At 67.9% G+C, this 115343-nt stretch carries 97 protein-coding genes, 5 pseudogenes and 2 CRISPR repeat arrays (1 of these 104 running past the window's edge); of the genes and pseudogenes, 51 read left to right on the top strand and 51 right to left on the bottom strand.

Translation table 11 applies throughout. The annotated features are described in order from the left end of the window. Positions 1-850, bottom strand: partial view of a helix-turn-helix domain-containing protein gene (locus IEZ03_RS13800; RefSeq protein WP_308427969.1) — the 5' portion only. The gene continues 89 nt to the left of window position 1, outside the view; only the first 850 of its 939 coding nucleotides appear in the window; the start codon lies at positions 848-850; its stop codon lies beyond the left edge, outside the window. On the opposite strand from IEZ03_RS13800, the gene IEZ03_RS13805 reads away from it, so the two are divergent. Then, positions 849-1247 carry an ATP-binding protein gene (locus IEZ03_RS13805; RefSeq protein ID WP_184878548.1) on the top strand — a complete coding sequence of 133 codons (399 nt, stop codon included), beginning with the start codon at positions 849-851 and terminating at the stop codon, positions 1245-1247. The two genes, IEZ03_RS13800 and IEZ03_RS13805, sit on opposite strands and share 2 nt — an antisense overlap. Positions 1248-1553: 306 nt before the next feature. On the opposite strand, the gene IEZ03_RS13810 is transcribed toward IEZ03_RS13805, so the two are convergent. Both IEZ03_RS13810 and IEZ03_RS13815 read right to left on the bottom strand, forming a co-directional pair. Then, complete coding sequence (locus IEZ03_RS13810; RefSeq protein ID WP_184878550.1) at positions 1554-2375, bottom strand: CPBP family intramembrane glutamic endopeptidase; 822 nt, start codon at positions 2373-2375, stop codon at positions 1554-1556. Positions 2376-2634: 259 nt separating this feature from the next. Next, on the bottom strand, positions 2635-3381 hold the full coding sequence (locus IEZ03_RS13815; RefSeq protein WP_184878552.1) for a hypothetical protein: 747 nt from the start codon (positions 3379-3381) through the stop codon (positions 2635-2637). Between the two features lie 90 nt (positions 3382-3471). Between IEZ03_RS13815 and IEZ03_RS13820 the strand changes: the two genes are divergently transcribed. Next, the gene (locus tag IEZ03_RS13820) at positions 3472-4383 is read left to right on the top strand and encodes a helix-turn-helix transcriptional regulator (protein WP_184878555.1); all 912 of its coding nucleotides are present in this window, start codon (positions 3472-3474) and stop codon (positions 4381-4383) included. On the opposite strand, the gene IEZ03_RS13825 is transcribed toward IEZ03_RS13820, so the two are convergent. Then, positions 4270-5466, bottom strand: coding sequence for an MFS transporter (locus IEZ03_RS13825; RefSeq protein WP_184878558.1), 1197 nt, complete (start codon positions 5464-5466; stop codon positions 4270-4272). The two genes, IEZ03_RS13820 and IEZ03_RS13825, sit on opposite strands and share 114 nt — an antisense overlap. A 277-nt stretch (positions 5467-5743) precedes the next feature. Between IEZ03_RS13825 and IEZ03_RS13830 the strand changes: the two genes are divergently transcribed. Beyond that, positions 5744-6322 (top strand): dihydrofolate reductase family protein, encoded by a 579-nt coding sequence (locus tag IEZ03_RS13830; protein ID WP_184878561.1) that lies wholly within the window; start codon positions 5744-5746, stop codon positions 6320-6322. Here the strand turns inward: IEZ03_RS13830 and IEZ03_RS13835 are convergent. From IEZ03_RS13835 to IEZ03_RS13850, 4 genes are read right to left on the bottom strand one after another with little or no spacing between them, the layout of a single operon-like run. Beyond that, the gene (locus IEZ03_RS13835) at positions 6304-7014 is read right to left on the bottom strand and encodes a helix-turn-helix domain-containing protein (protein ID WP_184878564.1); all 711 of its coding nucleotides are present in this window, start codon (positions 7012-7014) and stop codon (positions 6304-6306) included. The genes IEZ03_RS13830 and IEZ03_RS13835 overlap by 19 nt on opposite strands. A 50-nt stretch (positions 7015-7064) precedes the next feature. Then, the gene (locus IEZ03_RS13840; RefSeq protein ID WP_184878566.1) at positions 7065-8036 is read right to left on the bottom strand and encodes an ArsA family ATPase; all 972 of its coding nucleotides are present in this window, start codon (positions 8034-8036) and stop codon (positions 7065-7067) included. Continuing rightward, positions 8027-8284 carry a cory-CC-star protein gene (locus IEZ03_RS13845; protein WP_132046568.1) on the bottom strand — a complete coding sequence of 86 codons (258 nt, stop codon included), beginning with the start codon at positions 8282-8284 and terminating at the stop codon, positions 8027-8029. Before IEZ03_RS13845 ends, IEZ03_RS13840 begins: the two co-directional genes overlap by 10 nt. After that, positions 8281-9978: a carbon starvation CstA family protein gene (locus IEZ03_RS13850; protein WP_184878569.1), complete on the bottom strand. Its 1698-nt coding sequence runs from the start codon at positions 9976-9978 to the stop codon at positions 8281-8283. Before IEZ03_RS13850 ends, IEZ03_RS13845 begins: the two co-directional genes overlap by 4 nt. Positions 9979-10213: 235 nt before the next feature. Between IEZ03_RS13850 and IEZ03_RS13855 the strand changes: the two genes are divergently transcribed. Continuing rightward, entirely contained in the window at positions 10214-11290 is a 1077-nt protein-coding gene (locus tag IEZ03_RS13855) for a winged helix DNA-binding domain-containing protein (protein ID WP_184878572.1), read from the top strand. A 58-nt stretch (positions 11291-11348) separates the two neighbouring features. Here the strand turns inward: IEZ03_RS13855 and IEZ03_RS13860 are convergent, their stop codons facing one another. Beyond that, entirely contained in the window at positions 11349-13349 is a 2001-nt protein-coding gene (locus IEZ03_RS13860; protein WP_184878575.1) for an SNIPE associated domain-containing protein, read from the bottom strand. A gap of 350 nt (positions 13350-13699) precedes the next feature. On the opposite strand from IEZ03_RS13860, the gene IEZ03_RS13865 reads away from it, so the two are divergent. After that, positions 13700-14383, top strand: coding sequence for a hypothetical protein (locus tag IEZ03_RS13865; protein ID WP_184878577.1), 684 nt, complete (start codon positions 13700-13702; stop codon positions 14381-14383). Positions 14384-14454: 71 nt separating this feature from the next. On the opposite strand, the gene IEZ03_RS13870 is transcribed toward IEZ03_RS13865, so the two are convergent. Further along, positions 14455-14862 carry a winged helix-turn-helix transcriptional regulator gene (locus tag IEZ03_RS13870; RefSeq protein WP_184878579.1) on the bottom strand — a complete coding sequence of 136 codons (408 nt, stop codon included), beginning with the start codon at positions 14860-14862 and terminating at the stop codon, positions 14455-14457. A 77-nt stretch (positions 14863-14939) separates the two neighbouring features. Between IEZ03_RS13870 and IEZ03_RS13875 the strand changes: the two genes are divergently transcribed. Continuing rightward, positions 14940-15776: an SDR family NAD(P)-dependent oxidoreductase gene (locus IEZ03_RS13875; RefSeq protein ID WP_184878581.1), complete on the top strand. Its 837-nt coding sequence runs from the start codon at positions 14940-14942 to the stop codon at positions 15774-15776. Between the two features lie 214 nt (positions 15777-15990). Here the strand turns inward: IEZ03_RS13875 and IEZ03_RS13880 are convergent. Beyond that, positions 15991-17760, bottom strand: a pseudogene (locus tag IEZ03_RS13880) (class III lanthionine synthetase LanKC N-terminal domain-containing protein); the annotation flags it as partial. A 78-nt stretch (positions 17761-17838) separates the two neighbouring features. Then, positions 17839-17994: a hypothetical protein gene (locus IEZ03_RS13885; RefSeq protein WP_184878583.1), complete on the bottom strand. Its 156-nt coding sequence runs from the start codon at positions 17992-17994 to the stop codon at positions 17839-17841. A gap of 120 nt (positions 17995-18114) precedes the next feature. Between IEZ03_RS13885 and IEZ03_RS13890 the strand changes: the two genes are divergently transcribed. The 3 genes from IEZ03_RS13890 (at position 18115) to IEZ03_RS13900 (ending at position 20988) form a co-directional block, all read left to right on the top strand. After that, positions 18115-19101 (top strand): ABC transporter ATP-binding protein, encoded by a 987-nt coding sequence (locus IEZ03_RS13890; protein ID WP_229808274.1) that lies wholly within the window; start codon positions 18115-18117, stop codon positions 19099-19101. After that, positions 19098-19943, top strand: coding sequence for an ABC transporter permease (locus IEZ03_RS13895; protein WP_184878585.1), 846 nt, complete (start codon positions 19098-19100; stop codon positions 19941-19943). The genes IEZ03_RS13890 and IEZ03_RS13895 overlap by 4 nt, the downstream gene beginning before the upstream one ends. Before the next feature lie 676 nt (positions 19944-20619). Continuing rightward, the gene (locus IEZ03_RS13900; protein ID WP_184878587.1) at positions 20620-20988 is read left to right on the top strand and encodes an ATP-binding protein; all 369 of its coding nucleotides are present in this window, start codon (positions 20620-20622) and stop codon (positions 20986-20988) included. A 744-nt stretch (positions 20989-21732) separates the two neighbouring features. On the opposite strand, the pseudogene IEZ03_RS13905 reads toward IEZ03_RS13900, so the two are convergent. Continuing rightward, a pseudogene (locus tag IEZ03_RS13905) lies at positions 21733-21942 on the bottom strand (transposase); the annotation flags it as partial. Between the two features lie 406 nt (positions 21943-22348). Between IEZ03_RS13905 and IEZ03_RS38705 the strand changes: the two are divergent. Next, positions 22349-23594 (top strand): annotated as a pseudogene (locus tag IEZ03_RS38705) (IS110 family RNA-guided transposase). A 21-nt stretch (positions 23595-23615) separates the two neighbouring features. Here IEZ03_RS38705 and IEZ03_RS13915 read toward each other — a convergent pair. Continuing rightward, positions 23616-24646 (bottom strand): annotated as a pseudogene (locus IEZ03_RS13915) (IS256 family transposase); the annotation flags it as partial. A 1338-nt stretch (positions 24647-25984) separates the two neighbouring features. After that, positions 25985-28372, bottom strand: coding sequence for a PASTA domain-containing protein (locus tag IEZ03_RS13920; RefSeq protein WP_184878589.1), 2388 nt, complete (start codon positions 28370-28372; stop codon positions 25985-25987). Positions 28373-28563: 191 nt separating this feature from the next. Between IEZ03_RS13920 and IEZ03_RS13925 the strand changes: the two genes are divergently transcribed. From IEZ03_RS13925 to IEZ03_RS13945, 5 genes are read left to right on the top strand one after another with little or no spacing between them, the layout of a single operon-like run. Continuing rightward, positions 28564-29244: an FHA domain-containing protein gene (locus tag IEZ03_RS13925; RefSeq protein WP_184878591.1), complete on the top strand. Its 681-nt coding sequence runs from the start codon at positions 28564-28566 to the stop codon at positions 29242-29244. A gap of 56 nt (positions 29245-29300) precedes the next feature. Then, entirely contained in the window at positions 29301-29630 is a 330-nt protein-coding gene (locus IEZ03_RS13930; protein WP_184878594.1) for a hypothetical protein, read from the top strand. After that, positions 29627-30529: a hypothetical protein gene (locus tag IEZ03_RS13935; protein WP_184878597.1), complete on the top strand. Its 903-nt coding sequence runs from the start codon at positions 29627-29629 to the stop codon at positions 30527-30529. The genes IEZ03_RS13930 and IEZ03_RS13935 overlap by 4 nt, the downstream gene beginning before the upstream one ends. Continuing rightward, complete coding sequence (locus IEZ03_RS13940) at positions 30526-30906, top strand: hypothetical protein (RefSeq protein WP_184878599.1); 381 nt, start codon at positions 30526-30528, stop codon at positions 30904-30906. Before IEZ03_RS13935 ends, IEZ03_RS13940 begins: the two co-directional genes overlap by 4 nt. Beyond that, the gene (locus tag IEZ03_RS13945; RefSeq protein WP_184878601.1) at positions 30903-31340 is read left to right on the top strand and encodes a hypothetical protein; all 438 of its coding nucleotides are present in this window, start codon (positions 30903-30905) and stop codon (positions 31338-31340) included. Before IEZ03_RS13940 ends, IEZ03_RS13945 begins: the two co-directional genes overlap by 4 nt. Here the strand turns inward: IEZ03_RS13945 and IEZ03_RS13950 are convergent. Both IEZ03_RS13950 and IEZ03_RS13955 read right to left on the bottom strand, forming a co-directional pair. Beyond that, positions 31319-31759 carry a hypothetical protein gene (locus tag IEZ03_RS13950; RefSeq protein WP_184878603.1) on the bottom strand — a complete coding sequence of 147 codons (441 nt, stop codon included), beginning with the start codon at positions 31757-31759 and terminating at the stop codon, positions 31319-31321. The genes IEZ03_RS13945 and IEZ03_RS13950 overlap by 22 nt on opposite strands. Further along, positions 31756-32049: a hypothetical protein gene (locus IEZ03_RS13955; RefSeq protein ID WP_184878605.1), complete on the bottom strand. Its 294-nt coding sequence runs from the start codon at positions 32047-32049 to the stop codon at positions 31756-31758. The genes IEZ03_RS13950 and IEZ03_RS13955 overlap by 4 nt, the downstream gene beginning before the upstream one ends. A gap of 24 nt (positions 32050-32073) precedes the next feature. On the opposite strand from IEZ03_RS13955, the gene IEZ03_RS13960 reads away from it, so the two are divergent. From IEZ03_RS13960 to IEZ03_RS13985, 6 genes are all read left to right on the top strand, one after another. Beyond that, positions 32074-32346 carry a WXG100 family type VII secretion target gene (locus IEZ03_RS13960; RefSeq protein WP_184878607.1) on the top strand — a complete coding sequence of 91 codons (273 nt, stop codon included), beginning with the start codon at positions 32074-32076 and terminating at the stop codon, positions 32344-32346. 18 nt (positions 32347-32364) lie between these two features. Further along, complete coding sequence (locus tag IEZ03_RS13965; RefSeq protein WP_184878609.1) at positions 32365-36810, top strand: type VII secretion EssC family protein; 4446 nt, start codon at positions 32365-32367, stop codon at positions 36808-36810. Positions 36811-36872: 62 nt separating this feature from the next. Next, positions 36873-38384, top strand: coding sequence for a serine/threonine-protein kinase (locus IEZ03_RS13970; protein ID WP_184878611.1), 1512 nt, complete (start codon positions 36873-36875; stop codon positions 38382-38384). Beyond that, a complete protein-coding gene (locus tag IEZ03_RS13975; RefSeq protein ID WP_184878615.1) occupies positions 38381-39388 on the top strand; it encodes an AAA family ATPase in 1008 nt (335 codons plus the stop codon). The genes IEZ03_RS13970 and IEZ03_RS13975 overlap by 4 nt, the downstream gene beginning before the upstream one ends. Further along, entirely contained in the window at positions 39385-40563 is a 1179-nt protein-coding gene (locus IEZ03_RS13980; RefSeq protein WP_184878617.1) for a DUF58 domain-containing protein, read from the top strand. The genes IEZ03_RS13975 and IEZ03_RS13980 overlap by 4 nt, the downstream gene beginning before the upstream one ends. Beyond that, the gene (locus IEZ03_RS13985; RefSeq protein ID WP_184878619.1) at positions 40560-42740 is read left to right on the top strand and encodes a transglutaminase TgpA family protein; all 2181 of its coding nucleotides are present in this window, start codon (positions 40560-40562) and stop codon (positions 42738-42740) included. The genes IEZ03_RS13980 and IEZ03_RS13985 overlap by 4 nt, the downstream gene beginning before the upstream one ends. 471 nt (positions 42741-43211) lie before the next feature. Here IEZ03_RS13985 and IEZ03_RS13990 read toward each other — a convergent pair whose 3' ends face one another. After that, positions 43212-43361, bottom strand: coding sequence for a hypothetical protein (locus IEZ03_RS13990; protein WP_184878621.1), 150 nt, complete (start codon positions 43359-43361; stop codon positions 43212-43214). A gap of 705 nt (positions 43362-44066) precedes the next feature. Continuing rightward, positions 44067-46178 carry an NACHT domain-containing protein gene (locus IEZ03_RS13995; protein ID WP_184878623.1) on the bottom strand — a complete coding sequence of 704 codons (2112 nt, stop codon included), beginning with the start codon at positions 46176-46178 and terminating at the stop codon, positions 44067-44069. A 401-nt stretch (positions 46179-46579) separates the two neighbouring features. On the opposite strand from IEZ03_RS13995, the gene IEZ03_RS14000 reads away from it, so the two are divergent. Further along, a complete protein-coding gene (locus IEZ03_RS14000; protein ID WP_184878625.1) occupies positions 46580-48925 on the top strand; it encodes a protein kinase domain-containing protein in 2346 nt (781 codons plus the stop codon). Positions 48926-49102: 177 nt separating this feature from the next. On the opposite strand, the gene IEZ03_RS37880 is transcribed toward IEZ03_RS14000, so the two are convergent. Next, positions 49103-49555, bottom strand: a complete 453-nt coding sequence (locus IEZ03_RS37880; protein WP_221480491.1) for a tyrosine-type recombinase/integrase — start codon at positions 49553-49555, stop codon at positions 49103-49105. A gap of 702 nt (positions 49556-50257) precedes the next feature. Between IEZ03_RS37880 and IEZ03_RS14010 the strand changes: the two genes are divergently transcribed. Next, the gene (locus IEZ03_RS14010) at positions 50258-52495 is read left to right on the top strand and encodes a serine/threonine-protein kinase (RefSeq protein WP_184878627.1); all 2238 of its coding nucleotides are present in this window, start codon (positions 50258-50260) and stop codon (positions 52493-52495) included. Positions 52496-52908: 413 nt separating this feature from the next. Then, positions 52909-54090: an SMI1/KNR4 family protein gene (locus tag IEZ03_RS14015; protein WP_221480492.1), complete on the top strand. Its 1182-nt coding sequence runs from the start codon at positions 52909-52911 to the stop codon at positions 54088-54090. Between the two features lie 205 nt (positions 54091-54295). Here the strand turns inward: IEZ03_RS14015 and IEZ03_RS14020 are convergent, their stop codons facing one another. Together IEZ03_RS14020 and IEZ03_RS38710 are read right to left on the bottom strand one after the other, a co-directional pair. After that, the gene (locus IEZ03_RS14020) at positions 54296-54697 is read right to left on the bottom strand and encodes a hypothetical protein (RefSeq protein WP_184878630.1); all 402 of its coding nucleotides are present in this window, start codon (positions 54695-54697) and stop codon (positions 54296-54298) included. A gap of 171 nt (positions 54698-54868) precedes the next feature. Further along, complete coding sequence (locus IEZ03_RS38710; protein ID WP_184878633.1) at positions 54869-55060, bottom strand: hypothetical protein; 192 nt, start codon at positions 55058-55060, stop codon at positions 54869-54871. Positions 55061-55821: 761 nt separating this feature from the next. Here IEZ03_RS38710 and IEZ03_RS14030 point away from each other — a divergent pair. Together IEZ03_RS14030 and IEZ03_RS14035 are read left to right on the top strand one after the other, a co-directional pair. Further along, positions 55822-57972: a hypothetical protein gene (locus tag IEZ03_RS14030; protein ID WP_184878636.1), complete on the top strand. Its 2151-nt coding sequence runs from the start codon at positions 55822-55824 to the stop codon at positions 57970-57972. Then, positions 57969-58394: a hypothetical protein gene (locus tag IEZ03_RS14035; protein WP_184878639.1), complete on the top strand. Its 426-nt coding sequence runs from the start codon at positions 57969-57971 to the stop codon at positions 58392-58394. Before IEZ03_RS14030 ends, IEZ03_RS14035 begins: the two co-directional genes overlap by 4 nt. Before the next feature lie 205 nt (positions 58395-58599). Here IEZ03_RS14035 and IEZ03_RS14040 read toward each other — a convergent pair whose 3' ends face one another. The 4 genes from IEZ03_RS14040 to IEZ03_RS38555 are packed head-to-tail and all read right to left on the bottom strand — an operon-like array spanning position 58600 to position 61673. Beyond that, positions 58600-59466: a hypothetical protein gene (locus tag IEZ03_RS14040; RefSeq protein WP_184878642.1), complete on the bottom strand. Its 867-nt coding sequence runs from the start codon at positions 59464-59466 to the stop codon at positions 58600-58602. Further along, entirely contained in the window at positions 59450-60358 is a 909-nt protein-coding gene (locus IEZ03_RS14045; RefSeq protein WP_229808275.1) for an aldo/keto reductase, read from the bottom strand. Before IEZ03_RS14045 ends, IEZ03_RS14040 begins: the two co-directional genes overlap by 17 nt. Further along, positions 60355-61542 (bottom strand): cupin domain-containing protein, encoded by a 1188-nt coding sequence (locus IEZ03_RS14050; protein WP_221480493.1) that lies wholly within the window; start codon positions 61540-61542, stop codon positions 60355-60357. Before IEZ03_RS14050 ends, IEZ03_RS14045 begins: the two co-directional genes overlap by 4 nt. An 8-nt stretch (positions 61543-61550) precedes the next feature. Further along, complete coding sequence (locus IEZ03_RS38555) at positions 61551-61673, bottom strand: hypothetical protein (protein ID WP_268248540.1); 123 nt, start codon at positions 61671-61673, stop codon at positions 61551-61553. 248 nt (positions 61674-61921) lie between these two features. On the opposite strand from IEZ03_RS38555, the gene IEZ03_RS37890 reads away from it, so the two are divergent. Together IEZ03_RS37890 and IEZ03_RS14060 are read left to right on the top strand one after the other, a co-directional pair. Beyond that, positions 61922-62761 (top strand): SLOG cluster 4 domain-containing protein, encoded by an 840-nt coding sequence (locus tag IEZ03_RS37890; protein ID WP_221480494.1) that lies wholly within the window; start codon positions 61922-61924, stop codon positions 62759-62761. After that, the gene (locus IEZ03_RS14060) at positions 62762-63442 is read left to right on the top strand and encodes a RibD family protein (RefSeq protein ID WP_184878645.1); all 681 of its coding nucleotides are present in this window, start codon (positions 62762-62764) and stop codon (positions 63440-63442) included. A 178-nt stretch (positions 63443-63620) separates the two neighbouring features. On the opposite strand, the gene IEZ03_RS14065 is transcribed toward IEZ03_RS14060, so the two are convergent. Together IEZ03_RS14065 and IEZ03_RS14070 are read right to left on the bottom strand one after the other, a co-directional pair. Beyond that, entirely contained in the window at positions 63621-63803 is a 183-nt protein-coding gene (locus IEZ03_RS14065; protein WP_184878648.1) for a DUF397 domain-containing protein, read from the bottom strand. Further along, the gene (locus IEZ03_RS14070) at positions 63794-64594 is read right to left on the bottom strand and encodes a helix-turn-helix domain-containing protein (RefSeq protein WP_184878651.1); all 801 of its coding nucleotides are present in this window, start codon (positions 64592-64594) and stop codon (positions 63794-63796) included. Before IEZ03_RS14070 ends, IEZ03_RS14065 begins: the two co-directional genes overlap by 10 nt. Positions 64595-64730: 136 nt before the next feature. Between IEZ03_RS14070 and IEZ03_RS14075 the strand changes: the two genes are divergently transcribed. Beyond that, a complete protein-coding gene (locus IEZ03_RS14075) occupies positions 64731-65129 on the top strand; it encodes an ATP-binding protein (RefSeq protein WP_184878654.1) in 399 nt (132 codons plus the stop codon). Positions 65130-65173: 44 nt separating this feature from the next. Here the strand turns inward: IEZ03_RS14075 and IEZ03_RS14080 are convergent, their stop codons facing one another. Then, positions 65174-65632: a type I restriction enzyme endonuclease domain-containing protein gene (locus IEZ03_RS14080; protein ID WP_229808302.1), complete on the bottom strand. Its 459-nt coding sequence runs from the start codon at positions 65630-65632 to the stop codon at positions 65174-65176. 203 nt (positions 65633-65835) lie between these two features. Here IEZ03_RS14080 and IEZ03_RS14085 point away from each other — a divergent pair, with 203 nt between their 5' ends. The 4 genes from IEZ03_RS14085 to IEZ03_RS14100 all read left to right on the top strand — a co-directional run bounded on the left by IEZ03_RS14085 (position 65836) and on the right by IEZ03_RS14100 (position 70395). Next, a complete protein-coding gene (locus IEZ03_RS14085; RefSeq protein ID WP_184878657.1) occupies positions 65836-66168 on the top strand; it encodes a hypothetical protein in 333 nt (110 codons plus the stop codon). Then, on the top strand, positions 66095-68038 hold the full coding sequence (locus IEZ03_RS14090; RefSeq protein WP_184878661.1) for a relaxase/mobilization nuclease domain-containing protein: 1944 nt from the start codon (positions 66095-66097) through the stop codon (positions 68036-68038). The genes IEZ03_RS14085 and IEZ03_RS14090 overlap by 74 nt, the downstream gene beginning before the upstream one ends. 60 nt (positions 68039-68098) lie before the next feature. Next, the gene (locus tag IEZ03_RS14095) at positions 68099-68299 is read left to right on the top strand and encodes a helix-turn-helix domain-containing protein (RefSeq protein ID WP_229808276.1); all 201 of its coding nucleotides are present in this window, start codon (positions 68099-68101) and stop codon (positions 68297-68299) included. A 776-nt stretch (positions 68300-69075) separates the two neighbouring features. After that, entirely contained in the window at positions 69076-70395 is a 1320-nt protein-coding gene (locus IEZ03_RS14100; protein ID WP_184878664.1) for a tyrosine-type recombinase/integrase, read from the top strand. Positions 70396-71641: 1246 nt separating this feature from the next. Here IEZ03_RS14100 and IEZ03_RS14105 read toward each other — a convergent pair. The 10 genes from IEZ03_RS14105 to IEZ03_RS14150 form a co-directional block, all read right to left on the bottom strand. Next, the gene (locus IEZ03_RS14105) at positions 71642-72853 is read right to left on the bottom strand and encodes an ISAs1 family transposase (protein WP_229808277.1); all 1212 of its coding nucleotides are present in this window, start codon (positions 72851-72853) and stop codon (positions 71642-71644) included. 1355 nt (positions 72854-74208) lie between these two features. Then, positions 74209-74496 carry a CRISPR-associated endonuclease Cas2 gene (locus IEZ03_RS14110; protein ID WP_184878667.1) on the bottom strand — a complete coding sequence of 96 codons (288 nt, stop codon included), beginning with the start codon at positions 74494-74496 and terminating at the stop codon, positions 74209-74211. Further along, positions 74493-74774 (bottom strand): CRISPR-associated endonuclease Cas2, encoded by a 282-nt coding sequence (locus tag IEZ03_RS14115; protein WP_184878670.1) that lies wholly within the window; start codon positions 74772-74774, stop codon positions 74493-74495. The genes IEZ03_RS14110 and IEZ03_RS14115 overlap by 4 nt, the downstream gene beginning before the upstream one ends. A 4-nt stretch (positions 74775-74778) precedes the next feature. Continuing rightward, positions 74779-75813, bottom strand: a complete 1035-nt coding sequence (cas1, locus tag IEZ03_RS14120; RefSeq protein ID WP_184878673.1) for a CRISPR-associated endonuclease Cas1 — start codon at positions 75811-75813, stop codon at positions 74779-74781. Beyond that, entirely contained in the window at positions 75794-76687 is an 894-nt protein-coding gene (locus tag IEZ03_RS14125) for a reverse transcriptase domain-containing protein (RefSeq protein WP_184878676.1), read from the bottom strand. Before IEZ03_RS14125 ends, cas1 (IEZ03_RS14120) begins: the two co-directional genes overlap by 20 nt. 198 nt (positions 76688-76885) lie before the next feature. Continuing rightward, positions 76886-77283: a CRISPR direct-repeat array (repeat unit 36 nt; unit sequence GTCGCAGCGCTCAACAAAACCGCATCGGATTGAAAC). 333 nt (positions 77284-77616) lie between these two features. Beyond that, a complete protein-coding gene (locus IEZ03_RS14130) occupies positions 77617-78507 on the bottom strand; it encodes a HesA/MoeB/ThiF family protein (RefSeq protein ID WP_184878679.1) in 891 nt (296 codons plus the stop codon). Beyond that, positions 78504-79028 (bottom strand): hypothetical protein, encoded by a 525-nt coding sequence (locus IEZ03_RS14135; RefSeq protein ID WP_184878682.1) that lies wholly within the window; start codon positions 79026-79028, stop codon positions 78504-78506. Before IEZ03_RS14135 ends, IEZ03_RS14130 begins: the two co-directional genes overlap by 4 nt. After that, entirely contained in the window at positions 79028-79636 is a 609-nt protein-coding gene (locus IEZ03_RS14140) for an E2/UBC family protein (protein WP_184878684.1), read from the bottom strand. Before IEZ03_RS14140 ends, IEZ03_RS14135 begins: the two co-directional genes overlap by 1 nt. Positions 79637-79747: 111 nt before the next feature. Further along, complete coding sequence (locus IEZ03_RS14145) at positions 79748-79972, bottom strand: hypothetical protein (RefSeq protein ID WP_184878687.1); 225 nt, start codon at positions 79970-79972, stop codon at positions 79748-79750. 120 nt (positions 79973-80092) lie between these two features. Continuing rightward, positions 80093-80362, bottom strand: coding sequence for a hypothetical protein (locus IEZ03_RS14150; RefSeq protein ID WP_184878690.1), 270 nt, complete (start codon positions 80360-80362; stop codon positions 80093-80095). 219 nt (positions 80363-80581) lie between these two features. Between IEZ03_RS14150 and IEZ03_RS14155 the strand changes: the two genes are divergently transcribed. Further along, entirely contained in the window at positions 80582-80866 is a 285-nt protein-coding gene (locus IEZ03_RS14155; protein ID WP_184878692.1) for a hypothetical protein, read from the top strand. Positions 80867-81030: 164 nt separating this feature from the next. Beyond that, positions 81031-82482, top strand: coding sequence for a mCpol domain-containing protein (locus IEZ03_RS14160; protein ID WP_184878695.1), 1452 nt, complete (start codon positions 81031-81033; stop codon positions 82480-82482). Positions 82483-82485: 3 nt separating this feature from the next. On the opposite strand, the gene IEZ03_RS14165 is transcribed toward IEZ03_RS14160, so the two are convergent. The 8 genes from IEZ03_RS14165 to cas6 form a co-directional block, all read right to left on the bottom strand. Beyond that, positions 82486-82869 carry a hypothetical protein gene (locus tag IEZ03_RS14165; RefSeq protein WP_184878700.1) on the bottom strand — a complete coding sequence of 128 codons (384 nt, stop codon included), beginning with the start codon at positions 82867-82869 and terminating at the stop codon, positions 82486-82488. Beyond that, complete coding sequence (locus tag IEZ03_RS14170; protein ID WP_184878702.1) at positions 82866-84131, bottom strand: RAMP superfamily CRISPR-associated protein; 1266 nt, start codon at positions 84129-84131, stop codon at positions 82866-82868. Before IEZ03_RS14170 ends, IEZ03_RS14165 begins: the two co-directional genes overlap by 4 nt. Next, positions 84128-85459, bottom strand: a complete 1332-nt coding sequence (locus tag IEZ03_RS14175) for a type III-B CRISPR module-associated Cmr3 family protein (RefSeq protein WP_184878705.1) — start codon at positions 85457-85459, stop codon at positions 84128-84130. Before IEZ03_RS14175 ends, IEZ03_RS14170 begins: the two co-directional genes overlap by 4 nt. Beyond that, positions 85452-86015, bottom strand: a complete 564-nt coding sequence (locus tag IEZ03_RS14180) for an RAMP superfamily CRISPR-associated protein (protein WP_189241195.1) — start codon at positions 86013-86015, stop codon at positions 85452-85454. The genes IEZ03_RS14175 and IEZ03_RS14180 overlap by 8 nt, the downstream gene beginning before the upstream one ends. After that, a complete protein-coding gene (locus IEZ03_RS14185) occupies positions 86012-87337 on the bottom strand; it encodes a Cas10/Cmr2 second palm domain-containing protein (RefSeq protein ID WP_184878710.1) in 1326 nt (441 codons plus the stop codon). Before IEZ03_RS14185 ends, IEZ03_RS14180 begins: the two co-directional genes overlap by 4 nt. Then, complete coding sequence (locus IEZ03_RS14190; protein ID WP_184878713.1) at positions 87334-89334, bottom strand: TIGR03986 family type III CRISPR-associated RAMP protein; 2001 nt, start codon at positions 89332-89334, stop codon at positions 87334-87336. Before IEZ03_RS14190 ends, IEZ03_RS14185 begins: the two co-directional genes overlap by 4 nt. A 3-nt stretch (positions 89335-89337) precedes the next feature. Further along, positions 89338-90510 (bottom strand): hypothetical protein, encoded by a 1173-nt coding sequence (locus IEZ03_RS14195; protein ID WP_184878716.1) that lies wholly within the window; start codon positions 90508-90510, stop codon positions 89338-89340. Positions 90511-90632: 122 nt separating this feature from the next. Then, positions 90633-91436, bottom strand: a complete 804-nt coding sequence (gene cas6 / locus IEZ03_RS14200; protein WP_184878718.1) for a CRISPR-associated endoribonuclease Cas6 — start codon at positions 91434-91436, stop codon at positions 90633-90635. A gap of 185 nt (positions 91437-91621) precedes the next feature. On the opposite strand from cas6, the gene IEZ03_RS14205 reads away from it, so the two are divergent. The 9 genes from IEZ03_RS14205 (at position 91622) to cas2 (ending at position 102298) form a co-directional block, all read left to right on the top strand. Next, positions 91622-92692 (top strand): SAVED domain-containing protein, encoded by a 1071-nt coding sequence (locus IEZ03_RS14205; RefSeq protein WP_184878720.1) that lies wholly within the window; start codon positions 91622-91624, stop codon positions 92690-92692. A 1430-nt stretch (positions 92693-94122) separates the two neighbouring features. Further along, positions 94123-94860 carry a CRISPR-associated endoribonuclease Cas6 gene (locus IEZ03_RS14210; protein ID WP_184878722.1) on the top strand — a complete coding sequence of 246 codons (738 nt, stop codon included), beginning with the start codon at positions 94123-94125 and terminating at the stop codon, positions 94858-94860. A 52-nt stretch (positions 94861-94912) separates the two neighbouring features. Beyond that, positions 94913-96340, top strand: a complete 1428-nt coding sequence (locus IEZ03_RS14215) for a hypothetical protein (protein ID WP_184878724.1) — start codon at positions 94913-94915, stop codon at positions 96338-96340. After that, positions 96337-97392: a type I-B CRISPR-associated protein Cas7/Cst2/DevR gene (cas7i, locus tag IEZ03_RS14220; RefSeq protein WP_184878726.1), complete on the top strand. Its 1056-nt coding sequence runs from the start codon at positions 96337-96339 to the stop codon at positions 97390-97392. The genes IEZ03_RS14215 and cas7i overlap by 4 nt, the downstream gene beginning before the upstream one ends. A gap of 79 nt (positions 97393-97471) precedes the next feature. Beyond that, entirely contained in the window at positions 97472-98125 is a 654-nt protein-coding gene (cas5, locus tag IEZ03_RS14225; RefSeq protein WP_184878728.1) for a CRISPR-associated protein Cas5, read from the top strand. Positions 98126-98194: 69 nt separating this feature from the next. Continuing rightward, positions 98195-100549 (top strand): CRISPR-associated helicase Cas3', encoded by a 2355-nt coding sequence (cas3, locus tag IEZ03_RS14230; RefSeq protein ID WP_246487642.1) that lies wholly within the window; start codon positions 98195-98197, stop codon positions 100547-100549. Beyond that, the gene (locus IEZ03_RS14235) at positions 100546-101043 is read left to right on the top strand and encodes a CRISPR-associated protein Cas4 (RefSeq protein WP_221480496.1); all 498 of its coding nucleotides are present in this window, start codon (positions 100546-100548) and stop codon (positions 101041-101043) included. Before cas3 ends, IEZ03_RS14235 begins: the two co-directional genes overlap by 4 nt. Before the next feature lies 1 nt (position 101044). Continuing rightward, on the top strand, positions 101045-102025 hold the full coding sequence (gene cas1, locus IEZ03_RS14240; protein WP_184878733.1) for a CRISPR-associated endonuclease Cas1: 981 nt from the start codon (positions 101045-101047) through the stop codon (positions 102023-102025). 9 nt (positions 102026-102034) lie between these two features. Then, a complete protein-coding gene (gene cas2 / locus IEZ03_RS14245; protein ID WP_184878736.1) occupies positions 102035-102298 on the top strand; it encodes a CRISPR-associated endonuclease Cas2 in 264 nt (87 codons plus the stop codon). 144 nt (positions 102299-102442) lie between these two features. Then, positions 102443-104527: direct repeats of the CRISPR family, unit length 30 nt; unit sequence GTCCTCATCGCCCCTGCGAGGGTTCGCAAC. A gap of 186 nt (positions 104528-104713) precedes the next feature. Here the strand turns inward: cas2 and IEZ03_RS14250 are convergent. Next, positions 104714-105478 carry a hypothetical protein gene (locus IEZ03_RS14250; protein ID WP_184878738.1) on the bottom strand — a complete coding sequence of 255 codons (765 nt, stop codon included), beginning with the start codon at positions 105476-105478 and terminating at the stop codon, positions 104714-104716. A gap of 273 nt (positions 105479-105751) precedes the next feature. Here IEZ03_RS14250 and IEZ03_RS14255 point away from each other — a divergent pair, with 273 nt between their 5' ends. From IEZ03_RS14255 to IEZ03_RS37895, 3 genes are all read left to right on the top strand, one after another. Beyond that, positions 105752-106753, top strand: a complete 1002-nt coding sequence (locus IEZ03_RS14255; RefSeq protein WP_184878740.1) for a helix-turn-helix transcriptional regulator — start codon at positions 105752-105754, stop codon at positions 106751-106753. Positions 106754-106778: 25 nt separating this feature from the next. Then, entirely contained in the window at positions 106779-108584 is a 1806-nt protein-coding gene (locus IEZ03_RS14260; RefSeq protein WP_189241196.1) for a S9 family peptidase, read from the top strand. A gap of 80 nt (positions 108585-108664) precedes the next feature. Then, positions 108665-110071 carry an MFS transporter gene (locus IEZ03_RS37895; protein ID WP_221480497.1) on the top strand — a complete coding sequence of 469 codons (1407 nt, stop codon included), beginning with the start codon at positions 108665-108667 and terminating at the stop codon, positions 110069-110071. Here the strand turns inward: IEZ03_RS37895 and IEZ03_RS38830 are convergent. Next, positions 110026-110259 (bottom strand): annotated as a pseudogene (locus IEZ03_RS38830) (MmcQ/YjbR family DNA-binding protein); the annotation flags it as partial. The gene IEZ03_RS37895 and the pseudogene IEZ03_RS38830 sit on opposite strands and share 46 nt — an antisense overlap. Before the next feature lie 31 nt (positions 110260-110290). Continuing rightward, on the bottom strand, positions 110291-110794 hold the full coding sequence (locus tag IEZ03_RS14270; RefSeq protein ID WP_184878745.1) for a DUF6933 domain-containing protein: 504 nt from the start codon (positions 110792-110794) through the stop codon (positions 110291-110293). Between the two features lie 233 nt (positions 110795-111027). Here IEZ03_RS14270 and IEZ03_RS14275 point away from each other — a divergent pair, with 233 nt between their 5' ends. After that, positions 111028-111591: a hypothetical protein gene (locus tag IEZ03_RS14275; RefSeq protein ID WP_184878747.1), complete on the top strand. Its 564-nt coding sequence runs from the start codon at positions 111028-111030 to the stop codon at positions 111589-111591. 35 nt (positions 111592-111626) lie between these two features. Here IEZ03_RS14275 and IEZ03_RS37900 read toward each other — a convergent pair whose 3' ends face one another. Beyond that, positions 111627-112643, bottom strand: a complete 1017-nt coding sequence (locus IEZ03_RS37900) for a hypothetical protein (protein WP_221480498.1) — start codon at positions 112641-112643, stop codon at positions 111627-111629. Between the two features lie 179 nt (positions 112644-112822). On the opposite strand from IEZ03_RS37900, the gene IEZ03_RS38560 reads away from it, so the two are divergent. The 3 genes from IEZ03_RS38560 (at position 112823) to IEZ03_RS14295 (ending at position 115202) form a co-directional block, all read left to right on the top strand. Continuing rightward, entirely contained in the window at positions 112823-112954 is a 132-nt protein-coding gene (locus IEZ03_RS38560) for a hypothetical protein (protein WP_268248541.1), read from the top strand. Further along, positions 112951-113301: a hypothetical protein gene (locus IEZ03_RS14290; RefSeq protein WP_184878749.1), complete on the top strand. Its 351-nt coding sequence runs from the start codon at positions 112951-112953 to the stop codon at positions 113299-113301. Before IEZ03_RS38560 ends, IEZ03_RS14290 begins: the two co-directional genes overlap by 4 nt. Before the next feature lie 101 nt (positions 113302-113402). Beyond that, positions 113403-115202 carry a relaxase/mobilization nuclease domain-containing protein gene (locus tag IEZ03_RS14295; protein WP_184878752.1) on the top strand — a complete coding sequence of 600 codons (1800 nt, stop codon included), beginning with the start codon at positions 113403-113405 and terminating at the stop codon, positions 115200-115202. Positions 115203-115343 lie beyond the last annotated feature (141 nt).

Here is a 115343-nt window from a genome sequence, read left to right on the forward strand (position 1 = left end):
GTGAGACTTCCGCAAGGTCTGCGGGGTCGTCTGTCGTGAGTCCTCGTATAGCCGTTTCTATGTAGGCTATCCGGCTCATGTCGGCCATCGTAGCCAAGACGAAGCTGCTGCCGTTTCCTTGATGCTCGCCGCTTCCTATCACCACCTGGACGGTGACGTTGGAGCGCTCACTGAGGGCGATCAGGTGCTCGAGCTGCTCCCGCATCGTCTCGGCGGTACCCACCGGCCTGTACAACGCCTGCTCATCGACCAGGAGCGTCACGATCGGACCGTTCTCCTGATCGAGGATCTTCTGTCGTTCCAAGCGTGCCGCTACGGCCTCCTCGTTGCCCTTGAGAAGCGCCTTGGCGTACGCCGGTGTTTGAGCGAGACCCGCTATCACGCACAGTTGGTAGCAAGTGAGTTCGACTGCGTCGCCTTCGATCTGCGGCCAGTCGAACCAGATTGGCACCGGGTGACCGTCTTTGTTCAGGTCCTCCCATAGGCTGATGAGTGCGCCACCAGCCTCCAGGTAGTTGTCCACGGTCTCCGCGAACGATCGACTTGCGCGTCTTTTCCCCGCCTCGATTCGGCTTACCTGTGCACCGCTCAAGTTCGTTAGGTGCGCGATGGTCTCCTGCTTGGCCCCTTTGGCCTCTCGCATCCGCCGCAACTGACGGCCGAATGCGACCAGGGCTGGCGACTCCTGGGGTCGCTGACGACGCGGAGGCATAGCCCTTACCTCTCTATGGCATCTCACCAGCCAGGCTGCTGACTTACCAAACCTCGCCAAGCTGATCGGGCAAGCCAATCCTAGTCCGGATAGTGGCTCAATGTGTGCTGTAAGCCACACACAGTGAGGAGAGGCCATGGGACAGGCGGCGACCGAAAACGAGATGGTGGTGAAGCGGGACCTGAAGGTGGTCGCGGAGGTCCGGCGGTTCGTGCGGCTGGTCACCGGTCAGTGGGGCATGGACGACTTCGTCCCGTGCCTGGTGGCGAGCGAGCTGGTCACCAACGCCCTCCAGCACGCGACGTCCACGACGGACGACGACGTGATCTTGCGGTTGAGCCGCACCGAGGACGGCGCCCTGTGGATGGAGGTCCAAGACACCGCCTGCGGCCTCCCGCAAATGCTGGCGGCCGACGCGACGAGCGAAACGGGCCGCGGCCTGTTCATCGTCGACCAGTACGCCCGCCGCTGGGGCATCCGAGCCCTGGCCGACAACGCCGGCAAGGTCGTCTTCGCGGTCCTCGACGCGACATGAAGACCGGGGGCGTCCGCCGGGGCTGCGCCTACGGGGGAGGCGCACCGCGCGCGCCGTCCCCGGACGCCGATCCCGACGCCGACCCGGACAACGCCACCAACTTGCCTCGGGGCGACCAAGATCGTCGCGAAGACCAACCCCCTGTTCGACGAGGTCGCCCGCGCCCGGGTCGCCTCCTGAACAGGAAAGGGGGCGGCCGAAGGGCCCGATCGTGAGGAGAACGTTTCAGTGCGCAACCTGGTCTACACCGGTTTAATGAGCCGTTTCCATCCTGATCTCGCTGGTCACAGTCCGGTCAGGATGGAATCAGCTCAACGCTCGCTCTGGATTGGATGAGCGGCGCCAGATGAGGGAGGCGCTGACCGCGATCAAGGTCATCAATGCAAGCTCCATCCACAGGCCGGTCGAGCTGAGCGGTGGGATCAGCGCCTCGGACAGGTTCCACGCGGCGTGCACGAGAATCGCGGCCCACACGCCGCCTCGGAGTCGCTCGGAGACGAACAAGATGGTGTAGGTCAGCGGAAGAAGGCCAACGAAGAACAGGATTCCCAGCAGGCTGATCAGACCCTTATCGTGCTGGCCGGTGCCATCGAGGAAGAACAGTGGAACGTGCCACAGTCCCCACGCGGCGCCAAGGACAACGCTCGCGGTGAGTCGCCCGTAGTATCGGCGAAGCCTGGGTTGCACATAGCCTCGCCAGCCGAATTCCTCAGAGAACGGCCCGGCGAGCAGTGTGTATGCCAGGGCCCCGAGCGGGCCACCGGCATCGGCGATCACCAAAGACGCGTGCTGCGGGATGCCGTCGACATCCAGCAGCGCCGCCAGCAGCGGCGGAGCACAGCCGCAGACCACTGCCGCGAGGGGCCAGCCCCAGGGCCAGGTCACCTGCCTCGGCGTCCGCTCGCTTCGCCGATACCGCAGCCACATCACCAGAGCGGCAAGCGATGGGCCACAGGCCGCCAGGGCGAAGACCCCCGCTCCGGCCCCCTCGGCGACATTCACCCCACGCATACCGAGCGCGATCCACGGCACCCATGTGACCAGCAAACACACCGCGGAGAACTGCACCAGGCGACGACGCGCCAACGCCCCGCCGCCAACCCTCAATGGCTCACTCGTGGCCACCATGGGTCCTCCTCATAAAAAGTCCGCCAGACCGCCCACATAAGGCATCTCCCGAAAACGAATTCCGTCGGAAATCCTTTGTGATCAGAGACCGGACCAGGATCACCGGACGGAGTGAGCTTCAGGCTCCCTCTGAGGTAGCGGCATTCATCTGCCCGCCGAAGTTGCGGATCCAGTGAGCCTTGTCCAGCTCGCCCAGTGAGGTCTTTCCAATCTCAGGTGGCGTGATGGTGCAGGGCGAGAATCGCCTGGACGATGGCGGTCAGGCGGCTGGTGAGCAGCGAGCCTTTCGCAGGATGCGCCAGCTTTGAGGGAGGCGGCGCCCTGCTCGCCGGGCGCGCGGACCCGGGCGAGGTGCCGATTGAACGCTCCGTTGATTCCGTGGTTCGCCCCTGATCTGAGGGGCTGCCGCACGGTCGGCGGCGAGCTCGGCGAACCACGTCATCGCCTGAGCCTCGGCACCCTCCGGCAGGCGCAGGGCCAGGGCCGCCATCGCTTCAACGACCGGCAACTGCTCGACGATGCTCGGCTCGGCCGACAGCCGATCGCGCAGCACTGCCGAAGCCCGGTCGACGTCGTCGATGAACAACCCGAGCCCGGGGATCACAGCTCGGCGTACGCGGACATCGGAATCGTCGGCGAACCTGATGAGCGTCTCAGCGCGTCCGCGCATGGCCGCAACCGCTTCGACGTGAGCTTCGGAGCCGCCGTACGGCCCGTCGCAGCGACCGTGGGCTTCTGATCCGATGCTTACCAGCAATTCGACGATGTCGGCCCGGTTAGGCGTCGTGACATCATCGGCCAGTTCGAACAGGAACGGAATGCTCGCCGTCGTGCACGGGTACACATCGCCCTGGTGATGGACCGCGCCGTAGAACCTGCCAAGGGCCTTCCGCCGCTCCTCCGCGTCCGAGGAACGCAGCGCCGGAAGGAGGGCCGGGACCTCGTCGGCCGAACCGTACGCATGCTCCATTGACGACCAGTCGATGTCGTGGAGTCCGCTGAACATACGCGGCACTATGCCGCGCGGCACCGCCACAGCGACATCTCGGGAATAGGCCGCCGTCTTTTACCTGCTTCAGCTCACGTGGCGAACATCGTGGATATCTCACGGGCAGACGACATCGGCACCTCCTCCCTGGAACCGGCGTGGGAGATGTCGGGCGTGGACCAGGTCCGGCTGTCGGCGGGCGCGGTGCTCACCGAACCGCCGGTCCCGCTGTGGGTGCTGGTGCTGGCGGGCGGGATCACGCTTGAGGCGGCGTTCGAGGCGCAGTCGCTTGCCGAGGGGGACGCCGTCCTCATCGACGCCCGCGCCGCTTACCGGCTCACCGCATCGGAGCGGCACGAGGAGTCCGCCCTGGTCGTAGCGGACCTGCGCATGGCCGTCCCGGTCCGTCGGCTGCCCAGCCCGCTGGTGGTCCGCGGCTTCGGCACCCGGCACCGCGGCATCACGGCGCTCGTCACGCAGTGCCCGCTCAAACGTGTGCGCCGGCCGGGCCTGTTCGCCGCCAGCTACGGCAACCTGATCGGCGCGGCGATGACCACCTCTTGGCAGGAGGACCAGGGCGGCGACGCCGGACCTCCGGACGAGGCCGTCACCGCGGTGGTGGCCGCCGTGACCGCCCGCCCGGCCGAGCCGTGGACCGTCGAGGGGATGGCCCGCCTGGTCCACCTGTCGCGTTCCGCCCTGGGCGAGCGGTTCCGCCGCGCACTCGGCCGCGGACCCGCGGAAGTGCTCCGGGAGATCCGGATGCGGGAGGCGCGCCGGCTGCTCGCGGACCCCTCGCGTCCGGTGGAGCACATCGCGTCCGCCGTCGGGTACGGCTCCTCCGCCGCCTTCAGCCGGGCGTTCTCATCCCACCACGGCGTCGCGCCGCAGGCCTGGCGGGAGCCGTCACCCGCGCGGGACGCGCAGCGCGGCGAAAAGCAGCCCGGCCGCCGCGGCGAACCCCGTGCCGAGCAGGAAGGCCGCCTGCACGCCGCGGGCGTCCAGGAGCGCGCCTCCTGACGCCGACCCCAGCGTGATCGCCACCTGGAACGCGGTGACCTGCAACGCCAGAGCCGACTCGGCGCGTTCGGGCTCGACGCGGGTCACCCATAGCTGAGTGGCGACCGGGACCATGTTGAAGGCCAGACCCCACACGACGACCCCCGCGGCCAGGACCGGCAGGGACGGCGCGGTCGCGGTGACCAGCAGGCCGCCGGCGAGCAGCAGCGGGGCCGCGGCGGCCACGACGCGCAGCCGTCCCGCGAACCGCCCGGCGGCGAGGTTGCCCGCCAGCCCGCCCACGCCCCAGGCCAGCAGCAGCCATACCGCGGCTCCCGCGTCGACGTCCTCGATCGCGACCCGGATGAAGGGGTAGGCGGCGAAGTTGCCGAACGCGACCAGGACCACGCCCAGCACCCCGGCCATCAGCCACCGGTTGGCGAGCGCCGCCCGCAGCATGGCCATTCCGGCGGCCGGGTGCGGGGGTACCGGCGGCAACGTCAGGGCCACGGCCAGGGCGGCGGCGAGGCTGAGGGCCGCCGCGACGCCGAACACCAGCCGCCAGCCGACCGCGTCGCCGAGCAGGGACGCCAACGGGACGCCGCCGATCGTCGCGATGGTGACGCCCAGCGCGATGGACGTCGAGACCACGCTGTCGCGTCCCGGCACGGCGCGGGTTCCGGCGCCGAACGCGAACGACCAGTACCCGGCGATGGCGACGCCGAGGACGAGCCGGCCGAGGAGCAGGACGGCGAAACCGGGGGCGACCGCCACCGCCAGGTTCGAGACGGCCGCCGCGACCAGCAGCCCGGTCAGGACCGTGCGCCGGTCGGTCCGCGGCAGCAGCACCGCGATGCTCGGGGCGGTGACCGCGCCCGCGACCGCGGTCGCCGCGACCGCCAGGCCGGCGGTGCCTTCGCTGACCCCGAGGTCGGCGGCCATCGCGGGCAGCACGCTCGCCGGCAGGAACTCGTTGCCGACGAGCACCGCGATCCCGGCGGCGAGCGCGACGATCGGTGACCAGTTCGTCGAGCCGCCGGGCCGTGCCGGGGACTCGGGCGGCGGAGCGCCGGTGGACGGCGGCGAGGACTGAGGCGTTGACATGGCGTCCAGCATCGCGTCGTCCGCGCCGCCGCGGTTGATCGCGTGACGCGCACGGTTGATCGTCTGACCGGTCTGCGCCTGAGGCATGCGCCGGGCCGCGCCCAACTCCGACCCGGACGCCTGGCAATGAGGCGGGCTATCGCGTCCCGACCGCGATGAACACAGCGCCTCGCCGTGAACGACGGCTGGACCCGGTGTCGTTTTCGTCCAAGACGGCGCCGCGTCCGCCATCTAATGTGAACCGGGCAGCTCGCCCGATCGTGAGGAGAACGTTCCAGTGCGCAACCTGGTCTACACCGGTTTCATGTCGCTAGACGGAGTCGTGGACTCGCCCGGCGGCGGGCCGGGGGAGGAGCACCGCAGCGGCGGCTGGGTGTTCAAGGACCTTGAGTTCGTCCCGGAAGCCTGGTCGCTGAAGGGCGAGGAGCTCGCCGACACGACGGCGCTGATGTTCGGCCGCCGCAGCTACGAGGCGTTCGCGCCGGTCTGGCCCGGCTCGGAGGACCACGCCGACTACAAGGAACTGCCCAAGTACGTGGTGTCCGCCACGCTGCCCGACGACGCCCTGGTCGACGGGTGGGGACCGACGACGATCCTGCGTTCGACCGAGGACGTCGCCGCGCTGAAGGAGGGCGAGGGCGGTGCGATCTTCATCCATGGGAGCGCGGAACTGGCCCGGCGGCTGTCGGACGCGGGCCTGATCGACCAGTACAACCTGCTCGTCTTCCCCGTGCTGCTCGGTGCCGGGAAGAGCCTGTTCGGGCGGGCCGACCGCGACAAGTACATGTTGGCGCTGCGGGAGTCGGAGAGCTACCCCAACGGGATCTTGAAGCTGGTCTACGACGTCAAGCGCTGATTCAGGGCGAGGCCGATCGCGCCGCCGGTGCCCTGGCGCAGCTGCCCGGCGGTGCGTCCGACGTAGGAGCGCAGCGCCCGGGCCAGGTGCGGCTCGTCGAAGTAGCCGAGCTCGGCGGCGACGTCGGCGGCCGGTTCGCCGGCGGCCAGCCACTCCGCCGCCGTGCGGGCCCGCTCGATCTGCCGGATGGCGCCCCGCGTCAGCCCGGTCACGGCGCGGAACCGGCGTTCGAGCGTGCGCTCCGAGACGTCCGGCCGGTGCCCCCGCAGCACCCCGGCGACGAGCGGGTCACCGGCCACGATCCCGGCCCGGACGAGCCGTCCGACCAGGGCCTCGGCGTCGTCGGGGCCGGGAGTCTCCCAGCGCGCGCCGTCCAGCCGGAACGTCCGGCGGGTGGTGTCGGGGAGCTCGACACCGGTGTCGACCAGCGCAGGCGTCGGCATGGCCCGCAGCGAGGTGCCCACCGCGAAGTCGATGCCGGTGAAGGTCGCGTCCTCCGGCACCGGCGCCGTGCCGGCCCGGGTCCCGGGGCCGGTGATGCTCGCGTACGACCGGCCGTCCTGCTTCCAGAACACCAGACCCCAGCACACCCCGGCCACGGACGTCATCTCCGTGACCTGCTCGCTCGTGCAGGTCCAGACGGTGTCGACCCACGGCGAGTCGGACTGGCGCGTCCTGAAGCGCAGTTCCACGCACGAAGGATACGCCGAGCCAGCACAGCCACACTTTCGGCAGGGGAGCGTCAGGAACAGGACGGCCCGAGCCGGTCGGCCAGGGCGGCGAGGGCCTCCGTCCCCACCAGGTCCCCAGGCAGCAGCGGCACGTCGAGCAGCGGTACGTCCGGGATCTGCCTCCGCAGGCGGACGAGGTGCTCGTCCTCCTGGTTCCGGCTCCGGGCGAGCAGCTCCCCGGCGTCCCCCGGGGAACGGCGGTTGGCGACGAGTGCGGTCACGTCGACGCCGAGGCCGGTGAGCTTCTCGTACACCTCCATGGTCTCGGCGATCGGAAGCACTTCGGCGGTCAGCACGACCACGAAGCCGGTCCGCGCTGGGTCCGTCACCACGTCGCGCAGCCGGGAGAAGCGGTCGCGACGGCGGACGAGGATCCGGCGCAGCTCGGCGTCGCGGTCGGTTTCCGCGTCGCCGCCGAGACCGCGCACGGCGGCGCCGAACCGGTCGGACCGGTCGCGGTTGGCGAGCAGGGTCTCCGACCAGGCGGTCAGCTGCTCGGGCAGCGAGAGCAGCCGCAGCGTGTGGCCGGACGGGGCGGTGTCGAAGACGACCAGGTCGTACGCCTCCTCCCCGAGCTCCACCGCCTCGGCGACCCGCTCCAGCACCGCCGACTCGTGGGTGCCGGGCGCTTGCCGGGCCAGCTCCAGGTGCCGGGCGGCCGGCGCGTGCATCCGCTCGGGGAGCAGGCGCCGCATCGTCCCGGCGACCGCGGACAGGTGCCGCTCGACCGTGCGCTCCGGGTCGATCTCCAACCCGTCGACGTGACCCGCCGTCCCGGGCCTGGCGAGGCGCACGGGTTCGTCGCCCACCGGGCGGCCCCAGAGGTGGCCGAGGCTGTGGGCGGGATCGGTGGATACGAGCAGCACGCGGGCGCCCGCCCTGGCACGGCCGAGGGCGAGCGCCGCGGCGATGGACGTCTTGCCGACCCCGCCCTTGCCGCCGACGAAGACGACCTTGCGCGAGGCGACGAGGTCTAGCAGCACCCGACATGCTCCAGTGGCGAGCGGTCCATGCCCATCCGCCGGTGCCAGGCGTGGAAGTCCTCGTAGAGGGCGGGCATCAGCTCGGCCGTGTAGTACGCAGCCGGGTCGGGCACGCCCAGTGCCTCCGCGAGGACGACCATCCGGAAGAGATCGTCCTCCTCGCGCCGGGCGCGGGCGAAGGTACGCCGGTAGGGACCGGCGTAGAACTCCTCCAGCCCGGCCCGAAACGAGGCCCAGCGGGACGTCACGCCCTGGCCTCGACTTCCTTCGCGTCGGCGTCGGGGGCCTCCGGCGGCTCCCGGGACGCCCGGCGCGTCGCGACGAGCGCCTCGAAGGCGACCCACACGGCGGTGACGATGATGACGACGTCGATGGCCAGCAGCAGCCAGTCCCCTTCGTCGTAGAAGTCGCCGAGCTGCACGATCGCGGCCCAGAACGACATCACGAAGACGAACGCGAGAGGCACCAGCACGGGCACCGGGTTGCGCCGCTTGCGGATCAGCATGACCACGATGATGGACAGGGTCAGCGCGGCCAGCAGCTGGTTGCTGGTGCCGAACAGCGGCCAGATGCGCAGGCCGCCGGCGCCGTCCGAGCCCTGGCTGAAGGTGAGTCCCAATCCGATGGCGAGCACGACGACGGTGGCGACACCATTGTTGATCTTCACCTTCGCGGCCTCGCCGGCCTCCTGGACGACGAAGCGCAGCAGGCGCACGGCGGTGTCCATCGTGGTGGCCGCGAACAGGACCGCCATCGTGGCGAGGACCGTCGCGCTCACCGAGGCCGGCAGGCCCAAGCCGTCCCTGACGATCGCGCCCCCGCCGTCGACGAACGCTCCGACGCCCGCCTCGCCGAAGGCGCCGTAGACGGCCTCCCAGTCGGCCACGGTGCGGTAGCCCGCGACGGTGGCGATGATCGCGCCGAGTGCGAGCATGCCCTCGCCCACCGCGCCGAAGTAGCCGACGAAGCGGGCGTCCGTCTCCTTGTCCAGCTGCTTCGAGCTGGTCCCCGAGGAGACCATGCCGTGGAAACCGGAGATCGCGCCGCACGCGATGGTGACGAACAGCAGCGGCATCAGGTCCGGGGTGCCCGCGGGCACCGCGTCGTTGACGGCCGGGGCGACGATCGCCGGGGCGCTCAGCAGCACCCCGGCGAACAGGATGCCGAGCCCGATGAAGAGCTGGACGCCGTTGATGTAGTCACGCGGCTGAAGCAGCACCCACACGGGCAACAGGGAGGCGATGCCGGCGTAGAGGAAGAGGGCGAGGATCCAGAAGGTCGCCGGGGACATGCCCAGGAACGGGTCGGGCAACTCCACCGGGACCGCGTCCCCGAGGAAGATCAGGCCGTAGAGCAACGCGACGCCGACCACGGTGACCAGGGCGAGGTTCATCTTGAAGCGGTAGACGGCCTGACCGACCAGCAGCGCCACCACGATCGCGCCCCAGGCGGGGATCACCACCGAGGGGGTGGAGATCAGCAGATTCTTGATGACCACCGCGAACGCCGCGATCACCATCAGGAGCAGCAGGAAGATCACGACGAGGAACAGGTTCGCGCCCCGCCGGCCGATGTAGCGGCCGGAGAGCGTGCCGATCGAGCGGCCCTTGTTGCGCGCCGAGGCCCACAGCGCGCCCAGGTCGTGCATGCCCGCGAAGAAGACCGTGCCGACCGTGACCCACAGGAACGCGGGCAGCCAGCCCCAGATCACGGCGACCGCGGGCCCGACGATCGGCGCCGCGCCCGCGACCGAGGTGAAGTGGTGACCCCACAGCACGAACTTGTTGGTCGGGACGTAGTCCACGCCGTCCTGCAGATCGTGCGCCGGCGTCTTGAAGGACGCGTCAAGCTTGTAGACCCGGTCGCCCAGGAACTTCGAGTAGAGGATGTATCCGCCCGCGAACATCGCGAGCCCGATCAGCATCAGGGGGAGTGCGTTCATACGAGATGACCTCTGGGGGTGGGAGGCGGCCTGCTCGGAACCGGTCACGTCCAGATTCCCAAGATCTACTCGGACCAAACGCCTAAACGCCGCACCCTGATCAGCGCAAACCTTTGCGACTGGGCAAGCCGCCCGCCGCCATCCCTCCTGTCCCACGTCTCGGGACTCGGGGGAAGTCGGCTGTCAGAGGGCCTGGTTAGCCTGGGCGCGGCTCAGGTCGGAGAGTGGGGGCTCGGTGCGGGACGTCGACATTGCTCGCTGGAGGTTGCGCAGCCAGCACCTGGTCCGGCCGCACGCCGGATCGGCGGACGAGGCGGTGGGCGCACTGCTCGCCGTCCAGGCGGAGAACCCGGGTCAGTCGGCTTGGGCGGTGGCCTCGCGCACGCCCGGTCCCGACCAGGCCGACCTGGCGGCTCTCCTGGACGACGGTGCCGTCGTGCGCACCCACGTCCTGCGCCCGACCTGGCACTACGTGCGGGCGGAGGACATCGGCTGGCTGCTCGAACTGACCGCCCCCCGCGTGCAGCGGATCACCGGCAAGCAGCTCCGCGACACCCACGGCCTCGACGCCCCCGCCATCGACCGCGCCACCGCCGCCGTCATGGAGGCACTGGAGAGCCGGGGGCACCTCACCCGCGCGCAACTGGCCGAGGAACTGCGCGAACGCGGAATCCAGGGCACCGGGCACATGGTGATGGTCCTGCTGGCCCACGCCGAACTGGACCGCCTGATCTGCAGCGGCCGAACCGTCGACGGCGAACACACCTACGCGCTGATGGCCGAACGCGTGCCAGCACACCTGCGCCTCTCCCGGGACGAGGCCCTGGCCGAACTCGCGCTGCGCTACTTCACCGGGCACGGCCCCGCAACGGAACGGGACCTCGCCTACTGGGCGACGCTCACCCTCACCGACGTGCGCGCCGGCCTGCGGCAGGTGCGCGACCGGCTCGGCTCTTTCGAGCACGACGGGCGCGCCTTCTGGCACGCCCCCGCAGAAGCCCCCGACCGGAGGCAGGACCCCGCGGGCCACCTTCTGCAGGTCCTGGACGAGACCTACCGCGGCTACCAGGACTCCCGCTGGGTACTGGACGCCGCCGAGATCGTGCCGCGCGCCCGGGAGGCGGCGATCGGCATGGCTCTGGTCGACGGACAACTCCTCGCCTCCATGCGCCGCACCCTCGGCCGCGACCGTGTGCGCTTCGACCTGCGGCCATACCGTCCGCTGACGCTCTCCGAGTACGAAGCCCTGGACCAGGCCGCCGGACGGTACGCCGAATACCTGGGCCTCAAACCCGAGATCACCTACCAGTGACCGCGGGGGCACGAGCGCCGGACGCGCGTCCGGCGACCAGGGACGCAGGTCGCCGCTGTCAGGCGGGTTTGCCGGCGCGGTATTCGAGGGCCTCGGGTATCTCGTTGTATTCCAGGAGATGGTTCCCCGCGATCCGCTCAAGGGCGGTGCGGACCTCACCTGGCGTCGCGTAGAAGAACTCCCTGCGAAGGTTGACCTGGTTGACGCGGCGCTCCGCGAACTCCTGATGCAGGCTGTTCTCCAGCCCGACGGCGTCGTCGCTGAAGATGAGCGCGTGGACGTCGAAACGGAAGGGCACTGAGGCGTCGCCCAGTTCGCGGACCCGGTCCATCGGCTCCAGGCGCCGCGTCATCCCTATCTTCACCATCCGCTCGCCGAAAGCACCGATGTTGGAGATCACGTACACGTACCCGGCGCGGACGTTGGCGGCGCGGCCCTCCACATCGGAGATGGCCGATTCCACGTCGGCGAGCTTCGCCCGCAGATCGGCGGCGCCGCCCGCGTCCCCGTTCGCCTCCAAACGCGCGAGCGCCGACTCGACGTGCGAACGCTCCTTGAGCAGCCGGGCCTTCTCGCGCTCGAACTCCTTGCGGGCCTTCTCCTCCTCGCGCTGCCGCTCGCGCTCGGCCCGGACCCGTTCCTTCTCCTCCTCGACCTTGGCCAGATGATCCGCGGTCAGGCGCAGCTCCTTGACACGGATCGACCGGTACTCCCGGCTGACCCGGATGTCCATGGTCTTGCCGAGCCGCTCGATCGTCTGCGCGCTCTTGTCCAGCCGCTCGATCGCCGACTGCAGCTTGTAGGGGCGCATCGTCCGGACCAGGTTGTCGGCCTCGGCGTTGTAGGCGCGCAGCATCAGCTTGGAGAAGTCCCGCACCATCTTCCCGCCCTGCGCAGCCGAACCGTTCACCGTCCAGTTCGTGGCACCGACGACCGCCTTGCCCGTCCGCGCCATGGCCTTGATGCGATCCTTCACCTTCGCGAGCTCGGCCTTGTAGGCGACGACGTCCGCCAGCGGATGCTGGTACTCGTAGACGCCCGCCTCCTGCAAGAGCGCCAGATCCTCCGTCTCGGTGATCGACTTCCGGACGCGCTGCAACTCGGCGTGCAACTCGGTGCGCTTGCGTTCGGCGTCGGCGACCTCACCGCGCAACCGCTCCAGTTCCGCCGCCACCCGGGGCGCGTCCAGGCCCCCGAGCCGCTGCAGCCATCCGCGCAGCTCGGCGTTCTCGGCCTCCAGCTCCTCGATTCGCTGCTTGCGGGTACCGAACGCCGCCCTGCCCCTTTGCCCGTTGGGCGCCCCGTGCGGAAGCGGCGCCGGCTCGACGGCCGGCGGAACCGGCGGCGGCCCGCTCTGCTGCTGCGCGGGAGGCGGCGGGAGCACGCCGGGCGGCGGTGCCTGGACGGGGTCCGGCGTCCAGAACTGCCAGCCCGGCGGTGCGGGAGGCCAGCTCGCGTCGGGCATCCAACCGGGCGGCGGCGTCCAGCCCGGCGGCGGCGCCGGCCAGCTCGGCGGCGGGTTGTACCGCCACCCGGCCGCATGAGGCGCAGGGGGGACGGCCGGGGACGGAGCCGGAGGCGGCTGCATCACGGGCGCGGCAGGCGGCGGAACGGGCGGCGCCGCCTGCGGTGCCGGAAGAACGGGTTCCGGACGAGCCGGGCCCACCCGTCCGGCGAGGTTCTGGACGATCTCGGTGAGTCGCGGGGCGTCCTGGTCGTGCACGTCACCGAAATCGGTATCGGCTCCCGCCCCGTCCACGACCACGAAGAACCAGCGCTGCTTGTACGACTTCCGCGTCTGGACGGAGGCGACCACCGCGATGTCGATCTCCTGGCGCGGCCCCTCCTTGGCGAGTTCGGCGACGGTGAAGCCGAGGACCCGGCGGTCGGTGACGGCGATGTGGGTGAGCGTCGGGAGAGCCTTGACGGTGGTCGCGAGTGCCCTCACGCTCTCGCCCTCCCGTAGGAAGAACCGCAACAGGCTCAAGGCACGCTCGGCGTCACCGGGATCGACCTCCGCGCCGATGTAGTCCGGACGCGGGATCTCCTGCAGTGCCATGAATTCCTCGCAACGTCATCTCTGAGCGAGACGAGGACCCGGTCCGGTGCCGCGACCCCCGTGTCGCCACGGTCAGAACACATCGAGGGGAGCACCCGACCCTCCTGGGACGACCCGACGGCGATCCCGGTTTACGCACCGCCACTGACCGCATCCGGCAACCGTGCATCCCGGAGCCCTGCACGGCCGACCGAATAAGCCACTAATCCGCAGAACCTCTCAGAGGATGATTTGCGCCCCCGGAAGGCCACGTCCGTCCGCATGCGGACGCCGTAGGAGAACCGCCGGGAACTGTCGGCCGCCTGCCCTAGCCTTACTGGAATCCGACCAATGGTGTTCGGAGGGCGGTCATGGCGGGGCGCTGGATCACGAAGAACGGTCGACCGGTTCGGATCGACGACGGTGGCGGGGGAAAGATCGTCGTGGCCGGACTGGCCGCGATCATGATGGCGGGAAGCGGCGGAGTCGTCGGCGGTGCCGCGGGCGCGGGCGACGCCCCCTCGCTGAGCGCGAAGACCATCAATGCCCGCAAGGGGGATGCGAAACGTTCCGCGCGCAAGGGGAACGCCGACAAGGCATGGCGGCGCCTGGGCATGCGGCAGATCAGACGGTCGCGTGACCACCCAAGGGCGGGGTGTGTGCGCGTCACCTGGGGTGAAGTGCAGCAGGCGGCCATCCGCAATCCATGCACCTCGCTGGATCGGAGACTTATCGCGATCGCCGACCGGAGCGGGAACACCGCCCTGATCTCGGTCGCTTGGGCAAGGTTCCGCAACAACGGTGACCGGCGACGCTTCCAGCGGGTGATCGACGTTTACGGCACGGGCGACATCAAACCACTGGCCGCGAGCAAGCTCGGCTTCGCCGATATCCGGTTCACCGGTCGCTTTTACCATTCGATCCCGAAAATGGCGCGGCTCACCGTCGCCGAAGCCGAGGCGGTCAAGGGCACTTTCAACCCCGAAGTGCTGGACGGCTTCGCCCAGGTCGCAGCCGAACTGCCGAGCCCACCGAACAACCGAAGGCGCCGCTGATCCGCCACGGCGCAGCGACCAGTGCGCAGCCCCCTCCGCGCCATCCTTCTCAGCCCACACCGCCAGGGGCGCTACGTGCTCGTGTGCCGGGAGCGGGCTTCGTGCATCTCCGCCTCGTGGTGGACGGCCCAGTCGGCCAGTGCCGACAACGGTTCGAGCAGTGTGCGGCCGAGCGGGGTCAGGCTGTATTCCACACTGGGCGGCACGGTCGGGTGGACATCGCGTCGTACCAGCCCGTCGTTTTCCAGGCCGCGCAGGGTCCGGGTCAGCATGCGTTGGCTGATGCCCTCGATGGCTCGGTGCAGCTCGTTGTAACGGTGCGGGCGGCCCCCGAGCAGGACCACGAGCAGCATGCTCCACTTGTCGCCCAGGCGCCGGAACACCTCCCCTACCGGACACGCGGCCAACTCGTCCGCAGGCACCGGGCGGGGCAGGTCGTGCGCGAGCACCGAAGGAACACCGGTGTGCGTAGCGGACATGAAACTGCCTTCTTTCGTCCTCCGACAGGGCGGCCCATGATCAGAGCCTGCCGCTTTCGACCCTAAGGAGTGACACCGTGCCGGACCATCCCGCCAAGACCGTCATCATCAGCGGTGGCACCACCGGCATGGGCCGGGCGGTCGCCCTGGAACGGTTGGCGAGGGGCGACCACGTCACCGTGATCGGCAGCAGCCAGACCAGGGGACGCGCCCTGCTCGACCAGGCCGCCGACCCGAACCTGCGGTTCCTGCGGGCGGACCTGTCCTCGATCGCCGAGGTCGAACGGGTCGTCGCCCACATTCGCGAGCGGCACCGGGCCATCGACGCGCTGGCGCTGTTCGCCAACCGGGTGAGCCCCAAACGCAGGCAGACCCCGGACGAACTGGAGTACACCTTCGCCCTGTACTACCTGAGCCGCCATCTGCTCGGCCACCGGCTGAGCCCGCTCCTGGACGCCGCTCCCCACCCTGTGATCATCAACGTGGCCGGCGTCGGCAACACCGCGGGACGGATCTTCTGGGACGACCCGCAGCTGACGCGCCGCTACGGCCAGGTGCGCGCCCAACTCCAGGCCGGCAGGGCCAACGACCTGCTCGGTGTCGCATTCGCGGGCCAGGCCGAGAGCAAGGCCCGTTATGTCCTCTACCATCCCGGATTCACCCGCAGCGGAGCCGACTCCCACCCGAACCCGCTTGCCCGAAACGCCATCAAGCTGCTCGCGAGGCTCTTCGCCCGCCCCGTCACCGACGCGGTTCGGCCGATCGTCGAATGGATCGACCGGCCACCCGCCGACCCGCTCTCGGCGATCGACCGCGGCAAGCCCGTCGACCTGTCCCTGAAAACCTTGAATCCCGACGCCGCCGCCCGCCTCGCCGCCTACACCGAAGAGCTACTGCGCAACCGCGACCACTGACACTCCAGCCGCGTTCAGCGACCGGCAAGCCGGCGTTGCCTCGGTGCCCGTCCGACCGACCTGCTGGAGCCACTCGACCTGCGCGGCGCCGCTGACCACTACGCCGAACGGTTGTGGGAGGGGGCCGGTGGATCCAGCCACAGGCGCGGCGCGTCAGGGTGCGGAGCCGTCGTAGGAAGGACAGGATCCCGGCGGTACCGGTCGACCAGCCGCCGCTGCTCTCGCGGCCGGTGGTGTCGGGGAACACCGGGGCGTCGGCCGTGCCCCCGGCTCTCACGAGGACGAGGTCGGCGACCCGCTCCGCTTGCCGCAGGTGTGCCCGGTCCCCGGTGCTCTGGGTGAGATCGAGGAAGAACTCCCCGATACCTGCGAGTCCGCAGCACTGGGTGAGGGCGTACATGCGCGGCGCCAGATCCTCGCAGGCCAGGGCGGCGTCGCGGACCAGGGTGAGGTGACCGTCCTCGCCCAGGTCGCGTGCGGCCCGTGCGAGGGACGCGCCGATGCCCGACAGCCCCTGGCAGAACGACGCGTGCATCGGCTTGGCCGAGGCCGACCGGGCGGCCTCGATCAGCGGGACGAGGTGCTGGGCGAGGGTGTCGCACTTCTTGCGCAGGACAGGGACGTCATGGTTGTGCGGATCGTCGACGAGCCAGGTGGGGCCCAATCCGGTCGCGGCGTAGAACAGCGTGGCGCCCAGGGAGAAGTAGTCGGCCTCCGCCGTGGGGAGGTCGTTGCGCTCCTGCTCAGGCGGGCTGTAGCCGGGCGTCCAGCCGTACAGGTGCGGGTCCTCGGCGTGGCTGATCTCGAAGTCCACCAGGCAGGGACGGCCGGTGGCGTCGTCCAGGACGATGTTGTTGGGATTCAGGTCGCGTACCAGCACGCCTCGCTGGTGCACCTCGTCGAGGAGTTCCAGCAGGGCGGTGGCCAGAGCGCGCAGGCTGCGACCGCGCGGCGCGGGGTCGGCGGTGTAGAGGCCGTTGTCGCCGACGTCCCGGCCGAGCGGGGGCGCGCCCATGTCCGTGATGGCCAGGTACTCCTGGTCGTCGTGGCAGAAGTGGTCGATCACCCGCGGGACGCCGTCCACCTCTCGCAGCAGTTCCAGGACGTAGCGTTCGTTGCGCAGGCGCATCCGCGAATCGCGGCCGTGGGAGTCCTCGTCGACGTAGGCCCGCGCCTCCTTGACGATCACCGGCCGGTCTTCGGTGGTGTCGATCGCCCGGTACACCCAGCCCTTCCCGTTCCGGGTCAGGCCGCGCTCCACCTGGTAGCGCCCGCCCAGGACGACGACCGGCGCCGCGTTTCCCTCGGTCCCCTCGTTCGAGGCGATCTCTCCGGTGAGCGGGTCGGCGGCCCAGTCGGGCTGCCAGTACGAGTCGTCCGCCGCGCCCTGCCGGGTCGTCCCGTCGGGAGCGGTGACCACCAGTTCGAGGTCCCCGTTCTCGTCGACCGCGTAGGAGGAACCGAAGGGCCCGTACCGGTAGTACACGGGGGAGTCGGGCCGGACGCGCCGGTCACTGCGGATACGGGGCCCCTCCAGGCCCGCAAGGTCGTCGGCGAGCCTGTGGGCCAGGCCCGCCACGTGCTCGGGGGCCGCGTAGACCGTCACCGCCTTGCCGATCGAGCCGGGATGGGTGGTGGAGGAGTTGAGGCTCCGCAGCCGCCGCCCGGATCGGATGATCTTGAAGTGGCACGGGGTGGCCAGCACGGCGGGCAGCATCCGCCGGACCGTCTCCAGCAGCGTCGTGGGCCGCGCCGACAGATGGATCTTCCAGCCCTGGCGTGGGAGGTGGAAGGCCGGGTCGCCCACGGTCAGCCACGTGTCCTGGCTGGAGATCGCCCGGCCACTGCCGGCGATCCGCCCGGTCACCTCGGCGCGGAGATCCTTCTCTTCCGGGAGGGGGTCGAGTCCAGCGGGCATGTTCGTGCCTTTCTGAGTGGTGTCCAGGTGCCGGGCAATCCCGCCCCGTGCAGGCCGAGGGGCCATCGCGATCGATGGCCCCTCGTGTTCTGGACGGTGCCCTTGGAAGTCCCGTGGGGACGCCGCGGGCACCGGCCGGTGAACTTAGCGCTGGGTGCTGAAGTCGTCGCACAAGCGGGTGAGGCCCCAGTGGCAGACCGTGCACGAGGCGGCCTGGTACTCGGGCGTCTCGGACGGCACCTCGACCAGGGCGTCGAACTGGATCGAGCCGGCGTCGCGCGGCTGCAGGATTGCGGACACGATGACCTCCTTGAATGTTGCTCTGCGTAACGTTGTAATTACGGACAGTGGCGTCCGTCTCACTCGTCCCTGACGGGTCAAGGGGTGTCAAACAGACCGGAAGTGGCAGGTAGTTCAAGATTGTTCACGAAATCTCGCCGGTGCGACGACGGCCTGCAGGCCACCGACGGCGCCGTCGCGGCCGTGCGCGCCCGAGGGCTGGCCAAGTCCTATAAGGGCAGGCCGGCCGTGCGCGGCGTCGACCTGACCGTCGCCGCGGGAGAGACCTTCGGTTTCCTCGGGCCCAACGGCGCGGGAAAGTCGACCACCATGGCCATGCTGTGCACCATGACGGCCCCCTCGGCCGGGCAGGCATGGATCGCCGGCCACGACGTGGGCGCCCACCCCCATCAGGTGCGGCGCCGCATCGGGTTGATCTTTCAGGACACGACCCTCGACCAGTCGCTCACCGCCTGGGAGAACCTGCGGTTCCACGCCCGCCTTCACGGCATCAGCACCGCCGTCGCCCGGGAGCGCGCCCGAGAACTGCTGGAGCTGGTGGACCTCGACGGGCGCAGCGACAGCCCGGTGCGCACCTTCTCCGGCGGGATGAAACGCCGGCTGGAGATCATCCGCGGCCTCATGCACCGTCCGCGCGTGCTGTTCCTGGACGAGCCGACCGTCGGCCTCGACCCGCAGGCACGAGCCCAGATCTGGGAGCACCTGCGCCGGCTGCGCCAGAGCGAGCGCATCACCCTGTTCCTGACGACCCACTACCTGGACGAGGCCGAGCACTGCGACCGCATCGCCATCATCGACGACGGTCGCGTCATCGCCGAGGACACGCCCGGCGGGCTGAAGTCCGTGCTCGGAACCGACCGCGTCGAACTCCGGTCGAGCGACGACCGGGCCGCCGCCGCGCAGTTGCGCGAGACGTTCGGGCTGCGGGCCGAGGAGCGGTCCGGCGGGCTTTCGGTCCGGGTGGACGACGGAGCGGCCTTCGTCCCCCGGATGTGCGCGAACCTGGACGTCGCCATCGAGTCGGTCACGGTCGTGCGGCCGAGCCTGGACGAGGTGTTCTTCCACTACACCGGACGCGGCATCCGCGAGAGCGAGGCCGGATCGTGACGGCGGCCGCGTCCCCCCTTCCAGGCACCGGAGGACTCGCCGGCGAGCTGGCCGCCCTTCAGGCGATCTGGCACCGCGACATGCTTCATTACTCCCGCGACCGCGTGAAGATCGTGGTCACCCTGATCCAGCCGGTGCTGATGGTGGCGTTCCTGGGCGGCGCGCTCGCCACACTGCTCCCCGCCTCCCCGGGAGGCGCCGACTACCGCACGTTCCTGTTCCCGGGCATGCTGGTGATGACGGTCCAGGCACCGGCGATCTCGGCCGGCGCCTCGCTGGTCGCCGACCGCCAGATGGGATTCCTGCGCGAACTGATCGTCGCCCCGGTGCGCCGGGAGACGCTGCTGGTCGGCAGATGCCTCGGCGGCGCGACCATCGCCACCTGCCAGGGGGCACTGCTGCTGCCACTGGCCGCGATCGCGGGCCTCCCCTACAAGCCCGCCATGCTGGCGCTGCTGCTCGCGGAGCTGGCCGTCGTCGCCCTGGCGATGACCGCCTTCGGCGTCCTGCTCGCCGTGACGATCAGTAACGCGGAGACCTTCTACGCCGTGATGGGCATCCTGACGACACCGATCGTCTTCCTGTCCGGGGCGATGTTCCCGGTGGGCGGCCTGCCTGGCTGGCTGGCCTCGGCGGTGATCGTCAACCCGGTCAGCTACGCGGTCGACGCGTTGCGCCGGACCATCACCGCACACCTGGCCGTCCCCGCGTCCGACCCCCTGTTCGACGGCCCGCGCTGGGGCGGTTGGCAACCACCGGTGATCCTCGAACTCGCGGGCCTCGCGCTCGGCGGGATCATCATGCTCGTCTGGGCCGCCCGGCGCTTCAGCCGACCCGATTGACCGACCGGAAGCCGGAAACATCGCCCGCTGACCGACCTGTTCCCCGAGCAGCGTGCTGAACGCCGCTGCCCCGTAAACCGGAACACTCGCTCGTAGACCCGTCCGGCCGATGCCTAGGGGCAGCGTCGAACGCCCGCACCGCGGCATGAGCCGCGGGCGCCACTGCCGATTGGACGGTGTTCCCCGGGGAGGCGAGCGTCGCCAACCGAAGGACGTAACGCGGATGGCCGTGTGGAGCGTCGCGGGCGGCGTCAGGAGGACGGCCTATCCGGGTCCTAGCTGTCACGCGTGGGGACGGTCCGGAGACCACGGCGTGCCACGCGGTCGCCGTCGCGGGAGGCGCGAGCGTCGCGCCACGTTTGCAACGCATAGCGCGGCGGGTGGCGGAGGCAGAGGTGTCGGCTGGCCTGGGGGCTGTGGGACAGCGGACGGGTGTGGGCCGTGCTCAGGGGAGGTGTGCGGCGGGTCGTCCGGGTCGGGGGGCGCGACGACTCGCCGCTACTCGGCGGGGCGGGGTTGCCGGGATGGTCGGTGCCGGACGGTCAGTGGGGTGCCGGCGGCGGACTGGACGGCCGTGCGCAGGACCGCGCGAGTCAGCAGGAGGACGGGACCATCCGGGTCCTTACTGTCACCACACACAGTGAGGAGAGGTCATGAGTCAGGCGGCGGAAACGAGATGGTGGTGAAGCAGGACCTCGCGGTCGTCGCGGAGGTCCGGGAGTTCGTGCGGCTGGTCACCGGCCAGTGGGGCATGGACGACTTCGTCCCGTGCCTGGTGGCGAGCGAGCTGGTCACCAACGCGCTCCGCTACGCGTCCGAGGAGGACGGCGACGTGACCTTGCGCCTGGATCGCACCGAGGACGGCGCGCTGTGGATGGAGGTCCAGGACGCCACCAACGACCTACCGCGCATGCTGGAGACGGACACGGTCAGCGAGACGGGCCGCGGCCTGTTCATCGTCGACCAGTTCGCCCGCCGCTGGGGCATCCGAGCCCTGTCCGACAACGCCGGCAAGATCGTCTTCGCGGTCCTCGACCGTTCATGAAGGCCGCGCGAGGGCACCCTTCAGGCCACCCCTCTGCTACCTGTAGCTGGGCGTATGTCGCTGGCAAGGCCCAGAGCCGCCTCAAGTCGAGCGAGCTCGTCCAGCGCCGCGAAGGGGGACGAGGGCACTCCGCCGCCGTCCCGTGAACACCATGTGCTCACCAGACACGGGAAGAAGGACATCTGGAGCGCGACAGGGACCTCGTCCGAGATTGAGATCTTGGATGAAGTCCCTGGTCGAAGTGGCGGAGGATCGGGGATTTGAACCCCGGATGGGCTTGCACCCAAACCGCATTAGCAGTCCCATCTACGCGGTCATCGAAGGTTCATTTCCATGATCTACAGTCCGGTACGTCCAGGTAGAAGTACATATGGATACCGCGGCATTCGGCCCGGTCCTCGCCCCTCCGGCCCCCCATCGGCCCCCCAGTCACCTCACGCAGACCTCCTCGAAGGGGCAATGAGGGGGCTGCGGAACTGCTCGCGGAAGGCCGCACCGTCACCGGGGTGAACCTTGATGGGGTGATGAGAACCAGAAGGGTGAGGACCGGCTGTCAATGATCTTGGAGTGCGAACCCTCGCAGGGGCGATGAGGACCGCGCCGGACCACATGGTCGCGGTCCGCCGCTACATGTTGCGAACCCTCGTAGGGACGATGGGGATCGTCTACATGCTTTCCGGCGGGTCCGGTCACGTCCAGCGGAGTGGTGTAAGAGTCGCCTCCGCGTGATCCTGTTTCTGCAGGTTAAGCGGTGAGTTCTCGCTTGCCGATCTTGGGGTCGGGCGTGTTGCCCTCGATTACTCGAAGGCGGGCTTTGGCAAGGAATTCCAGGCCCATGTAGGGGCGGGCCTCGGTCCATTCGTCGGTTTGCTCCATTAGCAAGGCGCCGACGAGGCGGACGATCGCGGCGCGGTCGGGGAAGATACCGACCACGTCGGTGCGCCGGCGGATCTCCTAATAAAGGCTGAGCGGCCGGTGCTCGGAGCCAGCGGGCCTGTCCGTTCGCCGTGGGGGTGCCGCTCTGATGCCTGCGGATCTCTGGACTGTGAGCTCTTGAACAAGGCCGGCGCAGAGCGGCACTCCTGGACGGTTGATCGAGTGAATCGACGTATCACGGCGTGTTTTTGCCATGTCTTGTCGCCGGTCGCGGCAGGTTGCTGATCGTGGTTCGAGCCCGCCCGCGCGGCGCGGACCCCCAGGACTCCCGAGCCATCGAGCTCTGTGCGAAGACCGGGGCCGTGCGGGTTGCTGGGATCGCGAACGGCTCAATCGGAGGGAAGGCCTCGAGCCTTGTTATTAGGATGCTGCGCGGTCTCGCCAGGTCTCTGGCCTGCAGGGATATCAGTTGTTCGGGGGGAGGATGAAGGGACAGTCACACGTGAGCATGTTCTGCGGGATCGACTGGGCTGAAGGCCACCATGACATCGCCTTGGTGGACAATGACGGCCGGCTGGTGGCCAAGCGGAGGATCCCGGAGACGGTCGAGGGATTCGCCGAGCTGGCGGAGATGCTGGGGGCCGCCGGTAACAGCGCCGAGGCACCGATCCCGGTGGCGATCGAAACACCTCGCGGGCTGCTGGTGGCGGCGCTGCGAGCCACCGGCAGGCGGGTCTACTCCATCAATCCGATGGCCGTCGCCCGCTATCGGGAACGCTACTCGGTCGCCCGCAAAAGTCCGACCACATCGATGCGATGGTGCTCGCCAACATCCTGCGCACCGACGCCCACGCGCACCGGGCCCTGCCCGAAGACTCCGAGCTGGCCCGCGCGATCGCCGTGCTTGCCCGCGTCCACCAGGACGCAACGTGGCGACGCACCCGCATCTCCAACGAACTACGGTCGCTGCTGCGGGAGTACTACCCGACCTTCCTGGCAGCCTTCAAGGGGCAGACCTCAGGCCTGACCAGCCGCGAAGCCCGAGCGGTGCTGAGGATCGCTCCCAACCCGATGGTCGCGGCCAAGCTGTCGCGACCTAAGATAGCCGCCGCGTTGCGCCGGTCGGGCCGACGCCGCTGTGTCGATGACCTGACCGCCCAGATCCAGCAGGCGCTTCGCCGACCGCATCTGCAACAGCCGAGCCTGGTCGAACAGGCCATGGGCGAGCAGGCCCTGGCGCTGCTGGCCGTCCTGGACGCCGAATGCTCCAACGTCGACTGCCTTGGCAACGCGGTCGTCCAGGCGTTCCAGCAGCACCCCGACCATGCCGTGATCAGCAGCTTTCCCGGCCTGGGCGACACGCTGGGTGCCCGTGTCCTGGCCGAGATCGGCGACGACCGCGACCGGTTCGGCGACGCACGGGCGATCAAGGCCTATGCGGGGTCGGCGCCTGTCACCCGAGCATCCGGGAAGAGCATCTCGATCACGCACCCGCGTGTTAAGATAACCGGCTCGCCGCCACCGGCTTCAGCTGGGCGTTCATGGCCCTCATCAACCATCCTCCGGCACGCCAACACTACGAGCGGCGGCGCACCACCGGCGACAAACACCCCGCGGCCCTGCGACACCTGTTCAACCGGATGATCGGCCAGTTCTATCACTGCCTCCAGACCGGCCAGGCATATGACCCAGCCAAAGCATTCTCCGCCCAACTCCCCACAGCCGCTTGACGAACAACCACTATCGGAGGTCTTGTTCAGCCGCTCCTGGGGAGTGTTCGACCAGATCTGCCGCCACAGCTGCCGCGGGAAGGCGGTGAAGGCCAGCAGGTCGTCGCGGGCGGCGTCCAGGTGCTCGGCTGCCTCCGGGCGCTTGGCCTCCAGCGAGGCGACCACGCGGGCGTGCTGGACGTGGACCTCTTCGGCGGCGGGCGGGTCGAAGAGACTGCGCACCAGCGTCGCCACCCACGGCTGCGCCGACTTGGGCACGCGGGTGAGCAGGTTGCGCAGGTAGTGCGTGCGGCACCGCTGCCAGCCCGCGCCAGGCAGTGTGGCGGCGATCGCCTCGATCAGGCCGCGGTGGGCGTCGGAGATGACCAGCTGGACGCCGGTAAGGCCGCGGGCCACCAGGCCGCGCAGGAACGCCAGCCAGCCGGCGCCGTCCTCGGCCGAGGTGACCTTGACGCCGAGGATCTCGCGGTGCCCGTCGGCGTTGACGCCGGTGGCCACCAGCACGTGGACATTGACGATGCGGCCGCCCTCGCGGACCTTCTGGGTCAGGGCGTCCACCCACACGAACGCATACGGGCCGCCCTCCAGCGGCCGGTTGCGGAACGCGGCGACCTGCGCGTCCAGCACCTTGGACATCTCGCTGACCTGGCTTTTGGAGATGCCTTGATGCCCATCTGCTCCACCAGCTTGTCCACCCGCCGCGTGGACACGCCCAGCAGATAGCTGGTGGCGACCACGCTCATCAGGGCTTGCTCGGCCCGGCGACGCCGCTCGAGCAGCCACTCGGGAAAGTACGAGCCGCTGCGCAGTTTGAGGATTGCCAGCTCCACGGTGCCGGCGCGAGTATCCCAGTCCCACTGCCGATACCCGTTGCGGCGATTGACCCGCCCGTCCTAGCGCTGCCCGTAGCCGGCGCCGCAGACCGCGTCGGCCTCCGCACTCATGAGCGCCTCGGCCATCGTCTTGACCATCGACCGCAGCAGATCCGGCTCACACGCCCCGATCTGCTCGGCAATCCACTCGGCAGGGTCCACACTGTTGTCCACGGCCACCGCGTTCCTCTCCTTCGTTCTTAATCATCCATCTCGAAGGATCTACGCGGTGGCCGTCTCACGTCACGACGCCACGCTCTTCAGCAGCGGAAACTCGTACACCACCTCCGTGGACGCAACCGCATTCTCATTCGGCCCGTGCTGCCGCAAGGAAGGCCCGGGCCATCATCGCGGGCCCGCGCTCCAGAAAGTGGAGCCGGAACGCGAAGCCTGTGCGGTTGCATCCGTGGTAGCCGGACAACGGATGTGGCCGCGAGCGTGAAAGAACCGTCGCCTTTGGACACGACGGCCATCTCGGTGCTGCGGTCCTGGCACGAGCGCCAACGAAAGGAGTCCCTCGCCGTCGGAGCCGGCAGTCGACTCGGGTCGTGTGGTCACCCGACCGGACGGCGAGCCTCTCCGTCCCCCAGTGGATCTCCACGCGGTTCGACGACCTCATCGACAAGCATGGACGTGTCCGCCGGAGGCATGTCGAGGAGAGCTGGGCACCAGATCGCTCGGCAGCACCCCGTAAGCGAAAGGGCCGTTCGAGCGGCGACCCATGGCGTCCCGCTGCCGCCGATTCGCCTCCACGGCCTTGCGGCATGGAGCGGCCACACTGGCGCTGCTCGGCAGGGTCAAAATAGAGGTGATCAGTGAGGACGCTGGGGTACTCGCGTCACTCGTTCGTCTTCCGACACCTATACCTCCGTCCTTCCAGAGGTGGCGGAGCCGCTGCCGAGCCTGTCGCAGCCGTAGTCCGACGACGACCTGGCGGACGAGCAGTCGACGCCTCCGTCCCGCCAATCGCAATCCCACGGGCGGGCCGGCACAGGAGCCGACCCGAACACACAGGGTAGTCGTCCGTGTGATCCACTTCGATGCTCTGGCCTGGACGCCACCGGTGTCGTCATTCGACCATTCTGTATTTGCGAAGAGGTTTGCGCACACCCTCAAAAGTCGGTCTCACCTGCACAAGCTGCACCCTGAAGATCATCTGCAGTACCTTTCCAAAGGTTGCCTACAAAGAGGTTGGCGCATGATCTTGCAAATCCGCAGGTCAGGCTCCCATAATCTGAGGTGCTGTCGCAGCGCCTCAACAAAACCGCATCGGATTGAAAACAGGAACATCCGCGGCGCGCAGGTTCGAGTCCTTCGCCGCAGCGCTCAACGGAACCGCATGGGGTTGGAATCGAGACGTCACTGAGCTGTGGCGTCGCCCGCTTTCTTTGTAGCTCTTTTGCCCGTACTGCATTCCAGGCCGGTGTCCGCGCCTAAGTCGCGACCTCGTCTGGTGTCGAGGCCGTACCGGTTCCTCGTCGGAGGGCAGCAGGGCGCGGACTTTCTCTCGGGTAACGTTCAGTTGCTGAGCCATATGTAGCAGAGCAAACTCACGTTGCTGTATCCGTTGTTGAGGTAGTAGTCGTGTTCGTTACTTCCTGCAGCTGCAAAACCCCAACTCTGGCGCTCGTTTCGCATGGCGTAGAGCGGTGCAGTTCCAGGAACCGGGTTGCCGAAGCAAGAGAATGCTGTTGCTTGGACAGACCATCGCCCGGGTCCGGGTTTGGTCAGGTCGCGAGAGTAGTAGTAGGCCTTGTCCAGATTCGGCTGCCCGCAATTATTGTTGCAGTACCACTGGTTGATGTTGATCAGGCCGGGCACGTCGGGCTCACCGGGGTTGTAGACCATGCCGAGTGTGGTCTGGTCAGACCAGTCGCCGCCGTCGCTGGGCGCGCGGGGAGTCACGCTTAGATACCGGGCGTCCCTGCCTCTGAGTTTCCACCGGTTCAGCACAGTGGGTGCGACCGTCTCGTAGACGTATTCGACGGGAGTGTTCCCGGCGACTACCGCGCCTGGCTGTGGTTGCTGGCTATGGACGACGCCGACCTCACGAGTGGCCGCGTCCGCAACGCCGTTGCAGACAAGCTTGTACTGGGTGAGGGTCGCACAGGCCTGCTCGGGCGTCATGCGGCTGAGGTTCGGGACCTGTACCTGGCTTCCGCGCACGGGGTCGATATATGTCACTGTGACCGGTTCGCGCGTGCTTGCCTGCTGCTCCCCGAGTGGGGTCTGTGTGATCACCTTGCCGATGTCTGCGAGGGTTGCCGCCGTGCCACCGACGAGCTCTCGGGTGGTGAAGCCCGCCTTCTGAAGGGTTTGCCGCGCCTGCTCGATCGGCATGCCGACGACGTTCGGGACCAGAGACGGGCCGCAGACCGTGATCACCACTATGGAGTCCCGCTCGACATTGGTGGTTGCGGCGGGATCGGTGTGGGTGACCGTCCCGGGCGTGCAGGCGCCGGGTTTGGAGATCGCGCGGGGGCGCAGCTCCGCCTGTTTGATCAGGGCTTCGGCCTCGGATTGCGTTCTGCCCACGACGGCCGGGACGCCGACGGGCCGTTGCGGACGGGAGGCCGGGCGGCCCCTGCCATCGTCCTGCCCTCCGGGCCGCGGCCCGCCCCTGCCGCCGATGCCCGGACGCCCGATCACCGGACGCCCGGTCCCGGCCGACGGGCTCGTGACCGGGGTGCGTGGCCTGGACGGCGGCCCGCCCGGCGAGCGCACGTGGCCGTTCCCGTTCCCGTTCACGGGCGCCGGCTTGCCGGCCGGGAACTTCTTCGGGGTGCCGTTCCGGTCGAAGACCAGCACGTCGTCGCTGTACGGATCGTTGACCCAAACGCGTCCGTCACGGGCGAAGATTTCGAAACCGGGGGTTGGGCCGGAGACACGTACCCGTTCGGGAGGCTGCGACCGGCGCAGGGAGCGTAGGTCGTGGACCAGCACGACCTGCTCCTTCCTTTCGGGAAGATAGACGCGGCCGCGCGACACCACCGGCCGGCCGAACATGGCCCCGGGCCCGCTCACGCGGCCCGTTCGGATGGCGCCGGTGCCGAAATCGACCTTGATCAGTAGGCCCCCGGTCGCGGTGCGCGCCGCGACGACGAGGACGGGGCTGTCGGCGCCGGGAGCCGCCGCCGACACGGCGTCGGGGTCTTGGCGGGGAAGTCTGATCGTGCGCTGCGGGCCGTTCCGCCCGATCATCGTCGCCTCGCCGCGTTGCGGGCGGTAGATGATCGGACGGTCGTCGGCAAGGGTCAAGGTGATCTGCTCGCCGGGGTCGGTGACCTGGTACTGGCCGGTGACGCGGCCGCCGACGACGACGAACAACCGGCCGGTGGCGCGGGAGAACGCCCACGCCGTTCCGTGGCCGTCCACGACAAGCTGGCTCGCCGGGCCGCGCGGCGGCAGCGCGACGGGCATCTGCCTGGTACCGGACGGTCCTTCGAGGAGGGTGACATTGCCGTGAGGGTCGAGCACGTATGCGCTGCCGCCGCCGGCCGCGACGACGGTGTTGCGGCCTCCCGGGGCGGCTGAGCCTTCCTTGCTCACGGGCTGGGGCTGGAGGTCGGTGGTGGACAGGCGGTCCACGGCGCCGGTGCTCTTGTTGACTACATATAGGACACCTGGCGACAACTGGACGACTTCCAGCTGCTGCTTGCCCGTCGCCAGCCGGCGCGCGGTCTGGGCCTGTGCGTCCACCCGCTGGGCCGGAGCATTGATGCGCACGATGGAGTGGTCCTTCTGCATGTAGGCGCTGGCATCGTCGAAGGCGGCCTGCGAGGCGCGGTAGCCGCCGCCGAAGGTGACCGCGACGACCCCCGCCAGCAGAACGAACACCAGGGTGGCTCGGAGCAGCTTCTCCCGGGTGGACCCGCTCATCAGCTTTTCCCGGACTTTTCCGGACAATGTCCATCCTCCAGCTACAAACTGACATGAAGCGGTGGGATGCGGACGGCGCCGCATGGGGGTTCTGGTGGCGGCCGACGTCGGCACAGCTGAGAATAGGGTGCACCGTACGAAATTCGCAGCAGACCGCGATGGGGACGGGTTCCCACTTTCCGACCGAGATCATTTACGTGGACCATGCGAGGAGCGCTATGACCCCGGCGACCGTCTTTTCCGATGACCGGGCCTATCCGGTGGCCCCGGGAGAAACCCTGACCTTCGGCCGGTCGAAGGAATGCACGATCTGCCTCGACCCTGGCGACACGACCATCTCCCGGCGCGCTGGCAAGATCAGTTACGAGAGTGGTGGCTGGTGGCTGGCCAACCTCTCGTCCGGGAACCTTGCGGTCGTGGACGAAGTTGGCTTGCGCAGTGTCCTTGCCCCCAAGCGGCGCGTGGCGCTGGAGACGGTGACCAGGGTCATCGTGTCCGGGGCGGGGAACCGCAGCCACGCATTACGGGTCGAGGTGCCGACGACCACGGGCGCGGCGACCGAGTCCCTCGTCCCGGACGGCGACCCCACAGCGATCGGGGACGAGGTGCTCATCAGGCCGGCTGACCGCGACGCGCTGCTCGCGTTGTTCTCCGGCTACCTGGAGGACCCGCCGCGCTACAAGCCGTACCCGAGGACGTACGAGGCGGCGGCCGCCCTTCTCGGGTGGCCCCGTACCAAGCTGACCAAGCGGATCGAATACCTTCGCACCCGGCTGGACAAGGCGGGCGTGCCCAACATGATGGGCCACATCGCCCTCACCAACCTTGCCGAATACGTGCTCGCCAGGCGCCTGATCACCAAGGACGACCTTCACGCCTGGCGCCACTACCGGCGCTGACGGTTGGGGACGGTTTCCCATACCGTCCGCCGGAGCGTTTCCGTACGGTCGGCGACATGACGACGGTGAGCCATGCGGAGGCCGTCGCGAGCATCGGCCCGCGCCCCCCAGGAGACCTACCGGGGATGGTGCGGCTCGCCGAGGAGCTCCGGCAGGTCGCCCGCCTTCTCGCACACGCCGCCCCGGTGCGGATCGACAACTGGGAGTCGCGGGCGGCCCGCGACGCCAAGGCAATGATCTCCAATGCGGCTTCCACGGCTCGGGACGTGTCCGCCGACCTCGAACGGGCCGCGCGGCTCCTCGACAACGAGGTGGCCGAGCTGACCGCGAGCAGGCGTCGCTGGGCCCGTCGCTACTCCGAGCTCACCGGGGAGTGCCTGCCATGACCGAGACCATCCTGATCGATTTCATGGAGCTGAAGGAGGCCGCCCCCAAGGTCAACGACCTGCACCGCGCGCTGTCGGACGCCTCGCGGCAGCTCGGGCACCTCGACGTCGGCGTGGAAATGGAGCCCGCCCTCGCGTCGCGGATCAGGGCCGCGGTCGATGCCGCCGCGAGTGACACGTCCCGCGCCGCGACGTCCATCAGGGGGCTGGACAACGCAATGGTCGCGTGCGCCCGGCTGGCTGAGCAGGCGCACGATATCGGGGTGGTGAAGACGGCCGCCCAGCCGGGCCTGTACAAGCTGAAGATGATTGATGGATTTCTCTCGGGCGCGGCCGATCGGACCTGGAAAGAGGCCGAGGCCATGCGCAACAGTGAGCTCACCCGCCTGGGGAAGGCGACCGAACGCCTCAATATGCTGAACCGTGCCGCGTCACTCGTACCGTCCACTTTCGCGGACTTCCGCAACCCTCATCTCAGTGACCGACAGCGGGCTGGAAGGTTCGGCGCCCGTGCCGGGTCGATGTCCGCGGGAGCCCGCGTCGCCGACATGGCGGGTGGCGCCGTGCGCGGCAAGCTGGACGATCTAGTGGAGAAGAAGATGGCCGGGAAGGGGATGGCAACCGCCATCGCCAGGATGGCCGGTTCCCGCGCCCCCTTCCTGCTCGGCGGTGGTGTGGGGCTCGCGGTCGGTATCGGCTGGACCGCTCTGGACCTGAAGTTCGGCATCTCCGCCAAGGCGGGCGAGCTGGCGGCCGACGGCATGCAGGAGTTCCACGACCACGTCCTCGACCCGGCCGGCGACGCCATCGCCGACGGTGTCGGCAAGATCGCCGACGGTGCCGGGAAGGTAGCCGACGGGGTCGGGAAACTCACGGACGGTCTTGGTTCGATCCTGTGAGGACCGGCTTTCCGCTGAGCCTGCCGGACGGGTGGCGCGCGATGGGCCCGACGGACGGCGTGCACATGGCGGCGCTCCCGGGAGAGGACGGCGAGACGCCCAAGGCCGTGGTCACCGTGGGTCCTTCGGATGAACCGGCTCCGGACGGACTGGACGCCATGACCCTGATCCTGGACGAGGGCGAGGTGCGGTGCCGTGGCGGGGTGCCGGCGCGCCGGCTCCTTACCGCACACCCGCAGGGCGAGCGCTGTGTCACGACCGAGTTGTGGCTGGTGGCAGGGGATGCTCCGGCGAACCTGTGCGCGGTCGTCGACACCATCTACTACGCGCGGCTCAGGCCCGAGCTGCAACGGATCCTGCGGAGCTACCGACCGTGATCGAGATCTCCGTGGAAGTGGACGGAGAGCAGTACCGGCTGACCGTCGGCGGTGCCGGGGGCCTGCCGGCGCCGCTGGAGTCGCTGCCGGACGCGATGGTCCCGCTGCTGCTGGCCGCGCTGGTCGAACTCGGCCCGCGTCCGACCCGCAACCCGCAGGCCGTCCGGATGGCGAAGGCCGGCGTGCCGACGGTGTGGGTGCGGGCCGGGGAGCGGCGCTGGCGCATCGCGGTCGGTGAACCTGGCGGATCACCGACGTGCGTGCTTGACATCGTCGACGCGGCGGACGAAGGGCTGTGGACGCTGCACGCGAGCCCGGTAGTGCCGGACGACGAGACCGGGGACCTCGTCCCGGGAGAGGGGACGGTGTTGCGCCCGATCACCTCCACCGACGTCTGGACGTGGATCTCGCATCACATCGCCACGTGCACGTGATCGGTGTGGCCTGACACGAAGCCCCTGCCGACCCGCCGGCCATTGTCGATGTTGCGGGCGCCCGAACCGTTCCAGAACAACTCTTCGAGTTGCTTGCCGTAATGGTCGGAGACCCAGTCGGCGAAGCGGGACATGTCCTTCGTGGAGCCGCTCGCATCGAACGCCCTGTTGCGATAGGGGAACGACCCGTTGGCATGGACGGGGTCGACCTTGTCGTAGGGGGCGTATTCGCGAATGGTTAGGTGGAAGCGGTCGTGTCCCATGTCGGCGAGTTCGCGGAGGGCAGTGCGTCGCGGAGCATGCCGCTCGTTGTGCGGATGCGGGTGGGGCGTGATGGGCAGGTGGATGCGAACGCCAGTGCCCCGATCGGGTCCGTAGAGCGCCCGCAGCAGGGCGGCGCGTCGTCGAACCGGCGTCACGATTTGACGATGAAGCCGATGTCCTTGCTCATCAGATAAGGCAGCCGCCGGAGCCCGTTCCAGCCGTCCAGCAGTTCGTCGAGCCGGTGCTTCAGCTTCTTTTCCGCGAACTCGTCGGGCAGGACGTAGCTGTTCCGCGGACTGGACGAGCACCTGCTGCGATTCCCGCAGCCGTTCCCCTGAAGTCGCCACGCGCCTGACGCTAGGGCTGCGTCGGCCGGCCGCGGAATGGGAAGGGTTTCCGATTTCCCGCGCGCCCGTCCCGGCCTAGCGTCGTCGACACACAACATCCTTCTACCGAACTGGGAGACGACATGAGCAGGGTCAAAGCGGATCCGGCGCAGGTGGAGGCGCTGGCGCGCAAGGTGGACGAGCAGGGCTCGGTGATCACCGGCCTGGTGAGCGTGCTGGCTTCGGCGGTGTCCAGCATGGACTGGGAGGGCCGCAGCGCCAGCAGGTTCGACGAGGCGTGGCACGCCGAGTACCGACCGATGCTGGAGCGGATGCGCGACTCGCTGGAACGTGACCTGTCCCCGGCGATGCGCTCGTTCGCCCACCGGGTGGCCGCAGCCGACGGCCAGATCTGAGCCGGCGGGACCGGGCCGATGGAATGGGAGATCGCGGTGGTGGACCGGCGGGGCCGGTCCACGCCGGTCGTCGTCGAGGCGGGCGCGGACGCGGCCGTCCGGGACTTGCGGCGCGCCCTCACCGAGCAGCAAGGCGCCGTCGACGGCGCGCTGTTCCTCGGCCCCCGGCGGCTGCACGACCACGAACGGCTGGACGCCCTGGTGGGCGCCGACTGGGGAGACGGCGCCGCACTGGCCGTCGGCCGTCCGCAGGCCGGGCCGCCCCGTGCGGCGGCCCGGCCGGACGGCCGCGAACTGGCCGTGATCGGCGGCCCGGCCGCTGGCGCGGCCCTGACGCTGCCCGCCTCCGGGGCCGTGGTGCTGGGCCGTTCCATGTCCTGCGACCTCAGCGTCGACGACCCGGAGGTGAGCCGCCGCCACGCCGAACTTCGCGTCGAGACGGATGACGCGTTCGTGCTCACCGACGCCGGGTCCCGCAACGGCACCGTGCGGCGCGGTTTTCGGATCGACCGTCCCACCGGGCTGGCCCTTCGGGAGTCGTTCCAGATCGGGGAGACGGTACTCTCCGCGCGTCCCGTCCCGTCGGCGGACGCACAGCTGTTGGATGACCGGGAGCAGGGGGTGCGGCGCTTCAACCGGCCGCCACGGATCCCGGCGCCCGCCGTCCGCACCGAGGTGATCGTTCCGGCGGAGCCGCAGAGACCGCGTGGGCTGCGGTTCCCGCTGGCGATGGTGCTGCTGCCCCTGGCGGCCGCCGGCGCGCTCTATCTGTTCATGCCGAATTCCCGTTTCTATCTGTTCTTTCTGGCCCTTTCTCCGCTCATGGCGATCGCACATTTCGTCACTGAGCGGCGCGGCGGCCGAAAGGAGTACAACGACAGGCTGCGCGTCTTCCGCTGCGAACTCGACGAGGTGAACGCGCGCATGGGCGAACTGGCCGTCGCCGAGGAACGCGCCGCACGCGACGCTATGCCCGACCCGGCCGCGCTCATCCGCATCGCGACGGGCCCGAGCGGACGGCTCTTCGAGCGCCGCCCGGCCAACCCCGATTTCCTGCGGCTGCGCGCCGGTTTGACCGACCGTCCGGCCGCGATCACCCCGACAGGACCCGGCGCGGACGAGGCCGCAGTGCCGGTCGTGCACGCTGTTCCTGTTCCGGTCGACCTGGTGGTCGCGGGGGTGCTGGGTATCGCGGGGCCGCGCCCCGCCGTGCTCGCCACCGCACGGGCCTTGCTCACCCAGGCCGGCGTGCTGCACGCTCCGCACGACCTCGGCATCGTCGTGATCACCGGCACAGACCGGGCCGCGGATTGGGACTGGGCCGGCTGGCTTCCGCACACCCTTCCCGATCGTCCGGACCAGTCGTGCCGACGCCTGCTGGCCACCGATCTTTCCCAGGCCCAGGCGCGGATCGCCGAACTCGGCAGGCTGGTGGCCGAGCGCCGCGGCGAGCAGCGGGAGGCGCTGCGCGACGGGGCGCCGATCGGACGGCGGATGCTGCTCGTCCTGGACGGCGCGCGGCGCCTGCGCGACCTCCCGGGTCTGGCTGACCTGCTCGAGGACGGCCCGGACGCCGGTGTGTACGCGTTCTGCCTGGACGCCGAGGAACAGGGGCTCCCCGCCGAATGCAGGGCGACGATCGTGGTCAGCAGCCCGTCCGGATCACGGGTCACGGTCAGCAGGCCCGGCCTCGCCCCGAGCGAGCAGGTCCTCGCCGACACTCTCAGCGCCGGTGCTGCCGAGGACGTGGCGCGTGCACTGGCTCCGCTCCGCGTACTGGGTGCCAGGTTCGGGGATGATGACGGTCTCCCCGGCGAGGTCCGCTACCTCGACCTCGCCGGGCTCGGCGACGACCCTGGCCCGGACGACGTCAAGGAGCGCTGGGCCGCCGTCCCGAACGGCCGCAGTACCCGGATGCTGCTGGGGAAGGGCCCGTCTGGGCCGGTCGAGGTGGACCTGCGCCGCGACGGTCCCCACGCCCTGATCGCCGGGACGAGCGGCGCCGGCAAGTCAGAACTCCTGCAGACATTGGTGGCGACGCTGGCCCTGGGCAACACACCTGACTCCCTGAACTTCGTCCTCGTCGACTACAAGGGCGGCAGCGCGTTCGCGGACTGCCGCGAGCTGCCGCACTGCGTCGGCATGGTCACCGACCTGGACGATCGTCTGGCCGAGCGAGCCCTGACCTCGTTGCGGGCTGAGCTGCGCCGCCGCGAGTCGATCCTCGCCGCCGCGGGTGCCAAGGACATCGAGGACTACTGGGCCAAACCGGGTGGCGGGCGGCTGCCGCGCCTCGTCATCGTGATCGATGAGTTCGCGTCGCTCGCTGAAGAGGTGCCGGACTTCGTCAACGGCGTCGTCGGGATCGGGATGCGCGGGCGCGCCCTGGGCGTGCACGTCGTGCTGGCGACGCAGCGTCCCGGCGGAGTGGTGACCGCCGAGCTGCGCGCCAACGTGAACCTGCGGATTTGTTTGCGGGTCACCAGCCCTGCTGACAGCACCGATGTGATCGAGGTGGCGGACGCCGCGCGCTTGTCCCGCCACCATCCCGGCCGCGCTTACATGAGGACGGGGCACACCGACCTGGAAATCCTGCAGTGTGCCCGCGTCGGGCGGCCACGTGTCGAGGACCCTTCCGACCCGGCCCCGTCCGACGACGTCGAGGTCACCGTGCGGAATCGGTCTATCAGGGACCTCGGGGCACCGCAGCTCGCCGTGGCGGCCGGACCGGACGAGGGCCACGACGGCGTGACCGACCTGACGATGCTGGTCGCCGCCGTCCGCGATGCCGCGGCTGAGCTGGGCATCGCGGCGCCGCCCGGCCCATGGCAGCCGCCCCTTCCCGAGACGGTGACGCTCGCCGAGCTGAAACCGGCATCCGGCGGTTCGCCGGTCGCCGTCCCCCTGGGGCTGGCCGACGAACCCGAACGACAGCGTCGCCGGACCTTCATCCTGGATTTGGAGAGGTCGTGCCCGGTTGGCGTCGCCGGCATGTCCCGCAGCGGCCGCTCCACCGCCCTCCGCACTATCGCCGCCGCGCTCGCCCAGGGGACGAGCCCAGCCGACGTGCACCTCTACATTCTGGACTTCGGCGGACGGACGCTCGCCCCGCTGGCCGCGTTCCCCCACTGCGGTGCCAGGGTGGACGCGGACGAACCTGACCGTGTCGAGCGCCTCCTCACCCTGCTCACCGCCGAGGACGCGCGCCGCCGCCGGCTGCTCGCCGCCGGCGGGTACGGATCGCTGGGCGAGATGCGTGCCGCCGTGCCGCCGGAGGAACGCCCCGCCTACCTCGTCCTTCTCGTGGACCAATACGAGACGTTCGCCGCCCGCTATGCCGAACTGGACGGCGGTCGGACGATGGAGGCCCTGGAGGGATTGCTCCGGCGCGGCCCGGCGGTCGGCATCCTGCCCGTCGTGTCGACCGATCGCGCCGGGTTCGGGTACCGGCTGAGCGGCGCCGTCGCCACCCGTCTGGTCCTGCGGCAGGCCGATGCCGAGCAGGCCACCGCGTTCGGGCTGCACCCGCGCGAGCTCCCGGCCGTCATGAGCGAGGGGCGAGCGGTTGTCGTGCCCGGCTCGACCGAACTCCAGATCGCCCTGCTCGATCCGGACCCGAGCGGGGCCGCGCAGACTGCGGCCGTCGAACGCCTCGCCGCTATCCTGAACCGCCGATGGGACGGCCTGGAACCGTCCGCGAGACCGCACCGGGTGGATGTCCTGCCCGAATCGATCACCCTGGCGGAGTTGGCCGCGCTTCGCGTCTCGCCGCGGCCCCCGGGACGCGCGGTCTGCACTGTCGGTGCCGGCGGCGACCACCTCGCGCCGGTCGATATCGACCTGGACGAGGCGGGCGGCACGCTGCTGATCTCCGGTCCGCCGCAGTCCGGCCGCAGCGCCGCCCTGGCAGCGGTCGCGCACTCGCTGGCGGGCCGCCGCGCCGGGACGCTTCAGCTGATCGCCGTGTGTCCGCGCCGGTCACCGCTGCGGTCCATCGAGAACCTGCCCGGAGTCCTGCAGGTCGTCACCGCGTCCGAACCCGCCCAAGACCTTGAGGACGCGCTGGAAGACGCGTCCGGCCCGGTGGCCGTACTCGTCGACGACGCGGAGCTGCTCGCCGACGACCGTTTGGCCGGGCCTTTGGAACGGTTGACCGCGCGGGCCCGGGACGGCGAGGCCCTCGTGATCGCCGCCGGGACCACAGACGACCTGGTGCCGCACCGGCACCGTGGCTGGCTTTCCCGGGTGCGGCGGGGGCGCTGCGGCGTCCTGCTCAACCCGCTCTCCCACTTGGACGGTGAGGTTCTGGAGGCCAGGCTGCCCAGGTCGACCGGCGGTGGCTGGCCACCCGGCCGCGGACTGCTGGTGTGGCGGGGCGAGCTCACCGCCATGCAGATTCCGATGCCGGACACCGGGGGGATCGGGGCCCGTTCCCCAATTCCTCGAACCTCAACGGGATCATGAATACGCGCCGCTATCGTACGTCGATTGGTTGGCCATCCTCAGAAATCGGGAAGAGCACTACATTGTCGGAAAGCGATGCCGTCGATCCCGAAGAGATCGAGACGCTGCCGCCTACCCTCGGACCGTCGACCGTCACACCCCTGGGCAGCAGTTACCTGCTGGAACAGGTGATCGGCAGCGGGGCGAGCGGCCGCGTCTGGCAGGGTAAGCGACGCAGTGACGGCAGGCCGGTCGCGGTGAAGGTACTGCGCGCCGAATTCAGCGAAGACCCGATAGCGGTCACGCGCTTTCTGCGACAGCGCACTGTCCTGAAAGGGCTGGATCATCCACATCTGGTCCCCGTCATGGACGTGGTCGCCGAAGGCGACGTCCTGGCGATCGTGATGGACCTCGTGGACGGAGAGGACCTGCGCCAGGTACTGAACGCCCGGACGCTCCGTCCCGACCAGCACCTCGCCGTCCTCGGCCAAGCGGCCGGGGCGCTCGCCGCGGTGCACGCGGCGGACGTGACGCACCGCGACATCAAGCCCGAGAACATCCTGATCACCCGGCGCGGTGTCGAGCCGCACGCGCTGCTGACCGACTTCGGCCTGGCCGGCATCGCCGACGCGGCGACTCTGACCAGGATGTCGCAGGTGCTCGGCACCCCCGCCTACGTCGCCCCCGAGATGGTCTCGGGTCGCCCGGTCGGCCCGCCCGCTGACGTGTATGCGATCGGCGTGACGCTTTACGAGGCGCTGGCCGGACGGCGTCCCTTCGTCGCATCCAACCACCATGCGCTGATGCGGGCCCACATCGAGGACGAGCCGGAACGACCGGCCTCATTCTCCGACGACATCTGGGAGCTGGTGCGCTCCTGCCTGGACAAGGACCCCGATGCCCGTCCAACCGCCGGTACCGTCGCCGAACGCGCCCTCGAACTGGCACGCCAGTCCAGCGCACGCCCTGCTCCGGTTCCGCCACCTCCTCCGCCGGAGCCGGTCAGCGAGCCGGAGCCCGTGGCAGTGCGTCGGCCGACGTTCGAGCCGTCCTCTGCGAGAGCGCCCGCGGAAATGACCTCTGAGGGAGTGGCCCAGGGAGCGCAGGAGACGACGGGTGCCACTCGGCCCGCACCGCAGGAGCCCCCGCCGCCCACGCCCCAGAAGAAGAGACGCTGGCTGCTGGTCGGTGCGATCGCCGCCTGTGCCCTGCTCGGGACCGGCGGCGGCATCTGGATGCAGCAGTCGCAGGACGAGGCCGCGCCAACCGTCGGTCCGTCGACCAGGCCTAACGCGTCGCCCCACAACTATTTCCTGCCGGTGACCGCGACCAGCGTCGCGCCCGGCACTGTCCAACTGAAGTTCTCGGACGGGTCCGCGCTCCCCGGCTTCTCCGGCTACCTGATCTACCGCGGCCCGACGTTCCTCCGCAAGACGGAGCCGGGCGCCGAGCCCGTCGCGGTCGTGAAGCTCGTCGAACCGTCCACCCGGTACTGCTGGACGGTCGCCGCCTTGCTGATGACCGAGCATCCGCCGCCTCTCCCCAAAGCCAAGCCGTCCTGCCTCGTCGCCAATGGAAGGGCACAGACCTCATGACCCAGACGCCCGTCGGCTCCGCCGCCCCGGCCGAGCCCGGCGGCCCGGACCCGGCCGCGTACTTCGCCACCGCCCACCGCGCGGTCGCGGGCAACGTTGAGAAGGCGCTGCGCGGTAAGCCGATGGCGGTACGGCTCGCGCTGACCTGCCTGTTCGCGGGCGGTCACCTGCTGGTCGAGGACGTGCCCGGCGTCGGCAAGACCACCCTGGCCAAGGCCATCGCCGACTCGGTGGACGCGAGCTGGAACCGCATCCAGTTCACGCCCGACCTGTTGCCCGGCGACATCACCGGGATCCAGATCTACGACCAGTCCACGGGAGAGTTCTCCTTTCGCGAGGGCCCGGTGTTCGCCCATCTGGTGGTGGCCGACGAGATCAACCGGGCCTCGCCCAAGACACAGTCCGCGCTGCTGGAGGTGATGGCCGAGCGGCAGGTGACCGTGGACGGGCGCGCGCACTCGGTGCCGCCGGCGTTCATGGTCATCGCCACGCAGAACCCGGTCGACCTGGAGGGCACCTACCGGCTTCCGGAGGCACAACTCGACCGATTCATGCTGCGCATCAGCGTGGGCTATCCCGATGTCGATGCCGAGGCCGAAATCCTGGCCGGGCGGGCCACCGCCGGTGTGCCCCCCGAACTGCGTCCTGTCGCGTCCGTCGACCAGATCGCCTGGATGGCCGCGTACACGAGCCGCGTGCACGTCACGCCCGCGATCGCGCAGTACATCGCACGCATCGCCAAGGCCACCCGGGACGCCGAGGAGCTGCGGCTCGGAGTGAGCCCGCGCGGCAGCATCGCCCTCGCGTCCGCGTCCCAGGCGTGGGCGGCGTGCGAGGGGCGCGGCTACGTCGTCCCGGACGACGTCAAGGCGGTCGCGGGACCCGTGCTGACGCACCGGCTGCTGCTCGACCAGGAGGCGGAGATCCGCGGCGTCCGGCCCGGTGAGGTGCTCGACCGGGTGCTGCGCTCGGTTCCCGTCCCGGTCGCGAGCGGGGTGTCGTGACCGGTCGTCTCGCGCGCAATGGCCCGACCGGGAGGGGCTGGGCGGTCCTCGGCGCCACGGCCGTACTACTGGCCTTCGGTGTCGGCCTGGGGTATGCGACGCTCACCGGGATCGGGCTGGCCGGCGCCGCCGCACTGACGCTGGCGGCCGTGACGACGCTGCGCCGCCCCCGCGTCCGGGCGGAGCGCACGGTGGAGGCCGACCGGGTGAGCGCTGGCGAGAGCACAGCGGTCACCCTGGATGTGGTCAATATGGGACGTCTGCCCGCCCCCGGCTTCGACGCGGTGGAACTAGTCGACGGCCGGCCGCTGCGGGTCTGGGTCGGGTGGCTGGCGGCCGGTGCCCGCCGGACGCTGCGGGTGCCGATCGCGGCGCCGCGCCGCGGACTGCTGCGCCTCGGCCCGGTCGTGGTGGAGCGGCTCGACCCGCTCGGGCTCGTCCGCCGCACCCGGCCGCTGTCGGAGCGCGCCTGGCTCTGGGTCCACCCGCGACGGCATCCGATGCGGCCCCTCCCGCTCGGGCACGTCCCGGACTTCGAGGGCCGGCTGGCTGAGAACCTGCCCGCCGGGTCGACCTCGTTCGTGTCGCTGCGGGAGTACCACCAGGGCGACGATCCGCGCCACATCCACTGGGCGTCCACCGCGCGCACCGGCACGCTCATGGTGCGCGAGCACGTCGACAGTGGCGACCCGACCACGACCGTCCTGCTGGACACGCGCGCCGGAGTGCTGGACGAGCAGACGTTCGAGGAAGCGGCCGAGTTCGCGGCGTCCGTCGTGGTCGTCTCGCGGCGCGCAGGGCACCGGGTCGACCTGGCCGTCCTCGGTGAGGAACAGGGGCGCTTCGACGAGGCGGGCGGCCACGGCCTGCTGGACCGGCTGGCGGCGGCCACCCGGGGGCGAGACGGCGGCGATGCGGAAGGCGAACTGGCCGCCCTGATCCAACTGGTCGAACGAGCCCGGGAGGGAGGCGCGCTGGTGCTGGTGTCGGGGCCCGAACCCGGCCTGGCCCAATACATCGCACGGGTTCGCCGCAGATTCGCCCGTGTCGTGATCGTCCAGTTGGGCGCCGCGTCGGCCACCAGCGGACGCCCTGGCCTGATGGTGCTGCGCGCTCCGTCCGCCACGGACGCGGCGAACCTGTGGTCACGCCTGGTGGCGAGGAGGCCGTCATGAGTCGTGCGCTGCGGGCCGCGCTCGGCGCCCTGCTTGCGCTGCTGTCCTCGCTGGCCTTCGCCCCGGCGTTCGGACGCGACACGTCCGCCCTGCTGATCGACCGGACCTATCTACCGCACATGGTCGCCGTCGTCGTTCTGGTCTGCGTGACATGCGTGCTACTGGATGCCGCGACGGGGATTGCGCCGATCACCCGGGTGCTGACAGCGCTCGCCATGCTGTTCGCCTACGTCCTCCTGGTGATCGCGCCAGGGGCCGGGCTGGCAGGCGGGCCGAAGCGGCTGCTCACCTCGGCCCTGCCGGTCGACACGGGCGGTAGCGAGTTCGCGTCCGTCGTCGTGCTCGTGGGGCTTGCGGCACTGTGCGCGGTGGAGCCCGCGCTGCGCCGCCGTTCGCCGGTCTGGCAGCCGATCGCACCGCTGGCGATGGTGGCGCTGGGCTGTGCCACCTCGGCAGCGGTCGGCCCTCCCACGAGTTGGCTGGCCGTCGCGATGGCGGGCGTCATCGCACTGCTGTTGGCCGTCGGGCGGCAGGCCACTGCGGCTGTGGCCGACGGTACCGTCCGCCCCGCCGAGGGCACGCCGGACGTAGGGCATAGCCGGCGCCTGTCGGCCGTGCCGGTGGCCGCGCTCCTGCTCACTGGGGCCGCGGCCGCCGGGTGGGGCGGCGGAACGGTTCTCGCCCACACGGGCGACCCCGCCCCGGCCGACGTGCGCGCCCTAATACCGCCGCCTGCCGTGCCACGCGCGGATACCAGCCCCCTGGTGCTGTTCCCCGCCCTGCGGAGCGGGCGGCTCAAAGTGAGTTTCACCGTTCAAAGCGCGGTCCGTCCCGAGAGGCTCCGCTACGCCAGCCTCAACAGGTTCGACGGCCAGCATTGGAACAGCGACGCACGCTACCGGCGGGCTGGACGCACTCTCCCACCCGCCCCGAACGCCCCGCTTCGCACTGTGCTCCGCGACGAGCTCATCCAGATAAGGCAGCAGCCGCCGCTCGGTTGGATCGTCTCCTCCGGACGCCCTGTGGAGGTGTCGAAGCCGGGCCTGCTGGTGGACGAGGTGGGCGGCGACGTCGCGCTGCCCCTCAACGAACCGTCGATCACCCAGTACCGCGTAAATAGCGCCGTGCCGGTGCTCGACAAGGCGAGCCGGGACGCGGCGGTGCTGGCCCGTGTCCGCGACGGAACGGGGCTGCCGCCCCTGCCCGCCGCCATCACCGGGCCGATGAAGCAGGCTGTGGGGGAGGAGTACGGCTATCCCGCGCTCGAACGGCTCGAGAAGTTCTTCACCGAAGCCGGCGGCGCGCATCCGTTCCGCGCCGACGGCCGACCCGACGCCCCCAGTGGCCACGGGATCCTGCAGATACAAGAAATGCTGAAGAGTAGGCAGGGTACCGCCGAACAGTACGCGAGCGCGTTCGCCGTCATGGCCCGCGCGCTCGGCTTCGAATCGCGTGTCGTCGTCGGATTCACACCGAAGACGATCGGGCCGGACACCTACGTGGTGAGCGGAGAGCAGGTGCACGCCTGGGCGGAGGTGAGGTCACGGAACGCCGGGTGGATTCCATTCAATCCGACGCCGAAGCTCCTGGCTGCCGGGGCGCAGGCCGGTGTACCGCCCACGGAGTCCCCGAGCGGGGCGGCGCAGCGTCCGAAGGCGACCCCGTCCAGTAAGCCCTCGCACGCTACTCCGAAGGGGACCCAGCGGACGGTCACACGGGATGAAGGTGCCCCATGGTTGACGGTCACCGTGGCAGCAGTTCTGGCCATACTCCTCCTCTACCTGGGGCTAGTGCCGACTGCGAAGACATGGCTGCGATCGCGCAGGAGGACGAGGGGCTCTCCCCAGCAGCGCACGATTGCCGCCTGGCAGGAGGTCGTCGACAGGCTGGTCGACGTGGGCGTGCCCATAGCGTCCACCGACACCACGGGCGAGGTGGTGGCCGCGACTACCGAGAAGGTCGGTGGAGAGGCCCCACACCACGTGCGGTGCCTAGCGGCCCTGCACGGGGCCGCTGTATTCGCCCCCACACCGCCGAGCGGGTCCGACACGGACCGGGCATGGCGGGAAGCGGACCTGGCCCGACACGCCATAAGCGGGACGCAGCCACGCGTCCACCGATGGCGCGCCAGACTCAGCACACGGTCCTTCAGGCACAGCCGCCGGCTGCGGCCCTGACGACGAACCGGGGCTGCATGAGCGAGGTCTGTTGCCATGAAATCGGTTGGTGGCTCGGTGAGGCTGTCAAAGGAGATGAACGCCTTCCACCAGTAGCCACCCCAAACTGGTGCTCGGCAATGAACCATCCACCTGCGTGTCCGCTACTGAGCACAACGGTGCAAGGACTACACATTCATCACGCCTTCGGGCACCAACCATGAACCGCCAGCGGATGGCGACCGCCTCCTGCTTCACGTTTGCCGCCTCGGCGTGGCCGTGGGCCTGTAGCCGGGGGCGGCGTCCGCGCTCGCCAGCACTGTCGTCGGTCGATCAGTGTGCCTCGCGGAAGGCAAGCCAGCGATAGTTCGTTCGGTACCCCAGATCAGCACGCATGGTTGCGACGCATTTGGTCAACTCGCCGTTGATCTCGTCCCTGGGATAAACGACTCGGAGGTTCATCCGGTGATCCTTCTTCCGCACCTGCTGGATCTACGCTTCCCTCATCTGCTCGCCGACCTGTCTCTTCGCAGAACGAACCAGCTCCTCATAGGCGACAGCAACAACAGGCTCCTCAATGCGCAGCAATGCCTGGTAGAAGGCGATCCGGGGTTGAACTCTGCTGATGTCCTCGGTCAGCACGAGACGCGCCTCGGCGTCTCCCGAACGCCGGCGGACCCGGTAGGGCAGTGATCGCCAAGCGCCACCGGGTCGGCGAGGCGAAGGTGCGAGCCGCGCCCACCGGAGGACCGCTCCCCCCGTCCGGTTCCACGATTTGCGCCACGGCGCGGCCACTCTGTCTCTGGCCACGGGGTCGAGATGAAGGTGGTCAGCGAGACGCTGGGGCATGCGCGGTCGTCCTTCACCGCCGACGTCTACGCGTCCGTGGTCCCCCAGGTCTTCAAGGCGGCTGCCGAGGCGGCTGCGGTAGTGGTCCCCCGCCGCGTCGGCCCCATCGGCCCCCCAACGCGAAACCAGCGGCTCCCTCGACCCAAAACTAGATCAAGGAAACCGCTGGTCAGAGGCGGAGGATCGGGGATTTGAACCCCGGATGGGCTTGCACCCAAACCGCATTAGCAGTTCTTTTTCGGGCGTGCTATGTGATGATTCGCCATCCCGACGAATTCGCATTTCCGCAGGTCAGCGTCTCCACGATGCACCCTCATCCACCATGATCCATTACAGTCCGTGCGCACCTTGTGCTCACCAGCCACCAGGAGGTCACCAAGGCGACTGCCCGCCGAATGAATACTCACCGTAATCGCTGGCGCGGTTTCTGTTGCCAATCGAAATCTGGCCTAGCGCAGCCAGACCCGGGTTGGTCCATCGGTGCGGTGGTGGGGGCCTTCAGGCGCCGCTCGCACGATCCGCGTCGTGCCGCCTTGAGGACGGGTGCCGGGCCAGGTAGATCTGGAACTCCTGATGCCGGAATTGGTAGGCGATACCGGCGACCCGCAGCAATCCGACTGAATAGCACCAGTCCAAGAATCGTCCCAGTTGCCATGGTGTCCGTCCCCGCAGGCACAGGACCAGCACCAGGTAGCGCATGGCTGCGGCTCCGGGGCCGACTCCGAGGAGCCCAAGGGTCAATTGGACCACGGTCGCGAGCACTCCCGTCACCAAGCCGGCGGTCAGGCCGCCGGGCGGGCCGGTGGTCGAGGCGACGACGAGTCCGAACGGCAGACCAGTCATCACTCCCACGGCCAGGGCCAGGGCTAGCCAGGTCCAGAGGTCGTCGCGGACGAGCCGACGGGGATCAACCGGCCTTTCGGTGTCCGGCCTGGTGAGCCTGTGCAAGAACAGAATCGTAAGCATTGATACGCAAGCCAGCGCGGTGCCGATGTCTCCCGCGTCACCGGACCGGGCCCTGACTGCGAGGTTGATCCCGGCGATCAGCATGAAGACGAGCAAGGGCAGGGCACTGGTTTTTCGCAGGTGGTGCCAACGCAGATGGATTCGGGCTGGCTTGGGCCACGGCCTGAGCCAGGCGATAAAAGCGAGGACCAGCATCAGCGCCGGCACCACCGCGATTGCCGATGGACGCTTGGTGAGGATCGCCCACACGCCAACGGTCATGCCCGCGACAGTGGCGGGGAGTGCGCATGCGAGGATGCGGGCGCGTTGTCCTGCCATGGGCCAGAGTTCGTGGAGGACGAGATCGGTGCCAGACATCGTCCGTCCGGCAAATTGCGTTCGGCCGATATTCGTGTTCAGGTACCGGGCCAGAAGTGCCAGCGCGCTGTGGACCTGTTCGGGCGGGTAGCGATGGTGCCGGGCCATCGGGGCGGTCCCCTCGGCGGGGTTCCTGGCGGAGGCTTTGACGGCGGCGTGGATGAACCGGCTGCGCAGGTGGTCGCGGATCTCGTCAGGGTGGGGATGGGCGGCGGGGTCGGCGAGGTCGGCCGGATCGCGCAGATAGTCGCCGGTGGCGTCATCCAACTCCTGGTAGACCGTGATGGCGACGGTCAGCCACAGGGGTGTGGCGAGGACGCTGGCCAGTGGGTGGTCGGGCTGGGTGAGGGCGTCGAGCACCGGCTGCCAGCGGACGTGCTGATGTGTACCGGCCACCGCCTCGATGAACCTCCACGCCTGGTCGGGGGTGACTGGGGCGAGCGTGATCCGGGCCGCGTCGCGCGCCCAAATGTTTCCCCTGATCAGCGAGTCGTAATGTGCGGTGCGGCAGGTCAGCACCAGGCGTGCCTTCTCCCGGCCTTGCTGGTAGGCGTTCAGCGCCTGCAGCGCCCGCCCTGCCCGGGATGCGTACTTGGGTTCGGGCTCCTTGTCCATCTCGTCAAGGCCGTCGATCACGGGTATCACCCGGCCCGCGTCCACCAGGGCATGCGCGGTCGCTTTGCGCATGCCGTAGGTGCGGACGAGGTGCGCGGTCAGCCACTCCGCGACTGATGCGTCGGTGTCCCACCCCGCAGCAGGGATGCGGACCGGGACCGGATCACCGCTTCGGCGACGTGTCTCGTCCAACCACCCAAGGATCAGCTCGTTCGCCAGGACGGTCTTGCCTGCGCCGCCCTCTCCTGTGATCACGAGCCGCTGCGGGCTCAACCGCTCGAAATACTCCACCACATCGGCCAGGGTCCCCGTGGGACAGGCGTCGGCGGCATCGTGAGCGGGCGAGGGCGTGAACGAGAAGCCCACATCGATGACGCGGTCCTGGCCGCCGAGCAGATGCCAGCGCTGTTTCGTTTCCGTTGTGCGAACCATGCCAGCCAGCCGCGGTGTCCACACGTCCACATCGGTGTCAGTGATGCGTTGCGCCTTGAAGCCCTGCCAAAATGCCGCGACGCCAAAGAGCAAGGCGAGCAACGCGATGACCAGGGCACCGGGATCCACCCCACCCCACTCCGCCTTCCGAACACCGAAGACGGCCACCGCCGCAGCCGCCACGAGAAGCACGGTGCCCAGCAATTTCAGCGCCTGCTCAGCCCAACGCTCGCCGCCCATGACGGACCATCTTCACCATTCAACCGGCTCTCCGCCACCTACGTCCCGATTCCCGCACGCCCCAGACGGGCGCCTCCCTTGTCCGGGAGAATCGATAACCGGGGTCATCGAGACTCAGCCGCGCGGCGAACGCGTACCCCCCAGCTCTCGCAAGGCCCGCCAACGAGACCGTCCTCGGCGGTGGGGCTCCGCCGGCAAGGCACGACGGCGGGTCGCCGCGGAACTGATCAGCGACCTGGAACGAGTCTGCTGGCGCTCCTCTTCCCAATAGCGACATCTTGGTACTTGCTTCGATTCGTGAGACCACCTGATGATCGGGGATCACTTACGTTTCCGGTGGCTCACGGTGCATATGTGGCATACGGGTTGCGGTAGCGTCTGGGGTCCAGGAGGCTCCTGGCGTGGAGTCGCTCAAGGCCTTGGATCCGCCACGTATCGCGTCCTACGAGTTGCTCGGGCGGCTCGGTGCGGGCGGGATGGGGCTGGTCTACCTGGCCCGCTCACGTGGGCGGCGCCTGGTCGCGGTAAAGGTCATCCAGACAGACCTGACCGATAACCCCCAAAATTTGGAGCGGTTCCGACTCGAAGTCGAGGCGGCCAAAGAGGTCAGCGGCCATTACACCGCCCCGGTCATTGACGCCGACCTTGAGGGACGACCCGCCTGGCTAGCCACCTCCTACATCGATGGCCCCAACCTGGACAGGGTCATCACCAGACAAGGCCCCCTGGACAGACGCGCGGTCACCGCGCTCGCGGCGGCGCTGGCGGAGGCACTCAAGGCCATCCACGCAGCCAAGCTCGTCCACCGGGACCTCAAACCAGCCAACATCCTGCTCGCCGCCGACGGCCCACGAGTGATCGACTTCGGAATCGTCCGTGCGGTCGACAGGGCCGAGTTGACGCGCCACCGAATCGGGACACCCGAGTATATGTCACCCGAACAGGCCGAATGCGTGTCAGTCGGCCCCGAGAGCGACGTCTTCTCCCTGGGCGGCGTGCTGTACTTCGCCGCGACCGGACACCACCCATTCGGCACCGGTGACACCGCTGCGGTGCTGCGCCGCGTGGTGGAAGCCGAACCCGACCTGGCACGGGTTCCTCAGGAGCACCGGGAACTGATCGGCCGGTGTTTGGCCAGGCAGCCGTCCGAGCGGCCCACCCCGGACGAGATCCTGGACGATTTCTTCAACGACGCGGACGCCGCTTTAGACAACCAGGCCGGGACGGACTGGACGTCTGGCTCGATTGCTCCATTGATCAAGGAGCACATCGCCCAGACCGCCCTCTACACCCGCCAAACCGACCCTCAAGGTCGGTACCGTCCCACGCCCGAGCCCCCATTCGAACTAGAACCAGACCCTCTGGCCGAGGACCTGTCCGCCCCTCAGTCTGATGCTCACCATCCGCGCAGGTCACCACAATGGCCAACGCGCGGATCATTGTGGTCAGTGCTCAACCGCCGACGCGGGGGGCATCTTTGGGTGGTTGGACTGGGGGTCGCGCTAGTGGGCACGGTCGTGGCCGTCCTCGGCACGGCTGCATTGCGAGAAGGTGGCGATACATTCCGCCCCTGGTCCGTCGACGACGTAAGCGGGGGTGCCGTGGTGGTCAGCAATGGCCTCGTCTACGTGGGCAGGGAAAAGGGCCTCGCCGCGTACGATTCTCGGACCGGCGAGGAGCGCTGGAAATCGGAGTCGCGTGAGAGCGAAACCCTCGTGGGACGGTACGGGGCGCTACTGCTCGCACGGAGCGATAAAGGTCTAGCTGCACTCGATCCACGCTCAGGCAAGCGACGTTGGCGGATCCCACTGGAGAGTGGCGAGTGCATCACGGCCCAGTCCGACAGCGTCGCCGTGGTGGACCCACTGGCGAACGGCGAGCATCTGCTCTCGATCTTCGACACGGCGACGGGCACCCGGCGGTGGGTCCACAAGCTGGACACGGCGTCCCTTGGCTGCACAGACGACGGGGTACGGCTCGCCGGGGGGCGCGTCGGCTACGTCCGCTATGGCGATCAGAACACCGACATCCTGAACTCGTGGGCGACCGATTCGGGAGCAGGCTGGAGTGTCAGGCCAGGCGCCATCGACCAGTACGCAGCCGATGACAAGAACGTCTACGTTGCCGTCGAGGACCGCAAGGACGGGTACCGCATCCACGCCTACGCTGCCGACACGGGCCGGTTGCGCTGGGACATCCGGTTCCGAGCCGTGTCCGTGGACCGCCACGTTCCCGATGACGTTCTGTTGGCGGCCAACGGCTCAGATCTCTACGCCCTGGGAGCGGACGGCCTCTACGCGTTCAACACCACGAACGGACACCGCCGCTGGAAGTCCCCCCTCTCAGTACTCCGCTCCCCGACACTACGCATTCACCGAGACAGCGCCCAGGGAGACATGGCCTACGTGCAGTGGGACGACACCAAGATCGGCGGTCTCCGCGAAACCACGGCAACGAAGTTCGCCGCGATCAGTCTCTCGACCGGCGCACAATCCTGGCGGAAGCGCATCGAGTCGACCGCCGACATCGCGTCGTTGGGCGGCGACGTGGTCTACATCGACTCCTCCAATCTCCGTATGTTCCGCCGTGACGGCCACGAACTCCTCGCCCTGGAAGCCCGCACCGGCGAGCAGCTCTGGCGCCAAGAAATGAAGACTAGTGGCGCCACCGCCTCACCCGGAATCCTCTACGCCCGGACAGGCGACACCTTGGAAGCCATTAACGCCACCACCGGCGAACGCCCCTGAACAGACCAGCGGAAGGGCCCGGGGCGCTCCCAGCCGAGGAGCAGACCGAACCAAAGTCCGTACGGGCGCGATTCCAATGATCCGGAGCCGGACCGACCGGGCCAGCCCCAGTCACAGGCTTGTACTGAAAACGTCCGCTTGTCGGCAGACCAGCGCGTTCTGGTCTGGGCTCTTGGTTCAGGTGCCGGAGGCCATGTAGGCGGCGAGGATGTAGTTGGGGTGTCGGTCGAGGTTGTTGCGGGCTCGGTCGTAGCGCATGGTGGTGCGCGGGTCTGCGTGGCGGGCAGCGATCTGTACGTCGCGCAGGTCGACGCCGGCGTCGAGCATGGTGGTCACGAAGGTGTGGCGGAGCATGTGCGGGTGCATCCGCGGCAACCGAACGACGGATGCGGTGGCGAGCTGGCGCAGGCGGCGGGTGGCGGCGTGCCGATCCATCCGGGCCCCGCGGGTGTTGAGCAGGATCGGCCCGGCCGTCCGGTCGTCGATGGCGCGATCGATGGCTCTGCCGACTGCTGGCGGGAGGGGGATCAGTACGATCCGGGTGCCCTTGCCCACCACGCGTAGGACCCGGTGGCCGTGTTCCTCGCCCAGGTCGTCGATGTCGGCGCCGGTGGCCTCGAAGATCCGCAAACCCGAGCAGCCCGAGCATCGCCACCAGCGCGAAGTCGTTGGGGTTGGACGATGCACGTGCGGCCGACAGCAGGGCCTCGAACTGCAGATGGGGGAGTCCGAGGGTGGGGAATTCGGGTGGGACGTTGGGGCGGCGGACGTGGTCGGCGGGCGAGTGCTCGAGGATCCCGTCGATCACGCAGGTGCGGTAGAAGCCGGCTACCACTGACAGCCGCCGGGACACGGTCGAGGGCCGGAACCGGCGGACCTCCTGCAGCCACCGCACGTACATCTCCACGTGCGCACGCCGTACCGCCAAGGGCTCCAGGCGCCGTTCGGCGCACCAGGCCAGGTAGATCCGCAGATCCGACTCGGTGTGCATGCGCGAGTCACCCTTGTACCGGGCCAGGTAGGCGAGTGTCGCCAACCGAAGCACGTTCTTACCGGCAGTCCCGGAGCCGGGCGCCGCTCCCAGAAGTTCATCGAACGAAGTCATACCTGCGACGCTGCGCCCGCATCGGGCGCAAGACCAGCACCGCACGCGGCATGAGAGTGCGACACGAAAGCCTTTGAGTCAGGACAGGTGACGATCGGTGCGGTCCGGGTTTGCAAGATCGGCGTTGCGTCCTTGGAGCGCCCCCGCCAAGGCGTGGCCGGTGGCGGTCCGGCCCTCAAGAACCCACACAGTCTTTGGCATGAGCTGGTGGAATGGAGGCTATCCAAGTGGCCGCGCGGCTGGGGTATCGGGAGGACGCGATGGTGCAGGCTGGTGACACGCTGGCTGACCGGTACCTGCTGGAGGGGCGGCTCGGCCGGGGTGGGATGGGCGAAGTATGGCGGGCTGTCGACCAGCGGCTTTCCCGGTCCGTGGCGATTAAGCTATTGCTCAATGTATCTGTGAGCGCTGATCTGGTGGAACGCTTCCGGCGCGAGGCTACGATCACTGCTAACTTGCAGCACCCTGGGATCACTGTGGTGCATGATATTGCCCAACATGACGGCCAGTTGTTCATTGTCATGGAACTGCTGGACGGCACAGACCTAGGTGCTGTCCTTGACAAAGCTCCCACTGGAATACCGATAGGCCAGGCCGTCTCTCTCACGCTTCAGGCCGCGCAGGCCCTGGCAGCGGCTCACGCCCAGGGCGTCGTGCACCGGGATGTCAAGCCGGCGAACTTGTTCCAAGTCACTGGTGGCCGGGTGAAGATCTGTGACTTCGGAATCGCGCGGGCCGCTGATTCCACGGGTCTGACAGCCGCTGGCCAGTTTATCGGTACCCCGGCTTACGCCTCACCGGAGCAGTGCTGTGGGCGCAAACTCGACGGCCGCTCAGACCTGTACTCACTAGGCTGTGTGCTGTATGCCCTGCTCACAGGGCAGGCGCCCTTTCCGTCGGATCAGGCTCCAGCCATGCTGATCCATCAACACCTGAACCTCCCGCCGAGCAGCCCGCGGATCCATCGTGCGGACATCCCGGTCGAACTCGACAGGTTGATCTTGAGCCTGCTTGCTAAAGACCCAAACAACCGCCCCGGCGGCGCGGAAACTGTTGCCTCCATCCTTGACACTCTCTTTGAACGGTCGCCAGGCGCGTCCCTGCCGAACCTGCCAACGACGCTTCCCGACTCTTCACACGCAAGCACGCCAAGCTCTCAGCCGCCGCAAGTGGTCATGTCGGGCAGCGGACAGAACATCACGGCAACCTTTTACACGGGGGGCGAGCAGCAGAAGATCGAGATCGGTGCCGGCCTACCGGGATGGAAAGGGCTATTCAACCAGGCGTGGAATGAGTTGATGACTAATGGGCTGTGGATCGGCTATCCCTCAACCGAGGTTTATGCGGCAGGACCGGGCGTCGTACAACACTTCGAGTCGCACGAATCTTTGTTCGGCTGGGTGCTATGTGCTCTGCCTCCCTACCAGCGCCCTGTCGCCGTGGCGGGCGAGATCTGGCAGGCCCTAGAGGCCGCTGGCTCAGGGATCCCCAACGGAGATGGGTTCCGCGCCGTGGGACTGCCCGCACCGGACCGCGAGGCGACCCGGAAGGTTGAGTCCAACGTGGCGCGTGTCGAACTGACCGGCGGTCGATGGCGCGAAGGGGTTCTGCTTCGTGACGTGGACGGTAAGAACTGGCGTTGGGAACCGGTTCCCCATTTCACCACTAATAGAACCCCCGCATCGAAGCTATGGACCTCCAACCAAGCCGATCGGCTACGCATCCGCGCCTTGGCCACCCTCCCCTGGGCCAGTTACAATGAACTGCGGATCACACCGCAACGCCGCCGCGATCTTCACCTTGCATTGCCTACCAGTGTGCTGACCAGCACAATTACGGCATTTACGGTCCGCAGGGGAGCCGAACTTGCAGTGCAAGTGTGGGAGCGCGGCCCTAACCGGAACGCCCTGGACGCTCTGAGCTACTCAGCGACGATCACGACATCGCAGGGTGCGCCAGCACTAACTGCCGAAGTGATGATGACCCTCGGCAGCGCCACGGATTCTTCCGTCGTTGCATGCACCGAACTACGCATCGAAGACCTGGCCGCTTGGGGCGAGGCTCTGGGAGCCCCGGGCGGGCACGTACCGCAAGACCTGCGACTGTCATTGAAGGAAGTGGTGGAGTTCCTCACCATCGCCTGGCACACCGCCACCGAGGTGCTGCCCGCTGCTGTCACCGACATGTCCACGGACCATCGCTGGACCGATCCGCCGACTGTTCAGCTTCAACTCATTACCGAGCGCGACTTCAACCAGAAGTTGGCGCTACAGGCGCCCCTCGACGAGTACATCGACCTGAGCCCTTTCGGCGAAAGCGATCAAGGGCCATTTCACGAATTGCTTGTTACGATCATTTCAACGCCCATCCTCACCTCGCAAGAGCGAACGACGCTGACCCAAAAAGCCGTGATTGACATGGCACAGCGATACGGCTTCCTCGACGCTACCGAAGAGATCCTCTAGCGGAACGAACGCGTGGGTTGTCGTCAACAATCGGAGCGTACGGACGGAGCGGGTGGGACACGCCATGGTCACGATGGGCGTGGCCGGTCTTGACGAGATTCAAGCCCGGTTCCCTTCGCACGGCATCGGCCACGAACCCGTGGAGAGGTACGGAAACGGTGTGCGCCACGCGGTTGTGCTGGGCTCTGACGGGAACAGCCTGTCGCTCTCCGAGGCGCCCGCTTAGTTTAAGCCGGCCCCGGTTCCTCCGCGCCCGGCCAGCGGCATGAGAGGACGTGGCCGCAGGCGTCCGGTTTGTTTGGTTTCTGGCCATGCCCGAAGCTGTCGGGGATACAACTGATGCCCGAATGGTGGTGGAGGGCCTCGGATCGAGGGACCTCGCCCCTCGGCCTTCGACCGGGAGCGGACACGGCATGGCATCTACTGATGGCGCACGTACTGTCGAGCAGTGGCGCCGATACCTCGCCGAGTACAGCGCCGAGGTGTTGCGGGGCGACCCCGAGGAGGAACTGCACGGCGTCGGCGATCTGCAACGGTCCGCTGGCTGGCTGGGCTTCGACGGCGCAGGCGAGGGCCGACTCGCTGCGCTCGAGCAGCGTCTGGGCATTCGCCTGCCGCAGAGCTATCGGTCGTTCCTCGCAGCGTCTGACGGGTGGCTCAACATCGGCCCGTTCATGTGGACGATGCGCACCGGCGGCGAGGTCGGCTGGCTCCGTGATGCCGATGCCGACCTGTGGGAGATCCTCCGGGAGAACGCCACGCCTGAGGAGACCGCGCTCGCCGACCGTGCGTTGCTGGTCTCCGGTGACGGCGACGCCCAGTACTGGTTGCTCGACCCCGGTGATGTGTCGGCGGCCGGCGAATGGGCGGCCTACGTCTGGGCCAGCTGGTATCCCGGGTTTGGGGACCGATACGACTCGTTCGCCGCGCTGGTGGATGCCGAACGCGCGTCTTTCGAAGGCCTCAGTGGGCGCGATGGCCGTCCGGTTCACCCCGGCGGTGCCGACGAGTTGGTGGCCCAGGGCCGTGAACGGGCCCTGCAGGGCGAGGTCCGCGCCGCCGCGGAGGCTTTCGCGCACGCCGCCGTCAAGGGCTCGGGTGCCGGCGCCTACCTCGCCGTCATCTTGAATGCCTTCCTTGATCCGGCCCATGCGCACCACGAGATCCGCAACGGCATCCTCGGCCACCCTCACGTGGTCGAGGAGATCGGTCTGGAACAGGTGCGCGCCGAGGCCGTGCCGCTGTTCCTGTACCGTTCGGCCCGGGCCGGCTCGTCGGTTGCCCCACACCGTCAGCTCTTCGCCGGGATCCTGGCCGAGGAAGAGGTCGAGCGGATCGACACATTCGTGCCACCACCGCTACCAGAACCGTCCGAGTTCCATGAGGCGCTCCACCGGGCCCGGACGCTCGCCCAAGCCGGAGCCCCCGACCATGCCTGGAGCGTCCTTGAGGCCGCGCTACCCCGCTGGCACTCCGACTCCCTGTGCCGCATCGCGCCGGTCGTGCTGCTCACCGACCCGATGCTGCGCGACCTGGTCTCCCCCGAACGCGCCCGAACCATCGTGACCACGCCACGCGGGAACAACCGCTATTAACGCCGACTCTGGCGTCGGCCCCAACAGCATCCGGCGATCGGTTCGCTCACCCAGGGAAGGGGCGTCTTGGAAGCCGCCGTCCAGCAGTCCGAAGATGACACTCTCAACTCGGCAGGGTCCGGAGGCGACCGCAGACCGCCCTGAGCGTCCGAACTGCGGCATGAGAGGATGTTTCCTGACACGGACGGCCGTGCCACCCATGGCTTCACACGTGGTCGACCGGCGCAAGAGTCGACCTGTACTGTGGGGCCAGACGCCATCGCTGGGGCTTGATCCCGGGAACCATCTCGGCCACCCCACGCTTCTGCATTGCGGCCAGGGCCGTGCGGATGTTCGGCTCATCGCCGCGGTCCAAATACTCGGCGATGTGACGGGGTGAAACGCCTTCCTCGGTGTCCATTCCGGGCGCCCCCGCGACTTGACGTTGCAAGGAACCCAGCCCAGCTTCGTCGAGGGCATGCCGCCCTCGATCTTGTGGTGCGTTCTCCAGGTCCCGTGCCAGTTCAATCGCAGCCGTGCCCACGGTACGTAGGAAACGAGTGAGCGCAGCCGTGCCCACGGTACGTAGAAAGTGGGCAAAGGCCGCTTCAGTAGGTGATAGCTCCATGAGGCTAGTATCCACGAAACTATGACCCCTGTCCATAATTTATGGACAGGGGTCATACATGGCTTGATCCGGCGGCGAGCAGTGACTACTACCGGCTCTTGGGCTTTCACGAGGAGATGAACCTGGGCTGGGTGATCAACCTGGTCTCGCCGTCCAACCCGACCGCTCACGTCATGTCATGACCAGGGACGCCTCGGCTCCGGTGAACCCGGACCTAAGCGTCGAGGTCGGGACGTCGACGCCGTCTACGAGACGGTACGCGCGACCGGCGCCGAGATCGTCCATCCGCTCTGCGACGAGGAGTGGGGTGTGCGCTGCTTCTTCGTCCGCCACCTGGGCGGCACGGTGGCGGTCGTCGGCCATCGCTAATTCCGGGGCGACGGGGCATCGGCGTGAGCGCGGTCGAGTCGCCGGAGGTTTGCGGCGGACCCCCGCGCCGCAACGGGCCCCATCGGCGCGATCTGCCCGATCCGGAACCGCGGCCGGGCTCGTCACCGGCTCTCGATTCCGTCCGACCGTCCCTTGCCGACCGTCTTGGCCATGTCCTCGGACAGACCTGCTCCTCTTCGGCGAGCAAGGAGGCCGCGATACCACGAGTGCGCGCTCTAGCGCGATCGGCGGCAGAGGACTTGTGATGAGCACTGCGCACCAGAGCCACAGTGACCGCCGGAAGGTTCCCGCTCGCGCGGCGCCGATATAGCTGCCGTCCGCTCTGGTCACTTTCGCAGGTCTCCGACACCATCAACTTCCGCACGCCTCCCAACTCAAAGCACGACGAGCGCCACGTAGGCCGCCTCCCTCATCCGGGCGGTTCCGGAGAGTCGAGAATCTGTCAGCGGGCGGGTCTATCGTTGAGGAAGCATCGGCTCCATGCCGGGAGTCTTTCCTGAACCTCTAATGGCCTAACAGTCGGGGGAGCCCGCAATGACCACCACGGTCGCGGCAGACGGGACGATGAACGGACGACGGGTCAACCGCTATACCGTGCACTCGGTCGGCGGAAGAGACTGTGACACCGAGAAGTTCGAGGGGTGTCCGGGCGCCCATGCACCCGCCCGGACCAGCAGGCCTAGGCGGCCGCTACGCGCCCATGCAGGGCGCTCAACCTCTTCTCGGAGGCAGCCGTGACGAATACGGCCGACAATCAGCAGGACCCCGCCGATGGTCCCGTCCCCAGTAACCCGTTCCCAGGTTCGGACAAGGACCCCTGGCCGCAGACCTTCTCGGCGACATTGAGCCGTGCGACCGGGCTCCCCCGGGAAATCACCGATGGGCTGGCGCCCTATGTGGTTCGCCCCAAGGATCTCCTCACCCGCCACAAAGGCCAGGACGGCACCAGTGAGTACCGGCTGAAGCCGGAGGTCATCAAGCGAGACCCCAGCACTGGTCTGGACATCATGGACGTGGTGGCGCACGGCTTCGCCGGTAGTCCTGCCGAGCACAACGAACGCATCCGCAGCGCGTTTCACTCACCCGCCCGTCACCCCGCCGACCCGGCTAAAATGCTGCCGCGGCTGGTCACCGGCAAGGGCGTGGACAGCCTGCCCGCGGCGTTCCTGATGACCGAGCATCCCGTCCTCGGGAATCGGCTCAGCGAGTTGCTCAGCACGATGAATGACGCCCTCGACAGCGCCGACGGCTTCCGCAACTATCGGCTGCAGGACGACATGGCGATCTACGGCCAGAACGAGACCACCCTGCACGCGCTGATGCTGCGCACGATCGCCGAGCCCGGCGGGGCCAGCGGGAACAGGGTCCGCAGGGTCCTGGACCTTCCCGCTATAAAGGGAGCCAACCGGTCACGAGCCCGACTGGAACTGCACGGCCTGTCTGTGAAGAACATCATCTTCGGCGTCGACCGGTCCGACCTAGTCCTGCCCGAAGGAGACACCCCGGCGAAGGTCGCCGACCCCGCAGTGTGGGTTCCAGCGTTCGCCGACGCGCTGCGCACCGCCTACGGCGATCCCCGACACCGGCTCCACGAACGCGCGCACGCCGCCGCGCGGATCGCGACCATCCGCATGCAGATCATCGTCGGAACCAGCACCCCCGATGACTTCCACAACGTCGTCTTCGAACCCAACCGGGCCGACCACCGGCGACCTCCGCTGGGCTACACCCTGGTCGAGAAGACCGCTTCGGACCTCCGGGCGGTGCTGCGCGACGCCCGCAAGCAGGGCCTGATCACCGAGGCGGAGCGGGCCTGGCTGGCCAGCGAAGGCTCCGACCCCACCTCAATCCCAGGCGAGGACGCCATCACCGCCCGCGACCGCCGCGACCGCGCCCTGTTCGCCGTCGTCTTCCCCCACGCCCCTGAGCGGGCCAAGGCTGTCCGCCGTGTCTTGGGCGAACCCGCACGGACCTCCACCACCAAGGACCACGTCTGGCACCGGCTGCGGATGGTCTCCTCTGCAGTAGGAGAGGGCTACCGGTTCCGCTGGAACCCCCGCGTGCTCGACGGGCTCATCAGCAGCACGTTCATCAAGAACGGCGAACACCTCGCCGACGAGCCCACCTGGACCGAAGCACTCAGCACCGGTCACGACATCGATGAGCAGAAGCTCGGGAGGTTCCTGACCACCCGAGGAATTCACTGGCTCGCCGAACTGCAGATCCTCCAAGCGGACCGCGGGTCGATCGGCGCGCAAAGCGGCGGCGCCGAGGAAACCGACGGTGAGACCCTGACCGACAAGAAGATCCGGCGCTCCGTGGTCGACGCACGGCGGGCGCTGTTGCGTCAGCCCCGCCGCACCATCGCCCTGATGCACGAACTCGCACGCGCTTCCCAGGACGGGAGCATGCCCCGGCAGATCGACAGTGGGGGAACCCCCGTCGACGGGACTCGCGCCGACAAATACTGGTTCGACAGCCAGTTCCCACGCGAGACCCCCAAGCGCAAGCCCAAGCCCCCCAGTGAGCCGAGCAACACTGATACGACGCCGCCCCAGCAGCCGGAACTCTCGGCCGCTGAGATCTACGAGAACAGGCGGGGGGCGTTCTACTCGTCCGTCACGACCGTCCTGACCACGGTCATGGTCGAGGTGCTGACCGAGGCACGTGAGCTGGTCGCCGCCGCTCTCGACGCTCACCGCACCCCGCTGTATCAGGTCTCAGAGGACGAGCTCAAGGCGCTACACCAGGCTTTGTATGCCGTTCAGGCTGACCTGCGCATGCTCAAGTCGGCGGTCGCCGACATGCCGGTCGGTGCCACGATCATCGAGGCGTCGGAGTCTGAGAAATTCCTGACCGAAGCGGCCGACGAGGACTCGTCGTGACCGCGCTCCTGCCGACCGGGCCCGTTCTTACCAGGCCGCGCCTGGGTGCCCTGCCCCGAGCGGGTGGCCGCTTCCTGGAACACGCCTGGTTCCAGCCGGTCCCCTGGGCGCAGCGGTGGCGGTATGAGGAACTGGACATCACCACCGCGATCTACCTGATCGCCGATGCCGACCACCGGCTGCGGTGGCTCGGCCAGGCCAACCGCGCAGACGGCCTGCCCGGGCGGCTCGCCCGCCACCACGCAGATCTCGACCGGCGTGCGGTCTTCACCAAGATCCGTGTGCTGCAGCTCGTCCACGACACCCCGGACGACGTCCTCAACGCCATCGAGGGACGCTGCGCCGACCTCCTCGGCATCCGAGAGTCCATGCGGCCGCGCAGGTGGCCGTCCGCCCGCAACTGGCACGCCCTCGTCATCTAGCGGCATCCCGGTTCGACGAGGCTGGACGATGTGTGTTAACCGTCCCGGGTTGGACTGGAGCCTCTGATGTCCTCCGCCCTCGCGTACAAACATCCGCTCATCGGCATGAGCGGATGCTTGCCTGCGATGCTGTCATCCGGACTGACATCCATTGCGGCTGACACCGCGAGGGGTCGCGCGGGTCGGTTAGCTGCGTTTAGGAGACTCAGGAACTGCGATCGTGCTTCAGCAGCAACTCTGCATGTGCTCGGACATGAGGGGCGAGCCGGGCGTGGACGGGGTCGCGGTCGGCTGCCTGGAGGAGGATGGCCGCGACCGTGAGTTCGGCGAGCCGCCCCTCGCGTGTTGCCAGGACTTCGGCGAAGGTGTCGCGGACGCGGGTCGCCAGTTCTGGGACGGGAAGGGTGTAGGCGTAGAGGTGGGCGGCGTCGAATCCATGGGGGGCGGGGCCGAAGCCTTCCCAGTCGAGGATGGTCAGTTCCGGACTGGTGAGGTTGGCCCAGTGGAGGTCGCCGTGGGCGAGGGTCCAGTGGTGGACGGTGGTGTCGATGCCCGCTGCGCCGAGGTAGCGAGGGATGGTGCGGTGTACGTATTCCTGGCTGATGACGCGTGGGCGGTTGTCCGGAACCGGTGTGGCCGTGACCGTGCTCGTAGCCCGCTGCAGTCGCGACCACCAGGCGTCGGGCAGGGCGATGTGCTCGGTGAGGTCCGGAGTCGGGGAGCAGACGGGCGCCGTTACGTAGGTGCTGAGCTCGGCTCGGTAGGCATATCCCTCGTCAACCCAGTCGGCTGAGTCCAACAGCCGGGGGCGTGGGATCTCCGTGGGAAGGGTGGCAGCGGCTTCTTGAGTGCCGGTCCACAGCTTTCCGCCCTCCTTGCCCACTGGTGCCTCCAGCACCCGGAGCCAGGCGTTTCCGGAGGACGTCGTGACGGAGGCGCCGATGGTTCTTCCGCCATGGCCCCAGGCTTCGGTCGCGCTGCTGGTGGGCGCGCAGCCGAGCCGGAACGTCGCGTCGGCGAAGGCGGCGTGCATCCGTTCGCGGACGTCGGGATCATCAGGCTCGGAGAACACGACAGATGTCCTGGAGATGTGGGAGTGGGATGGCTGGACGCTGGAAGGCGCTGAGTGCTTCTCGCCAGTGTGCCGCAGTCGAGGCCGAAAGCAGCGCCCCTGTGAGTCCGGGCGTGGAGGCCACCACCGCGAGCGTCGCAGCGACGTGCGAGGCGCCGGGACTGATGAACTCGGCCAGATCGGCAGTGACCAAGTCGAGAAGTTCGCCGCCGTTCAGAGGTGCGGACGCCCACGCCTCCAGACCGGTCCCGGCGGCCTCCGCCACGGGACCGGCGCCATGCAGGGCTTCGGCGACGGGTGTGAGTTCGATGAGGTTGACGGGTAGCTGGATTGCCCGCAAATGGGTTCGGGTGCTTCCCGCTGCTCGTTGCGCTGCGGTGACGAGGTCTTGGACGGTGAAGGCGCCGCTGGTGAAGCCGCTCCAGGTGGCGATGCCGTAGCCGGCGATGTCGCCTTGATGGGCGGCTGCCTCGAGAATCGTGAACGCTTGGATGATCCGCTCGAGCAGTCGGCTTCGGTCTCCGTGGGCGCCGTGTTCGGGGTTGTGCAGGTACAGCAGGTCGAGCCGACGGCGGCCCATCTCGGTGATGTTGGCGGCGATGCGGTGTCGAACATAGGCAGGGGCTATGGAGTGGCAGCGGGCAGCTTCATCGGAAGTAATCAGACCCGCCTGTTGAGCGGTCCGGGCTTGGTGCCGGGTCATGTGGCCTGCCTTGGTGGAGATGCGCAGCCCAGGTCGGTCGGGTAGCAGACCGGCCAATTGAGCATGTGCGCTGCCTCGCGCGTAGACAGGCGCGGTGTCGATGACGGTGACCCCCGCCGTGATGGCCGCGCGGGCGGCGGCGGTTATGTCGCGGCATCGGTAGGTGCCCAGGCCGAGAACCGCCATCATGCCTCGCCCACGGCGATGATCCCGCTGCGCAACAACTGGTCGAGCAGGTCGACGGCCTGATCGGTGGTGACATTCCCGGCCTGGGCCAGAGTGCTGAGCGTGGCCGGCCGACCGGAGCTGAGCGCTTCCAGGAGCGGGGTCGCTTGGGAGGCGAGTGTCCAGCGTTGGCCGGCGGCCTCCAAGGTCAGGGTCTGCTCGGTGCGGTGCAGGACGGCCCGGGGCGTCACGAGCCGGACCTGCAGATCGGGGTCGTCCTTGAGCCGATCGTGCACTGCGTGGGGCAAGGAGAAGCCGCCGCGAGCCCCGGAGGCGGCATCACGTGCGGCCAAGTATGCATCGATCACCAAAGGGTCGTTGAGGCGTTCGGCCAGCAGCTTGCTCATCTGACGGCGCCAGACCGTCTGGGCGTCCGGGTCGGCCAGGCGTGGGAGGTCGGCGCGGACGGATGCCTGTGCGCGTAGCTCATCCACCACCCATGACAGCAGGTCGATGCCGGTGTGCGTAGACAGGCCGCAGGTCAGGTGGAGCGAGTGCTGTCCGGTGGACGCGGCGGCGGCGTGCCACCAGCCGCGCGGGACGTGCAAGGCGTCCCCGGCCTGGAGGACGAACTCGTCGATCGGGTGCTCGGGTGGTGCGTCGTCGAACTCGACGTCTCGATACAGCGGAGCGGGACGGGTGGGGCCGTAGATCCGCCAGCGTTTGGCCCCCGATACCTGGAGGACGATGACGTCGTGGTCGTCCCAGTGGACGCCGAAGCCTTCTCTCGCCGTCCAGGAAGCGTAGGCGTTGACCTGCACGCCCGTACGGAGATGGCGCTCCAGCGTGCTCACCATGGCCCCGATTGGCGGATGCATCTCTTCGATCGCGTCCAGGACCAGCGTCGCGCCGTTGCGGAGTTGCTCGGCGACGAGATGCGGCTGCGGAGCTTCCCACGGCGCCATACGCCGGTACGTCCGGCGCTCGCTGTACTCCGACGCCGGGATGGTGGCACTGTCGGCGGACAGCCGAAGACGCGGCGGCTCCAGCCGATGAGTGTCAAGAAGCTGGTTCAGCGCCGCCCAAGCCAGCAGACCGGCGAATCGGTCTCGGTCGGCGGACGATGCGGGATAGACACGGTGGGTGCGGCCCAGGTCCTGGGCGAGGAACCGGTCCCCGCCCAGAACCTCGACGATCAGGTCGATCATGATCGTCGTCAGCCGTCGTTGAGGTCGGACTTGCCGGTGGACCCACCGTCGGACGGCTGGGTGGCACGGCCACGCGCCGCGACGATCTTCTCCACGGCCACCACCAGGCCGCCTGCCTCGCTGCTGTCCACTGGGAACTCCCTTCCCGCCCCGCCTCCGGTCAGCGGAGCTGTCGAGCTTCACCTTGTGGCCTTGGGGGAGGTTGCAACAGTGAACGAAGCCGTGGATCGCTCCCGTGGTACCGACCCACGGACGCGTCTCGCTGATCGCCATGGCATGCGGCCTGCGCGCCACTACTCTTTGACAGAGGGCCTTCGGCGAGTCAAGGACGAGTAGCGACGTGACCAGGCGCAGGTGCTTCGATCCCGGAGCCGTCCCCGTGGGATTCTGGTGCCGCGAAGATGTCGCGCAAGCCCTCACCCGCCGCGATGTCGGACGCCTTTTCCGGCTCTTCCTCGAACAGTTCGCCGAGTGCACCCAGACACAACTGGCGTTACTCACCCAGCATGATCGCTCTGACATCTCCAACTGGGTGCGGGGTACTCGCCAGGGCCGCGTCTCCGACATCGAGGTGCTCACCCGGATCGCAGACGGCCTGCAACTCCCCGACCAAGCCCGGCTCCTGCTCGGCCTCGCCCCAGCGGGTTCCTTCGCACTCAGTCCGAATCCGACCGTCCTCCGGCAACGCACGGACATACGTGCCGCCGAAGAACCGGCGGCCAGCACAGCACCTGTGCACGTGGCCATCTGCGGCAGCAGAGCCCCCGACACCGACGCGGGCGTGATCGACGTCGCCGTCCGGTGCCTGGCCCGTCTCGTCATGAGCCGGGGCTACAAGGTCAGTCACGGCCCCGTCGGCGTGGGCATCGAGGTCATGACCTACATCGCCGACCAGTACCGTCCTCCCAATATCTCCCAGGCCCTCGGGCTCTTCGGTCACCGCAACGTCATCCAGGACGCGCAGTTCGTCGTCGTCCTCGGCGGCGGGACCGGTACCCAAACAGAGATCGACCTCGCTCTGTCGATGGGCAAACCGGTCATCGCGCTACCGGCCAGCGGAGGCACCGCCCGCCGCTTCTACCACCAAGCGTCCCGCGACCATCGCCTCCGCGCCTCGCTGGACGAGGAGCGGTTCGCCGCCCTCAACGCCTGCACCGACCCCGGTGAAGACTTCGTACGTATCGTCGAGCATCTGATCAACAAGACTCTGGAGCAGTGAATGACTGAACTCCCCTACGTGCTCTTGTCCTGCGCGGCTTCGATCGACGGCTATATCGACGACAACACCGCCGAGCGGCTTCTGCTGTCCAACGACGAGGACTTCGACCGAGTCGACGAAGTCCGGGCCGGCTGCGACGCCATTCTCGTCGGCGCCAACACCATTCGCCGAGACAACCCGCGCCTGCTCGTCCGGGCAGAGGAGCGCCGCAAAGCCCGCGTCGCCCGCGGCCTGCCCGAGAGTCCGATTAAGGTCACCTTCACCGCCCGCGGTGACCTCGACCCCGACGCCAAGTTCTTCGCTGCCGGCGGCGTCGAGAAGATCGTGTACTGCTCCACCAGTACGGTGGCCAGCTGCCGCGAGCGCCTCGGTGGCGTCGCCACCGTCGTGGACGCCGGTGACCCCGTCGACCTCAACACCATGCTTGTCGACCTTGCCGACCGAGGGGTTAAGCGGTTGATGGTCGAAGGCGGCGGCACCGTCCACACCCAGTTCCTCACCGCCGGACTAGCCGACGAGCTCCAGCTCGTGATCGCACCCTTCTTCGTCGGCGACTCCGCCGCCCCGCGCTTCGTCGGGACGGGACAGTTCCCGCACCACCCCGGCAACCGGATGACGCTCGAAGAGACCCGTCCCATCGGCGACGTCATCCTCGCCCGCTACCTCCTCACACGCTCCTGACCGCGTGGTTGGGCTTATCAGCGGGCGCGTCCGCATGGCTGGAGTTGCCTCTGAGGTAGGTGCCGGGCGCAGGCTGTAGCCGAGGGAGTTGGTGCGGCGGGCTGGCGGGTCGGTGGACGGGACGACTCACCGCCACTCGGCCGATCTGGGGGCCGCCGGGGCAGCTGGTGCCGGGCGGTCAGTGCATGGCGGACTGGACGGCCGTCCGCAGGGCCGCGCGGGTCAGCAGGAGGACGGGGCCGTCCGGGTCCTTGCTGTCCCGTACCGCCACGGCGCCGGGGACGCCGGCCAGTTCGACACAGTCCCCGCCGTTTTCGCCGCTGCGGCTTGCTTTGCGCCAGGTGGCGTTGTTCAGGTCCATTTCTCCAATGCCTCTCTGATCATGTCCCGGGACATGTCTTCGGGGAGGGCCCTCGCTCGCAGTTCTCGGAGCGTTTCGGAGAGCTTGGCGAGGTCCGAGGGGTTGTCGGTCGTGATGCCTCGCACCGTTGTCTCCATGTAGGCGACCTCGCTCCGGTCGTCCATCGTAGCCACCACGAAGGCGCCGCCTGTGCCCGCTGGACGCCCGTTGTTGCGGACGATCTGGATGGTGACGTTGGGCAGTTCGCTGAGTTTGAGCAGGTGCTCGATCTGCTCGCGCATCACCTCGGGCGAGCCCACCAGGTAGTCGAGCACTTTGTCGCTCAGGAGCGCGGTGAGCACCGCGGGTGGTGTGTCTTCGCGGGTGAGGATGGCCTGGCGCGCCATGCGGGCTTCCACGGCTTCCTCTGAGTTGAGGAACGCGCGGGCGTAGGCCGGAGTTTGGAGAAGTCCGGGGACGATGGTGTGCTGCCAGGTGACCAGTTCGGCGGCTTCGGATTCGGTCTGGGGCCAGTCGAACCAGAGTGGGACGGGGTGGCCGTCGCGGTTCAGGTCCTCCCACAGGCTGATGAGTGAGCCGCCAGCTTCCAGGTAGTCGTCCACGAGTTCTACGAAGGTTCGCGTGGCGCGCTTCTTACCGCCCTCGATCCGGCTCACCTGGGCGGGGCTCACTTTGGTCAGGTGGGCGATCGTCTCCTGCTTAAGCTCTTTGGCCTCCCGTAGCCGCCGCATCTGGCGGCCGAATGCGACGAGGGCGGGGGAGTCATCGGGGCGCTGACGTCGTATGGCCATGGCGGCTTACCTCTCTCGGTAACTTGCACATACGCCTCTTCCGATGCCGCCCTGATCCACTTTGCGGCTGCATGCCGATCCTAGCCCCGAAAGTGGCTGAATGTGTTGTGTTCAATACACACGGTGAGGAGAGGTCATGCGGCAGGCGGCGACGGAGAACGAGATGGTGGTGAAGCAGGACCTTGCGGTCGTCGCGGAGGTGCGGCGGTTCGTGCGGCTGGTCACGGGCCAGTGGGGCATGGACGACTTCGTCCCGTGCCTGGTGGCCAGCGAGCTAGTCACCAACGCGCTCCAGCACGCGACATCCGCGACGGACGGCGAAGTGATCCTGCGGTTGAGCCGCACCGAGGACGATGCCCTGTGGATGGAGGTTCAGGACGCGGCCTGCGGCCTCCCGCACCTGCTGGCGGCCGACACGACCAGCGAGACGGGCCGCGGCCTGTTCATCGTCGACCAGTACGCCCGCCGCTGGGGCATCCGAGCCCTGGCCGACAACGCCGGCAAGATCGTCTTCGCGGTCATCGACCGCTCATAACGTCCTCGGCGCGGCGCAGTTCGGCGCGGATCTTGGTTGCCTGGTCAGCGGTCGGCGGCAGGGGACCACTCGTCGGCGAACGTTTCGAGTTGTTCGATGACCTTCTGAATGGCGTCGGTCTGCTCCTCGGGCGGGTAGCCGCGCTTGGCCAGGAGGCGCTTGATGATGGAGCGGAGCTTGGCTTGGACGTCGTCGCGTACGGTCCAGCCCTCTGAGGGTGCCGGGCATCGAAGGTAGGCGGCTTCCCGCTTCAGGAGGCGAGTTGCCGATCGACCCCGTTCCCTCGGTCCGGCACCGGACGAGACACTCCCCGATGGCCTGCGCCCGGCTGTTGAGAAAGTGTGCTGAGCTGCGTCGGGCAGACGCCAACGTCGGATCGATCGAATGCTTTTGAACGACCGAACGCCACACCGATGCTTAAAGTAGTCAACTGGCGCGGGATGAGAGAAGCTGGGTGCAGCTGGCCGGGGCGGATGCGAGGTCGAGTCCCGAGGTTTCCTCACCAGGCTCTGCTGACGCAGGGCAAGAAATGGAAAACGCAAGCGTTCTCGCTGCGGACCGGGCGCGGTCCACAGCAGGCGGATGGGATCGGGCGCGATCCCGGGTCAGGAGGCTGATGGCCGGAGATGGCAGTGCCGAGTCCGTGTCGAGCATGGCGAGGCGACGCAACCGCCGGACTCGTAGCGAGTCGAAGCGAAGGCGGGTGTTGTACATCCTGCTCTCGGACGAGGAGCACGCGGCGATATCCGGGGCAGCTGAGCGGGAGCACCTGGCGACTGCGGCGTGGGCGGCGCTGACCCTGCTGGCCGCGGCGAGCGGGACGTCGCGAGCAGAGCACAACCAGGTGCGCGAGGTACTACAGGCCGTCATGCAGGCGCGCGGTCAAGCGCAGCGGATCGGCGTTAATCTCAACCAGGCGGTCACGGCGCTGAACTCGGGTGAGGTGTCGTCGACGATCCAGTGGTATGCCCGCGCCGCTGCGCAGACGGTCCGCAAGCTGGACGATCTGGCCGACGAACTGCGAAGGCGGCTCCCATGACGCCGGACGCCGTGATCGCAAAGGCATCGGCACTGAGCGGTGCGGATTGATCGGCAAGGTTATACGTGGTGTCCGGGTCCAAGGGCTGCTCCGCTACCTCTACGGCCCGGGCGCCAAGGGCGAGCATTGCGATCCGCACATCGTCGCGGGTTTCGGGGACGCGACCGCGCTGGAACCGATGGTGGACGCCGATGGCCGCCGCGACTTCCGTCACTTGGAAGGGGTGTTGACCCAACCGGTGGCGCTGCTCGGTGATCGGAACTACCGCAAGCCCGTCTGGCATTGCGCGGTCCGGGCCGCTCCTGATGATCCGGTCCTGGCCGATGAGCAGTGGGCGCAGATCGCGGCCGAGATCATGCACCGGACCGGCTTGGCCCCGGTCGGGGACGTTGACGCCGTTCGATGGATTGCCGTCCGGCACGCCGACGACCACGTCCACATCGTGGCCACGCTGGCGCGTCCGGACGGCGTCCGCCCGGAGGTCTGGAACGACGGGTACCGGGTGCGCGACGCCTGCCGGGCGGTGGAGGAGCGGTTCGGGTTGCGGTCTACCGCCCCCGCGGACCGGACGGCGGCACGTCGTCCCAAACGCAGCGAGACCGAGAAGGCCGTCCGCCGTGGTCAGCCGGTGCCGTCTCGGACCCTCCTGCGGCGTAAGGTCCAGATGGCGGCTGCCGGCGCCGGCAGCGAGAGGGAGTTCTTCGAGAGCCTCCGCGCTGACGGTGTCCTGGTGAAACAGCGGTTCAGCCAGCGGACGGCCGGTGAGGTGACCGGGTATGCGGTGGCCGCGCCCGGCGATGTGAACGCGGACGGGCAGCCGGTCTGGTACGGGGGAGGCAAGCTCGCCGCCGACCTCACACTGCCCAAACTTCGCCACCGTTGGACGGGTGCGGACGGCTCCGTCCGCGACTCGTCCGCCATCCGTCCGCCGGACGGACGGCACCTGTCCGCACGGACGGAACGGGCCGTGCTGCGGACGACCGTCCGCCGCGCTGCGGACGAAGCCCGGACGACCACTGACTTCCTTGGCCGACTCCAGGGCTACGGCCTCCTGGTCAAGGTTCGCGACAGCCAGCATGAGCCCGGTCAAATCACCGGCTACGCCGTCGCACTCCCCACCGAGCCCGGCGACGAAGAACCGACCTGGCACTCTGGAAGCCGCCTTGCCGAAGACCTCTCACTCATCCGCCTCCAGCAACGCTGGAGATCACCGACCTTCCGGCGCGTGCCAACCCTCGACTACAGCGACCTCACCACCGAAGAGCGGCAGGCGTTCTACGACGACGCGGCCCGTGCCGCCGCTCACGCCACCTCCCAGATCCGCCGCTACCTCGTCACCAACCCATTCGCCGCCCAGGACGCATGCTGGGCCGCCTCCGACACCCTCCACGCCGCTGCTCAGGCCACCGGAAACCACCACCTCCGCCAAGCTGCCGACAGCTACGACCGCGCGGCTCGCGCACCCCACGGTCGCATCCCGCGTCCCACCCCAGCCGGCAACGCCCTGCGCACCGCAGCCCGGCTGCTCGCACTCACTGGCTCGGTGAAGAACCAGACGACGGTGGCGGTCCTACTGCTCGTCACCAGCGTCATCGCCCTGCTGGACACCATCGCCGAAATCCGCCGACTCCAACACCGCCAAGCCCAAGCCGACGCCGCCCGCAAAGCCGCCGCGCATGTCCGCGAAGCGCGCCTCGCCGACCACAGCAGAACGCCGCAACCGACCGCAAAGGCGGCCATGTCCTCTCAAGCACGTCTGGCCATGGCCGCCTTCCCCCAACCATGGGCTCCGCTACAGCCCGCAAATCCCAGCAGACCGCCCCCGCACGGCCCCTCGCCACCCACTCGCCCAAGCCGACAGCGCCGGTAACACCAGCCGCCACCTCGAAAGTTCAAACACCGGCACGTACCGAGACATGGAGGCATCCGAATGCAGACCATGCAATGCCGAGACCTCGACACACTCCCCACGGTCGTCAACATCACGACCGCCGCCCGAGCCCTGGGACTGTCCCGCACATACGCCTATGAGCTGGCCAAACGTGGCGACTTCCCATGCCGCATCATCCGAATCGGCACCACCTACCGGGTGCCGACCGCGGAACTTCGCAAACTGCTCGGCGTGACGTAGACCGAGGCGAGACGCCTGAGCCGCGCCCCCGGGACGCTGACGAGGAGGCTCGGCGTCCCGGGGACCGGCGCCTCACCGCAGCGCACGGCAGTCAAGCCTGACGTTGCAATGATTCATCAACCCGTAGTTAACTCTTCGAGAGTGAGCAATTACAGAGCGAAGGTCTGTGATGAGCTCCGTCAGCGCCCGCAGGAGCGCCTCGCACGGCTGGTACATCTGCTGGCCGAAGGCGTCGATCAACTCAGACACCTCGGGCCGCTGCCCCTGTGCGCGCTACGGAGCCTCTCGCCACCCTCGCCCATGAGGTGATCGGAAGCCTCGCCGTCGCCCGGCGGAAAGCATTTCGCGCCCCCCGTGCCGATGGCTTCGCGCTCACGCAGATCATCGACGGCTCGGTGTGAGTGTGCCGCCGGCGCCCCGGGTGCTGAGGAAACGACCTTACGAGTCGCCCGGCGTCCGCTGAGACCGACTCCCGGCTCCGCGCACTGCGAAAGACCGTTCATCGAGGAGGAACCTTGAGAGGCACGACGTTCAAACGCTGCGGCTGCCGCAACCCCGAGACCGGCAAGAAGTTCGCCCTGGGAACATGCCCACAGCTGGCCAAGCGGTCCCACGGTTCGTGGTGGGGTCGCTATGAGGCTCCCCCAGGAGCGGATGGACGCCGAAGACAGCCCTACGTCGGGCCGTTCACCACACAGAAAGCCGCTCAGGCCGCCCTGGCTGACGAACTCTCCACGGCAGAACGGCTCGGCCAACCGATCGACCGATCCCTCAAAGTGGGCGCCTACCTGGAGAAGATCTGGCTGCCGGGCAAACGGCGCCTGGCGAAATCGACCTACGCTGACTACGAGGAGATCATACGCCTCTACCTGGCGCCGGGGCTCGGACACCTCAAGCTCGTGGAGTTGCGCGACAAGCACGCGCGTGACCTCTACGACGCCATTCTGCAGATCAACAAGCCGCTTCCCACCTCCGAGAAGCCGAGCGAACTCCTTCAGCGGCTCTTGGACGCCCGTGCGCTGTCGCCCCAGAAGTTCCCTCCGGGCGGCAAGCCGTCCCGCAAGCAGAAGCAGCCCATCTCGCCCGCCAGAGTCAGGAAGGTCCACGCGGTGCTGTCGTCCGCACTGAACTCGGCGGTCAAGTCCAAGCGCCTCGCGCACAATCCGATCGAGCACGTGGAACTGCCCCGGATCAAGGGCAGGCGGGTCAAGCCGTACGTCTGGACCGCCGAACGCGTCCAGCGCTGGCAGGAGACCGGCAAAGCCCCGGGCCCGGTGATGGTCTGGACGCCCGCCCAGACCGGCGCGTTCCTCGACTTCGCCGTCGACGAGCGCCTGTACGCCCTCTTCCACCTGGTCGCCTTCCGCGGTCTGCGACGAGCCGAAGTCGCGGGGCTGTCCTGGCAGGACACCGACCTGACGGAGGCCGGGACGATCACCATCAGGGAAACGCTCCCCGACGAGGACGACGAGTACGACGACACCAAGTCGGAGGCCGGCGAACGAACCGTCGCCCTCGACGCGACGACCATCTCGGTACTGCGGTCATGGCGCGAGCGGCAACGAAAGGAACGCCTCGCCGCCGGTGCCGACATCTGGGTCGACTCGGGCCGTGTGTTCACCCGAGAGGACGGCAAGCCCGTCCGTCCCCAGTGGATCTCCACACGGTTCGACGACCTCATCGACAAGCATGGACGCGTCCGCCGGAGGCATTTCGAGGAGAGCTGGGCGCCAGACCGGATCGCGCGGCAGCACCGAGTCAGCGAAAGGGCCGTGCGAGGGGCGATCCAAGGCGTCCCGCTGCCGCCAATACGCTTCCACGACCTGCGGCATGGAGCGGCCACGCTGGCGCTGCTCGGCAAGGTCGACATGAAGGTGATCAGCGAGACGCTGGGGCACTCGCGCCACTCGTTCACCGCCGACACCTACACCTCCGTCCTTCCAGAGGTGTCGAGAGCCGCCGCCGAGGCTGTCGCAGCCGTCGTTCCACGCATGTCCGCCGCCGACGTGACGGACGAGCAGGCGACGCCCTCCGTCCCACCCAACGTGGTCTCGCTGGCGGACCGGCGCAAGAGCCGAACCGAACACGCTGGGTAGTCGTCCCGGGTGATCCACTTCGAGGCTCTGACCAGGGCTCGGCGACGCCACCGCGACATCCCGTGCTCACCACGTGCTATCCAGGGCCAACAAAGCGGACATCCCGGAACGCGACAGGGACTTCGTCCAAGATCTCAATCTCGGGCGAAGTCCCTGGTCAGAGTGGCGGAGGATCGGGGATTTGAACCCCGGATGGGCTTGCACCCAAACCGCATTAGCAGTCCCCTCGTTCGGGTAATCCAAGATCTACTTCCGTGATCCACAGTCCGGTACATCCAGATAGGAGTGCGTATGGATACCCGGGGGTCCGGCCCGGTCCTCGCCGCTCCGGCCCCCCACCGGCCCCCCATGCAGGTGCTGATCAAGTTACTCCCTCGCAGCCGGCGCAGGTCCCTCCCGAGCCCCTCGATTGAGCCTTCGGTAGGGACCGGAGCGGTTCTGGGGCTGCGCACGGCTATGAGAAGTCGGGGGCGACGTGGAAAACTGGCAGGGTGCGTGGGCCACGGCGGAGCACCCAAGCCGTCGGAAGGAACGATGGGCGATGTGATCGACATGGTCGGCGAGCTCCGCGTCCCACGCCGGTGGCTGCGTCCGACCGGCGTCGGCCGCGGGATCGTCTGTGTCACCATGTTCGTCCCTGGCCTGGATGGCGTGCATTGCTGCCTCCGGCGCCAGCCGGTCGAGCCACTCCTGACAGGCTGTGCCGCAGTGCTCGGCTGTGTCGTGGAGTCGGCGACACCTCATCGTGTTCTACCCCCGCACGTGGCCAGTGCGCCGTCATTCGACCATTCAGTAAATTGCGAAGAGGTTGGCGCACACCCTCAAAAGCCGGTCTCACCTGCACAAACGTCGCCCCGAAGATCATCTCCAGCACCTCTCCAAGATCGCTTGCGAGGGGATTGGCGCATGATCTTGCAAACCCGCAGGTCAGACCCCCCCTAATTTGGGGTACTGTCGCAGCGCTCCACAAAACCGCATCGGATTGAAACTTGCATGATGCCCTTCCGAAGTACGTACAGGATAGGGTCGCAGCGCTCCACAAAACCGCATCGGATTGAAACACGCGCTGATCGTCACCCCGCTTGGTCCACCACTCGAGTCGCAGCGCTCCACAAAACCGCATCGGATTGAAACCGCATGTCCGCTGCGTCATGTAGCCTCCTCTCGACAGTCGCAGCGCTTCACAAAACCGCATCGGATTGAAACGTTGATCCGCTTCTGCAGCTTCTCCTGCTCCAGGGCTTGATCAAGTTCCCTGAGTGTCCGGGTTGTTGGTGATGCCCAGGATCGGGAGGGCTCGTTCTGGCTGGTCGCGGATTGCTCGGGTGGTCTTGGCGATGTTGGTGGCTTTGAGGGTTTTGAGCAGGCCGATGGCGAGGTTGCGGAAGGTGGCCATGGCGCGGGGTGCGGTGCCGGTGTGGAGGGTGGAGGCGTCCTCGGCGTAGGTCACGTCTCGTACGTGGTGCAGGGCCTCGACGGCCCAGTGGCCGCGGACGGCGGCAGCGGGTTCGGCCGGGGTGGCCTGGTGGGCGTCGAGACTGGTGACGGCGTAGACGGTCTCGCGGCTTTCGCGCCCGCCGGTCTGTTTGCGGCGTCGGTGGACGCGGAGGGCGAGGCGGCCGTGGGGAAAGGCGATCCCGCCGAGTTCGTCGGAGATGCCGCAGGTCTTGATCGAGCGGGACTCCCGGCGGCCGTGTCCGGCGGAAGAAGTGGTGTGCTGGACGGCGATGTCCGGCCAGGGCAGGGAGGCGAGTTGCCGGTAGGCGGTCGGCTGATTCCGCTTGATCATGGCGATGTAGTGGGCATTCTTCGTCTCGACCAGCCAGGTGACGTTCGCCTGGACCGAGTGCAGGGCGTCGAAGGTGACCAGGGATCGGTCCAGGTCCAGTGGTTCGAGCAGGGCCCGGAAGTGCGCGGTCTCGTTGGTCTTGGTTCCGACCTCGGCCTGGGCGAGGGTCAGGGCCCGATGGTGGGTGACGGCCGAGAGCAGATGTCTGCGGCCGGCGGACAGGCGGGCCGATCCCCTCAGCGACTTGCCGTCGACGGCGATCACCTGCCGTTTCCCCGAGGCCGTTCCCGCCGTTTTCCGGGCGGTGAGGTAGGCGCCGACCGCCTGGTCCAGGGCGTCACCGTCGACGGCCGCGAGCACGCGGCCGATCGTGGTCCGCGAGGGGGCACGGCGCCACCTGAGCGGATGCCGGCGGACTCCGACGGCCGTCAGCACGGTGTCCGAGGCCCGCGACGCCCACTCGGCGATCTCATCCACACTCCTTGCTCCGGACACGGCCGCACAGGCACAGACCAGGAGGATCGCGGTCAGCGGGTACCAGCGGCCCCGCCTCGCCCGCGGATCGGGCACCCGGTCCAGGAAAGGCCGCAGGTCAGTGACTTGACCGGCACCCAGCGGACCCAGCTTCACCAGCACCGGCGGGATGGGAGAAGATACAGCGGCAGGCACGGGCCACCTCGTGATCGTTGAGCTTCGACACCCCAATGATCACGAAACCCGTGCCTGCTCTGCTATGCACCCCAACCGGTCACAGCCTGACAAACCACCCAACCCCGGAACTTGCACAAACCCTGGGGACTGTACGGTTAACTGGACAGCCCCCTTGGCCGGTCCTCTGCAAGTTGGCCAAGCGCACGGACCACGGTCACCTCCCAGGGGGCAGCCTCGCTCAGGCATCGGTGTTTGAACAGCAACGAGAGTTGGAGTGGTCGTGAGAGACTGGCTGGGTGCGCGAGTTCCGATCTACGTACCGCAGACATTCGCGGGACGGTGTTGCCTATGCGGCCGCCCCGATCCGGTGTCGGTGGCCGGGTGTGGATCTCTTGGCCCTGTCTGGGCTGGTCACCGTGACAGAGTTGCCCGTAGGATCTGCTGCGGCTGCGAGGTCGCCGGTGCCTGTTCCATCGTGTGCTCCTGTATCCACAAATGGCCTGGCATACCGTTGTCCGGCCATTTCAGAGAAGGCCGGGAGGTTGGCGCACACCCCGAAAATGCCTTCTGACCTGCGTAAACGCTACTCAGAAGATCGTCTTCGGGGTGCTTTCAAGATCGCTTGCGAGGCGGTTGGCGCATGATCTTGCAAACCTGCAGGTCAGACCCCCATAATTTGAGGTACTGTCGCAGCGCTCAACAAAACCGCATCGGATTGAAACGCCAGCTCTACGACGACAGCCCGCATTCCATCTTTCAGGTCGCAGCGCTCAACAAAACCGCATCGGATTGAAACCCAAGGCCTTCGGCCTGGCCGTCGTTGAGGACGTCCCGGTCGCAGCGCTCAACAAAACCGCATCGGATTGAAACTCGCGCGCAGGGGAGCTTGTTCTTGTTCGGTCGCAGCGCTCAACAAAACCGCATCGAATTGAAACGGAAGAGCGACTGTGCGGGTCGCAGAGGTGCCCCCGCCGAGGTCGCCGCGCTGAGAACGGGACTCCCACGGAAGCTGGTCGGCCCCGCCTGAAGGCGGCGGCTGCGATTGTGGCCCCGGAAGTGAGTCGGTGAGGGTTTGCTTTCAACCGCGTCTGTTTGCCGGAGGCGCTGGCGTCCTGCTCGTCCTACAGCGGGGTAAGCGAAACGGTTCGGGCGGCCTCGTTTCGCGCGGGGCGGTCGAGGGCCGTCTTCACCCGCCACACGCAGTGCGGCCAGCGACGCGGTGTTGACGGCTGGGCCGGTGTGCGTTGGCAGGGCGGGGGGCGTGGGCCCCGGCGGGCTCGAGATGTAGACGATGATGCGCGCGAAGCATGCGGCTCTCGGCCTTCATCTCCTCGACCGTTGGAGAGAACCGAATCAGAACCCCGGGATGGCGGTCAGCGCGCGACCCATGCCGGGCGGGTGAGGAGCCGTTCTGCAGGTGCGGGAGCGGTGCGCAGTTGCCGCGCGCATTCCGGGCAGGGCGCGTAGATACGCAGCCGGTCGATCGGTGCCAGGAGTCCTTCGAGGGCGGCGGCGGCGCGGTGGGCGTCCAGGCCGGCTGCGTCCGGGATCAGCCAGCCGCTTTGCTGGAATCGGTCGGCTACCTCGTCCAGCGCGGACCGCAGCCGGTCGCGGCGGCCGTCGTCGAACACGTCGTAGCAGACCAGCACCGGCCCTTTCATGGCACTATCCAGCCGAGCGGGGCGGTGGTCTCGGCGGTCCCGCCGCGGTGTGCGGTCCGGCATCGTGGGCAGGTCGGCAGCGCCAGCAGGTGGTCGCTGGGTTCCAGATGTTCGCCCGCCCGCCGGACGATCTCGTCGAGTTCCGCGGTATCGGCACCGATCTCGTACACGGTGTACAAGACGCGGGGGCCGTACCCGGCGAGCAGCCGGTTCACCGCCCGTCGGCTGCGGTCGGAGGCGACGTCGAACGTCACGGCCCAAGAGGTTCGGTCGGCCATAGGGTTACCTCCATGCGAACGGTTCATACGAGGCGGACTCGCCGAGGACCCAGGTGCGCAGCGCCGTGCACTGGGCCCGAATCTGGTCGGCGTAGGTTCGGCGTGCCGGTGGTGCGGGCCAGCCGCGCGCCGGAGCGGCCAGCCGAGCGTGGAATCGGTTGACGACCCGGCTGCGGGCGTGCGGGGTAAGCCAGGGGCCGTCCGGTCCGTCCGCCAGGTCTTCGGGGGTGACAGCGCGCAGGCCTGTCAGTGCAAGGACGGTGGAGTCCAGCAGCACCGGCCGCCATTCCTCCATGAGGTCGAATGCCAGGGTGGGACGTCCACGCGCGGGCGTGTGGAGGAACGACACATACGGGTCGAGGCCGGCGGCCAGCAGCGCGGAGATGACCGTTTCGCGTAGCAGGGCCGAGCAATAGTTGGTGAGGGCGTTGATCACGTCCCCGGCGCGCCGGTCGCGTCCGGTGAAGCCGAGTCCGGGATCGAGGACGGCGGAGAAGGCGCGGTCGTAGACGCCGGACGCGCCGCCTTCGACCCCCATGACCTGCGCAACATCGCCGCACTCGGCGATCCTGACCTCCAGCGCGGACAGGCGGGCCGCGGCCTGCCAGACCATCTCTGGATCGGATGCGCGGCGGGCACGCCGGCGCAGCAGCACATGCTGGTTGCGGATCTTCCCGGCGACCAGGGCGCGGGACAGTTCCAGCCGGTCGGAAGCGACACAGTGCCGTTCCAACTGTCTGCGGCGGGCGAGTACGTGCCCCGCGCCGGGCGGCTCCATCCGTCCCAGCGGACGCCCGGTCGTCGACAGCAGCACCAGAGGGATGTCGCGGGCCAGCAGCGCGTGCATCGCCTGCGTAGAGATCCCCACCTGCCCGGACAGGACCACCTCGGAGATCTGCGTCAAAGGTGCCGAAGCCCGCAGCTCTCCATCTTTGAGCGCCACCAGGCGTCCTCCCCTCCTGCGAACGACGCACCCGGTACCCACGACATGGAAAGGGCGGCCGTGAATCATCGCCATGTCAACGCCCCGTCCCTGCATCGCCCGCCGGTTGCGCTGTCGTTCCGATGAACCGCCAGCCCAGCAAGGTGAACCCGAAGTCGAAGTCGGCGATATAGGTCTTGTCCGGGTTGATGCGCAGTTCCCGTGCCGCCAGTGCCCTTTCCACGATGCCGAGGGCCGCCATCGCCTCGTCTCGCCCTGGACAGAGGACGGTCAGGTCATCGGCGTAACGAACCAGGCGGCCTGAGGACCCATTCACCTCGCGGTCGAACTCGGCGAGAAAGAACTCCGCGAGCGCGGGACTGATCGGGGCACCTTCTGGCAACCCTCCCCTGCGTTCGAGCACCCCTTCCGGCATAAGCCAGGGTGCGCGCACCCAGGAACGGACGAGCTCGGCGGCGTAGGGGTCGCGCACTCGCTCGGTGACCTGCTCCAGAAGCAGCCGATGATCGACCTCGGCGAAGAAATTCGCGATGTCGGTTCGCAGCACCCACGTCAATCCGGAATCGCGGTACCGCTGCACCTGCTCCAGCGCGTTGAGCCACGACCGACCGGGACGATATGAGAAACTGACGGGGCTCGTGGGATTCAACCTCGTCCCATAGACGTTCAGGAAGGCGCGCTGGACGATGCGGTCACAGATGGTCGGCAAGCCCCGCGTCCGAAGCTTGCCACCCCGCATCAGCCGCACGGGCCGCAGTGGCTGGGCCTGGTACCTCCGCTCCCGCAACAGCGCTGCCAGTGCCGCCAGCCTGGGCCCGACCTCACGCCCGAACACGGCCGCCGAGACCCCGTCCGCCCCGGCCATGCCGCTGCCCGCGGCCACCCGAGACCAGGCCGCCCACAGCGCCCGGTCGCTGGCCATCCGCTCGACCAGCCGCGACGCCGGCCTCATCTCCTCGCGTGTCCTCATGCCCGTAACCGATGGACGAACGCCGTTCCAGGCCATTAAAGAAGTGCTTATAGGTTGGCGCACACCCTCGAAACATCACTTGACCTGCGCAAACGCCCTCCTGGAGATCATTTTCGCGCCTTGCTCAAGATCGCCGCGGGGGAGGTTGGCGCATGATCTTGCAAACCTGCAGGTCAGACCCCCATAATTTGAGGTACTGTCGCAGCGCTCAACAAAACCGCATCGGATTGAAACTAGGGCACGGGCGGCGTGTAGCGGTCGATCCGCTCGATGTCGCAGCGCTCAACAAAACCGCATCGGATTGAAACCTCCGCGACGAGCCATGGTGGCTCCTTTCTTCCTGTCGCAGCGCTCAACAAAACCGCATCGGATTGAAACATGTCGGCGGCGTTCGAGGCTGCGACGACCACGAGTGCGGTCGCAGCGCTCAACAAAACCGCATCGGATTGAAACTCCTCCGCCTTCTCTGCGGGGAGCGGTGTCGAGTCGCAGCGCTCAACAAAACCGCATCGGATTGAAACCGGAGATCGTAATCGTGCCATTGGCGTTGACAGATTCGGTCGCAGCGCTCAACAAAACCGCATCGGATTGAAACAATTCAGCACGAGTCTCCTCTTGTAGAACCAACGACTGTCGCAGCGCTCAACCAAAACCGCATCGGATTGAAACCTTGCGCTCTGCTTCTCGGAGAGCGTCGACCTGGAGTCGCAGCGCTCAACAAACCGCATCGGATTGAAACACGCTGAGCCTTGCGGCCACGCTCGCCGTGTTCTAGTCGCAGCGCTCAACAAAACCGCATCGGATTGAAACTCACCGCGACGGTGGTCACAAGCGAGGATGCTGAGTCGCAGCGCTCAACAAAACCGCATCGGATAAGTGAAACGCGCGGTCCCGTGGTCGGGGCCGCGCGTTTCGATGCGGGACGTTCGTCAGTGGTGTGGGGGTGGGGCGGGTGTTGAGAAGTGGGGTGGGGGTGCGGCGTCGCCCTCGCCGCGGGGTGAGTCGGGGCCGCAGGCGGGGCAGTCGGGCTGGGGGTCGGCGTCGATGGGGGTCAGGGCGGGGCCGGCGAGGTCGATGAGGGTGTACGGGCGCGGAGGGTGCCAGCCGGTGAGGAGGTTGAGGGCTTCGCCGAGGGCGATGCCCGCGATGGTCTGGTTGAGGAAGATCACGCTGGGTGTCGGTTCGTCGGGTGCGTCGCGAAGGTAGCCCGCGCTGCGTTTCGCGGCCGTGAGGACCGGGTCGAGTTCCATCGACGCGGCCGCCGGGTCGTACCCGGACAGGCAGAGCAGGCACGGGCCGCCGGGCATCACGGTCGCGACATGTCCGGAGACGTCGAGTGGGCCGGTCGGCCTCGTGGTGATCTCGGCGCCGGTGTCGATGTAAGGGCGCGGGTACTGCACGGCGAGTACGTTGAGCGCCCAACGCGGGGCGTGTCCGTCCACCGCGCCGAAGATCAGGTCGGCGCAGCGCAGTGACGACCACACGCCGGTGTCCAGGACGCTGGCTGGAACGGCGTGCACGGAGATGTCCTGGTCGATGTGCGCTGCGGTGCGTGCCGCGACCTCGGCCTTGGTGGTGCCGTCCCGCGCGTCGGTGGACGTGGCGCCGGCGAGGCGGTTGAGGTTGGTCGGTTCGACTCGGTCGGGGTCCACGGTAATCAGGCGTCCGATGCCGAGGTGGGCCAGTCCTTGGACGAGCAGTGAACCGATTCCGCCGAGGCCGATGACGGCCGCGGTGGTGCTGTTCAGGCGGCGTTGCCCGTCCTGGCCGAATGCGCGGACTTGTCGGTCGTGCCTGTCGGTGTCGCGGGTGATGGTCACGGGGTGCACAGTGGGACCTCGCTCAGGGGATGGTCCAGCAGGATGCAGGCGTCCAGCGGCGCGAGCCGGCGCGGGTGCGGCGACCAGGCGCCCGCCAGCCCGCCCGGCCCGAGGACGAGTGAGGCCGCGATGGCCGGCGGGTCGTCGGGCATCGTGTCCGCGAACTCGGTGTGGGTGACGCGCATGTTGTGTTCGTCGTGGCCGGAGAACCAGACCGGCCCGTCGCCGAACGGATGCGTGTGCACGTCCACCAGCGACATCCCGGTCTCGTAGCAGGCGCGCAGCACCTGACGGGTGAACTCGGGGTCGACTTCGACGCGGACCGGTGACTGCACGTGCAGTGCCGCGTCCGGGACGAGGAGGGCCTGCCGGACGAGCGGGTCCGTGGTCCGACCGCCCCACGGGTCGGTCCAGCTGCTCGCGCGGGCCAGCAGATAGGCCATCCGCACGGACGCCGATGCCAGCAGATGCTCGGCGGCCGGTCCCCAGACGCGGGAGGGAAGGCGGAGGACGCAGCGCATCAGTCCGCTGTCCCGAGGTAGGTGCGGATCGCTTCCACGAAAGTGATCAGAGAGTCCTGGCCGGCTCGCCAGCGGCGTTCGGGGTCCTCCAGGCAGTACCAGTGGTAGCCCAGGTGGGCGTAGGGGTTGCGGTAGTCGCGGAAGTAGTGCCTGGGGGTGACGAGCTTTCCGCCTTTGCGGCGCTGCAGTTTCGCGCTGAGGTAGAACCCGTCGGGCGCGCACTCCGGGTAGGCGGCCGGCGGAACGATCAGGACGTTCGCCCGGTCGGGAACCCAGCCGGTCGGCAGCCGGAAACCGCCGATGAACACATACGACTCGTCATCGGCGATCCGCAGGTCGGAGTAGGCCGCCGCGAGCGTCGCCGCCTCCATCCGCAGTCGCGCGGTGCGGCGGGTGACGGTCTGGGCCTTGGAGTGCCGGGCGTGGTGGGTGTCCTTGTCGGCGACCCGCAGGCGCTTGGCGTCCGGGACGATGACGTTACGGTCCCGTTCCTGCCGGACCAGCACCCGGTCGTCGTCGATGCCGGCGAGCCGCTTGATCTCCTCCCCGTTGAGCTGGTCGGCGATCACCGGCACGTCCACCCCGTTGATCCGAATCGCCTTCCCCATGCCCTCGCTCCTCGGTCGCCCGGCGCATTCACCCGACCAACGATGGACGAACCGACGACACCAACGTCCGGACGAGATCCAGGTGGACCACGCACGGTAACGACAGATGCCTTACACCAGAGGCTCGTAAGCGCTGGATGCGTCGTCGAAGGTGTAGGTCGTCCAGCGGCTCGGCTGGTTTTTGGCCAGCCGTGCGCCCACGGACAACGAGATGGCCACGGGGCCGTTTAGGAACGCCGAATGACGGCCGGTGCGTGCGGTGTCGGGCAGGTCGGCGTCCGCCCATACGCGACAGATCTGCTCCACGCATGCGGTGAACGTCTCGCGGTTTTCCACCAGGAGTTCCTCCGGCGAGCGGATCAGCAGCAGGTCCCCGATCCCGAAACCGCCTGCACGCCTGCCGGACCGACGCGCTGAAGCGTGCGCCGTGGCCCTGGACGTCGAGTGCCAGTGCCGTCAGGGCGGGGTCGCCGCCGTCGAAGGTCTCAAGGTCCTCGACCACCAGAGGCACTGGCGCGGCGACGTGGCCGCCGCCGTCGCGATGTTGCGCAGGACCGTCGCAGGGAAGAACGGGCCTTCGGACCGCTGCCGCACCGCGTGCACGACGATCTCCGACCCGTGGGTGTGGCCAAGCCGCGCCCCGAACCGGAACGCGGCGGGCAACGGCATGGTCGGGATCAGGTCGACCCAGTTGGCCTCGCCCGTCAGCCGCCGCGCCGTGGTCACCGCCGCGGAAGTTTCGTCTGCGAGGGCGTCGACGGCCGCCGCAGGCCACGGAAGCTCACCGAATCACATGTGCGCCTTCAGGACGAACGTGCAGTGCTCTCGACCATAGGCCTGCTGGCGCCGACCACCGAGAGCCGTGGAGCGTTCGGCGTGCTGTCGGGGCCATGTTCGTCCTTTCCACCTAGATCAGCCTCACACTGGGGCCGGGCCAAGGTACTGATGGGCGAAGGGGCGCCGTCCGGCCTCATGTGGACAACGCGCACGGACTTCGCGGTATCGGAGCTGAAAGCCGCTGGCGAGCGCGCCGACCAGTCGACGGGAAGTGGCGTGCCGTCGATCAGGAGTGAAACGGCGGACTCGCTAAGTGCAGGACCGATCACCGCCAAATGTCGGTTGCTGTGCCAACCAAGAATCAGCACTGTCACCACCTACCTCGGGCATGCCGAGGATGTCATGGAAGCCCTGCGATCGATGGAGACCACTTCCGGCCATAACGTTTGGTAGCTCCGGAGTCTATCGTGCGTAGGAGTTACGTAGGCTTCTAACTGCCACTGAATAGTGAATAGTGGTTCATCGATGCGCCATAACGCAACAGGCGGTGAAGTCTTTTGTCCACCATTCTTCTCATTCCAGGTAATCGCAACACGCCGTCCTTTTGTAATTCTGTCATGGCGGCCACGGAGTTGCTCCGTTCGCAGGTGAATGACCCGACGGCTAAGTTTGGCAAGGTCCATATCATACATACCAGCCAGTCGATCGCTGTCCTTGATGAATGGCTGTATGGTGAAGAATGGCTCAAGTCTCTGGGGCTTTGTAAGAGTGACTTTGTTCATCATGTGGTAGAAATGTCGGCTGACCTTGATCGACGTCTGGATGAAGTCATTGGCGGGGTGGCCTCCGCGATCAATTCGCATCGTGTAGAGGAATGCTACTTCGACCTGACCGGCGGTATCACGTTGAGCAAGGTGGCTCTGGCCATTCTTGCTTTTCTGATCGGTGCGCCGAACGTCTACACACTGGAAGTCGACCTCAGTGATGATCGCGACAAGGCCAAGTGGAACCTCCATGACCTGCGCGCTGCCGGCGTACCGGTGGCTTACCAGCAAATCGCTGGTTTGGAACGGTTCGACATTTTCGGGTTGTCCAACCTCACGACGGTCGACCGTGTCGCCTCCCGGCTGGACGAATTGCGAAGCGCACTCGGACGGTCCATACCCCAACGTGATTCGGAGGTCGAACACCTGATCTCCTTGCTCGGGCTGGCGGAGAAAGCCCGGCTTGAACAGACGAGGAGATCGATCAGCGGTTCCTCGGACGAGCACTTGGAACGCGCGGCGACGCGAAGCGTCCTTTTCCATTCCATGGCGGCGGCAGAGGCAGTCGTGGATCTCGTCGTAGATGACATGGGAGACCAGGGGCTCGGTAATAAGCTCGCGAGGCTCAGAAGTATCGCTGACGCACGTTCGTTGCACCCGATCAACCTGCTGACCCTCAGGCACCTCAGCGATTTGCTGCTGCACCTGCGAAACCGTGCGGCTCATTGGTCGTCTCCCACACCTGATCACGAGTCGCTCGCCGTTCAGGGCGGTTTGGGGCTGAGTCTGGCGAAGTCCTTTATTTGGCTTGTGACGATGTCCCTGGAGTCTTTTCTGGACGAGACCGGGGAGATTGCGCGAATCCGAGATCATGACGAATCGGTGCTGGATGGCGGTGTGTGGTTCGTTGGTATCGACGGGGATGGTACCGGTGGTTATATCGCCGCGGTCTTGCGCGATAGTGACAGCGGCAATTGTGAGCAAGAAATACGCGATCGCAGTCGACGGATCAATGGCGCGATCACAGAAATAGCCAAAAAGGTGAAGGAAACATGCAGTAAGGACAGTGTGCTCTTCGCGACCGGCGATAACGTGTTGTTTCGCGGGAGGGTATCTCCACGGTTCGTCCGTGCACTACTGGACATTTACCGAAAGCACACGGGATTGACTGCGTCCGCAGGAATCGGCCGTACTCCCCAGCAGGCCTCCTTTGCGCTCAGTCTTGCGAAAGCCGAGGCAGGCGGCGCGATGAAGATCGTCACTATCGCCGACCAGGCCGATGCAGCGGTGCCGCAAGTCGATTGACGGTCAGGTGCGCCGCCGAACGAAGGTGGCAGGGCGGGAACCTGTCACTTCGAGAAGGTCCCAATGGCCGACGCGCGCCTCATCGGGCAGCGGGCCGGCCTGCAGGTCGCCAGGCCCCCATAGCCGTATTCCGGTGCGGACGGTGACCGTGACGGTTTCGCCGGCGCCGGTCTCGGTCAGTTCGCCGACGTATACGGCGTCGTCGTCGAAGCGGAGCCGCAGGCACCGATCCGGGTCCCATGCCCACAGGTGTCCCGCGCCAAGGGGAATGTCGGCCGGTGGGGCGGCGATGTGGGCACCGTCGAGGTCCGTCCAGGCGCATTCGGTCCCGGACAAGAGGTCCCGAGCCCGTTCCCAGCTGACCCGGCCGTGTGCGTGCAGGATCATCCGATCTCCTCGGCAAGGATTCGAGCCGCCTGTTCGCGTGAGCTTTTCGTATCGTCATTGGACAGCAGAAGTCGGCCCAAGCCCCGAGTGGTGGCGGCGCCGACGCCGAGGTGCCCGTCATGGATGTCGGCGACGGCCAGGTCCAGCAGCGCACGGACCGCAGGGGTCAACGCGCCATGTACCTCGAGGTTCAGTACGACGGTGCCGGACGTGACGACTTCCAGGGTGTAGAGCTGGCCATCACGGGCGCCGCCGGTCACACGGTCCAGAGCGACGTGCTGGACGATCGCGCATTCGCCGTCAGTGATGAGGGAGTCGCCGAACCACAGGAGCGATCGTTGTCCCACGGAGTAGGTGTTCTCACCCGTCCAGCCGAAGGCAGCACAGACGTCGCACACCGGTAGTGCCGAGCACCGCGTGGCCGGGTCGGACGAGTGGCAGGCATGCCGGCCGATGGAACGGAGGATGTATTCGCACCGTGACCGCAGCAGTCCCTTCCACGTGGAGCCGGGCACGCAGGGAAGTCCGTCGCGGCGAATGAGCAATGCCGGCGAAGAGGCGTCGGCGTCCTCATCACGCTTGCCTGTGCCCACATGAAGTCCGCCGTCGATGGTGAACGTCCAGGCCAGTGTTTCCGTCGCCGGAGCCGAACGAGGACCGAGGTCGAATTCGACCATGGCGTCGGCGAACAGGGAGGGGCCGCCTCCGGTAAGCCAGGCTGCCCGTCCGGCTGCGGTATTCAGATCGAGTTGCCGCATTCGGACGCCGGTCAGTTCGGCTCGGCCGCGCCCCACGGAGCGTCCGCCCCCGATGTAGGGCTCCCAAGCCCCCAGCACACTGCGCAGCTCGTCAAGAAGGGCTTTGTCGTCGAGCCGCAGATAGCAGGTGATGGAGGTTCCGGCGGGGAGCGACTCCCCGCTGAAGAGCAGTCCCGGCACGGGCGCGGCGCGGTGCCGGTCGATGGCCGTACGCGTCCGTACGTGGGTACTGCCCTCGGGGATGGTGACCCGTGTGCCAAGGAAGCGGAGCGGTGAGGCCACCGCATCGCCGTCCACGGTTCCGAAAAGGGTGGTCGTGTCCTGCCCGAGGTCGGCCGCGCATGCCCGGAGGGAGCCTGCGAGCGAGGTGGCGGGGACGTGCGGGTCGCCCCATGCGTCTCTGGCGACCGGGACGTAGAAGCCGTCGTCCGCTGCGGGGACCTCGGGGGCGGTGACGCCGCCTGGTGAGCGAAGTACCAGGTCGAGCCGTAACAGCGTGATCACCGTACACCTCGCACTCGGACCTCCAAGGCGTCGATGACTCGACGCAGCCGCCCAGGGGGCGCGCTGGTGAGCAGACGGGTGAGCTCGGTTCGGAACGCGTGATCGTGCAACGCGTCCTCCAGATGCGGACGGTCGAGCAGGTACGGTGCGGGGCGGTCTCCGCCATGCCAGGCGGTCAGGAATCGGCGAAGTTCGTCCTGCAGCCATCGCCCTTCGCCGCTGTCGAACAGCACTTGTGCGATACGTGCGGCAGCGTCTTCGTCCGCTTCGGATGACGCCGAGCCAGCCGATGCCGGGAGTCGCCACGCTTCGGACGCGATCTCGATCCAGCCGTATCCTTCGGCGCGGCGCAACCCGATTCCCCGCAGGAGAAGCCGCCGTAACGCGTCAGCTCCTGGAGGGCCATCCGGCAGAAGAAGCTCGAACACTGACCCCGCGGCGACCGCGAGATCGGTGGACTTCGGGAGGTTCGAGGCGGCGTGCCAGCCACCGGCGGTGGTGACGCGGGTCCATGAACGTGCCACCGTCACCGGGACTCCAAGAATCTCGGAGAGCAAGCCGGCGTCGGGTTCCCGTGCGGGACGGGCCGCCGCGTCGACCAGTACCGCCGGAGACAGAAGCCGCATCACGATCCGGCCGTCACCATCGGCGGCGGGTTCCGCCCTGCCGTGTCCGGTGGCCAGGTCGGCGGCGCCGCCGGTGCTGCGCCTGCCGCCGAGCAGGACCCGGCGCGGCTGCTTCAACCAATCGGGAACATCGCCGTGCGCGGCGGCGATCGCTCCGGTGAGGGTGAGCGCCCGGCCGGGTGTGGATTGCATGGCCTGGCGGGTGAACAGCATGCCCTCCGCGGCGGTCTCGCCGTCGGTGAGCCGCACCCGGGTGGTCTCAGTGAGGACGTTCGCCGGGAGGTTCTCCACTTCACCGCGTCCCGCCTCCAGGGCGCCGTCACAGGAGGGGCAGCGGTTCGACACCTCCTCCAAGAACGCGGCGTCCACCGCGACGGCCGCGCAATGCGGGTCTTTGGGGTATTTGCAGCGGCGCACCGACAGCGGAGCGACGTACGAACCGGGCGCGAGAAGTGGCCCGAACCTGATCGCCCCTTCGAACATCTCCGCGAACTCCGCCCGGCGTGCGGCGGGGATGCGAGCGCGGCCGGGGCGGCCGGGTTCGGGTTCGCCGTTCTCAGCGAGCCAGGCGGCGGCGAGCGCTCCCCGCAGAACCGAACCGGGGACGTGCCGGTGCGTCGGGATGGAAGCTTCGGCGGTGGGGTTCCGGCCCATCGCCAGCGCCTGCCGAGCGGTCGCGGTGACGGTGATCAGCTCAGTCACGCAGAGCCTCCAGGTCGGCGAGGACCGTCGCGTCGACCGCTGGATCGGCCGGGGTCAAGGTGACCCAACCATGTCCTCGCCGCCGGTCCGCGCCGAGTGCGTGCACGGCCGCGGCCGAGCATGCGAGCACCACATGGTGGCGACGCCGGGTCACGCCGTCGAGCGGTGCCCGCTGGGTGATCTCGAAGACGGCGGTCCGTGCCCACACTTCCTCGCCGAACATCAGGTGGTCGTTGCGGGCGGTGCCGGTTGCGGCATCGATCGCGACTCTCGCCCGAGGCATGATCCTCTCGGTGCCGTCGAGCTCCGCGTCGGTCCAATGCCACGGCGACGGGCTGTGCAGGGACGTGCCCATCCCGCCGCCGAACACCTCATCGACGAGGTCGGCGCGAGCGGGCAGTAACTGGCGAGCGGCCGCACGCTGAACCCCTTTGAGGGACGAGGCGGGCAGGAGTCCGGCCTTGTCGACGGGAACGTCCAAACCCTCGCGGGGGACCCCGGTCGCGACCCGGAACGGACCGTGGAAAGTGATTGTCACCCGTAACGGGTTGCTCATCGCCACCACCTCGTCATACGCAACGCGTCCTCCAGGCTGAGTGGTGTTCCCTGTGCCAGAAAGGCGTCGATGGCCGAGCCGCGGTCCAGTCGCCGGGCGACGGCACCGGCGCGGTCGGCGCCGCCGCGGCGCAACGCATCGCCGAGGGCTGAGCGGCCCGACTGCGGCAGCGCCGCCAGCGCGTCGAGGTGGACGGCGATGCGTTCCAGGTCGGCCAGCCGCATCGGCTCCCCTGACCCGCCCGCCGTTACATCGTGCAGATGGATCGACGCTTCCTGTCCCGCAACATGACGCTTTGCGCGTTTCAGTCCGTCGTAGGCCGCATCGGCGACCATGTGGAACGGATACGTGTCGTGCGCGATGACGATCCCGGCCGAGACGGTCGGCGCCGAGGACAGACCGTGATCGGCCGCCAGCGCGGCCAGAAGCCTGCACAACTCGCCGAGGAACGTCCGGACGAACGGCCAGACACGATCGGCGGGAAGACTGGCGAGCAGATCATCGCCGCCAACGACATGCGGTAGGACGCAGAGGAACGCGTCATCATCGTCCGCTATCTGCATGGTCGCCGACTCCAGGGCATCACGGGTGGCCGCGCTGAGGCGTTTGGAGACGAGGCCATGCCCGCCCGCGGGGAGATTCAGGTCCGCGAGCCTGGCGAAGAGGTCACCCACGGCATTGCCGTCTGCGTAGACCGTCGCCAGATGGTTGCGTCCCTGCCGCTTGCGGCCGAGTGCGGCGAGCTCCTCGAACGTCGACGGGACACTCTTGCCGGCCATCGCCGCCAGTTCGCGGCGGGCACGCGTGCCTTCGGTCCGAGTGCCCGCCGACTGGCGTGCCAGGCAGTCGGCGCAGGCGTCGCGGACGTCGTCGTCGCCGAGTCGGACGCGGGTGACCGCGGGGTCGGTGCGGCACAGCCGGCAAGGGGCGGCGAAGGGGAACTCCCATGCCGCGGGGAGGTCATCGCGGACTCGGCCGTCGGCGCGCGCCTGCCGCATGAGGGCTACGGCCTGAACGTAATCGGCCGCCTCGGTGCTGACCGCCTGGAACCAGGCGCCGGGCAAAGCGTCGCGCAGTTTCGCCAGCACGTCGTCGATCACCGCGTCCACGTCGCCGGGCCTGTGGACGATTAGATTGACGACCCCGTCGGCGTCGCCCGCCTCGGTGTTGATCTCGGCGCGGTCGCCCAGCAAAGGGCCGAGGCCCTCTCCCGAGGTGACGGCGGCGAGACGGGCACTGGCGCCGGCGGTGTCCCGCAGCCGGGGCGTCCGGGCCAAGTACTGCTGAATCCGCACCGGCCCGATGTCTACGTACGTGGTCACCAGGGCTTCCCCCGGTCCTTGGGCGTGCGCACGGGCAGTTCCTGGTCCTTCTCTTCGAGCTTGGGGAGCTGCCGGAGCCGATCCGGTCCTCGCGTGAGGTGTTTGAGGCCGCGGGACTGGTTCCAGAATTCGAAGCCGGGCTCCAGATCGGCCGGAGACAGCCGGTCGGCGGGGATGCCGGCTTTGGGCGGGTACCAGACGTCGGCCGGGTCGACCTGGTCCATTCGCAGTGCCTTGGCGACGAGCGGCCATGTATCGCGGACCTCGGGGGGCGCCGCCTCCCGGAAGGCCGCGACCGCATCCGCTGGTTCCAAGGCGGGGGGCGCGTCTGCGAGGTAGCGAGAACCGGCGCTCTCGACCGAGAGTTCGACCACCTCGGTGGAGCAGGTTCCGAATCCCAGGGGACGTCCCCCGCCCACTGCGATCCCCAGGGCGCCTCTGCCCGGAAGTGCGAGCCGTGGAGACAGAGCCGCGAGCAGCCCACCGATCTCTGCCGTGGTGAGGCCGTCGAACCGGACGGTGAAGGTGAAAGCCGCTCCCGACTCGACGGCTTCGCCGTCGCTGGCCATCGTGCCCCTGAATTCCCCGTCCACCCGGAAGAACGGCCGATCTTGCGCCCGGCGCGTCAGCCAGTACTGTTTGCGGCCGTTCAAGCGGCGCGGACGATCCTCCTTGTCCGCTGCAGGCGAGCCCCATTCCCGCAGGGGCGTCCCCGAGGCAGCCCCGGAAACCGGCGTCGTCAGATAGAACTGGCCTGCTCCGGGACGCGGGGATCCCAGAGGGGGGAGGCGGAACGGTCGCGTTGTCACCTCACCCTCCGGTAATGCGTCGGAGAAGCACACGTGACCCCGGTAGGACCGCTGCCGTGCCTCCTTGTCCCCGCCCATGGTGTCCGCGGAACCGAAGATCCGGCAGGTCGGGCAGAGTTCGTCCGGGTCCCGGCAGGGCAGCAGAGCTTCCGGAACACGCTTGCGGGCCGGGTACTTGCCCGGGTGCCGCCATATCGCCGCCAGTGCGAGTTCGTTTACGACGGACTGTGTGTTATCGACCTTGGCCCACAGAACCTGCCCCGGGAAGAGCCGGGGACGCGCCTCATGCCGGTACCCAACCGGCTCCGGCCCCTTCTCGCCGTAAACGTACTTCACCAGCTTTTTAACCGGGGCGTCCGGCCGTAGCTGCTGTGCGCCGCGCGCGATTCGCATGTCGTCGGTGTCGGCGATGCTGATGAGGAAATTGCTCCACGCATCGTCCGTGAGCGCAGCGGTCTTGTCGGTGAGCTTTCCCGTCGCGCAATAAAAGGACTTGTAGTTCTTGCGGGCTCCAGCGTCGGTGACCAGGACCACCGAGCCACCCCCGGGAACGATCTGAGGGTTCTGATCTCGCGGACCTCGTGTCGCCTCCAGCCGTGTGACCTGCTGATTGTTGTTCTGGCCGAATGACACACGATCTGCGGCGGTCACGTTGATCACATCGACGCGCGCACCCGATACGACGTTGTCCGGCCCGCCCAGCACTTGCGCCAGCAGCCGGGCCGGGACCCATACCGCCTCCTCGCACACGCTGAGGGTGGTCGGGCGCCCCGATGCGTCCACTTCGGCGACTCGAACCAGCCGCCAATCCTTGCCCCGGGACGAGGCGAGGTCGCGGTAACCGGGAGTGAACTCGTCGTCGAACACCCGGAGGCAGCCACCCGCGATGAGTTCGTGCAGCGAGCGGACCACGCCCGCGAGAGAGGATGCCGGAATGAAAGGCAGGTCACCGCGGCGCGGGAAGGACTCCGCATTTTCTTGGGTGATGCCGCGGAGCAGCAACGGCGCCTTGGCGGTGAGCGCCACCGTCACCTCACCGAGGTAGCAGTCGTCATTCAATGCGTGGTGCCCGGCGGGGGCGCGCCGAAAATCATTACCGGGCTCGAAGAACGGCACGAACGTGTACGGATTGACGAAGACTTCGGTCGCCTGCTGTGCGTTCCTTTGCTCGTGCCTTCTTGGGGGCATCTCTCATTGGCTCCTGTTGTCGGCGGCGGAGACCGGCCGGGTTCTCCCAGGGAGGTCGTTTCGGAACGTGATGATGCGCGTCCGGCGCCCGATTACGGCGCCGAGCCCGAACGCCACCGAGGCGGGGGCGGAGCAGAACAGCACGCCTTCCGCGGCCCTGCCCTCCCGTTGGCTGACCTCTTCGAGCAGGGCGAGCCAGCGCTGCGAGATCTCTGTTACCGCGACCTCGTAGTCGGTCCGTTCATCGGGTAGCGCACCCGCCGGGCACCGCACTACCAGGAGTGAACCGCACGCCGTTCCGTCCAGCCACGGATCCTTCTCATCCATGACGTAGCCTCGGTGCGTGCCGTCTTCGTGACGCACCAGACCGGTCGATGCCACGGCGCACGGGTCGGTCACCATCGCTGTATTAGGTGTCAGTTCCAACACCAGGGCGGCCCGATGCGCGCTGCCCGCAGCAGTGCCGCCCGGCAGTTCCTCGAAGGACAGGAGACGACGAACTCTGCGGGCATGGCGCCTGGACAAGGGTTTGCGCAGCCGCGAATCCACCCGGACCGCGGTGAAGATGGTCTTGCCGGCCTCCTCCGATGTCTGCGCCACCGAACCTTGCCGGATCGTCGGCGCGTCACTGGCATGGGCTTCGACGCGCTCATGTACCTGGAACTTCAGTTCCCGCCCCAGCTGATAGGCGTCCGGAAGCGAAACGACCGCATAGAACGTCACGGGTGCGGATACCACCCCGTGGGGCGCGTCCTCGTTAAGTCGTGCCTGCACGATCCGACGCGCCAGTTCGCGCCGCTCTCGGCCTGCCTTCGCGTCGGGAAAAACTTCCTCCACATCGACGGTGAAGGCCGCGTGGTGACGCTGCTTCGCGTGCCCCTTCATCGCCTCAAGACGCTCCCGTGACCAGTTGAGGCGCGGGGCCGGGGGCACGAAAAGCACGATCCCCACCCCGTCCCGCCGGTGCAACGCCAGATGCGCCAATGCCAACGCCAGGACTCCGATGACCGCACCGGCGGCCAGCACGGAAGTCGGCGGCCATTTCATGTAGCCGGCGAATTTTTCTAGCAGATTCGGGAGTGTTCCCAGCGCCAATCCGGCGCCCGCAGCCCCGATGATCGTTGCCAGTCCCGGTCCGGTCGCGAATGTCCTGCGCAGCCACCGAGCAATGTGCAAACCGCCTCCCCCGTGGTCCCTCATTTAACATTAAGACCTGTGGGGTGCTTGACCTGTTGTGATGGCCCATTTTGGCCAACCTCGGACGAGAAGCGGCTACGAGCGGGTGTAGGACCGCTGTTCTATCCGGTGCCAAGAAGGACGTGGCCCATGCCGATGGTGGTGCGGTCGCCGATGCCTGCGTAGACGCTGAAGCGAACGAGGGCGTCCAGGCCGGCTTGGGCTTGGGGGGTGGTGCGGCGGGTGTCCGCGACGCGGTAGGTGATCTTGCCGGCGCTGCCGCGCACGGGTGGGACGCCTGCTTTGAGTAGGTGTTCGGCCATCGTCAGTCGGTAGTCGGCGACTTCGAGGTTCTGGGTGATGGCGTGGGCCGTGGTCTCGCCCAAGGGAGCCTGAGGGGCGAAGGCTTCCCATTTGCGGTACAGGTCGGAGAAGACCCATTCGGGTTCGGGGAATGGACGTACGCGTCGTGCGCCCTCTTCGCGGGCGGTGAAGAACGCGACGGGGGTGACGATCCGAAATGTCCACCGGTCGGCGGGCTGTGCGGTCGCAAGGAGGTCCTGGAACGGTTCGGCGGCAGCCAGTTCGAGGGACGCGATCTTGTACTGGCAGCGCGCCACCCGCACGTCCACGGTGGTCGCGAGGGCTTGCAGGACGGTGGCGGTCAGTGATTCGGCCAGTATCCCGACCTCGAACCGCACCTGTTCGCTGGTGGCGCCGGCGCGCCGGTCCCGCTCGTCCAGCAGCGGGGTGAGCGCAAACGGTTTGGGTGGCTTCGTCTCGTGAAGCGCGAAGGAGAGGTCGGCTTCGCCCGCGTCGCGTAGTGCGGAAAGGAAAGCGGCGTTGACGGCCGGGCCGGTGTGCGGCGGTGGGACGGGCGGGCGCGGCCCGGTGGGCTCGAGGTGGACGATGATGCGAGCGGGCATTCGGGCCTCGGCCTTCGTCTCGGTCTGGGGTGTGAGGGAACCTTAGTCAGGACTTGAGGGGACGGTCAGTGCGCGACCCATGCCGGTCGGTCGAAGAGCCGTTCCGCGGGTGGTCGCGGTACGGACGGCTTCCCGGTGCCGTCCATCAGTACGTTCTGTCCACGACGACAGAAGCGAGGCACGCAATGACCGAGACCCCGAACGCGCCGACGATGACCGTCGTCGGGGGGCCGGCCGCGCCCCCATCGGCGGCCCGACGCGTCATCACCGACGGCTCGGCCTGGATCGGAGTCGGCGGCGTCATTGCCGGCGGGTTCGGCATCGAAGCCGTGAAGTCGGTGGTGACCAACGCCCCGGCCGGACGCTGGTGGCTCTTCCTCGGCTGCCTCGCCGGGCTCGCGTCAATGGCGGTCGGTGCCCGGCTGCGCGTCCGCGCGTCCGCCGAAACCCGGATCGGGCTGGTGGTCACCGCGTCCGACACCGGCCGCGGTGCCCAGCGAGCCGAGCTGCTGGAGTCCAAGGCCGTCGAGTACAGCCAGATGACCTGCGCGGTCACGGTGCGGACCTCCCTGCCGCTGCCGGAAACCCACCCGTGGCCCAAGGAGGGCATCGACGCCCTCGCGGACGAGACCATCGCGGCCGCGGGGATCGCGGAGCGGCTCGTCAGCGGCGCCACCCGCATCAACGTGATCCCGACCATGCCGCTGCCGGCCGGGTTCCGGTTCGGCGCCAGGATCGGACACACCCACCCGCGCGAGATTGTCGTGCACGCAGTCCGCCAGCGCGATGGGATTCCCTCCTACTTCCCGGCCACCAACCTCCGGGAAAACGCGCTTACTGCGGAACTCCTCGTCGTGGAGCCGGTGGAGAGCATCGAGGGCGGAGACCCGTCCCGCGCGGCACTCGCCATCGACCTGCAGAACCTCGGTGCCGACTTCGTCCAGCCGGTGCGCGCCGCCTGCCGCGAACACGGAATCGGCAGCCTCCTGCTCTTCCGCCGGAAGACCGCCGGCCCCCTGGACGAGAACGCCGAGACCTACACCGCGATCGTCGAGCAGATCTGCCGAGCCTGGCGCGACGCTCCCTTGCCGGCCGCCGCCCGCACCGGACGACACGCTGTCTTTCTTACCGGCCCGGTCGCCATCTCCATCGCCCTCGGCGCCCGCCTGGCCCACATCCAGCCCGACCGCTGGACGGCCTTCAACTACGACAACGCCTCCAGCACCTACGAGCCCTTCCCCGCCGAGACCTCCTGAGATTTCGACGCGGCCGGCCCCAACGACGTCCGAAGCACAAAACGGATCGATACTCCCCGAGCAGCAAAGACCACGCCGAGCACGCGCACATGTCGCTCCCTCGCAGAGGCGATGAGGACCTGTACGTCAATCTGACCTGGACGCCCGACCGACGCGTCGTGAACCCCTCGCAGGGACGACGGAAGACCGCAGCGGTTCCCCCGGGGGCGGGGCGTCCGGCCGTTGCGAACCCTCATAGGGGCGATGAGGACGACTCAACCGAGTATCTGATCAGCTCAAGAGCTGAGTGTTGCGAACCCTCGTAGGGGCGATGAGGACACGGGCCGGGGCCGCGGACAAGCTCGGGAAGACGCTGAAGTTGCGAACCCTCGCCGGGCGATGAGGACACGCACTGGCGAACAAGAACACACCCGAGCCGGTGCTCACGTTGCGAACCCTCGTAGGGGCGATGAGGGCCGGACAAGGACACATCATCAACATGTACGACCCAGCAGAGTTGCGAACCCTCGTAGGGGCGATGAGGACGTAGGCGTCCCGGCGTCTAGACGTCCAGACGTCCGCGTTGCGAACCCTCGTAGGGGCGATGAGGACCCGGGACGGGCCGGATCTGCTGGACCCAGATCGCGTTGCGAACTCTCGTAGGGGCGATGAGGACCCGGACGAGCCTCTACAACCAGCCGGCCGCCCTCGCCCTGTTGCGAACCCTCGTAGGGGCGATGAGGACCCCACGGTAAAGCGCCAGGTGGATAGAGGGAAGAACCGCCCCGCCAGAGCCGAATCTGCAGCGATCCGCCGGTTGTGCTGTCGGCCCCGGCGTGTCGCTGAAAACCACCTGATCAACTCCGCCTCCGGCTTGGATGGCCGAGATCCTGCAAGACGTCGTCGCGGGCTCCACCATGGTCACAACAGTCAGCTCCCTTCGCCGCTGTCGCCAATTCGTCACCTGCCTGCCTGATCGGCGCCAAGAGTCCGAATTGATAACGGAGTCGTCCGATCATGCGCCTTCACGCCTGCCCAAATGCCCCCGGCACTCGTTGCGAACCCGCGTAGGACCATAACGCCCAAGGCCATCGGACGCACAGCGGCGAGTCTCCAACCGGTCTGATCATCGTCCGGGCCCATTGAGGCGACACCGTCGACGCGCTGGCAAGAGAATCGGTTAATTGCCACCGGGCTGGACAGTATGGGAAAATGATCTTGAGAGGGCATAGCTCTTCCGCCGCTGAAGGCCACATACGGACAGGCGTTATCGCGATCAACTTTCCGAACGGCTCACGCTGTGACTTGTGGGGCGCGTAATGTCCCGGAACGCAGGCGAGGAGCCGAGGGGGCTTCCGCTCTCGGGTGGGGTCTACGGAACCGTCCATCTGTACTCACCGACGGCCCACGCATTTAGTCGGCACGGATGGACGAGGAAGGACGGGGTTCAGATGCGTTTGCGCTTGACCTTCCATACGGGAGCCCGCGAGCTGGCCTGGGACGACGTCTTGGCTCCTGGGCGGGCCCTGTCGTACGGGCTGCTGGAGCGGGGGGCGCCCGAACTGGGGCGGACCCTTCACGAGTCGGGTTGGGGGCCGCACAAGTTTGTCCCATTCGGCTATGGGGCGCCGGTCTTTCCGGCGGCGAGGCGGCGTCGCGGTGTCTACGCCGCTGATGGCCCGGGGATTCTGGAGTTCGGGAGCCCGCTGCTCGCTGTGGTGGAGGGGTGGGCTAAGGCGCTGACGTCGATGCCGGTGCTGGCGTGGGGCGCGACCGCGTTCATCATCGACAAGATCGAACCGTTGGAGGCTCCGGCGTTCTCGTCTGGGAAGGCGGCGTTCCGAACGGTGACCCCGGTGGTGATGAAGGGGACGGGACGCGATGAGTCCGGGGTCCGCACCCGCCGGGAGGCGTGGTGCCTTCCGGGCGAGCCGGAGTGGGACGCCTACGTACAGGGGAACCTGCGGCGCAAGGCCGTGACCATGGGGTTGGACCCAGAGGTCACGCTGGAAAGCGTGGGGTGGGTCGGCCCGAAGCGCTCCTTCTCGGTGGGGAGTGGAGCGGGAGGCAAGAAGCCCGGCGCCTGCGTCGAGATCACGGTATCCGGCGAGCCGGAAACGCTTTCGGCGCTGCACTCGTGGGGCCTTGGGCAGGCCAACAGCACCGGGATGGGCTGGATCGGTGCATGAGTCCATATCGGCCGCCCTGCAGCCCGGGAAGGTGCAGGGGAGTCGCCCCAAGGTGGCCTTAGCCAATGATTCGGCCGATCCGCGGTCCGTGGTGTTGACCGCGAGCCCGTTGCAGCGGGTGGGCGCGTTCGCGTTGGCCGCGTTCGCCCGCGCCGAGCACCCCCAAGACGTTGCAGGCGAGTCCCTCATCGCCGTCATCGATCTGATGACAAGCCATCTCCTGGAAACAGCCCACGTTGCAAAGGCCGCGGATCCCGGGGGCTTCTGGCTCGGCGCCAGCTATCTTCTCTGGCCCAACTCGAAGTTGAATCCCACGGCGCGCGGCAAGCAATCTCCCTCGGAGCGGGGGAGGCTGATCCGTGAGTGGCGCTCTCGGCCTGACCCTGCCGAGTGGCCGGGGGTGCCGTGCGCGTATTGCGGCCGTTCGGCCTGCGGCTGGTACGGCAAGGTCGATATCCCGCTGGGCGCGAGCGTCGCGCATCGCAACACCACCGCACCGGGCCATGAGGGCACACCGTTGTGCTTTCCGTGTGTAGCGAGCCTGTGGGCCTTTCCGTATGGCGCTTCGCTATCGGGTGGCCGGGCCGCGCTGATGCATTCCTGGGACGACGTTTTCCTGGCGAAAATGACCAGAGACACCGTCGATCAAACTCTGCGCCATGCGGCCGCCGGTCCTTCCCAGAAGGCAAAACCAAAACCGTACGCGCGGGAATTATGGGTGCTGCAGGCGGTGCGCGCCTACAGCCGCCGGATCACCTCCGGTGTGGAGCTGATCGTGCTGTCCAACTCCAACAAGGAGCAGTTGCTCGCCACCCAGGAGTTGAGCCAGCCGATCGCCGAATGGCTACGGTCCACCAACAAGATCCCGGAGCGCCGCACCGGATACCCCGCGCTTGTCGCGACTCAGGAGACCAAGCAGGTCCCGGGTGAAGCGTACTTGGCCAAGCGGGCGTTCACCCGTCCCGCGCAGGTCTTGGACTTCGCGATCGGTCATGTCCTCGGCCGGATCTCCGCGGCGGTTCTCATCCCTGCCGAAGCATCGGTGCTGGCCCCGCTTTTGTACTCATACTGCCGTGAGGTGCTGACCATGGACGACAAGGACGTCGAACGCATCAAGGAACTGGCGGGACGGCTCGCCGCGCTGCTGGGGCAGGACAGCCGCCCCGGGCCGTTCCGCGATTTCATCCGCGCGAACAGCAAGGGCGGCAACCTCTACGGCTGGTTCCGCTCCAAGGGCGTGGACTGGCTGCTGTTCCCGCGCCCGGACGGCACTGCGCCGGTTCTGCTGCCGGTCCAGGACTACCGGCTGCTGTTCGAGGACGAGCGGTCCTGGTCGTGGCGTCGGCTGCTGGTCTTCGCGGTGCTGGAGGCGCTGGCCGAGGCGGGTTGGGAGCCCAAGGGCTCGCAGGAGGAACTCCAAGAGATCAAGGACCTGGCCGACGCCGCCGGCAGTGGCCAGGAGGAAGGGGCGGAACAGTGACGTTCCTGGTGGGACAGCAGATTCTGGAGATCAAGGCCGGTGCGCCGAACAATGGCCGCGGTGAGGACAACCGCGGAATGGTCAAGCAGTTCGCCGTGGGCCGCGGCGAGAAGTACCCGTACGTGTCCGCGCAGGCGAGCCGCCGGTGGTTGCGGGACAGCCTGCCGGCGGGGGAGCCGACCTCGCCCGTGATCCGCAGCGGCGAGGGCAAGAAGCAGCAGGCGTACACCCGGGGCCGTCCTGACCTGTACCTGGACGATGACCTGTTCGGCTACATGATCGCGGTCAAGGCGGATGAGGCGGGCGCGAAGAAGGGCGAGTCCAAGACGTTCATGCGCGACACCGTCCTGGCGACCGGCACGCTGGTCTCGGTCGTGCCCAGTAAGCCGGTCATGGATTTCGGGACGATGAGTCGCGACTTCGAGCCCGGAACCCATCCCGTCATCCACGAGCACGAGATGTACACCGCGGACCTGGCCGGCGACCTGCTGCTGGACCTGCCGCGCATCGGCACATTCGAAACCGGCGGCAGGACCACCAAGGCGGCATTGCCTCCTCACCTGGCGGACGAGGTGATGGAAAAGGGCGGTTGTGAGGTCGTGCTGCGCGGTGTGCAGTGCGTGCGGTTGCCGATCGACGAGCGGCGCCGCCGGGCAGGGGTGTTGTTGCGGACGATGGCGATGGTCAAGGGAGGCGCCAAGCAGTCGGCTCACTACGGTGACCGCACGCCCGGCCTGGTGATCCTCGCGCCGCTCAAGGGTGGAACCAATCCGTTCACGCGGGTCGTCCGTGAGCGGGAGAAGGCGACGTACTTCGACGCGGACGTGCTCCGCGAGGAGATCGGCGCGTGGTCGGACGAACTAGACGGGCCGGTCCGGATCGGCTGGGCACCGGGATTCCTCGGCAGCCAGCGCGACCGGGCGTTCAGCGACCTCACCGACCTGCTCAAGGACGAGAAGCTGATCCTCGGGCACCCGCGGACTGTGCTGAACACTTTGGCCGACGAGATCGAGGCCAGTGACCACGACTCCTGGTTCGAGGACCCGCAGTAGCGCGACCGCGTCGATGATCGGCCCTTCGAGGGGAACCATCGCCGTCCGCCCTGCGCCGTCCGCCGCTGAGGAGCGCACTATGCCCCAGGCTCTGGAACTGACCGTCACCGCCCCCGTCGTCAGCTTCCGTAATCCGCTCTACGACGGGTTGCAGGTCGGGTTGCCCTGCCCACCGCCGTCCACCGTCGGCGGGCTGCTGGCCGCCGCTGCTGGAGGATGGGATGAGGTCCCCGAGCACACTCGCTTCGCCATGACCTTCCATGCCGCCGGCGCCGGGACCGACCTGGAGACCTATCACCCCCTTGGCAGCCCCGGCACCCCGACCAACGCCACCATCAAGGACCGCGAATTCCTGGCCCTGGTGACGCTGAAGGTATGGCTCACCGAGGACATCGCCCTGTGGGCTGCCGCGTTCCGCCGTCCTGTCTGGCCCCTGCGGCTCGGCCGCAGCCAAGATCTGGTGTCGGCCACCGCCCGCCCCGTGGAACTTGGCACCTCCCGCGGTCGTCAGGGACACGCCGTTGTCCCGTTCGACGTGCCGGACGCGGTCGGTACGGCGATGCGGCTGACGACCGTCATCTCCGACGATCGAGCCCGCTTCAAATGGGACAGCTACCGGTACGCCCCCTCGGGCGCCCGCACCGAAATCGACACGGGCATGGCCACCGAGCACGGGCAAGCCGTAGCGATGCTCCCGCCCGTTCACCCGAGCCTGTTGGCCCCCGTCGCCTGAACCTCGGAGCCGACCCTGAAGAACCTGCGCGCGAAAAGCTCCACCAAGCCGGGGGTCCCCGGCGAACTGCTGACCAGCCACCTTCTCAACACCCTCGAAGCGGTGCAGGAGATCCGTGCACGGATTGGTGACATCCCCGGCATGCCCGCCGGTTTCTGGACGTGGGCAGCCCTCGCCGCACTCCTCCATGACACGGGGAAATTGCCGGACGGCTTCCAGCGAATGATCGGCAACACCGCTGACAAGCCGGCCGCCTGGGGCGAACGACACGAAGTACTCTCCCTCGGATTCGTTCATCTCCTGCTGGAGGACCTGCCCGAGGAGGAACGCAACTGGATCGCGGCAGTAGTCGCGGGTCATCACCGCCCGTTCACCGCGGGCCTCGAACCCCCGTCCAAGCTGCCCCTGCTCACCCAATACGGCGACGATCAACCCGACGCTTTCGCCGCCAGATTCACCCCCGCCGACCAAAACCACCTCACCGGCCTCATGAGATGGTTACACGCCACCGGCCGGCGGCACGGATTACCCCTTGCCGAACGTCTGCCCACTCCGAACGTCCGGCAACTGACCGACGCCGCCCACCGGCTTTTCCAGGACGTCATGGATCGCTGGGAATGGTCACTCCCACCCGGCGACCGCAGCGGAAGAACAGTGGTCCTGCTGCTCGGCGCCGTCACCATGGCCGACCATCTCTCCTCGGCCCACTCACCGTTGGACACCGAACACCCACTGGACGGAACCTATCTCGCCCAGTTGGCGGAACGACTCGCCGCACGAGGCCACACGCTCCGTCCGCAACAACGACAGGCCGCAAGCGTCACCGGCAACCTTCTCCTGCGCTCATGGACCGGGAGCGGCAAAACCGAGGCCGTCCTCCTCTGGGCCGCGACCCAGATCGGCGACCTGTCCACCCGGAGCAACGGCAATCCGCGCGTCTTCTATCTGCTGCCCTACCTGGCCAGCATCAACGCCATGACCGGCCGCCTTGCCAAGGAACTGGACTCACCCGACGGCATCGGTGTCGCCCACTCCAAGGCGGCCTCGTACCATCTCGCCCAGTCCCTGGCCGATGGCTGCCCCGGCGACGACACCGATCCCGTGGATGCCGCGTCCAAGGCGCATTCCCGTGCGGAAGCGACCAAGAACTTCCGGGAGCTCTTGCGCGTCGGCACCCCCTACCAGCTCCTTCGCGGAGCCCTGGCCGGTCCCGTGCATTCCAGCATCCTGACCGACAGCGCCAACTCGGTCTTTATCCTGGACGAGCTGCACGCCTACGACGCTCGCCGACTCGGCATGATCCTCGCCATCATGAGCTTCTGGCGCGACCTTGGCGGACGTACAGCGGTGCTCTCGGCCACCCTGCCCACCGCCTTGGCGAACCTGGTGAACGAGGCACTCGGCGGGCAGACCATCTTGGTCGAACCGCCGCCAGAGAGCCGGGCGCCGATCCGCCACCGACTTCACATCCGCCAAGCCCATCTCACTGAGGACGCCTCTCTCAACGAGATCCGCCAACGGCTGGCCGACAACCAATCCGTCCTGGTCATCGCCAACAATGTCCGCGACGCGATCACGCTTTTTCAGACCCTGCGGCCCCACTGCGTCGAACGCCACGGCGAAGACTCCGCGTATCTGCTCCACGCGCGGTACCGACGAATGGACCGGACCGCCATAGAAGCCGCCCTCCAAGAACGCTTCGCCAGCGGGAAACCGCGTCGACCGGGCCTGCTGATCGGAACCCAGGCGCTCGAAGTCTCCCTCGACCTCGATCTCGACACCTGCCACACGTCCGCGGCGGACCTGGAAGCCCTTGTCCAGCGCTTCGGCAGGGTCAACCGGCTGGGCACCCTCGGCCCCGCTCCGGTCATCGTTCACCAGCCCGCTTACAACCGTCGGCGCGGGGGCGGAGACGCCCTGTGGGCCGACGGCGTCTACGAGGGCGAACCCACCCAGCACGGATGGAACATTCTCGCCCGCCACGACGGGAAAACCATCAACGAGCAAGTCATCACCGGATGGCTCGACGAGATCTACACCAGCCCCTGGGGTCGCACGTGGGCCCAAACGGTCGAAGATCACCGCCAGCAGTTCAAACGCGCTTTCCTGGAATTCTCCCAGCCCTTCGGCGACCGCTCCTGCCTTGCCGAAAAATTCGACGAGCAATTCGACGGAATCGAAGCGATACTCGCGGAAGACCGCGAAGACTACAAAGCCGCGCTCGAACAGGGCACGAGTAAGAGAGATGGTCGCCTCCACGCCGACCAATATCTCATCCCACTGCCAGCGTGGGGCGCCGGGCTCGGCACATACGACAAGCTGCTCAAGGTGCGAATCATCCACGCCGACTATGACGCTCAGCTGGGATTGCAAGCCATCCACCGTGACATAAAGCAGATCTACCAAGCCGGTGAAGTCATATGATCGATGCCGAGGATGTTGGCGGCGTCCACATCAAATACCTCTATCACTGCCGACGTCAGCTATGGCTGTACCTCCGCGGAATCCGTCCCGAGCACATGAGCGGCCTCGTCCAGTTCGGTGAAGCCGTACACGAAACCTCGTACACCCGCAGCGCCGCCATCGACCTGGGCGCCGCCAAACTCGACTTCATCGACGGCCAGCACTGGGTTCACGAAGTCAAGTCATCCACAAGGCCAACTCCCGCAGACCAAGCCCAAGGTCGGCACTACTGCCACCGCCTCGAACAGATCGGCATCGACGCGAAAGGCGCGATCCTGCACTACCCCAAGACCCGCCGCACCCATCGCTACCCCTACACACCCGAAGCTGCCCGCCAAGCCCAAGCTGACATCGGCGACGTCCTCACCGTCGCCGGGGCCCCAGTCTCTCCCGACCGGCTCGCTCGCTCCGCATGGCGAGGATGCAGCTTCACTGACTACTGCTGGACGGAATGACATGCCCGCCGCCGCACGGACCTACTGGCTCACCAGCCCCTGCCGAATCCGTCGCAAAGACGAGTCACTGGTCATCGAGCGCGAGTCGGCCGGCAAGGTGCACATTCCCGTCACCGACGTCCGAGACATCGTCGCCTGCGCTGAAACCGACATCAACACCTCTGTCGTTGCGCTACTGAACCGCCACCGCATCAACGTTCACCTGCTCAGCTACTACGGCGACTACGCAGGATCACTCCTCACATCCGACACGAGCACGTCCGGTGAAACCGTCCTGGCCCAAGCGCGACTCGCCGAACATCCCGAGGCGGCTCTCGAAGTCGCCCGCAGCATCGTGGACTCCGCGGCCTTCAATGTCCGCCGCGTCATCGACCGAAAGCTTCTCGCCCGCCCCTACGCCGTCCTGCAGAAGAACCTTGAATCCGCCGAGAGTTCCGCGCACCTCATGGGAATCGAGGGCACCTTTCGCCGATCAGCCTGGGACGTTCTCGACACCAAGCTCCCCGACTGGCTCCAACTCGGCGGGCGCAGCCGCCGCCCACCAAAGAACGCCGGCAACGCCTTCATCAGCTACGTCAACGGCATCGTCTACGCCCGCACGCTGACCGCCCTGCGACTGACGCCCCTCCACACCGGTATCGCCTTCCTGCACAGCAGCATGGAACGCCAGCGCCACTCCCTGGTCCTCGACCTGTCCGAGATGTTCAAGCCGCTCTTCGCTGAACGCCTGCTCTTGCGGATGGCCACACGCAACCAGATCAAGCAGCATCACTTCGACAGCGAAGCCAACCAGGCCATGCTGAGCGAGAGCGGCCGCAAACTCGTCGTCCAAACTGTCCGCGACGAACTCGCTGTCACAGTCGCCCACCGCACCCTCGGCCGTCCCGTCGCCTACGACGAACTTCTCTACCTCGACGCACTCACGCTGACCCGACGATGCCTGGAAGCCACCCCGTACAAGCCCTTCCGTATCTGGTGGTGAGAACGCACCGTGCACGTCATCGTCGTCTACGACACCGCAGCCGAACGAAATCCCCGCATCCTGCGAACGTGCCGCAAGTACTTCCACCACGTACAGCGCAGCGTCTTCGAGGGCCAGGTCAGCGCAGCCCAACTACGTCGCTTCCAGAAGGAGGTCGAAACCCTCCTGGACCTGAGCTACGACAACGTGATCGTCTACACCTTCCCGCCCGGCACAACCCCCATCCGCCACGCCTGGGGCGCCGCCGAGCCGGCACCCACCGACGTCCTGTAGCTCTCGGCCCCACTCTGCAAGGCTCAAAGTCGATCAAGAAGTTTCAGCGACACACCGGGCCCATCTGCACAACCGGAGGATCGCTGAAGATTCGGGCCGACGTCGCCAATGCAAGCCGTACACCACCTGCGGCTTTACCATGGGGTCCTCATCGCCCCTGCGAGGGTTCGCAACTTGCCCATGAACGCCTGAACCAGGCAGATCACCCCGACGTCCTCATCGCCCCTGCGAGGGTTCGCAACCTCCAGCACACCCAGCTCCGGCGACCCGAACAGGTCGTCCTCATCGCCCCTGCGAGGGTTCGCAACCTGCGGTGGCGCAGCATCCTGCGGGTCGACTCGTGGTCCTCATCGCCCCTGCGAGGGTTCGCAACGGCGACAACTGCAGCAGTTGTGGCGTGTAGTTCCGGGTCCTCATCGCCCCTGCGAGGGTTCGCAACGTCAAGGCCGAATCGGTGGAGGACGCCCCGGCCGAGGTCCTCATCGCCCCTGCGAGGGTTCGCAACGTGCCGGTGAAGGTCAGCGCGGCCCAGGAGTGGGTGTCCTCATCGCCCCTGCGAGGGTTCGCAACAAGTAGGCGATCACGCCGAAGCCGACGCTCTCGATGTCCTCATCGCCCCTGCGAGGGTTCGCAACGTGATGTCCGTGTCGGCGAGCGCGGGCTCCCACGAGTCCTCATCGCCCCTGCGAGGGTTCGCAACTCGGGGTTCATCGGTTCTCCGTGGGGGTGTCGAGCGGAAGTCCTCATCGCCCCTGCGAGGGTTCGCAACGCCCGCAGCCTCTCGGTCCCGCGCCGAAGCTGCGGGTCCTCATCGCCCCTGCGAGGGTTCGCAACCTCCAGACGTAGGCGGAGACGTTGCCGCCGCCGGTCCTCATCGCCCCTGCGAGGGTTCGCAACGCGGCCGACACCGTCAACAACGGGCTCGGGACGCTGGTCCTCATCGCCCCTGCGAGGGTTCGCAACGCCTGGAGGTAGTTGCGCTCCCGTAGCTGCCCGGTCAGGGTCCTCATCGCCCCTGCGAGGGTTCGCAACCCTGATCCTGGAGGTTCATCACCTCGCGGTTGATCCGCGTCCTCATCGCCCCTGCGAGGGTTCGCAACTGGCGTAGGTCCATGATGGACAGCGCGCCCCACAACACGGTCCTCATCGCCCCTGCGAGGGTTCGCAACAATGGGCGCGGCCCCGGCCAAAAGCCCGGTGCGGAGGTCCTCATCGCCCCTGCGAGGGTTCGCAACGCGAGCTCCACGCGAGTGCCGGGCTCGTCCCACTCAGGTCCTCATCGCCCCTGCGAGGGTTCGCAACGTGTCGATCTCGTACTGCCACCCGCAGGTGAACGTCGTCCTCATCGCCCCTGCGAGGGTTCGCAACGCGGAGGCGAGCGAGGCGGACACGCTGTTCGATCGTGGTCCTCATCGCCCCTGCGAGGGTTCGCAACCCCTTGGCCTGGTTGCAGCACCGCCCGCAGGTGGGGGTCCTCATCGCCCCTGCGAGGGTTCGCAACCTGGGGTCGAACGGGTAGGACGGCTTCGAGCCGCCGTCCTCATCGCCCCTGCGAGGGTTCGCAACTTGAACCTGGAGTGTGTCTCCCGGTAAAGATCGCCGTGTCCTCATCGCCCCTGCGAGGGTTCGCAACCCGGCGCCGTGCGCACCATTTCCGACCCGCCCGACGAGGTCCTCATCGCCCCTGCGAGGGTTCGCAACATCACGTCCGGGTCCTTCCGCGTGATCCGCACCGGCCGTCCTCATCGCCCCTGCGAGGGTTCGCAACCCGATGGAGTCCATCGCGGACGCCTCGTGCGCCGGGTGTCCTCATCGCCCCTGCGAGGGTTCGCAACAGCATCGCCACGATCCCCTCCGGCGCGACGACCGGGTCCTCATCGCCCCTGCGAGGGTTCGCAACGTGTTGTAGTGCAGCCAGTCACCGTCATGGACGAACACGTCCTCATCGCCCCTGCGAGGGTTCGCAACTTCGCGAGCTCTGGCCTGGCGCCGCACGCGCGCCGGTCCTCATCGCCCCTGCGAGGGTTCGCAACACCTCGACAAGGGCGTCATCACGGCCGTCCTGGACGCGTCCTCATCGCCCCTGCGAGGGTTCGCAACTTGATCAACTTCGGGTACCACCAGCAGGGCGCCTGTCCTTATCGCCCCTGCGAGGGTTCGCAACGCGAAGGCCGACGCCAAGCCCCCCGCGAGCGAGCCGTCCTCATCGCTCCTGCGAGGGTTCGCAACGTAAACTGCCCGCGCAAATCGTGGAGACCCGGTTTCCCGTCCGCATCGCCCCTGCGGGAGGGGTCGCAACCTGGCTCACGACTCTCATGCTCGTGACAGGATCGCCCAGGTGCGACATCACCGTCCGCATCGGCATCGGCCAGGCACGCCTGACCGATGCCGATAGCTTCTGCGCGTTGTCGTCCGCTACGACGTGTTGCCTGACAATCGCATAACCGCCTGCTCCGCTGAGAGCAAGGGGATTGGCTGGCTGGGTAGTGGGCGTGGGCCGGCTTCTTCGATCACGTGCGTGGGGCCGTAGGGCCAGAGGCCGGACATGAGCGCGATGAGGCTGTTGGCTGGCCAGCGCTGGAGGGTCTCGTGGACGACGTCGGCGTCCGGCCCTGGGGTGGCGAACCAGACGACCGCCGGGCTACCGCTGGACGGATCGTTCGTTGCGCGGATCATCGTGGTCATATCGGCCTCATTTTCGAGGTGCTCGATGGCGTCCTCCAGGCTCTCCGTGACCTGCAGGCGTGGCCTGCTGCTCTCGATGACGGTCTCGGCCGAAAGGGGCGAGAGGAGACGGTCCAGGTCCACCCTGGTTGTGATGACCTGCGCGACTCCGGCCTTGCCTGTGAGTGCTTCGGTGAGCATGGTGCGAAGGAGCGGATTGGCGCCGGGGCCGATGAAGCCCGCTCCGTGAGGGTGTCCGAAGGCTTGGGCGAGTAGTTCCGTCGTCGTGCCTGCGTCGCGGCCAGCGGTGCACGTTTGCTGGGGCGACGGTTCGCCGAGGGGGCCGGGGATGAGGAGGTCGCGAAGCCGGGTTCGGATCGTTCGCAGGGCGGGTCTGACTGTGCAGCGGCTGTCCTTGCTTGTTGGGAGGGCGATGCGTGGGCGGCGGGCTTGAGTGGCGCCGCGGGTGATCAGGCGGTCGCACGCCTTGCAGGTCCGCGCGGAGGTGCTCGTCATCGTGACTCCTGGTCGATCGGTGTCGCTTGCGAGCCCGATGAAACCGGGGGACGGCCCGTCATGAGGATGAGCGAAACCCGCGCTGGGCAGAAGTGATCAACCTTGGATGGCCGTCGATCGGACGTCCAGGAGGCCGAAGAGGCGCTGGTTCAGCAGCTCGCGGCCAGGTCTGAGGACGTTGATCACTTCTGCTCATTGACGTGGAACACTCACCGGCCGGTCATGTAACTGTTCCAGCTCGCATCGCTACTCTCTGTGTCTGGAGGTGGTGGAATGGTCGTTGGTGCCGAGCAAGCGGCCAAGCGGCTGCTGACGGACATCGTTCCTGACGAGTTGCTGATCGCATATACCCAGTTACTGGCCCACGGCGGGTGTCTCCAGGACGACGCAGCGGATCTCTTGGGTGGCATCGACCAGGTTGAGGCGCTGATCAATGCGGGGATGGCACATGTCCAGTCGTCTGGTCCGGCGCTGCCGCCGCGGCTGACTCCCGTCCCGCCGGACCTGGCCTTGCAGGGCACACTCGCCGACCTTACGCGCCGCCTGGTGGCCGATCAGGAACGGCTGTTGGCGGGGCAGCGGCGGCTGGCGGAGACGCACCCTTGGGCGAGTTCGGCGATGGACGAATCGAGTGACCGGCTCGTGCGCATCATCACCGATCGGGAGGAAATCGGCAACGTGTCGCGGGCTCTGATCACGGCCGCGCGGCACGACTGGATGACGATGGACAACGGGTACGTCGAGCGTCCAATGGACGAACTTACGGCCGTCCCGCCCCCGCCGTCCTTCGAGGGCCATGTCAGATGCCGTGCCCTGTACGAGACGAGTTGCGCCGAGCATCCCGTCGGAGCCAAGACGATCGAGATCGCCGTCGAGGCCGGTGAAGAGGCACGGCTGCTGCCGAAGATCGGCATGAAGATGAAGCTCGCGGACGAGGCGATCGCCATGCTGCCGCTGACCCCGACCGGGATGTCGGGTGCCCTGCTGCTGCGCTCGTCGGTCATCGTCGCGGCGCTGCGCGAGTACTTCGAGTTGCTGTGGGAGCGTGCGATTCCCTTCGGCGCGTCGAGTCCCGAGAGCCCGTTGACTCCTTTGCAGCGCCAGATCCTGAGCATGCTCGTCGAGGGACTGCCCGAGTCGAGCATCGCCAAGCGGGCCGGAGTGAGCCTTTCCACGGTGCGCCGGCACTCGGCCACCATCAGAGACAAGCTCGGCTTCAGCCATCACCACTTCGCCGCCGGGGCCGCCGCCGTGCGCCGCGGCTGGATCCCTTGATCCCTGAACCCCCAGAGAGGCGTGTATGCCCGAGTATCGGGACTTTGTTCCCCGGCAAGGTTTCCAGCCCACCCTCGCACTGTCCCCGGACGCGGCCATGGTGGCGTACTCAAGCAACGCCGCCGGCGGACGATTCGACCTGTGGGTCGTCCCCGTCGCGGGCGGCGAACCGCGACAGTTGACCGAGCTTGCGAATCAGGCCGTCCGGCAGGCCGCGTGGGTACCGGACGGCAAGAGCCTGGTCTTCACCGCCGATCGCGAGGGCGACGAGCAGTACCGCCTTTACCGGATCGGCCTGGAGGACCAGGAGCCAACCGACATCAGCACAGGCCCCGACTGCCAACGAATCTTGGCCTCCTCGCCCTTCGATGCCGGCGGACGCTACCTGACCTACGCCGCCAACGACCGCGATGCGACCGTCCAGGACATCCTTGTCCGGGATCTGACCGACGACTCCGAGCGGCGCTTCGTCCCGCCGCCCGGCGTGGTGTTCGAACCAGCGGGCATCTCCCCGGACGGCCGATGGCTGCTGACGGCCGGGTTCCGCTCCAACATGCACGTCGCGGCCTATCTGATCGACCTGCGCGACACCACTGCCGAACCGCAATGCGTCACCGCGGCACACGGAGACGGCCTCTTCGAGCCGGGCCCCTGGATGCCCGACTCCTCCGGCTTCTACCTGCGCACCAACCTGTGGGGCGAGTTCATCGCCATCGCGCGCTACCGCCTGGACGACGGCACCCTGGAACCGGTCTCGCGCCATGACTGGGACGTCGAAGGCATCGAGGCGGCCGAGGACACACTCGTCTGGTCGGTCAACGTGGACGGACGCTCCACCCTCCACACGCGCCAAGGCGACGCCGTCCAACCGCTTCCCGACATCCCGCCAGGCGTCATCAACGCATTGACGCTCGCACCTGGCGCCGACCCGATCGTCCTGCTCCTCGACACGGCCACACGGCCCACCGAGATCGCCGTCCTCGACACCACAAGCGGCTTCCGGTACCTCACCGACGCCCGCCCACCCGCGCTGCACGTGATCAACCCCGTCGAGCCCCAACCGGTCGTCTATCCGGCATCCGCCGGACGCAGCGTCCACGCACTGCTTTACCGGCCGCACACACCCGGCCCGCACCCGGTGCTGCTGTCGATCCACGGTGGACCCGAGGCCCAAGAACGTCCCACCTACTCGCGTTCAGGGCTCTACCAGCACCTCCTCGACCGAGGCATCGCCATCTTCGCGCCCAACATCGCCGGGTCGACCGGTTACGGGGCCACGCACCAGAAACTCATCTATCGAAACTGGGGCGGCTACGACCTGGACGATCTCGACCACGCCACCCGCTACCTGCGGTCCGCTTCCGACCTGGACGGCGACCGCATCGCCGTCATGGGCGGCTCGTACGGCGGCTTCGCCGCGCTGTCCTGCCTGGCCCGTCTCCCTTACCCGTGGGCGGCCGGCGTTTCCCTGTGCGGCCCGACGAACCTGGTGACCCTGGCACGCTCCTGCCCACCCACCTGGAAACACTTCGTCTCAGTCGTCCTCGGCGACCCGGACACCGACGCCGACTACCTCACCCAACGCTCCCCGATCACCTACGCCGACGCCATCACCGCGCCGCTGTTCGTCCTGCAAGGTGCGCGCGACCCCAGAGTTCCGCGGGCCGAGTCCGACCAGCTCGTCGCTCGTCTACGCGACCGGGGTGTGGACGTCCGCTACGAAGTCTTCGAAGACGAAGGACACGGGTTCACCAACCGAAAGAACGAACTTCGCGCCTACGAGGAAATCGCACAATTCCTTCGCGGCCATCTGCTCACAGCCAGCTCGTGAAGCAAGAGCTTCGGCCAGGTTCCGGAAAGAGACACGAAAGCCCGCGCAACTCTCAGGGGGTCGGACACTAGCTTTCGACGGTGTTCAGATTCCTGTCACCGCTGAGCCCGCTCAAAGATCCCGAGACCGCTCCCTTGTTCATCGCTCGCTTGGTCTCCAGCGCGGGCGCCGGCTTCGGACAGCTTGCTCTGGCCTGGGGCGTGATGCAGCTCGGATACGGCGCTGGCGGCCTCGCGATCGTTCTGGCGTGCAACTCGGTCCCCGCCCTGCTCATCATCGTCACCGGCGTCGCCGGGGACCGGTTCCAGCGACACCGCGTGCTGATCATCGCCGAACTCGCCACCAGCATCGCCTGGCTGGTGTTCGCCGTCTGCTTCTGGACGGAAAAGGCCACGCTGCCGCTGCTATGCGCCCTGGCCACGCTGTCAGGAATAGGCACGGCGATGTTCCTACCGACGATCCGCGGCATCGTCGCCGACCTTCTCTCGGAGAACGGACGGCGCGCAGGAAACGCACTCATCAAGCAAACCGACTCGATCGGGCTGCTGATCGGCCTTTCCTCCTCAGGGATGGTCGTCAGCACGGTCGGCCCCGGCTGGGCCGCCTCGACCCGAGGCGTCCTCTGCGCCGTCGGCGCGCTCGTCCTTTGCCGCCTGCGGACACCGAGCTGGCGAAGCGCCAACCCCAACTTCCTGCGGGAACTGCGCGCGGGATGGCGCGAGTTCACCTCGCACCGCTGGGTCTGGATCATGACGCTGCAGTACACGGCGGTGATCGTCGCCATGATCTGCTACACCGACATCGCCGGTCCCATCTACATGAACGACGGCCACGGCGGCGCGCGAGCCTGGGGGATCGTCACTGCATGCGAGTACATCGGCGCGTTGGCCGGCGCGCTCATCGGCAGCCGATGGAAACCCGCTCGCCCCGTCTTGATCGCCGCCGCACTCCCTGCTGCGGGAGCAATCCCCATGTTCCTCATGGGCGTCCAGGCACCGTGGGCGGTGCTGGCGGCGGCGGCGCTCATCCCAGGCGTCGGTGCGGCGCTCTACTACGTCCTCTGGACGACCGCGCTGCAGAACACCTTCGCCCCCGAAGTCCTGGTGCGCGTGAACAGCTGGAACATCATCGCCAGTTACGTCCTGATGCCGGTCACCGTCCTGACCGCCGGCCCCCTGGTCAAGGGTATCGGCGCAGAGGCCACCGTCCTCGCTGCAGCCGCACTCACTGTCGTCGCCGTAGCGTGCTCACTGCTCATTCTCCGCTCCACGCCCGCAGCACCGGCCGTCACACGCAAGACCGTAAGAAAAGGACCTGATGCTTACGTCATTGGGCAGGCAGTTCAGCTGCAGAGTGCCTCGGCGAGGCGTTTGGGAGCGGATAGCCGCCAGGCTTCGGTGACCAGTTCGGCCACTTCCTCTGGATCGACGGTGGCCAGCTTGACCTCTACCCAAGCGAGGAGTCCGCTGGCCCAAGACGGGGAGTAGGTGGTCGGCTCCTCGGCGATGAGGGCGGCCTGTTCCTCCTGGGGGGCCTTGGGCAGGACGACGTCTTCGTCGTTGAGGTAGCAGAACCCCTTGTCGCGAAGCCGAAAGCCGGACAGGTCGGAGAACGCTTCGCGCTCAGTGACCTCCGGCAGGTTGAGCACCAGTTCCAGGAACTCCCCAGCGCGCATGCCTGAAGCTGTACCAGCCGGGCCGGGCGGTTCATCCCATCTCGGGGATGGATCGCAGGAGCGCCGCCAGCTCTCGGTCTGGGCTGACGTGCCGGGCGTAGAGCGGGCTGCAGGGCGTGGTCGCCAGCCGTAGCGAGAGTTCCAGCAGATCTGGTGCCGGGTTGCCGGCGCGGTAGGCGTTCGCGAGGTGGGTGAACTCGTTCATCACGCCGACGACGCTGCGGTTGGCGGTCTTGGCCAGGCAGTGTTCCCTCATCTGCTCCAGTTCCCTGTTGATCACACCCTCTAGGGCGCCGTGCGCGGTGAGGACCGACGCGAGTTCCCCGGGGAACCGGTTCAGCAGAGTCGCGGCGGGGGCGAGCGGCATCAGTACCGGCAGCAGGGTGAGTTCGTTGACGAACAGTGCGACCTGGGGCCTCCAGAACAGCGCTGTGGCGTACCACTGGCCGAGCAGGGTGGTGGACTCCGCGTCCGGTTCGGCGTTGGGTGGCCCGACGCGGTCGAGCAGCTTCTTGGTCGCGCGCACGAGGAGCATCTGATCCAGTCTGGCCCCTCATGTCCTGCAGAGACAACGAGCCGAGTTGCTCAGCCGATGCTTACGGGAAGGACTCAGGTCGTGACACGCTGTTGATGAAGCTCGCGATGGTTGCTTGTAGTTGACAGGATGAGGTCGCGGAGCTGGGAAGTTCCGGCTTCGCCGACAGTGCCGTCCACAGAAAGGGAGTGCCGCCTTGATCCGAATCCTTCCGACGCTGGAGAGCACCCCACGTGAACGATCCCGAACGCCGTACCGACGAGGACATCGAGCGGGTCGCCGGCCAACTGCATGAGCATGTCCGGACCCTCAACCATCTGACGCAAGGACCGCCAGGGCTGTCCGAGCCGGCCGCCGCCTACACGGTCCTGGGGAACCTGGCACAAACCGCCTTCCGCCTGGCGCAGACGGCCGAGCAGATCGACGCGTTCCTCACGCGCGAACTCGACGCCGGCAGGCTCGGGCATGACCGCGGTGACGACCCCGTGCCCGCCGTGACGGCGGCGCACAACGCGCTCGGCCAGGTGACCGAGCAGGCGGCCGACCTCGGTGACAGCTTCCGACGAGCGACAAGCGCACTCGCCCCCATCCACGCCGTGGACGAGGGCGATAAGCCGTCGCAGGACCGGCACGCAGTGGTCAAGCTGGTAGACGAGAAGAACGCCCAGGTGCGCCCTGCGAATGAGGACTTCCCCAGAACGATCGGTGAGGTTCTCCCGCCTTCGAACTCCGCCGAGGACGTCCCACCGGAGCTTCGCTCACCGCCGCAGGTACCGCATCCGCGTCGCGGCCGGTAGGCCGATGTCGTGCCGTGCGGTTTTAGCCGCGAGTGTCATTGCAGCGGAATGCCGGGCTCGTCCATGTTCCACGTGGTGGGCAGGGCGTTTCCGCATACCGCACAGACGAAGTGGTCGTCTTTGACGATGTTGCGTTGGCGGCATCGTCGGCAGCGCCGGAACACGATCGGGTGGGTGAACTCAGCGGGGTGGTCGATGCCGGCCCGGTCGAGGGCGGCGGCGACGGCCGGCCAAGAGGAGGGATCGGGGCAGTAGCCGGTCGACTGGTTGCTGATCTCAGTGACCGCCCAGGTGCCGAGATCCTCAGCGAAGGTGATCTCACCAGCGCCGAGCACTGGATCGCGGCCCGCGCAGGCGACGTGCTCGCTGCGTTGCGGGGCCAGGCGCAATGTTCCGGCCAGGTCGATGACGTAGGTGAACGGTTCCTCTGGGGGTTGTGCGGTCTGTCGGGTCAGCCAGGTGGCGAGGTCGCTGTGCGAGGTGATCGCGTACCCGCGATGGCCCTGCTCCACCTGGTCGAAGATGTCGGCGGGGCCGACGTAGTTGTACTCGCGCGGGCCGAGGAGGTGCAGGGCGGCGGCGAAGGCGGAGAAGGTTGGTGCGACGGTGCGCCATGCGCAGCGTCGGCGGTCAGTGACGAAGTCGCTGGCGACCACGCTTGGGTCGGAGGTGCTGGTGCGATAGTCCAGAGCGATCGCGAGGTCATCACCTGCATGTCGGTTGACCGCGATGAGGACGGCGAGCTCGACATCGAGCCAGGGCAGTTCGACAGGGGCGGTGGCAGTGCTGCCGCGGGTCAGCCGGAACAGTTCGGAGGTGATCTCGTCAGCCGCCAGAAAGTGCAGCAGTGACCGTGACTCTCCGCGTATCTCGTCGTAGTCCGAGAGGAAGTCCAGCGGGTCTTCGAACCACGGCATGACCTCGTGCAGAACGCCGTCACCGGGATGCCGCCATTGCCCCGTCTCCAGCAACTGCACGAGGAGGGTCGGCAGCACCAGCCCGCGGATGCGTATGGGTTTCCCGCTGTGCTCGGTGTCCGTAGCTCGGCTCACACGACCGAGCCTGTCACGTTCGAACGCTCTCGTCAGGGCACCGGTGGGCCGTCCGCCGGGTGCTCGTCTGGCGTGGGGCAAGTAATGGCGGAAGTGACACTTACAGGCTTCGGACCGGGCGCGGTCCGAAGGGAATTGGGAAGGCCCACCAGCCTGAACGGGGGTAAAGGTGGCGCTTGGTGGTCACGAAGGTCCGCGGCTTGGGGGCCGACGGGAGAACGGTGCTGGCGCAGGACATCGGCGAGGTCAGGGGCATCGTCGGCGGCGAGTGCGCGGGCAGCGGCGAGGTGTTGGGGTGCGGATCCCTTTGAGTGAGGAGGAGTACGCCGTGGTCCGGGCGGCGGCCGAGCGGGTCGGCATGGCGGTGAGCGCTTATGCCGGCGAAGTCACTGTCGCGGTAGCCATGCAGGCTGATCCGCCGCGCTGGTCGCCGCTGACGGAGTTGCTGGGTGAGGTGATGCATGCTGCTGGACAGGCTCGTCGTATCGGAATCAATCTCAATCAGGCCGTCGCCGCCCTGCATTCAGCGGGCCAGTCCACACGTGCTTTGGAACAGTACGCGCGGGTCGCGGCGGCCTCGACGCAGAACATCGATGCGGTCGCCGAAGAGATCAGGAGAGCGTTGCGTCGGTCCACCGGGCCGAGGACTCGACAATAGGGCGAGGCCGACGATGGCCCGCACTCGGCTGATTTCGGGCGGAGCTACGAAGTTCCGGCCGTCATGATTGTGATTCGTCGGGTGTGGCGCGGTAGGGCTGCGTGATCGCCAAGGTCATGCGAGGTGAGCGCGTACCGGGCCTGATCCGCTACCTGTACGGGCCAGGGCGGCGCAACGAGCATCAGGATCCGCATATCGTCGCAGGCTTCGATTCTCCGGAAGCGCTCGAACCCCTCATAGGGAAGGACGGGAAGCGGGACTTCCGGCGTCTGGACGCTCTGATGCGACAGCCGCTGGATCTGCTGGGTGAACGCAACCATCCCAAGCCGGTTTGGCATGTGGCCGTCCGGGCGCATCCGGACGACCCGGTGCTCAACGATCGTCAATGGGCGGACGTCGCCAACGAGATCATGGACCGGACAGGGCTTGCTCCGTCCGGCGACGACGAAGCCGTCCGCTGGTTCGCCGTCCGCCATGCCGACGACCACATCCACATCGTCGCCACCCTGGCCCGCCAGAACGGGACCCGGCCCAGCGTGTGGAACGACGGCTACCGACTGCGCGCCGCCTGCCGGGCGGTCGAGGACCGTTACCGGCTGCGGCGGACGGCCCCGGCGGACCGGACGGCGGCGCGGCGGCCCAAGCGCGCCGAGATCGAGAAGTCCGAACGCGTCGGCCGGCCGGAACCGGCGCGCAGCGCGCTGCGGCGGCATGTGGTCACCGCGGCCGCCGGGGCTCGGACGGAAGCCGAGTTCTTCGCCGCTCTGGCGGCTGAAGGGGTCCTGGTCCATAAGCGTCGCAATGAACGCGACGGCGGTGCGGTCACGGGTTACGCCGTCGCACTTCCTGAGGACGTGGGGCCGTCCGGGAGGCCCGTGTGGTTCGGCGGTGGGAAGCTGGCCGACGATCTCACGCTGCCCAGACTCCGTCGCCGATGGGCATCGGACGGGGTTGATCGTCCGGCGTCTCGTCCGCTGTCTGGACGGCATCTGTCGGCGCGGACGGCGCGCGGCGTGTTGCGGACGACCGTCCGCCGCGCGGCGGACGAAGCCCGGACGACCCACGAGTTCCTCGATCTGCTTGAGCAGCACGGGCTGCTGGTGCGGCGGCGCTACAGCCAACTCGATCCCGATCAGATCACCGGCTATGCCGTCGCGCTGGCCGATAGTGAAGAGCCGACCTGGTACAGCGGAGGGAGGCTTGCCGACGACCTCACTTTGCAGCGCCTTCAGCGACGATGGGAGAGCTCTGGGTCGGACGCCTACGGCGATCTTTCCGTCCCGCTGTACGACCTCACGCACGAAGAACGGCAGGCGTTCTACGACGACGCAGCGCGGGCTGCCGCTTACGCCACGTCCCAGATCCGGCGGCATCTGGCCACCAACCCCTATGCCGCCGAGGACGCCTGCTGGGCCGCGTCGGACGCCCTGCACGTGGCCGCCAAAGCCACCGGCAATCCTCATCTACGCCGTGCCGCCGACAGCTACGACCGGGCCGCGCGCTCGCCCTACAGCCGGACTCCTCGTCCCAGCTCAGAAGGCAACGCATTGCGTACCGCGGCCCGGCTGCTGACCCTCGCCGGGACTCATGACCGCACCACCGTCTCCATCCTCGTGCTGGTCAGCCGCTTCATAGCCCTTGTGGACACCATCGCCCAGATTCGCCTGCTACAACAACGTCAGGCGCAGGCCGACGCGGCACGTCGAGCGAAACAGCACCTCGACCACGCAGCGGCCGGTCACCACGGCACGCTCCTGGCCGACCGCGTCGTCCAGCCCACGCAGGCACAGCTGGCCATGGCCGGGTTCCCCAACCCGTGGGCCCCCGCGCCACAGGGCAGGCAGGCGAGCGCAGCACCGGGCATGCCGCCACGGCAGCCGAACCGGCGGCGAAGGCCGTGACCCACCGGTAATTGCTCAAAAGTAGCCAACACGCCGGTCACTCACTTTAGTTGACCGACGTCTGTGTGTGCTGCATCTTTCTGATCGAGAACTTTAGTTGATGGTCGCTCCGATCCATCGGCTGACATCACCGGGGGGCGC

The sequence above is a fragment of the Actinomadura livida genome (assembly GCF_014648675.1).
GTDB classification, from domain to species: Bacteria; Actinomycetota; Actinomycetes; order Streptosporangiales; family Streptosporangiaceae; genus Spirillospora; species Spirillospora livida.

What these genes read in the sequence shown, in the direction of transcription:
- IEZ03_RS13975 (WP_184878615.1), top strand. Translation starts at nt 38,381, where the DNA reads ATGACCCAGACGCCCGTCGGCTCCGCCGCCCCGGCCGAGCCCGGCGGC.
- IEZ03_RS14160 (WP_184878695.1), top strand. Translation starts at nt 81,031, where the DNA reads ATGGCGGCCACGGAGTTGCTCCGTTCGCAGGTGAATGACCCGACGGCT.
- IEZ03_RS38710 (WP_184878633.1), bottom strand. Translation starts at nt 55,060, where the DNA reads ATGGCCGACGACCGCCACCGTGCCGCCCAGGTGGCGGACGAAGAAGCA.
- IEZ03_RS13865 (WP_184878577.1), top strand. Translation starts at nt 13,700, where the DNA reads ATGGCGGGGCGCTGGATCACGAAGAACGGTCGACCGGTTCGGATCGAC.
- IEZ03_RS14155 (WP_184878692.1), top strand. Translation starts at nt 80,582, where the DNA reads ATGGGCGAAGGGGCGCCGTCCGGCCTCATGTGGACAACGCGCACGGAC.
- IEZ03_RS14255 (WP_184878740.1), top strand. Translation starts at nt 105,752, where the DNA reads ATGGTCGTTGGTGCCGAGCAAGCGGCCAAGCGGCTGCTGACGGACATC.
- IEZ03_RS13825 (WP_184878558.1), bottom strand. Translation starts at nt 5,466, where the DNA reads ATGTCAACGCCTCAGTCCTCGCCGCCGTCCACCGGCGCTCCGCCGCCC.
- IEZ03_RS13850 (WP_184878569.1), bottom strand. Translation starts at nt 9,978, where the DNA reads ATGAACGCACTCCCCCTGATGCTGATCGGGCTCGCGATGTTCGCGGGC.
- cas1 (WP_184878733.1), top strand. Translation starts at nt 101,045, where the DNA reads ATGCCCGCCGCCGCACGGACCTACTGGCTCACCAGCCCCTGCCGAATC.
- cas6 (WP_184878718.1), bottom strand. Translation starts at nt 91,436, where the DNA reads ATGCCCGCTCGCATCATCGTCCACCTCGAGCCCACCGGGCCGCGCCCG.
- IEZ03_RS14065 (WP_184878648.1), bottom strand. Translation starts at nt 63,803, where the DNA reads ATGGACCTGAACAACGCCACCTGGCGCAAAGCAAGCCGCAGCGGCGAA.
- IEZ03_RS14075 (WP_184878654.1), top strand. Translation starts at nt 64,731, where the DNA reads ATGCGGCAGGCGGCGACGGAGAACGAGATGGTGGTGAAGCAGGACCTT.
- IEZ03_RS14260 (WP_189241196.1), top strand. Translation starts at nt 106,779, where the DNA reads ATGCCCGAGTATCGGGACTTTGTTCCCCGGCAAGGTTTCCAGCCCACC.
- IEZ03_RS13955 (WP_184878605.1), bottom strand. Translation starts at nt 32,049, where the DNA reads ATGTTGTGTGTCGACGACGCTAGGCCGGGACGGGCGCGCGGGAAATCG.
- IEZ03_RS14015 (WP_221480492.1), top strand. Translation starts at nt 52,909, where the DNA reads ATGGCATCTACTGATGGCGCACGTACTGTCGAGCAGTGGCGCCGATAC.
- IEZ03_RS13965 (WP_184878609.1), top strand. Translation starts at nt 32,365, where the DNA reads ATGGAATGGGAGATCGCGGTGGTGGACCGGCGGGGCCGGTCCACGCCG.
- IEZ03_RS13810 (WP_184878550.1), bottom strand. Translation starts at nt 2,375, where the DNA reads ATGGTGGCCACGAGTGAGCCATTGAGGGTTGGCGGCGGGGCGTTGGCG.
- IEZ03_RS14090 (WP_184878661.1), top strand. Translation starts at nt 66,095, where the DNA reads ATGCCCGCGCCGCTGCGCAGACGGTCCGCAAGCTGGACGATCTGGCCG.
- IEZ03_RS13900 (WP_184878587.1), top strand. Translation starts at nt 20,620, where the DNA reads ATGGTGGTGAAGCAGGACCTCGCGGTCGTCGCGGAGGTCCGGGAGTTC.
- IEZ03_RS14270 (WP_184878745.1), bottom strand. Translation starts at nt 110,794, where the DNA reads ATGCTCCTCGTGCGCGCGACCAAGAAGCTGCTCGACCGCGTCGGGCCA.
- IEZ03_RS13995 (WP_184878623.1), bottom strand. Translation starts at nt 46,178, where the DNA reads ATGGGCGGCGAGCGTTGGGCTGAGCAGGCGCTGAAATTGCTGGGCACC.
- cas5 (WP_184878728.1), top strand. Translation starts at nt 97,472, where the DNA reads ATGCCCCAGGCTCTGGAACTGACCGTCACCGCCCCCGTCGTCAGCTTC.
- IEZ03_RS14180 (WP_189241195.1), bottom strand. Translation starts at nt 86,015, where the DNA reads ATGAGCAACCCGTTACGGGTGACAATCACTTTCCACGGTCCGTTCCGG.
- IEZ03_RS13935 (WP_184878597.1), top strand. Translation starts at nt 29,627, where the DNA reads ATGACCGAGACCATCCTGATCGATTTCATGGAGCTGAAGGAGGCCGCC.
- IEZ03_RS13815 (WP_184878552.1), bottom strand. Translation starts at nt 3,381, where the DNA reads ATGTTCAGCGGACTCCACGACATCGACTGGTCGTCAATGGAGCATGCG.
- IEZ03_RS14050 (WP_221480493.1), bottom strand. Translation starts at nt 61,542, where the DNA reads ATGATCGACCTGATCGTCGAGGTTCTGGGCGGGGACCGGTTCCTCGCC.
- IEZ03_RS13985 (WP_184878619.1), top strand. Translation starts at nt 40,560, where the DNA reads ATGAGTCGTGCGCTGCGGGCCGCGCTCGGCGCCCTGCTTGCGCTGCTG.
- IEZ03_RS14125 (WP_184878676.1), bottom strand. Translation starts at nt 76,687, where the DNA reads ATGAGGACACGCGAGGAGATGAGGCCGGCGTCGCGGCTGGTCGAGCGG.
- IEZ03_RS14135 (WP_184878682.1), bottom strand. Translation starts at nt 79,028, where the DNA reads ATGCGCTGCGTCCTCCGCCTTCCCTCCCGCGTCTGGGGACCGGCCGCC.
- IEZ03_RS14110 (WP_184878667.1), bottom strand. Translation starts at nt 74,496, where the DNA reads ATGAAAGGGCCGGTGCTGGTCTGCTACGACGTGTTCGACGACGGCCGC.
- IEZ03_RS13960 (WP_184878607.1), top strand. Translation starts at nt 32,074, where the DNA reads ATGAGCAGGGTCAAAGCGGATCCGGCGCAGGTGGAGGCGCTGGCGCGC.
- IEZ03_RS13930 (WP_184878594.1), top strand. Translation starts at nt 29,301, where the DNA reads ATGACGACGGTGAGCCATGCGGAGGCCGTCGCGAGCATCGGCCCGCGC.
- IEZ03_RS14070 (WP_184878651.1), bottom strand. Translation starts at nt 64,594, where the DNA reads ATGGCCATACGACGTCAGCGCCCCGATGACTCCCCCGCCCTCGTCGCA.
- IEZ03_RS14235 (WP_221480496.1), top strand. Translation starts at nt 100,546, where the DNA reads ATGATCGATGCCGAGGATGTTGGCGGCGTCCACATCAAATACCTCTAT.
- IEZ03_RS14250 (WP_184878738.1), bottom strand. Translation starts at nt 105,478, where the DNA reads ATGACGAGCACCTCCGCGCGGACCTGCAAGGCGTGCGACCGCCTGATC.
- IEZ03_RS14190 (WP_184878713.1), bottom strand. Translation starts at nt 89,334, where the DNA reads ATGCCCCCAAGAAGGCACGAGCAAAGGAACGCACAGCAGGCGACCGAA.
- IEZ03_RS13860 (WP_184878575.1), bottom strand. Translation starts at nt 13,349, where the DNA reads ATGGCACTGCAGGAGATCCCGCGTCCGGACTACATCGGCGCGGAGGTC.
- IEZ03_RS14045 (WP_229808275.1), bottom strand. Translation starts at nt 60,358, where the DNA reads ATGATGGCGGTTCTCGGCCTGGGCACCTACCGATGCCGCGACATAACC.
- IEZ03_RS14020 (WP_184878630.1), bottom strand. Translation starts at nt 54,697, where the DNA reads ATGGAGCTATCACCTACTGAAGCGGCCTTTGCCCACTTTCTACGTACC.
- IEZ03_RS13870 (WP_184878579.1), bottom strand. Translation starts at nt 14,862, where the DNA reads ATGTCCGCTACGCACACCGGTGTTCCTTCGGTGCTCGCGCACGACCTG.
- IEZ03_RS13925 (WP_184878591.1), top strand. Translation starts at nt 28,564, where the DNA reads ATGACCCCGGCGACCGTCTTTTCCGATGACCGGGCCTATCCGGTGGCC.
- IEZ03_RS14210 (WP_184878722.1), top strand. Translation starts at nt 94,123, where the DNA reads ATGCGTTTGCGCTTGACCTTCCATACGGGAGCCCGCGAGCTGGCCTGG.
- IEZ03_RS14165 (WP_184878700.1), bottom strand. Translation starts at nt 82,869, where the DNA reads ATGATCCTGCACGCACACGGCCGGGTCAGCTGGGAACGGGCTCGGGAC.
- IEZ03_RS14095 (WP_229808276.1), top strand. Translation starts at nt 68,099, where the DNA reads ATGCAGACCATGCAATGCCGAGACCTCGACACACTCCCCACGGTCGTC.
- cas1 (WP_184878673.1), bottom strand. Translation starts at nt 75,813, where the DNA reads ATGCAGGGACGGGGCGTTGACATGGCGATGATTCACGGCCGCCCTTTC.
- IEZ03_RS14115 (WP_184878670.1), bottom strand. Translation starts at nt 74,774, where the DNA reads ATGGCCGACCGAACCTCTTGGGCCGTGACGTTCGACGTCGCCTCCGAC.
- IEZ03_RS14060 (WP_184878645.1), top strand. Translation starts at nt 62,762, where the DNA reads ATGACTGAACTCCCCTACGTGCTCTTGTCCTGCGCGGCTTCGATCGAC.
- IEZ03_RS14140 (WP_184878684.1), bottom strand. Translation starts at nt 79,636, where the DNA reads ATGGGGAAGGCGATTCGGATCAACGGGGTGGACGTGCCGGTGATCGCC.
- IEZ03_RS13805 (WP_184878548.1), top strand. Translation starts at nt 849, where the DNA reads ATGGGACAGGCGGCGACCGAAAACGAGATGGTGGTGAAGCGGGACCTG.
- IEZ03_RS14205 (WP_184878720.1), top strand. Translation starts at nt 91,622, where the DNA reads ATGACCGAGACCCCGAACGCGCCGACGATGACCGTCGTCGGGGGGCCG.